The sequence below is a fragment of the Pseudoalteromonas haloplanktis ATCC 14393 genome (assembly GCF_000238355.1).
Taxonomy (GTDB): Bacteria; Pseudomonadota; Gammaproteobacteria; order Enterobacterales; family Alteromonadaceae; genus Pseudoalteromonas; species Pseudoalteromonas haloplanktis.
In genome coordinates, this window is record NZ_AHCA01000001.1 from 403,700 (window position 1) to 519,042 (window position 115,343).

Consider the following 115,343-nt stretch of genomic DNA (forward strand, 5'->3'; position numbering starts at 1 on the left):
GCTTGTTGAAGTACAAGCTGAGCGTGAACGTCAAGGCGTACCAAGTGAAGTAAACAAACTGTCTAAACTTGATTTTGGCTACTGTCGCTTAGCTTTAGCTTGGCCTCAAGAGCTCGGTAAACAAGATAAAAGCTGGTTTGAAGGTAAACGTATTGCTACCACTTACCCAGAAATTCTTACTCAATACCTAAAGCGTGAAGGTATTAACGCAAGCACTGTTATGCTAACGGGTTCAGTTGAAGTTGCACCTCGTGCAGGTCTTGCTGATGCAATTTGTGATTTAGTATCAACAGGTGCAACCCTTGAAGCAAACGGCCTAATACAAGGCGATACAATTTTAGAATCAAACGCCTGTTTAATTCAAAATAAAGATTTACAAGATACTGATAAACTGGCGCTTATCAACAAGCTTATGCCGCGTCTGCGTGGCGTTAGACAAGCTAAAGAAAGCAAGTACATCATGCTACACGCACCAAAAGATAAATTAGATGAAATTTGCGATATTCTTCCAGGTTCAGGCCAACCAACAGTATTAGCACTTGCCGGTTCTGAAGAATATGTTGCCCTACACATGGTCAGCAGCGAAACGCTATTTTGGGAAACGATGGAGCAATTAAAAGCACTTGGTGCAAATTCTATCCTCGTTATGCCAATTGAAAAAATGATGGAGTAACTCGATGCTGCGCTGGAATGAGGTATCCGCAGATGCACAAGCAGCGGCGCTAATGCGCCCTGCTGTAAGTGCGAGTGCTGAGGTAGAAGAAATTTGCCAAACCATAATGGCAAACGTAAAAGAGCAAGGTGATGAAGCCTTACTTACAATGGCAAAGCAGTTTGATAATCGCGAGGCACCACGATTATTAGTGCCTGTTGAGGAAATTAATAGTGCTGTTTCACTGTTAAGCCCCGAACTTAAATATGCAATTGATACAGCATATGCCAATGTTAAACGCTTTCATCAAGCGCAATTACCTAAAGATATTAAGTTAACCACTCAACCTGGCGTGTTGTGTGAACTAAAATATCAAGCGATTGAAGCGGTGGGTATTTATGTACCCGGTGGCAGTGCGCCATTGCCTTCGTCGGTTATTATGCAAGGTGTACTTGCACAGTTAAGCGGTGCAAAAACCGTGGTACTTGCAACGCCAGTGCAAGGTGATGCGCAAATCAACCCAGCAATTTTATATGCGGCTAAATTATGCGGAATCAAAACAATCGTAGAAAGTGGCGGCGCCGGTGCAATCGCCGCCATGGCTTATGGTACAGACTCTGTGCCCAAGGTGAATAAAATTTTTGGCCCTGGTAACAGCTTTGTCACTATGGCTAAGCAACTTGTCGCACAAACTATTCCCGGTATGGCAATAGATATGCCAGCTGGCCCATCTGAGGTTTTAGTTATTGCTGATGAGCGCGCTAACCCTGAATTTATTGCCGCTGATTTATTATCTCAAGCAGAGCACGGAGCGGATTCACAAGTTATTTTATTGAGTAACAGTGAATTGACGATTACCCGCACCCAACAAGCGATTGAACGTCAGTTAGCTAAACTATCACGACAAGATATCGCCGCTAAAGCACTTGCTAACTCATCGCTCATATTGGTAGATTCAATTGAGCAAGCATTTGACGTGTCAGCACTTTATGGCCCTGAACACTTAATTTTGCAATTAGCTGATGCTAACCCGTATTTAGATAAAGTGAAAAATGCCGGCTCTGTGTTTGTCGGTGACTATACTCCCGAGTCTGCGGGTGATTATGCGTCGGGTACTAACCACGTATTACCCACTTACGGTTATAGCGCAACGTATTCGAGCTTAAACTTACTTGATTTTTTCCGTACGTATACGGTGCAAACAATCACCGAAAATGGTTTAAAAAACTTATCTAAAGCAATACTCCCCCTTGCAGATGCTGAAGGACTTGATGCCCACGCCAATGCTGTAAAGGTGCGTTTAGAGGCTATGAATAGAGGCAATGAATAATGAGTAATAACCCTTTATTACCCGCAAATATTGATGCATTAGCAGCGTATAGTTCAGCTAAAAGTGAAAAACTGACCGGCACAACGTGGTTAAATGCTAACGAAAGCCCGTATGTAAAAAATATCGATATTAATATTAGTGATTTAAATCGCTACCCAGATCCACAGCCCGCTAGCGTGATCAATCGCTATGCTGACTATGCGCAGTTAAGCGCCGATCAAGTACTCATGACTCGTGGTGCAGATGAAGGCATCGAGTTACTGGTTCGTACCTATTGCCAACCGGCACAAGATTCGGTTGCTTTATTCCTACCAACTTACGGTATGTATAAAGTCACCGCGGATACCCATAATGTCGCGATTAATGGTTTAAGCCAAGCGCTGTTATTAGATGGCTCAGTTGATGACATAATCACAGCTGTGGGTAACAGTAAATTAGTGTTTATTTGTAACCCAAATAACCCTACAGGCAGCTTAACACCACTTGATAAAATCAAAGCGATTGCGACAGCCCTCACTGATAAAGCGCTGGTTATTGTTGATGAAGCCTATATTGAGTTTTGTCCAGAGCAAAGCGCGAGTAGCCTTATTAATCAATTTGCCAACGTGGTTGTATTGCGTACACTTTCTAAAGCCTTTGCATTAGCAGGCCTACGTACAGGCTTTACTCTTGCACAAGCGTCAGTACTTGCGCCAATTCGTAAAGTAATTGCACCGTACCCAGTATCAACCGTCGTCGCGAGCATTGCAGCCAATGCCCTAAGCCCAGACGCAATTACGTCAATGCGCCGCCAAGTTACTATTTTGAACGCCCTTAAAATAAAATTAAAGCAATGGCTTAGTGCGTCCCCTGCCGTATTAAATGTACTCAGTGGTGAAGGTAACTTTGTCACCTTAAAACTGGCCGATAAAAACAGCTTTAATACTGCATTAAAGCAAGGGTTAGTCATGCGTGCCTTTACCTTATATGGCGAAAATGACTGGTTACGCATTTCAATTGGTAATGAACAAGAATTAGAACAAGTAAAAATTTGGTTAGATGGCCTTAGCCAATCAACCACGCAAAAAGAGCAGGAAGTATCATGAGCAACCCGTATTTATTTATCGACCGCGACGGCACTATTATTGAAGAGCCAATCACAGACAAACAAGTAGACAGCTTAGAAAAACTGGCTTTTTTACCAAATGTGATCCCTGCCCTATTACAGTTGCAAGCTGCGGGCTATCGTTTAGTAATGGTGTCGAACCAAGATGGTTTAGGTACAGATAGCTTTCCTACTGCTGACTTTGATATCGCCCAAGATAAAATGATGGATATTTTATCAAGCCAAGGGATCAAATTTGACGAAGTGCTAATTTGCCCTCACTTTGATGAGCAAAACTGTGATTGCCGTAAGCCTAAAACAGGCTTACTTACCGAGCTTATGCGCTCTGGCAAAGTTGATATAGGCCGTTCATTTGTGATTGGCGATCGACAAACAGATATTGGCCTGGCGCAAAATTTATGCTGCGAAGGCATATTATATGACGGTGATTGGAACGCCATTGTTACTAAACTAACCACAGCAGATCGCCAAGGTCGCATCACTCGCAACACCAAAGAAACGCAAATTGATGTAAAACTCAATTTAGATCAAAATAAAAATGGTGAGATCAGCACAGGCCTTGGCTTTTTTGATCACATGCTGGATCAAATTCGTACTCACGCCAATATCGGCCTTGATATTCAAGCCAAAGGTGACTTACACATAGATGAACACCACTTAGTTGAAGATATTGGTATCGCCCTTGGTCTTGCATTAAAAGAAGCGCTTGGCACAAAATCGCAAATTGCCCGTTATGGGTTTGCGCTGCCAATGGATGAATGCAAAGCAGAAGCACAAATTGATTTATCAGGGCGTGCATCATTTGTTCTAAACGCTAACTTTAGCCGTGAAAAAGCCGGTGACTTAGATGTGCAAATGGTGGAGCATTTCTTCAAAAGCTTAAGTGATAATGCTGCAATTAGCTTAATCATGTCGGTTAGCGATGGTAACTGTCATCATCAAGTAGAAGGCTTGTTTAAAGCATTCTCTCGTGCGTTACGTATGGCTATTGCCGCTGACGCGAGCCAACAAACGGCAAGCTCTAAGGGGTGTTTATGATTGCCATAATTAATACCGGTTGTGCCAATATCAACTCTGTGCGTTTTGCTTTTGAACGTTTAGGGCGAACACCTGAGGTGATCACCTCTCCTGAGCAACTTAAAAACTTTGAACGCGCTATTTTACCGGGTGTGGGTCATGCATCCGTTGCAATGAAACGCTTAGTTGAAGGCGGTTGGCAACAAGCCATAAATGAATACCAACGCCCGCTAATGGGAATTTGTTTAGGTATGCAGCTTTTATGCGACAGCACTGAAGAAGGTAATGTGCAGTGCTTGGGTAAAATCCCAGGTCAAGTTAACGCCCTTGATGTAGGAAATTTAACCTCACCGCACATGGGTTGGAACAATTTAATACTGAATCGCGAACATGCGTTAACCAAAGGCCTTGATGAAAACGACCAAGTGTATTTTGTCCACAGCTTTGCGCATACCGTAAATGATGCAACCCTTGTTAGCGGCGAATACGGGCAAACGTTTTCAGCCATCGTAGCAAACGATAACTACGCAGGTATGCAATTTCACCCTGAACGTAGCGCAAAAGTGGGCACGCGTTTATTACAAAACTTTTTAGACTGGCAAGTTTAATCAACATTATAAAGAGAACTCAACGTGATTATTCCAGCATTAGATGTATTACAAAATCAAATCGTGCGTTTATATCAAGGTAAATATGATACCGCACAATTTTACCCATTTGAGCTTGGCGCTCGCTTACAAGAATATGCACAAAGCGGCGCAGGTAAGTTGCACCTTGTTGATTTAGAAGGCGCACGGGATCCAAACAAAAAGCAGTGGCAACATATTCAAGCCGCAACCAAAGCACTGAACGTACCCTATCAAGTTGGCGGCGGTATTCGCAGTGAGCAAGATGTAAGTGACTGGCTAAACGCCGGTGCTAACCAAGTGGTTATTGGCTCTATGGCCGTTGAAAAACGTGACGAAGTAAAAGCTTGGATTGAAAAATTTGGCGCTAAACACTTTGTTATTGCCCTTGATGTAAATAAAACTGACAGCGGCTGGGCCCCTGCTACTCACGGTTGGTTAAGTGAGTCTGAATTTGGCTTGTTTGAGCTAGTGGATTTTTATGTTGCACTGGGTGTGATTGACTTTCTATGCACGGACATCAGTAAGGACGGCACTATGACTGGCCCTTCATTTTCCTTGTATCAAGAGCTTGCACAACATAACAGTGACATTAAAGTGCAAGCATCAGGTGGCGTAAGCTCACTTGATGATATTAAAAAGCTAAAAGAGCTTGGCGTTGGTGGAGTTATTTTAGGCAAGTCACTCCTTGATGGTGCATTTAATGTTGAGGAGGCGTTGGCATGTTATCAAAACGCATAATCCCATGTTTAGATGTAAAAGACGGCCAAGTCGTTAAAGGCGTTAAGTTTAAAGGCCACGAAATCGTTGGTGATATTTTAACCCTTGCCCAAGCTTACAGTGAAGCTGGCGCAGATGAACTGGTATTTTATGAAATTAGCGCCAGTGTGGAAAAACGCCTACTCGATGTCAATTGGGTTGAAAGCATTGCTCGCCATATTGATATTCCTTTTTGCGTTGCCGGTGGTATAAAATCTGTTGCTGATGCGGCACGCGTACTTGAACGTGGTGCAGATAAAATCAGCATCAACAGCCCAGCTATTGCACGCCCTGAACTTATCAAAGAGTTACACGATGAATTTGGTAAGCAATGTGTAGTGGTCGGCATCGATAGCTTTTATGATGAAGTCACCGGCGAATATTTAGTATATCAGCTCACGGGCGATCCTAATGCATCAAGCCGCACACGCTACAAAACTGAGGAATGGGTTAAACGCGTACAAGACTTAGGCGCAGGGGAAATTGTTCTAAACTGCATGAACCAAGATGGCGTACGTAACGGCTACGATAACAAGCAACTATCTAAAATGCGCGCTTTATGTGACATTCCGTTGATTGCCTCAGGTGGTGCGGGCACCATGCAGGATTTTGTTGATGTATTTCAGCAAAGCCAAGTCGACGGCGCACTCGCAGCCAGTGTATTTCACAAAAATGTGATCAATATCGGCGAATTAAAACAGTATTTAACAGATAACCAAGTGGCGGCGCGACTATGCAACTAACTAAAGAAAACCTCACTCAAGTCGACTTCGCTAAAAGCGAACTGATCCCAGCCATTGTACAAGATGCTCGTACTGGGGTTATTTTAATGCAAGGTTTTATGAATCAAGAGTCTCTTGAGGTCACTTTTGAAAAACAAAAAGTGACATTTTATTCACGCTCAAAAAACCGTTTATGGACCAAAGGCGAAACCTCAGAGAATTACTTAGAAGTAGTGTCGGTCCATACGGATTGCGATTACGATTCAATCTTGGTGCTTGCAAACCCACTGGGCCCTACTTGTCACTTAGGCACACAAAGCTGTTTTGGTGATGATGCTAAACCAAGCTTAAGCTTTTTAGCCCAGCTTGAGCAAGTAATTGTCGAGCGTAAAAACGATGACCCTGAAAAAAGCTACACTGCATCACTTTTTGCTAAAGACTTAAGCCGCAGCTGCCAAAAAGTCGGTGAAGAAGGCGTTGAGGTTGCTCTTGCTGCCATGAAGCATGACAACGAAGAGCTAACCAACGAATCTGCTGATTTGTTATATCACTTAATTGTGTTGCTACAACGCCAAGGCCTTGAGCTGAAAGACGTTGTTGCATGTTTGCAAGGACGCCATAAGTAATTATCTACACGCGCTGAGCTTGGCTCAGCGCATTGTATAAAAGACTTTTTATAAGTAAGTCGGTATGGCTAACCCTATGAGTCGAAGATTGGCTTAAGGCATTTGTTGCTCTACTCTCATTTACTTCTCATTCCCTTCTCTTTGTGCAAACGATCTTTACATAGATTACTCACAAACAGGCCAATAGGCGATTCGCTTTAGAAGCACACATAAAGGCGAATTAAAAAAATATCTACTTCTCTTTAAACCTTTTCAACCGCTGTGTGCGACTAAACTAAAAACACGACATAAAAGAAAGGGAATAATAATGATCAACACATTTAGTCGACTCACTCTGATCGGCGCAGCGTTACTATCAGCTCAAACATTAGCGTGGAATGACGATATGACGTTACAAAACACAAAACAGCTGACACTTGATGCCACATCAACCTCAGAATTAAACGTAGAAGCCGGAGCTGGTTTTTTAAATATTGTTGGCAGTGATACCGACTCCATCACCGTTAAAGCTGAAATTTATCAACATCAAGCACATAATAATTATTGCCTTAATTTAGCTAAGAAAAACACTGCAGCGACACTCACCGCTGATAATTGTAATAATAACGAGCAACAAACACGCATTGATTTGACGGTATCATTACCGAAAACAATGACGCTTAATATTACCGATGGCTCTGGCGCAATTTCAATTGACACTACCTCAGCAACAAAAATACATGATGGCTCAGGTGAAATACACGTCCGTAATATTGCAGGCACCCTTGATATACATGACGGTTCAGGCTCGATTGAAGCCCGAAACATTACCGGTAATGTAGACATTCAAGACGGCTCAGGCAGTATTTACCTTGTAAACTCTCAGCAGAACATGAAAATTAGCGATGGCTCTGGCAATATTACAGTAAAAAATACTCAGGGGAATGTGACTATTAGTGATGGTTCTGGTGGTATTAATGTTGATAAAGCTGCAAGCTTCACTCTGTTGTCTGATGGTTCTGGTTCGGTTGCAATAAACAATGTGCCTAAGCAAAACTTATAATTTATAGCGTTATTTTTTAGTCTTTAATGGCATTTTTTCAAGCCCTTAGGTATCCTTTAGGGAACTTCGAAGGATTAGCTATTACAAAAGGATAGCGCACTATGAAAAAGTCTTTAACGGTATTATTTACTGGTATTATTTTAGCGGGTTGTACATCTTTATCTCCAGAGCAACAAGCGCAAATTGATAACCTCACCCCTTGTGAAAAAATCAATGGTTTATTAGGTTCTTACGATAAACGCTTTGAAGGTCTAAAACGTACCCGTGTAAACACTAAGTATATGGAAACCTGGACTGCTAAATATAATTTAGTGGGCGATCAATGTCAGATCACCGCATTAGATGCCAATACAGTGACTTATCGTTGCCAAGAAGAATATAAAGAGCAGTCTCAAGCTGTGGCAATTCATCAAAAAGCCGTTGATTTCACGCGTGAATGTTTAGCTGCGAATAACTGGCATGAGCAACAAAAAGAATCGGCTGAGTCATTACGTACTACCTTTGTACTTGATGAATCAACGCCTGTGATCTCAATTCATACAGGTAAAACGTTATCGCGTTCAACGCCGTGGTCAACGTCATTAGAAATTGGCAAGCCTGTCGCAGGAAAATAGCTACATTCATCCTTAAAGTCACACTACTTAACAACAAAAGGCCAACATAATTGTTGGCCTTTTGCTTGCACTAAATCAGTCATGAAAGTCTGCTGTTTAGAGCAACTTGATCTGGGTTGCAGGTTTGGGGGCTGATAGCTTAATTACGTGTCCTGCACGCATTAAAGTGAATTCTATCGGCGTGCCGGCTTTAAGCCCTTTAATGTAGCTGGTGATAAGCTCAATATTAGTTTTTTCTCCAGTGATCACATGCGGCCCTACCGCTAAAATCACATCACCACCAAGCGTTAAAGGTTGACCTTGAATAACAGCCTGTACTAAACCGCCTTTTAAACCCACTTGATCCGCAAAACTTTGCTTAGATACTCGCTCAATTAATAAACCTGAACGCTGTGGAATATTTAACGCTGCAGTAATACCACTGGGTAGCGTTGTATAGTGAGTACCAAACCAAATAGTCGGCCGCTCTATCAGCATTTGTTTAACAAGGTTACTACTGGCTGCAAAACCTAAGCCTTCATTACCGCCTGATTGTGTTTGAATATAACTGACTACACCAATCAATTGCCCTTTTTGGTTGAACATAGGGCCGCCTGAATTGCCCTGATTAATGGCTGCATCGGTTTGTAAGAACTCTAGTTTCAGATCCTCATCACTATGCGGGTGAATACGCCGACCACTTAAATGCCCGACCGTTAAGGTATGGCTCAAACCATAAGGAGTACCAATAATAAAGACTTCCTCGCCAATGCTTGTTTTATCTGAGTCCGCTATTTTAATGGCTTTAAAATCAGCCTCTTTGCTGATCAATTTAATAAGCGCAATATCAGCAGGTGCATAACTGGCCAGTACTTTCGCTTTAAAGTGACCACGGTTTGGTACATCTACAGTTAACTCATCCGCATCATTTACTACATGTGCTGCGGTTAAAATAAGCCCTTCATCATTAATAATGGAGCCTGTGCCTAAACTACTTGAGGTGGTTTTTACTGCGCGATCATTTTCAATTCGCTGTAAGTCGGTATCGGCATAAATAACCACCACTGATTGGTCGAGTTTTTCATACAAACTGCTATAATCTTTTGCGTTTGCCAAGCTAGTTACTAAGCTCAAGCAGACTATAAAGAATAATTTCATTACCTAATCCTTTTATAAATAGTAATGCTAGTAAACCTCAGACTCTTTAAAAAGTACAGCGAACAGTCCCATTATGGCAACAAAGAAAATTAAAAAACCAACATCTGCATATAAAACCGACTGCATTGGGCAATGCGATCGTCGTAAAGGTATTTGCGAAGGATGTGGCCGAACCAGTGAAGAAATTTTTGATTGGATTATTTTATCGGATAGCGAAAAACAAGCGATCTTAGCAACACCTAGAAAAGGCTAAAGGTTGTGACTCATATTCTAAAGCGACACTGACTCCTCTTGCTAATTTTTATTATTACCTTAATAACTGGGATTTCTATTTACCCAAGCCTAGTTAAGCCAACAAAAACAGTACTCACAACTTTCAGCCGATGAATTTGCCAATGCACAGACCATGATAGAGAAATGGCAAAGCATCATAAATAAAAACGGTACCCTTTATCCTGCTGATTAATAATTGAGATAATTAATTTATAAAAGAAAAAGGGCGCTACTCTGAGCACCCTATTACTTTGTACTCGCTACTTATTTTACGATTTTCATTTCGTCTAATAGGTTTTGTGCGTTATCTACTTTATCCATCACCCATAACATATAGCGTGAGTCAACGTGGATTGAGCGATTTAATGCAGGGTTATAATCCCAATCACCAATAATACTTTCATACACGCCATCAAACAGTAAACCTACCAGCTCAGCCTTACCATTAAGGGTCGGCGAACCTGAGTTACCACCAGTGGTGTCAACATTTGATAAGAAATTAACCGGTACAGTATTCATACCGCCCGTGTAATCGCCATATAACTTAGCTTTGATCTGTTTTTGCAGATTTTCAGGCGCATTAAATGGATCAACATTGGTATTTTTAGCAAGTAAGCCTTCAAGTGTTGTGAATGGAGTTGCGACTAGGCCATCTTGTGGTGAATAACCGCCAACAGTGCCATACGTTACTCGTAGTGTACTGTTAGCATCGGCATACACAGGTTTATTTTGTGCTTCATTAAACGCTATGATGGCGCTCATGAGCTGCGGACGCGCCGCTTGTAATTTACCTGCAAGTGCTTTGTCTTTGTCTTCCTCAGCTTTCATTACTGCAAAAATTGCTTTTGCGTATTGAATGAATGGGTCTTGATTTTGCTCAAGTTCCGAAAATGCTTGCTGAGATAATGTGATGCGAACCGCTTCATCATTAAGTGTTGAATTTGCATACATTTTATCTAGCAATGCGCTGTGCTTCGCGTTATCAAAGCCATTTTCTAGCTTAAAGACTTTATCAACTTCTGCAAAGCGCTCTTGCTTTGGCAAGGCTGCGTATAGCTCTAAAAAATGCAGTAAAATTGCTTTATCAACATTTGTATCAAACCGACGTGTCATACGTTTTAAACCGGCTTCAATGCGCGGTAAATCACGCTCTTGATAACCTGATTCACGCTCGCTATCCGGTTTTTGTTGCTCATAGGCAAGGCGATACAAACTGATGGCAGTGCTGATCATTTGTGAGCGGTGCACATAACCTAGCATACGGTCACGTTGGTTATGCTGCTGCGATTGAGCCACCAGCGTTGATAAGTCATTTAACACTGTGCCATATTGCTTTTTACGCTTACGGTCGCTGTTTATCCAAGTTGTTAAGTCTTGTTCAAACTGTTTTTTACGCTCATACATAGTGCCTTTATTAAAGCTTTCTATCATTGAACCGTAGTTTTTAATGTAGTTATTGTAGCCCGCTATCGTGCTTTCATAAGCAATGCGCGCTTTGCTACCGTCTTCTGAGTTTTCTTCAATCAAAGACACATACTTCGAATTATGCTCACGCGATTTTGGATAAGCTTCGTTAAATACATAATCAACTTCAGCGGCAATACGGTAACGGTTAGTTCGCCCTGGGTAACCTGTCACCATTACAAAGTCGCCCTCTTGCACGCCTTTAGCGCTTACACTGAGGTATGAATCAGGTACGTAAGGGACATTATCTTCACTAAATTCAGCCGGTTTGCCATCTTTACCTACGTACGCACGATAGAAAGAAAAATCACCCGTGTGACGCGGCCACATCCAGTTATCTATATCACCGCCGTATTTACCTACGCCCATCGCCGGTGCGTACGCTAAACGTACATCTTTAATTTCCAGAGATTTAATTAAATAAAACTCTAAGCCACCGTGAAATGAGTACACATTACAACGGTAGTTTTTATCTGCTTCACACTCGGCGACTAGCGCTTTTTCATTTTTATCTAGGGCATCGTAACGTGCTTTAGCACTGAGCTTTTCAGTCCCTTTGATCACTTTGTCAGTTACATCAGTAACAGTTTCTGTCACGTATACGCGAGAGCCTGGTGCCGCAGGTAAATCTTCAGCAGGTGTTTTTGCCAAGAAACCATTTTCTAATATATTGTTCTCAGGTGTAGAGTTGTACTGAATCGAACCATATGCGCAATGATGATTGGTAACGACTAACCCTTTAGGCGATACAAATGAGGCTGTGCAACCACCGAGGCTTATTACAGCATTCATTGGAAATTCGGTTAATTTAGAGATAGATTTAGCATCAATTTCCAGCCCTTTAGCTTTAAGAATCGATTCAAGATCTGGCAATTGATGAGGTTGCCACATCCCTTCATCAGCAAAAGAAGTACCAGAGACTGCAATAGCAAGCATTGCGATAAGAGGTTTTAAACGCATTTTTAGTCCTTTTTGTTATTTAAACGGCAGGTTACGCGTGAACACTTATTTGGGTCAATATTTCTGCGACTAAACTGCACTATTATAATGTAACAAAATATACACTGCGTTATCTTAAGCCCCTATTGTGCTAATAGTTTGACAATCCACGCAACTAAAACGACATAACACTGCAATCAAATTGTCATTCAGAGTCGCTAAGGTTTAACTACTCTTTAGTAATTCGGCCTAACCATGCCTACTATTCTTGTAATCAATCTAGCTCACTCTCCTGAGCGGTTAACAACCAGCCAGCAACAATTAGCCAAATATGGGCTGAGTTTTGAGCGTATAGATGCTATTGATGGAGCGATACTGACACCAGCGCAGCTAAATCGTCACTACAGCGCTGTACTTAATAAGCAGAACTACCACTACTCATTGAGCGTAGGACAGATTGGCTGTTACCTAAGCCACCGTAAAGCATGGCAAACAATAGTTGAAAGGCAGCTTGATTACGCGATTGTGCTCGAAGATGACTTTATCTTAGACACTGATCTCAATAATACTATCAAAAACATTGAACAACTCCCCTTTGATTGGCAGATGATAAAACTCTCTGCTTATCAAAACCGGACTCGCCCTGTTGCCTACCAAGTTCCTTTGCAGCATGAACAGCAGCTAGTCATACATAAAAAATTGATGACAGGCTGTTGTGCAACAGCTATTAGTTATCAAGGTGCCAAACAATTATTAGCGGCGACAGACACATTTGGCCGTCCTGTGGATTGTGATTTACAACATATCTGGGAAACACAGGTAGCTGGCTATTCGTTACTGCCCTATCCCTTTGCTCAAAATTGTGAGCAAGTCAGTGATATAAAATCGCGCAGTGCAGTGCGTGTTAAAAAATCATTTTTAACACGAAAAGGTCAGCAACTATCGAGTGCCGTGAAAAATAAATTTGCCACTGCAGACTTCGTTAAACACACCAAACATGCCTTATGTAACAGTGATTATAAAAAAGGAGCCGCAGCTCCTTTTATCAATAACGTTTTAAAACAATAACGCAGTTATTTTTTAGCTAAATTTGGGTGCTCGACACCCATCCACGCTTTAAATAACGCCATTTGCTCTGTGGTTGCCCCTTTACGAGCAACCAGCTTTTTGTCTTTATCAAAGTCTTCATTGAGCTCGAGTGTCGTCGTTTGCAGCGCATCGCGACGAATAAAATCAATGGTCACTTTATCGCCTGCTTTGAAGGTCTCTAAGCTTGCTGTTAAATCTTTGCCTACATGCTTTTTATTAATAGCGACAATTTTATCATCAGTAGTTAAGCCCGCCTGCCATGCAGCGCCATCACGACGTACATGCGTTAAGGTGAGTAACTCACCGCTATTTTTTGCTACAGCATCAATACTAGCAACCGCTTTAGCGCCTTTAGGACGTACTAACTCTAAACCCACTTTTGCAAACAAAGCATCAAAATCGATAGCAGCAGGTGCATCAACATTGTCTGCCCACCAGTTGCTGTAATCGCGACCAGTTAACTCTTTTAAGATAGCTTTAACATCATTGACACTAAAGCCATGAGGCATTTTATATTGACTATACAATGCACGGTGAACATCGCGGTAACTCTGTTTGCCTTGACTTTTATCGAGTAGATCAATATCAAGCGCCATCGAGATCAACGCACCCTCTGAGTATATATTAGTACTGTAATTGCGCGCATGGTCGCCGCCTTGGTTGATCCATTTGTCAAAGCTAGTTTCTGTGGCGCTTTGCACTTCGCGCCCTGGAGTCGCAAGGTGGCGGTTAACCGTTTTTGTTAAGGTATTAAGAAATTCATCAGTGGTTGATATACCTGCGCGTACCATTAAGTGATCTTCAAAATAACTGGTTGAGCCTTCAGCAATCCAAAGTAACTTATCAAAGTTCATATGTGTGTAGTCGTAAGGCACTAGACCTTCTGGTCTATAGGCTTTTACATTCCAGGTATGAATAAATTCATGAGCTGCCGTGCTAATAAACGCAAGGTAGTCTTCACGTGAACCAAAACGATCACGTGGACGCTGAATAATGGTTGAATTGATATGCTCTGTTGCGCCACCTGCACCCGATGTAGCGTGCACCATAAAGACGTAACGCTGATAAGGGTAATCATCCCAGATCACACTGCCTGTAGTAACTAGTTTCTTTAAATCTTTAAGCATTAAATCAACATCGTAGTTACCTTCGCCCCAAATTACCAGTTCATAATCTCGGCCATCAACCTTGAATTTATGTAACTCATTAATACCGGTTTCGATCGGTGAATCAACTAATACGTCGTAATCGGCGGCTTTAAAACTATGCTTAGAACCGGCATTGTCCATTCCCGATACTGAACGCCATGCTTTAGGCACATCAAGCTTTACAGTAACGGGTTCTTGGCGAAATGCTTCGCTAAACATGAAAAAGCCTGAAGCATCAATGAACGCGTGACTATCATCAATATGGCGTGCACGTTTACCCAGTTCATTCGCATAAACCTGGTAATCAATATTTACTTCTGTAGGTTCGTTAAGATGAACACGCCAAGTACTAGCATCCACTTTTTCCCATTTTAATGCTTTACCATTCTCATCTTTGGCCTCAAAAAAACGTACACCATTGGCCAAGTTTAAAATTTCATAACGGCCGGTACGCCAAGCTGGTAATTTTACATCTAAATGTGCTTGCGCGGTTTGTGGAAATTCAACACTCACATTACCTAAATGATGTTCAGGTTGAGTGACAGCAAGTGAATAATTAACATCGGCCCACACCGATTGAGAAAATGCGGCTAATACCGACAAAGCTAAAAACTTTTTCATAACGGTTCTTAATTCTTATATCCAGTGTTCATAATTGTGCTTGAGCCTAACAACGATGATAGGAAATGTGAATTAAAAGCGATAAATTCACGTCCAGATAGGTTCGATGAATAAAAATCATCAACAAAAGCTAAGTTTTTGACTTAGTGACTACATTTGTGCCGTTTTTGTTGTAAACTTAGTCCAATAAAGATTAAATCAATGGCGGAATTTTTAGTGTCACAACAGCTCGAAGTTTTAAATAAAAAACTTAAACAGGCCATTGATACTCGCATGGTCCTTGAACATGCACGAAAACACCAAGTAGACACCCTAAGTAATTTTGCAGCAAAACTCTCTTTGAGTTGTAAGGGCATGGATATCGAACTGGATAACCGCTTAGCCAAATTTCGCAGTGCCCTTAGCAAAGGCGTTGACTTTGAGGCTTTCTCTCCCCTTATCGATGAGATTTTGACGCTATTAAAAAGTCAAGAAGCCCAACAAGCCGCTCATCAACGTGAACTTCATAATAGTGTCCTTGATGCTGGTAAGTTATTACAAAAAACCAAAGGGTTACCTGAAGATGCGCGCAGGACCTTGCGCCATTTACTTGATCATGAGCTCAATAACGTACAATCAACGCGTGACTTTACCCCGCTGCTTAATCGTTTAGTGGCTATTTATCACCAAGCACTGCATGCCAAACTCACTTTATCTGATAGCCAGCAAACAGCCGCGCAGCCTTCATTAGCAAAAGAGTTATTAAATTTAGCGAACGATTTAGTTTTTGAAGATGAAGCAGCAGATCAAGTAAAAACAATTAAGAATAATATTTCTGAAACCGATTCTGTCGATGATTTGTTACGTGCAGCAATTGAAATAATCAAAATTATTGCTGGGAATATTAGTAAAGAGCGTCAATCAGCCCAAAGTTTTTTAGTTTCATTAAATCAAACTCTTGAAGAATTGCATCACTCAATCGTCTCTACGAGCAAACATTCTGAAGCGATGGGGGCTGAATTTGATGCGCTTAATAAACGCATCGAAGGTAAAATTAATAATCTAACAACGCAAACACAAAATGCCACATCAATTTCAGCATTAAAAGCACTCGTGGATAACGAATTAAAATCACTTAGCCAAGATTTAATCGAAAAAGAACGTCTTGAACAACAGGACCGAGAAATGTTACTTGGCAGTTTTCAAGAAATAAATCAACGCATTGGTAATCTTGAAACTAAGTTATCAAAATATAAAAAACGTTTGCATGAACAACGCTTTAAAAGTTTACTTGATAGCTTAACGAAATTACCTAACCGAGCTGCGTTTGATGAGCGATTTAACCATGAATTTCATTTATTTGCGGTGCAAGAGTCCGATGTCACACTAGTGGTGATTGATGTCGATCACTTTAAATCTATTAATGATAAATACGGCCATAGTGCCGGTGATAAAACACTGCAAGTGATTGCCAAAGCATTGCAGATGTCTATTCGTAAATCTGACTTTATTGCGCGTTACGGCGGTGAAGAATTCGTGTTATTAATGCCAGGTATGTCTTTAGAGTATGCCAGTCAACCTCTTGAAAAAATTAGAAAAGCGGTTAAGGGAATTCCGTTTAAGTTTAAAGATAAACAAGTAGAGATCACAATTTCAATCGGTGCTACTCAATTTAAGAAAGGCGATACACCTTTGAGTGCATTTGATCGTGCTGATGATGCTCTTTACAAAGCCAAAAAAACCGGTCGTGACCGTTTATGTATCAATAAATAATCACGACTCCCCCACTGCTTTCAAAAGCAAGGAGAATGCCTATGTTAATACAGTTAAACCCGACAGGTGTGTTAGATTTACTGTCGCAACTTGAAGTAGATTTATTAGAGCAATCATCCACCAGCGAGCGTTATAAGTTATTTAGAAATTGTGCTTTAGCTGTTCTCAATGTGGGTAGCCACACTGATTCAAGCTCAGAGATTTATGACAAATATGAAGATTTTGATATTCGTTTACTTAGCCGTGAACGCGGCATTAAAATTGAGCTACTCAATCCGCCAACAACGGCGTTTGTTGATGGTGAAATAATTACCGGTATTCACGAGCATATTTTCTCTGTAATTCGTGACATTTTATTTATCTGTCAAAAGTATGAAAAAGATTTAAGCGAACAAAAAGCCATTACCCATATGGTGTTTGACATGCTGCGCAATGCAGCGGCCCTGCGCGTTAATAGCGACCCAAGTATGATTGTTTGTTGGGGCGGCCATTCAATAAATGAAGTAGAATACAAATACACCAAACAAGTTGGTTACGAATTAGGCTTACGTGGCTTAAACATTTGTACTGGCTGTGGCCCAGGTGCAATGAAGGGCCCGATGAAAGGTGCTACAATTGGTCATGCGAAGCAACGAAACACCAACAACCGCTATTTAGGTTTAACAGAGCCGAGTATTATTGCCGCTGAACCACCCAATCCAATCGTTAATGAGCTGGTTATTCTGCCTGATATCGAAAAACGCCTTGAAGCCTTTGTACGTACTGCGCACGCTATTATAATTTTCCCAGGTGGCGCAGGGACAGCTGAAGAATTATTATATTTATTAGGTATATTACTTCACCCTGACAACGCTAAACAGTCATTGCCCGTTATTTTAACTGGGCCTAAAGAGAGTGAGAATTATTTTACTGAGCTATGCCAATTTATTGAAATGACGCTCGGCAAAGAAGCCCTTGATAAATTTGAAGTGATCATTGATAACCCTGAGTTAGTCGGTATCAAGCTCAAATCTGCAATGGCAAATGTTCGTGATTATCGTAAGAGCCAAGGGGATGCTTATTATTTTAACTGGACATTGAAAATCGATAATGAATTTCAAAAACCGTTTGCGCCTACCCATAACAATATGGCCAGCCTTGATTTGCATTTAAACCAAGAAAAGCAATTACTTGCCGCTAACTTACGGCGTGCATTTTCAGGGATAGTGGCCGGCAATGTAAAAGACGAAGGTATCCAAGCGATTAAACAGCACGGTCGCTTTGTAATTAGTGGCGAGCCGGCGCTAATGAAAGCAATGGACAGGCTACTACAAGCATTTGTTGAGCAAGGTAGAATGAAACTTCCAGGTAGTAAATATGTACCATGTTATGAAGTTAAGGCATAAGGGTAAATATAGTTGTGTCAGGTCAGTTACTTTTAATAGATGCGCTTAATTTAATTAGGCGCATCTATGCAGTAGATAGTAATCAAAATAAAGGCAGTGATGAGCAAATGATCATTACCTGCTGCGCGCGGGTTGCTCATGCCTGTGAAAAGCTTATTAAGATCACCCAAGCCAGCCATGCAATCGCTGTATTCGATGGCGATAAAAGCTGGCGTTATCATTATTACCAACATTATAAAAGTAGCCGTGCACCGATGCCAGCAACGCTACAAAACGCATTAGATAAGTTTAAACATGCGATTGAACAAACTGGTATGGTGGTGTTTACGCCGCTAAATGATGAAGCCGATGATATCATTGCCACCTTAGCCCATAAAATGGCTGACAATCAATTGTGCAGCACGATTGTTTCTACCGATAAAGGTTTTTTACCAAGCTTAAATAACTACATCAATGTGTATGACTATTTTAAAAAAGAGTATTTAGATCACGCTGCAATCGAAAAACGATTTGGTGTTCAACAGTCAAGATTAATTGATTTTTGGGCTATGGCCGGCGATAAAACCAATGACATTCCCGGCGTTAAAGGGATAGGCAGTAAAACAGCCATTGAAATTATCAGCAAGCATACAGATATTGCCCAAGCCACTGAAGATGAGACGCTATCTCCCGCTGTGCGTAAAAAATTAGCAGCAGGTATGACAGACTATATTACCTCTAAACATTTGGTGGCTTTACGTACAGATATTAATTTAGGCTTTAGTTTAAAGCAGTTAAGGCTCAATTAATCGCATTCTCGTAGCACTGAATTTGAACTATGCGTATACTCGGTTTAAGTCTCAGTGTAAGAGTGTAAAATGTTTAAGAAAGTTTTTCGCTATCTCATATTAGGTTTAGGTGTATATGCCTTGATCGCAACTTTGGTCATCACTTTTTATAAAGATGATCCACAGGCAATGATCTGGCAGGACCGAGAAGCATTCAATAAACGTTATATCGCTAAGTTAAGTGTAGAAACACCTACGACCTTAAACACTGTGTTAGAGTATTTAGGCAGTCCAGATCTAACTTTTGCTAAACGTGATAACGAACAAGTATGGCAAATTATTTTTTACCGTACACAACATGTCAAATCGGATGGGATCACCACAATGGACGAATGCACAGGTTTACTGTTTAAAAATGGTGAATTAATTTTATGGGGACCCAGTGCATTTGACGTATACGAGCAACACGGGTAATTGATTAACTATGGATAATCCCTGCGCACAGGATCTTGCAAGCCTTTTTGACAAAACTCATCAAGTGTTACGGTTTTATCATAACAAAAATCAATGGCCGCAAATTTATCCGCTTTTGTGCCAACTGGCTGAGCAGTATTATACGCTCTACCAAACACATCCAAATGCGATGCAAGCACAACTTTGCCTTTATGTTGACAGCCATGGTTACACAACGAATTTAGTCGTCAATCAATGTGTTATTATTTGTGCATTGTGTCACTCTTTAAGCTACGACAGTAAAATCACCCAGCTTCTTATTTGTGTGTGTTTAACCAATTATTTATGCGTGCAAACTCAAACCAATAAATTAGCACTGCGCCAGCCTCTCAACTTACAAGAAAAAAAACAGTGGCAATCGCGCCATCAGCTCGCAGTTAAATTACTACAGGCGGCAAATATACCAACAGCGCATATTGCAGGTATTTTATCGCGCTTGAATAAATATAAACAGGCACTGTTAAGTACGCCAAAAATCATGCTCTACGATGGACCAACGACCTTAGTGGCATTAGCAAATGTAATAGCTATGAACATTACGTATCGTACGCAAAACGACCACGTTGATATATACAAAGCAATTGCTGATATTTACATTCGTACCCCTAACTTGTTTGCACAACACGCATTAAAAGCATTAATTGCTCACATTGGTCCTTACTTACCAGGTGCTTTAATACAGTATCATGATCAGCAGTTGACTTATGTTGGAAAAGACTCTCGCCAACGTCATGTATTAATTGCATTAAGTGAGCAGCAAAAAGCGAAATGGTACAGTGTTAAAGCAAGATTAGAGTCAAACTCAAAGCAACGACCCAGTATCGATAAACGGTTATTATTTAGTGTATGGTTTACGGACCATATCGCATCGCCTGTCAAAGTTATTGATGCTGAAAAACAACAGTTATTACTGTTGATAAGCCAAGTTAAAATACAGAAAGAGTATTCATACAGTGCACTTGCTAAACTCCTGTCTCACCGCCGTACAACGATTGAATTACTACGTGAAGCAGTCAGGCCATATAATAAAGAACATTTAGCAGGGAAAGATCTACGTCACTGTTTATCAATGGTTGGTTTATATAATGCCCCCGCTATCATTCAACAGGTGCTGTTTGAACAACTTGTGAATCATCAAGCCCATCCATTGATGCAACATGTACAACTACGCTTACAGGCGATTATACGCTTGCTAGATCTACTTGTTAGTCATGATAAGCATAGTCAGTTTGAACTACTCGCATTACCCATTTACGGCTATGTAAGTTACTTAATCGAGCATTGCAGTACTACAATAAGCCGTAAAGTATTGCATGAAAAACAGCTAAAAAGTGATGTAAGTATGCCATTTTCTTGGTTATTTGGCGTGACAATTGATGATAGTGAACATTTAACAGCTTATCTACTTGAACTGCTAGGCGACAACCCATGGGCCCAAGCCCTATTGGATGCAGAGCAACAGCAAAAGCAACTTTTATCTACACAAGCGCAACTATGGGTTGCAATAAAATTGGTGGTAATCAAGGTATTTCAACCAAATGCTCAGCAAAGTCGTTGGCAAACAGATACTTTTGAACAGGTACTGAAACGACTCGATTGGCAATCCAGTAAACAATTTTACAGTCAACTACCCAGTTTAGGTTTGTGTAGTAGTGTATGAATACTTATTAGACATTGTGACTAATTAGGAGCGTTTTCACGGGTTTTACTGGCAAAAAGTTGAATAAATTGCTATAAAAGCCGCTTACATTTTCAAACTCATTCACGTAAATAATCTAACAAGCTATCGCAGTTTAACAATGCGACATATTTACGTGCTTCTCTAACTCGTAATAGGAAAAGTTCATGGCCAAACAAACCATCACAGTGATCAAAGGCGACGGCATCGGTCCAAGTATTATTGATTCAGCTCTTGAGATCTTAACAGCCGCAGGGTGCGATTTTGATTATGAATTCGTTGATGCAGGTCTTGCAGCCTTAGAAAAGACCGGTGAATTATTACCGCAAGAAACGATCGATACGATTGCACGTAATAAAATTACCCTTAAAGGTCCGCTAACAACGCCAGTGGGTGAAGGGTTTACTTCAATCAATGTAACTTTACGTAAGCAATTTGGTCTATATGCCAATGTTCGCCCTGTAAAATCTTTTATCGGCACTAAAGCGCGTTATGAAGATATCGATATCATCACTGTACGTGAAAACACCCAAGGCATGTACTCAGGCTTAGGCCAAGTAACCTCTGAAGATGGTAACGAAGCACAAGCTATGTCGATGATCACCCGTGAAGGTGCTGAAAAAATCGTTACTTTTGCATACGAGCTTGCAGTTCGTGAGGGCCGTAAAAAAGTAACAGCCGTTCATAAAGCGAACATTTTAAAATCAACGTCAGGTTTATTTTTAAAGGTCGCCCGTGAAGTGGCTGAACGTTACCCTGAAATTGAATCAACAGAAATGATCGTTGATGCAACGTGTATGAAGCTTGTTATGAGCCCTGAAGAGTTTGATGTCATTGTAACGACCAACCTGTTTGGTGATATTTTATCAGATTTATGTGCAGGTTTAGTCGGTGGCTTAGGTATGGCGCCAGGTGCTAATATTGGTGAAACTGCAGCAATCTTTGAAGCCGTTCACGGTAGTGCACCTGATATTGCAGGTAAAAACTTAGCAAACCCAACATCTGTAATTTTAGCATCTATCCAAATGTTAGAGCATTTAGAAATGGGTGACACTGCAGAGCGTATCCGTAGTGCAGTAGCAGACGTTATTAAAACGGGTGACCGTACTACTCGCGATTTAGGTGGTAATCACGGCACAACTGACTTCACACAAGCTGTTATTGACCGTTTATAATTAAAACGAATAATATAACCGCTAAAAAGAAAGCCAGTGTTTACTGGCTTTTTCGTTAACGATATTACAGTTTCCTGCGTCGTAAACTGATAGGTAAAAGTACTAACATCAACCATAGGATACCGCCACCGCTGGAGCCTGCACTCGCAGTTTGTTTTTGTACTGCCACTTGCAGTTTAATCACTGGCAATGTTTGTTCAAGACCATCGGGGGAAGTGTCTGAAACTGTCAGCGTCACAGTGTAACTTCCAGGCTCGCTATACGTGTGAGAAGGGTTAGCAAGTCTACTTACAGTACTGCTATCACCAAAATCCCAAGTGTAAGTATAATTATTAAATCCCCCTTGCAGATCACTAATAAAGTTAACCAATAAGCGATTTGCGTTATACTGTGCTTGAGCGGTAAATGGCACCTTTGGGGAAACGCTTGTTGCAAAAGACTGCATTTCATTATTGGCATCCGTGACAGTTACATGAAGTGTATAATCACCGCTGTGTTCATACATATAACTTATAGTTTGCCCTGTAGACGTTGAGCCATCACCAAGTTGCCATGTGTAATTATACGGTGCTTGCCCGCCTGAAATAACCACTTGTGCAGTGACAGTTCCTTGCTCTGTATTGGTATCAATACCTGTAATTGTAAGTGGCTCTGTTAGCAGCAGTGTCATCGTTTCTTGAAACTGGCGCTCTTGTTCATCTATGCGAGTAAAGCTCACTGTATAACTGCCATAATCAGCATACTGATGGTCAGGGCGTAGCTCTTCACTATTTTTTCCATCGCCAAACTGCCAGCTAAAACTATCTGTTGGTGTTAATGTCATCCCCTTAATTTCAAAGCTCACATCAAGATCATTGACCACTGCCGTGATCCCTGATTGCGCCGTAAAGCCTAACAATAACTCGATTGAGCTGTTATCTACGGCTTGATCAATAATGGAGAAGTTAAAACCGAGCGGAGACAATTTAACACCAGAAGCTGGCTGCTCGATAAAGCTATAATCATTAACATCAGTAAATTTCGTGATGGCTGTTAACTCTGTATCGCCCAGCCCCTGTCGCTGCCCATAAAGGCTAAATGCAGCATCACGTAATTGAATTGTGGTACTGGCAACTTCATCACTAGCCCCTTTAGTAATCGCATTTTGATCTGCATCGACAACTAATATGAAGCCCTCACCAACATGCTCTGGGGTGTTGTTATCTGAAAATTGTTCATTAGCAGACCAAAGTAGCAACCCCGGCGAATACTGTTCAGCTTGTAAGCCACTGTCAATTCCTAAATGGCTACGTAACTGCAAATAGTAATGCTGTGGTTTTGCATAAATGTGTTCACCCACACGGCTAAAACCAGTTAGTTGCACGGCAGGTACTTGCTCTGCGTTTTCTTGCCAAACGAGCGTATTCCCTTGGCTAATACTTAAATCATCAACCACAAAACCAAAGTAGTTGGTATAAACATCTGTTTTATACGTAAAGGCAAGGGTAATACTCTGTCCCGCGTAGTCCGATAAATCAAACCGATGCCGTAGGTAATTATTGGGTTGCTGTCTCCCAACGACCGCGCTTGAAGATCCACTGATGTAATGACCAAGTTGCTCATAAAAAGGATTATTCTCTTTAGTATACTGAGAAGCCATTGCTTGGCCATTAACCAGCACTTGGGCATAATCATAATGGTCTTCTATGCTGTAATACGCACTTAAATCTAAATAGGTTGGCACTTCACTCGCTGGTATATCTATTTTAAAGGCCATACTATGAGCAATATTATCGCCACTGCCGGAGTAGTATTGAAATCGGCCTTCTACCGCTTGATAAAACGATTCTAAACTCGCTGGCAAAGTGATCTTAAGTTGATTAAGTGCTGCAGAAGTACCGCTACTATGCTGAAGTATGTGTTGTGAGTTATTTGGAACTTCATCTAGTGAAATATTAACTTGATTTAACCAATTACCTTGGTATCGATTTTGTAAGTACTCAAGCGCATACGGACTAAACATAACCGGCTGTGAACCACTTGGGAAACCTGCCCAGCTACCGCCCGACATAACAGACCAAAGCGCAACCGGTTCACCAAGTTCACTACCGGTTAAATCATATTCATCAGGCAAGCCAAGATCATGACCAAACTCATGCACAACCACGCCAATGCCTGCATCAATTGGATTAATCGTATAACCAAATAAACGAATGTCGCTGTTACTAATAACAGTAGTCGAGTCCTCGGCATCGCCATACACATAATAGCGATGTGACCAGATAGCATCAGTGCCAAGAACGCCACCACCCGCTTCCTCACCAATACTTGAATGAAAAATCATCACATGGTCAATGATGCCATCAGGTTCATTGGTTATTCCATCACCATCAAGATCATCTAAGTCGGTCAAATCATAGTCAGCTAAATTAATATTAAATTGCGCAACTGCTTTTTCTACCGCTTCGTGTACTAGCCGCGGTGCATCAATATCATTATTATCGCCTTGACGTGCTCCATAACTACTGGCTTTACTATCCGCCCTTACCCAGCCATAGACATTGCCTGTAAAAGCTAAGCTTTCTCCTGACGCTTGCTGGTAATATTGATACGCAGTTTGCAATGTTTGCTGTTGCGGCCCTTTATAACCTGTAGTTGAGAACAACATTTGTTGATAGTGCTCGATACTGTAGTCTTCATAATACATATCCGTGTCAGCAGCAACAAAACCATGCTCATCATGGGGTAAATCCGCAAAGTCGACTAAAATAGCGAGAACCTTTACGGTATTCTTGTGTTCATTAGGTAATTGAGCAGACACACTTGCCATGCGCTTTGCTATTGTACGTTGTTGATTTAATAACGCAGGTATATGCTGCTTCTGAAAAAGGTGGGTTCCACCTTGACCTATATAATCATTTAACAGCGACTGAGTATCAGAGTGATCATTAAGCTGTCCTCGTTTATTTAGCCAATAGAGGATCCGTTCTTTGTTGATCACACCAATGTCGGTTGGGCTACTTGATTGTGGCTTTGCGATAGTTGGCTGAGTTAATAATGTCAGCATCAAGACAAAGAACCATTGTACATTTTTCACTTTATCACCTACTTCCCACTGTATTGTTGCCATCATAGCGAACTATTCAAAAAGGTACATGCTATTTTACGCTACAAGCAGTAAAACGGTTCACATATAAAAATCGCATAATTTCTTTTGTTTTTGTCATTTTAATTACAAATTAAAGCAACTTTAAAATGAAAAAACATTTATTTTGGAAATTTAATGCAAGTTTTCACATTCACAGTTGACATCGAATGACAAAAGCTTTAAAAATAAGGGTATTAAATTTAGTGAATGAGTTGTGCTTTTTATTACCTAATAGGTTGCACAATGTAACGCACCATTAAAATTTTTATAACAAAACAAATAGAAGAATAACAGCGCTATGAATAACCAACGTCACCTTATCAATGTACTCGTACTGGTCTTAGTCTTAAGCCCAGCGGGGATGTATTAAAAGGTGAATACGCTTTTTAAAAACCCCCGCCTTCAGCGGGGGTTTTTTTATGCATTTAAAATACAATGCCATTGCGATTAAATAGCGAACAGAGTCAATACTCTCGAACCGCTATTTTACAAAGGTATTAGGCACGCAGAGGAATGAGGATGAGTACACAACAATATAATGGCTCCGAACTAGTTGTTCAGGCATTAAAAGCATTGCGAGTAAAATATATATTTGGCTACCCCGGTGGTTCAGTATTAGATTTATATGATGCATTATTTCAACAAGATGATGTTGAACATATCTTAGTGCGTCATGAACAAGCAGCCACTCATATGGCCGATGGCTACGCTCGTGCAACCGGCGAGGTGGGTGTTGTATTAGCCACTTCAGGACCTGGTGCAACCAATTGCATTACAGGTATTGCAACCGCTTATATGGATTCAATTCCAATGGTGGTGCTCTCAGGTCAAGTGCCAACGAACTTAATTGGTGATGACGCGTTTCAAGAAACCGATATTATTGGCTGTTCACGCCCAATAGTTAAACATAGTTTTAACTGTCGTAGCGCAAAGGATATCCCTGCAATTTTAGCGAAAGCATTTTATATTGCCAGCACAGGTCGCCCTGGTCCTGTGGTTGTTGAACTACCGAAAGATATGTTAAATCCGGCACTAAAATTTGATTTTGAGTTCCCACCTGCAACAGAGCTGAGAACCTATAGCCCGAATACTAAAGGCCACCCAAAGCAAATTCGTAAAGCCGTTACCGCTATATTAGAAGCTAAAAAATTAGTTATCTATTCTGGTGGTGGTATTGTTATTTCTAACACCTCTGAGCAACTAACCCACTTGGTTGAGTCACTCAATGCGCCAATTACCAATACCTTAATGGGTTTAGGTGGTATTTCAGGTGTGCATCCTAATTTTATTGGCATGCTTGGTATGCATGGCAGCCTTGAGGCAAACAAAGCAATGGCCAATGCCGATGTGATTCTAGCATTAGGCGCGCGCTTTGATGATCGAGTAACCAACAACGTCAAAAAATTCTGCCCTAACGCGACTATTGTCCATGTTGATGTCGACCCAACATCAATTTCTAAAACAATTAAGGCGCACATTCCAGTTGTAGGTTGTTTATCAACAGTACTTGAGCAATTACAAACTGCAATTGATAAAAGCCCCATTAAAATAGACCGTAGTGCGCAAGAAGATTGGTGGCGTCAAATCATCAGCTGGCGTGAGCAAAAATGTTTGAGCTACAACCATGAAGGCGACAAAATCAAGCCTCAAGCGGTCATTGAAGCAATTTATAAAGCCACCCATGGTGATGCTTATATCAGCTCCGATGTGGGTCAACATCAAATGTTTGCCGCGCAGTACTACCCGTTTAAAAACCCACGTCAGTGGATCAACTCAGGTGGGCTTGGCACAATGGGGTTTGGCTTACCCGCAGCAATGGGTGTAAAGCTGGCATTTCCTGATAAAGAATCTATTTGTGTGACCGGCGATGGTTCAATTCAAATGAACATTCAAGAACTATCAACCTGTTTACAATATAACTTAGCAGTCAAAGTTGTGTCACTGAATAACCGCTCATTAGGGATGGTTCGCCAATGGCAAGACATGGTTTATGGTGGACGCCACTCATCGTCTTATATGGAGTCGCTACCTGATTTTGTCAAACTTGCCGAAAGTTATGGGCACGTAGGTATTCGCGTCAACACACTCGATGAACTACAACCAGCTATTGATAGAGCAATGTCGATAAATGATCGTCTAGTATTTTTAGATATTTTGGTTGATGAAAATGAACATGTCTACCCGATGCAAATTAAACTTGGGGCAGTTGATGACATGTGGTTACGTAAAGGAGTGAAAGCATAATGCGCCGTATCTTATCTATTTTACTTGAAAATGAACCGGGCTCTTTATCTCGCATTGTTGGCCTGTTTTCACAACGCGCTTACAACATTGATAGTTTAACCGTTGGCACAACTGACGATCATTCACTGTCTCGTATAACGATTACCACTATGGGTGATGATCGTGTGGTTGAGCAAATCACTAAGCAGGTAAATAAACTCGTCGATGTACTAAAAATTATCGATTTAACTGAAATGTCGCATATTGAGCGAGAGCTGCTATTAGTCAAAGTATTCGCGCAAGACGAAGCAAAACGAGCAGCGGTAACACGTGTTGTTGATGTATTTCAAGGGGCTATTTTAGACATGGGTCGTAATAGTTACACATTACAGCTTGTTAGCAGCACAGATAAGATTGAGTCGTTTTTGGATACCCTACGCCATGAAACCGATATTATTGAAGTGGTTCGCTCTGGTGCCGTTGGCATTGGTCGTGGTGATAAAGCGTTAAAAGCGTAACACTCATTTTCGCAACAAAAAAAGGGCTAACTAGCCCTTTTTTATTTAATCAATTTACTTGATTAAGGATTAACTTGATCTTTTAGACCTTTACCCGCTTTAAAGCTTGGGATAGTTGCCGCTGCAATTTGAATTTCTGCACCAGTTTGTGGGTTACGACCAGTACGTGCAGCACGCTCTTTTACAGAGAAAGTACCGAAACCAACTAATGCAACTGAATTACCATCTTTTAAAGAAGAAGTAACAGCACCAGTGAATGCATCAAGTGCACGTGTTGCTGCTGCTTTAGAGATTTCTGCATCAGTAGCGATTTTTTCAACTAATTGAGCTTTATTCATTTGTTAAATTCCTATTCGTTATTATTTTGCCTTCGCAAAACCTATCTTTATGCATTTTTTAAGTCTTGGCAACAGCAAAATGCCTTTTTTGCGTAAATTCTTAAAAAATGAGTAAATTTTAAATAATTGCCCAAATAAATATCGATTTAAACATTAACCAACAGTGAATGTAACCACTAATTTGGCAAATCAATATGACAATTTGTTTATCATTCCACTTTTTCGATAACTAAGGTCACTTCCCCGACCTCAATGCCAAACTTATCAATAGCTGTACGGTTAATCAAGCGCGATTGTGTTACCAAGTACATCCAATCATCTAAATTAACTTCAATGGTGTCATTTTGGTAAGGTAGTTCAAGCGTGTATTGCCAATGAAACACACTGCCATTACTGCTACCTTTAGCAATACCAATCACATCTGAGGCGGTGCCCGTTAGAGAATTATCGTCATTTAAGGTGATTTTCCACACTCGACGCTGAGTTTCGCCATCGTCGTAAACGAAATCTTCCTCTATCACGCCCTGATTGCCATCCCAGCTGGCGTTCATATCAACGACCATCTTGCGGGTTAGTTCACCGCTATAATCCTGCACAACGCCATAGGCTTTCAATCTGCCATTAAAAAATTGCTTAAAATTAAATTCAGGGCTGCTGCCCTGATAATGATCGACATCTGGCGCAACACAGCTGACTAATGTAATACAAAAAATGACTATCAATGCTAATGTTAACTTTTTCATTTTTGTTCCCCGATCAGTTGTTTACGCATTGCAGGCTGCGAAGTTTGCGGTGATAGCCAAATAGCTAAAAAGTGATCAGCAAACTCACTGTCATCAATACCACCCAGCTTGCTATCATTATGGTAAAAAGTGCCTTTACCTTGCTCATCCGTTATAAAAGAAAGTGTTTCTCCTTCTTTTATATCTGGCCATAGCGCTAGCAACTCTTTATCGTACTTACCAAGCAAGTCATTCTTTCCTAAATGCTGCCATTGTTCATTGGTGGCTTTAACAATGTCTTTGGCAGCAAAGTCCCTTAAATAGGTTAACGATAACTTGCTTGGGTGTTGGCCAAACTGATATTGACCTGAAGGAGTAGCAAGTTTTGCATCGTAAACATCCCAAAAGTAGTATTCAAAGCGACTCTGGCCTACTTGTTTGAACTGTGCTGCTAAGCTATTGATTGATAAAAGTAGCAAGAAGAGGGTAAATAAATAAACGGTAATTTTACGCATAACTCATCCTTTAAATAATAAATGATTGATACGTGATTAATGGCCATAGCGATCGTGTAAAAGAAGATAAGTCGCTATTTTTTTATTCGCAAAAATAATCAAGGTAAACATCAACGCCCAACTAAGACCATATACCAACCAAAAAAACCACAGTGGCTGGGCTATTGTTATTACCTCAAATCGCGCGCCAGCCCAATAACTTGCCGGTGCAAACACAGTACATAAAACACATGATAAATACCAAGGAAGCCTGGTTAGAAATTGCATTGACGTATTAACAGTCAACAACAGTGCGCTCCACAGTAATACCAACCAGATGGGGTAAGGGTTTGATTTAAAGCCAAGCAAATCAAATTGCACCATTATATATTCAAAGCACAGTGCGATACTAAGGCCAAGCAACAACAGCAGTGAATCTTGCTTACGTTGTTTCGATAACCACAGCATCAAAATAAGCACTGTCGCTATAGGTAAATTTGCCCTATTTTCAAAGAGTAAAGCCATAAACCAAACACTTTGGAACAGTGCAAAATTAATAACCGAGTGCAATATCATCACCAGAGTGGCTAAATCGGGGCTTACGCGCCACTAAGTGCACAGTACTGGTTGCACGGGTACGAAATGCCCCTTCGCAATACGCTAGATAGAACAACCATAAACGGTAAAAACGCTGATCAAACTTTACTTTGTCAATCTCTGGCCAGCTTGCAATAAACCGAGTACGCCAATCAGCCAAGGTTCTAGCGTAGTGGACACCAATGTCTTTAATACTGTGTACGACCATATCGGTTTGCTGTTTAATTTGCTTATTCATTTCATCTATGCAGGGCAAACAGCCACCAGGGAAAATATATTGCTGAATAAAATCGGAGTTTTTTAAATAATGCTGATAGCGTTGATCACCAATAGTGATTGCTTGGATCAACATTGCACCAGAGTCTTTCAATAACGCATTACACTTTTGAAAGAAGCCGGGTAAGAATTCATGGCCGACAGCTTCAATCATCTCTATTGAAACCAGCTTGTCGTAACGCCCTTCAAGCAGACGGTAATCTTGTTTCAACAATGTAATTTTATCTGCAAGCCCTAATTCGGCTATTTTTTGTGCCACATAAGCGTGTTGTTCATCTGAGATTGTCGTAGTCGTAACATGGCAACCATAATGAGTAGCAGCATGAATAGCAAACGCCCCCCAGCCTGTGCCAATTTCAATTACAGTGTCTCCTTGCTGTAAATCAACTTGCTGACAAATTAAGTCCAATTTGTAACTTTGCGCTTGCTCAAGCGTTGCCTCTTTCGTGGGGTAAACAGCGCACGAATACAGCATTTCAGTGCTTAAAAACGATGAATAAAGATCATTGCCTAAATCATAATGGGCGACTATGTTCTTTTTCGAACCGTGTTGCGAGTTTTTATTTTTAAAGTGATTAAGACGAAAATAAAGATTGCTAAAAAACGCAAATTTTTTCTCAAACGCATCCAGCTCAGCCTGATTTATCGCAAAAATCTCAATCAATGCGGTTAAATTATCGCAATCCCAATGACCTAGAATGTAAGATTCCCCCGCACCAACACTTCCAGATAAAGCAAATGCTTTATACATTAAGGCATCATGCACAGTTAACTGCACCTTCAACTTACTTTGATGGTCGCCAAAATGAACAACCTCATTACCATGTACTAAGGTAATATGGCCTACCTTTAGGCTATTAAACGCACCAAAAACAAGTTTTTTATATACTTTGATTAGCCAATCGTGCGATTGCCCACTTTCTAAACTGGACACTTTTTCCATAATTTCACCTAAAATTTAATTACAGTATCTCAACCGCCGTTACCTGAATGACCAATAAATGGCACACGTTTACAAAGCAACTTAAAAGCATGAACGTAAATACCTTTAAAAATACTCCACGTCATTGCTGGGAACTGTTTTAATAAACGACTGATCGCAGCCTTTGTTAATGTGTGTCGCTCAAGCCGTAAAGTGGCATCAAACAACAGCTGGTCATCTTTTTTATTTTCAATATGTATCATGGTGTTATCTTTATTAAAGCGGATATGCCAATGATAGTTCATATCAAGATCCATAAAGGGTGATACGGAAAAAGCTTTTTTAAAGTTCACTTTTTTTGCAAGTGGCACTAAATAATAGTGTCTTTCGTTCCACGGCGTGTTGCTCACCTCAGCAACCATGTGGGTAAAGTCACCGGTTGCCGTTTGGTAAAAATAGAAATTTACTGGGCTGAAATACACCCCTAAACAGCGTAATTGCCCTAACATATAAACATGAGTAAATGACTCTGATACGCCAAGCTGAGCAATTCTAGTAAGTGCGCGTTGGCTAATGGTGTGTTGTGGTTGCTCTGCGTATGCTAGGTAATCTTGTTGGCAAAATTTTAGGGCCTTAAAACCTTTCGTGCCCAACCAAGGGTGAACGCCATCTAAACTATCCGGTTCCATTAAATCAACCCACATCATATACATAGGGTACTTAAATTGATGTGCTTTAACAGCAAATCGGCGATGCTTAACATCGCCAACATAAACCGCGCTAGTCAAACTCAACCCCTAATTGACGTGCGACATCAACTGCACTTTTCACACCATCTTCATGAAAACCGTTGTACCAGTACGCACCGCAGAAAAAGCTATTATTTTCACCATCAATCAATGGTTTTTGCTTTTGAGCTGCAATCGATGCTTTGTTAAACACCGGGTGATGGTAAGTAAATTCCCGTAAAATTTTAGCTCTATCAATACCGTCACGATAATTTAAGCTCACGCAAAACTGAGTATCGCTGTGTATTCCTTGTAAAATATTCATTTGGTAAGTGACCACTGCGGCGTTGTCGGTGTGATCATTTAACAAGTAATTCCAACTGGCCCACGCTGCTTTTCGCTTTGGTAATAAACTCGTGTCAGTGTGTAGGATCACTGAGTTTTCAGTGTACGGAATGGCACCAAGTACAGTTTGTTCATCCATAGTTGGCTCATCCATTAAGGCCAGCGCTTGGTCTGAATGACAGGCAAAAATCACTTTATCAAAGGTTTCAGTACGCCCGTCAGCAAACTCTATAGTAACAATCTGCTCATTTCGTTTTACTGTTTTGATGTGACTATTGAGCTGAATTTTGTCGGCAAACCCTTTAATTAATGGCGCGATGTATTCACGAGAACCACCGGGGATCACATACCACTGTGGACGATTAGTAATATCTAATAGGCCATGGTTAAAAAAGAACTTTACAAAAAATTCAACACCCACATTGCTCATTTCTTTAATGCTGGTAGACCAAATCGCCGCGCCCATGGGCAAAATATAATGGTAGCGAAAGAACTCGTTAAAGCCATGTTGATCAAGCAAGGCGCCTAATGTTTGCCCTTGTTGGTATTGATTAGCTGCGTGTAATGACTTACACAGTTTATTAAAACGCACAATATCGCTGAGCAATTTCCAAAACCGAGGACGAAAGATATTACGCTTTTGGGCAAATAAACTAGTAAAGGTATGGCCATTGTATTCAAAACCCGTTTGTTCATTATGAACACTAAAACTCATTTGGGTGGGTTGGCGATTAACCCCAATACGCGCTAGTAACTTCTCAAAATTGGGGTAAGTACGGTCATTAAATACAATAAAACCGGTGTCTACAGCGTATTCTCGTCCATCGACCTGAACATCGACAGTCGCGGTGTGCCCACCAATGTAATTGTTTTTTTCAAATACCGTTATATCGTACTTTTTATGCAGTAACTGTGCACAGCTTAAGCCGGCTATACCCGACCCTATAATGGCGACTTTTTTCAACGGGTTAATCCTTTTGCAAGTTTTAGCCATAGCGACAATGGCAGGATACGTAAACATTTTAAAATGAGGGTAAATCGATAAGGAAAATGCACTTCTTTACGTCTTTTTGCCACGCCTTTAATAATATAATCAGCTGCTTTTTCAGCTGTTACAGCCATGGGCATTGGAAAGTCATTTTTGTCTGTTAGTGGTGTTTTCACAAAGCCTGGGTGCACTAACGTGACATCAATATCGTTTAAATCTATAGCCAAACTTTTCGCCAAATAGCTGACTCCCGCTTTTGACGCGCCATAGGCTTGAGAGCGTGGCAGTGGTAAATAAGTGACACTTGAACTGACCAGTACCAGCTGGCCGCCGGGTTTAATTTTAGGTAGCAGTGCCTCTAAGCAATAACCCATACTGAGTAAATTGGTTGTGACAACGCGGGTAAATAAACTGCTATCAAAATTACGTGCATCGTCAACATATTCACAATTTCCTGCATTTAAAATCACTCGGTCTAAATCAGGGTAAGCTGCTGTTGCAAGACGTATCTGCTGAATGTCGGTAGCATCGAATTGGCATGCTTGGATATTATCAAACTGTCCAAGCGCGTTTAATTTTTCCTGATTTCGACCACAGGCGATCACCGTATCACCTGCACTCGCGTATTGTTTTGCTAATTGTTCCCCGATGCCAGAGGTTGCACCTGTTATCAAAGTGATCATGACTGTGCCGCCCTTTTGTCTATGTAATTAATCACAGAGCCGAGCAAAGGAACATGGCGATACAATAACGCGCCAACATCAAAGTAATCTCGATGACTAATAATCTTTTCATCAACAAACTGCAAGTGGCTGTGCCCTTCAACGCTTATCTGCTGCGCACCATTAAGTTTTGGGTGCACGTATTGCATTGTCCAGTACACAAAGGCCTTATCGTCAGTGCTAATTGCATCACTGATAGTAAATTGGCAATAAGAAAGGTTACTATAAAGACCTGAAAAGTAGTTTGTTAGTTCAGTTAAGCCAGTTACCTGATGCAGAGGATCTTTAAATGTAATATCTTGGTGGTAAATCTGATTCAATAAACATAAATTATCTTTATTGAGTGACTGATAAACCTCAATAAATTTTTCCGTTTTGTGATTACCCATATCATACCTTAAATGCGTCAAGTGCTCGTTGTCGAGCCGCTTTATGATCTACAATTGCTGGCCAGTACTGATTTTTATCGCTTCCCTGCAATGCTAAATAAATATGCGGAAAATGAATATGCTTGCTCGGTACCGACGTAAGCTCCGGTACATACTTACGAATGAACTCCCCTTCTGGATCAAAACGTTCGCTTTGGGTAATGGGATTAAATATTCTGAAATAAGGCTGCGCATCACAACCGGTACTGGCAGCCCATTGCCAGCCGCCATTGTTTGAGGCAAGATCACCGTCAATTAGATGCTGCATAAAAAAACGCTCACCTTTGCGCCAGTCAATCAGCAAATGTTTGGTTAAAAAGCTAGCGACCACCATACGTAATCGGTTATGCATCCAACCTGTCTGTTGCAATTGCCGCATCGCGGCATCAACCAGTGGGTAGCCCGTTTTACCTTGGCACCAAGCAGTAAAATCAGCATCGTCGCTGCGCCACTGAACGGGATCATACTTTTCATTAAAGTTTTGGTACTTATTGAGTTTTGGGTAAGCCACGATTAAATGCCGATAAAACTCACGCCATACTAATTCATTCACCCAAGTAAATAAGTTGCTTTTAGAGCTGCTCAATACATCGATATGCTCTTGCTGTACCAAAGCGATTAATTGATAAACAGACACTACCCCCAACGCTAAATATGGACTTAAGCCCGATGTGCCTTTAATACTTGGAATATCTCGCTGATCTTTATAACTGAGTAACTTCTCGTTGATAAAACGGCTACAAATTTGACTAAGCGACTGGTCATCCACAGGCCATTTATGGGAAGAATTATCAGTGCTCAGTAATGCACAGCTCTGCCACGTAATTGGGCTGAACATGGTCGGTGGGGTCGTAAAATAAAAGTGTGAATCTTGATACTGTTTTAACCAGGCATTTTTAAATGGCGTAAATACTTTAAACATTTCGCCGCTTTGATTAAGCACAGTGCCCGGTGGCGCTATTACATCACCATCAAATAACAATAATGAGGTTCCAATTTCATCACCATGTTTTAAAAAAGCCTGATCACGCTTAACTTCGTTAATTTCATACTCTTTATTTGCATAGACACTTGATACTGCATGTTGCTGACAAAAGGCCGTTAACCGCTGAATGCAGCCGCTATAATCAACACCATCAATAATATGCAATTTAATGCCATTATCAGCCAATAATTGACCTAAGTAATCGAGTCTGCGTTTTAGTAAATCAATCTGGATAGGCGCAACACCATGACACTGCCATTGTTGCTCCGTGATGAAAAAAACAGCATTCTTACAGCCATTTTCAATAGCTTGATAAAGGGCCTGATTATTAAAAAGGCGCAGATCGCGCCTAAACCAAAATACAGTGTTCATTAAATTCCGTAGCGTAATTTTAGTTCGTTTGGATAAGGGTTAAAGTACACTTGTTTTGCTAAGTACTCGTTTGGGTGCACTTTTAAATGATGCTTAAGCAATGTCAGCGGTACATACAATGGCACTAAACCATCGCGGTACTCATCAATTGCATCACGCAGTTCTTGCTTTTCTATTTTGGACAGCTGCTTTTTAAAATAACCCTGTAAGTGCATCAAGGTATTACTATTATTTTTTCGAGATGCAGGCCTTTTCAATGCAGCCATCAAACCACTGATATAGCTATCTGCTAACGCTTCAAAATCACGCCCTTCGTAAGTGCCAAGTAAATTACCTAGATCACGATACGCTTGGTAATTGTGAGCCATTAACAGGTATTTATACTGCGCGTGAAACTGTGTTAAACGATGAACCGTTGCAGGTTGCTCGCGCAGTAGTTGCCAATTTTTGTAGGTGAACACTCGCATTACGAAGTTTTCACGTAAATGCATATCGTTTAATCGGCCATTTTCTTCACAAGGTAAGAGTGGGTTATGTGCCATTATTTGCTCAGCAAAAAAACCAACTCCTTCAGAAGTATTACCAGTGCCGGCTTCATTGTATATTTTGATCCGCTCCATACCGCAACTTGGGCTTTTAGCGCAAAATACAAAACCACTGAGCTGTGCAGATTGCTCGGTAGCAATACGTTTGCCGTATTCGGTCAACTTTGGACCAACATCTTCACTACCATCTGGACGACACACCTTGATAGTATCACCCACTTTGACTTGTCTAATAGTCGGCCTTGGGATCGGTAACCCAATCGCAACTTCCGGACAGAAGCGTTGATACTCGACATGTTTTGCCAGCTCATCCATACAGAAGTTCGATTTTTTATGACCACTGTCAAAGCGTACTTTTTCACCTGCAAGGCAGGCACTAATGCCAATTTTAATACTCGATTGCGCCATAATATTCCCAGTAAGTATTCCTAGTAAATCAAACTACCAATTGGATTAAGTAACTTACTCAAGCCTTTGTTAAAGTGTAGTGCACTGCTGACAACTGTGTAGCATAAACACCCATCTTTGGTTATTGGCGTATGTTGATGACGACCATCTAACCACATAAAGTCACCAGCAACGTAATCTCCCTCTTCATCACTAAATTCGCCATCAAGTAACAGGGTTAATTCAAAACCTGTGTGCGTATGCTCTGGGATCTCACCACCGGCGGCAATGTGCAATAAACTCGAACGCAGTGCACCGTCTTCAAGACCAATACGCGAACGCGATATTTTGCCCAGTTGCATAAACTTACTGTGCGGAATACGTGCAAGGGCCCGTGGCAATTGATAGCTATATTGTTTAGTGATAGCAACGGTTTGCGGTTGGACTTCATACACGTCATCAACGTCATCATTTTCTGTAATTGCCGCAAGTAATGACATAGCATCAGCACTGAGCTCTTCATCAATAGCACTTTGAGGTTGAGCAAAGATAAGCTCTGCATTTTGTGCTTCAAGTCGCTTCACTTTAGCATGACAGCATTCACACATTTCTAGATGAATTGCCACGGCAACACTCAGGCTTGCTGGCAGTGACGCATTACAATACTGCGCTAATAACGCATCGCTTGGGTGATGTTTAATCATGGCGGTCTCCCATTTCATTGCGTAATTTTTGTAACGCTAAACGTAAACGTGATTTCACAGTGCCTACAGGAATATTTAACTGCTCTGCTAGTTGTTCCTGTGACATATCCTGAAAATACACACCTTTAACCACGTCCCGTTGTGCTTGAGGTAACTTATCCAAGTAGTTTTTTATCTGCTGGGTTTCAAGGTGATCGCTAAATTCGTAGTCAGAGTTGGCATGTTGCTCTACCAAAGGCCAAATATCTTCACTGATATGCTCTTCTTTATTACTTTTCATTTTTCTCAGCATATCGAAAGAGGCATTTCGCATCACGGTATATACCCAGGTGGTTGCTGCACCTTTATCGTTATTGTACAAATGCGCTTTACGCCATACCGAGGTCAGCGTTTCTTGCACAAGCTCCATCGCTTGTGCGTCAGAATTAAATTGTTTAATACCAAAGCGTTTAATTTTAGGTGAAAAATAAGCAAATAAATAAGCAAATGCTTGTTTATCACGCTTGTCGGCGACAGCCGATAAGGCATCAGCGAGCTCTTTGCTCGGCGTTTCTGGCATGGCAGTATAGTTACCTGTGTTAGGTTCACAACGTGTAGCTGGTTGTTGACTTACCATCTTAATATTCCTATAAGTATTCTTATGTGTGCAATACGCGGCAAAAATACAGAGGGATCATATTAATTAGGAAAATTCGTTATTAATCACAGTATGGAGGAAAGAATGAATATTCGCAAAGTCAGATTCAAAGGCAAGTTGTTGTTTTTTATCAATTGAGATAGGGAGTAACTCAAGCCATCTGGCAACAACCCAATTAAGCTCATTAAAGTGAGTTTCGCGGTAAAGCTCATTTAATTGCTCATTACTTGCAAATAACTGCTGTAACGCTGTTTGTAAATATTTATCTTTATTTGCAAATTGACGAGGTTGTTGAAACCAAAATATGTTTTCAGTTGCCGATAGCTGACCATAACGCAGTTGTTGTTTATTTTCACATACATCATTAATTTCAACCACTGATGTAGCGACAACATCAATCAATAATTGCCCATGCTTATCTTGTGAAAAGTCGATAATATCCACTAAGCAACCGTACTTGGGAACATTGAGGTAGCTATCTATATCGTATTGACACAGCACAAATCCTTGCTCAGTTTTTAATGACTCTTTAACCATCTCTAGATAACGAGGCTCAAAAATACGTAACCGCGTATATCCGCAAGGTAGAATAAAGACGGGTAATGGAAAGATTGCACGTTTCATAAGGCTTACTACATCAATTAAACTTTGCATTACGTTACGTGCACCGCAGCGAATAAGATCAACGTTAGTGATTATTAGTAACCTACTGCGTTTAACCTAAGTTTAACCATTGCCCCAGATTACGCAGTAGCTCTACTGAAGCATAAACACTTAATAGGCTCACGACGGGTGCTAACATTAAAGCAAATAATCCAAGTTCGCTGCTCATTGTCTTACCCCTCAACCTTAGACGCACTATTGCTCACCACAGGGGACGGCGAAATTTCAACTGCATTAGAGTCAACTAATTGCTCATTTGGCAAAGAAAGTAGCCCGTTTAACATTTTTTGCGAATCACTGAACACAGATTCTTTTAATTTACTTTGTAATTCATTACTTGCACTTTCAATGTAATGAGCAATATTGTTTGTAAGTGTTTGAGTAATGTCTAATTGACCGTCATTTGCACTTACCTGTGTAGAACCAACCACCAAAAGTGCTGCAACCGATAGTTTAATAATGCTTTTCATAATGGTATTCCTTATTGTGTTATTAAGTTAGTCGCTATTACTTAATCAAAGGTTGTGCCAAGTGAAAATTATTTTTTAATACATTGAAATATATAAAGTTATTAAAATTTATTCGAAGTGAATTTTTAACATTAATTTTTTGACCAAAAAATGTAGTCAATTTAACCATTATTTAGGCTATTTTTTGGTGTTGCCAAGTTCAGCGTACACTTGTACACTGAAAGCACATTTTACTATTTCTGAGTACACTATGAGTGTTGTACCTGCTTATTCTGCCAAAGAAGAGCAACTGAATGCGCTTTCACACGGGGCTGGGGTTATTTTTTCAATTTATGTACTGTGGGAGCTGCTGACAAAATCACAAAGCGCTGCGCATATCATCAGTGCAATAGTTTATGGTGCAAGCCTATTTTTGCTATTTTTATCGTCGACACTTTATCACAGCAGCCTTGATCAACGTGCACGCGCTATTTATAAAAAATGTGACCACTGTGCTATTTATATTTTAATTGCAGGCACTTATACCCCATTTTTAGTGCTGTCATTAACTGGGCTTTGGTCAATTTTACCTTTAATATTTATATGGTTTTTAGCTTTGGGTGGTGTGTATTACAAATTATGGGTTACAAACCAAAACAAAAAAGTATCACTAGCAACCTATTTATTAATGGGCTGGTTTGCAGTGGCTATTATTTATCCGCTTTATTTAAATGTAGATGTAAATGCATTATGGTGGTTACTCGCAGGCGGGCTTTTTTATAGTCTAGGCACCTTGTTTTACAGTGCTAAACAACGCCAATTTAGTCATGCAATATGGCATGTGTTTGTGATTGCAGGCTGTGTTTGCCACTATGTCTCTATTAGTAAATACATTTATTAACGTAAGTAATACCAATCGACTTAAATATCTAACCATTCTAGCGGGCTAAATAAACCGCTAACTGCGTTATAAATGGTCAGTAATTTAACACGATTGGTATAAAAGTTATAAACCCATCACCAACGATAAATACGCATATTCACTTTACCACTTTTAAAGATGATCCCCTCGCTTAGCAATAGTTGATACTGCTTAAGGTATTGAGGGGACCCTTCAGGAAACGATATTTTACCTTGGCTGTTGATCACCCTATGCCACGGAATAACAGAGTCTTTAGGCATTAACTTTAGTAATCGTCCCACCAAACGCGCATTATTTGGCAGACCTGCCATCGTAGCAACTTGGCCATAACTTGCTACACACCCCTTTGGTATATTTGCCATAACCGTGTATATCTTGTCTTCTTTTGAAATATCAGTCATTAATAAATTGTTCACTTGCCCGCTTGAAACCTTGCCAGATCGCCCGTGCCACTGGCCCATGATGTACTGAATACTGCCTAAAGACTCTAATTTGAGCACTAAAAGTATGCTCTCTATCGACTACTTCAACACGTTGTAAAAGCCCTGAGTCAAGCTCAGATTGGCAATGAGCTAGGCTTATCATTGCCCACCCCGCCCCCGAAATTAAAAATGATTTCAATGTCGCAATATCATCAATTTTCATAATAGCAGAGCCTTTAGAGTAAGATAATCGCTCAGAATCAAAACTCATTTCACTCTCAAACATTGCCAAACACGGATAATCTTGCAATTGTTTATATTTGACGCGTTTAGGCACTAAGTTATTGGCGCATACGATACCAATATCAAGTTTCCCGATAGGCATACTTTCTAAATCGCCAGTGGCATGAAATAAATCAAACCAAGGGCCGATCCCTAAATCTGCTTGAGCTGTATTTACTTGCTCCAAAGAGGCAAAGCGTTTTCCGCTACTTACGCTAAACTCTGTACTTTGATACTGCCTAAAAGCATCACAAATAATATCGTTATATTGCGGGGCATGGCAAAGCTGCTCATAACAGATCTTAAAATTAGCTTCGTTTCCTAGTGCAAGCTCATTGGCTAACTGAGTTAAATAGGATTGTGCACTGAGTAATTGTGCTGCTTCTCGGTGAAAAAGCTTGCCTTTTTCAGTGAGCGATAACCGGTACTGATTACGATCAAGCAATTCAAAACCAAGCTCAGCTTCTAACTTTTTGATAGCAAGAGTGAGTGCTGGTTGAGATTTATGTAATGCATTTGCTGCCTTTGATAGGCTTTGGGTCCGCACTATCGCATCAAGCATTTTTAGTTGCACAAGGTTCATATTGTATTCTTACGCTTTATCATAAATATTATTTATGATCTTTTTAAAATTTAATAATTTTTATTTTATATGTTTGCGGCGTATGCTGCACTTAATTTATGTTTTCATAGCCACGGAGAAGACCATGAAACTGTTGCCAGTTTTAATTATATTGACATTAATACTGAGTTTAACCGCCTGTAAAGAAGCAAATACCGACACCCCTATCGAACAACCTATTCGACCAGTAAAGTTATTTGAAATTGACGCAAATTCTGATGAAACGATCCGCAGTTTCCCTGCAGAAGTCGTGGCAAACCAAGGATCATACTTAGCATTTCGAGTGAATGGCGAGTTATTAGAGTTTCCTGCTTTAGCTGGGCAACATGTAGAAAAAGACCAATTGCTAGCTAAACTAGATCCCGAAGATTTCCAACTCCAGTACGATGAACGAAAAGCACGTTTTGAGCTTGCGCAATCTCAACTAGAGCGAGTGGAAAAATTATTTAATAAATCCATTACTAGTCAATCTGAACTTGACCAAGCTTTAGCTAATAAACAAGTTGCAGAGTCAGCTTTGAAAATAGCAAAAACCAATCTTGATAACAGTGAATTACGCGCGCCATTTAGTGGTACAGTGGCAAAAGTATTTGTTAAGAATTATGAAAACATTCAAGCCAAACAGAATATTTTACGCCTTGAGACACGTGATTTAATGGACGTAATAATCCAAGTACCTGAAAAACTAATTGCTCGCATTGATAAAGATGCAAAATACCAACCCACTGTCGTATTTGATGGCTACCCGGATAAATCATACACACTCACGATAAAAGAATTTGATACCCAAGCAGATCCAGCAACGCTTACTTACAAAGTGGTGTTCTCACTGCCGGTCCCTGAAGACTTTAACTTGCTTGCGGGTATGACAGGTCGTGTGGATATTGATTTGAGTAAAATCACCCATTCGCAATCACATTATGCTCTGTTACCTGTGGAAGCTGTTTTCTCAGAGCCAACTGAATCAGCCAACAGTAGCTATGTATGGCTCTATGACAAAGCTACGGGCAAAGTGACTAAACAAGCCGTTAAAGTGGGGCAACTGCATCGCAGCGGTATCGAAGTGCTTTCAGGAATAAAACAAGGGCAAACCGTGGTTGCAGCAGGTGTTCATTACCTTGAAGAAGGAATGCAAGTACGCCCATGGCAAAAAGAGCGAGGCTTATAAAAATGAGTTTTGCTGAAGTTGCCATTAAAAATAAAGTGATCAGCTGGATGTTCGCGTTACTGCTCTTGATCGGTGGCGTGGTGTCGTATTTAGGGCTTGGCCAACTCGAAGATCCTGAGTTTACTTTAAAAAAAGCCATGGTGATCACCCTCTACCCTGGTGCCTCACCACAGCAGGTTGAAGAGGAAGTCACGTTTCCAATTGAAAACGCCATTCAACAATTACCTTATGTAGATTACGTTACCAGTATTTCTTCACCGGGCAAATCGCAAATATCCGTGGAGATGAAAAGCACCTATCGCAAGCAAGACTTACGTCAAATTTGGGATGAGCTCAGACGCAAAATAAATGATAACGCTTCCTCACTACCAAGCGGTGTCTACCCAAGTACAGTATTAGACGATTTTGGTGATGTGTACGGCGTTATGTATGCAGTTACTGGCGATGGTTATTCGTATGATGAATTAAAAGACTATGTCGATTATTTAAAGCGTGAACTGGTATTAGTTGAAGGCGTGAGCAAAGTCACCGTTAGTGGTGAACAACAAGCCCAAGTTATGGTAGAAATATCAACCCGTAAACTCGCTCAGCTTGGCATCGCTCCTAACAGAATCTATCAATTATTACAGTCACAAAATACCGTATCAAACGCCGGTAAAGTGCGAGTTGGGGATGAGTCAATTCGTCTCCACCCTACTGGTGAGTTTAACGATGTGACAGAGCTTGAAAATTTACTTATTTCAAAACCAGGGGCCAGTGAGCTTATTTATTTAGGCGATGTCGCCACGGTTTACCGTGAATACGCTGAAGTACCCAGCAATGTGATGCGTTTTAATCAGCAACAAGCCTTATTAGTTGGCGTATCTTTTAGTACCGGTGTAAACGTGGTTGATGTGGGTGATAATATTCAAGCGCATTTAGCGTCTTTAGAATACCAGCGCCCGCATGGTATGGAAATTAACACGGTCTATAATCAACCTGTTGAAGTTGAAAAGTCTGTTAGCGGATTTATTGTCAGCTTATTAGAGGCCGTTGCAATTGTGATCATTGTATTACTGGTATTTATGGGCTTTAAAAGCGGCGTATTGATCGGCATTATTTTATTACTGACCGTACTCGGCACCTTTATTTTCATGAAGCTGTTTGCGATAGATTTACAGCGTATTTCGTTAGGGGCTTTGATCATCGCTTTAGGTATGCTGGTCGATAATGCCATCGTTGTCACCGAAGGGATATTAATTAACCTAAAGCGCGGGCAAACAAAAGTGCAAGCCGCGACTAATATTGTGCAACAAACAAAATGGCCTTTATTAGGTGCAACGGTAATTGCTATCACGGCTTTTGCGCCTATCGGATTAAGCTCTGACGCCAGTGGCGAGTTTGCTGGTAGCTTATTTTGGGTATTGCTTATTTCACTGCTGTTAAGCTGGATCACCGCAATAACCCTCACCCCATTTTTTGCTGATTTAATGTTTAAACAAGCTGAAGTTAAAGAGCAAAACCAAGATGAAGACCCTTACCAAGGCGTTATCTTTAATACTTATAAAAGCTTATTAAGCAGTGCAATGCACTTTCGTAAAACCACCTTGTTACTAATGGTGGTACTGCTTGTCAGTTCTGTATTTGGCTTTAAATTCATTAAACAGGCATTCTTTCCAGCATCTAACACCCCGATGTTTTACGTCGATTATTGGCATACACAAGGCGCTGATATTCATGCAACCTTAGACGGTGTGGCCAAGCTTGAAGCTTTTTTACAAAAAGATGAGCTGGTTGAAGAAGTCACCTCAACAATAGGCCAAGGCGCACCACGGTTTATGTTGACCTACGCACCTGAAAAATCATACCCAGCCTACGGGCAATTGATCATTAGAGTGAAAGACCGTGAAGCCGTCGCCACTATGATTGCTAAAGTACGAGATTATGAACACAGCCATGTTTTCGACGCCAAACTTAAAATCAAGCGAATGGAAATTGGCCCATCGACGGACGCAAAAATAGAAGCACGTTTTTCTGGCGCCGACCCAGTAGTACTGCGTCAACTGGCAAAAGAAGCCAAAGCAGTATTTAGCCAAGATGCCGGTGCGTACAATATTCGTGATGATTGGCGCGAGCGCTCTAAGCTAATTCGCCCTCAGCTCAACGAGCAAAAAGCACGTCGTTTAGGGATTGCCAAAACAGACTTAGACCAACTGTTGTTAACCAGTTTATCGGGTAAAAAAGTCGGCGTGTATAAAGATGGCACTCAGCAGTTACCAATTATCGCCCGCTCTCCTGCAGAAGAGCGTTTGAATGTTGAAAGCCTGCGCGACTTGCAAATATACAGCCCTGTTCTTGGCGTGTTTGTCCCCGTTACCCAAGTGGTGGATGAGTTTGTTGTGGAGTGGGAAGACAGCCTAATAATGCGCCGCGATCGTAAACGCACCATTACCGTCATGGCTGATCATGATGTCATTGGTGATGAAACACCAGCAAAACTATTTGCCCGAGTCAGAGCAGGAGTTGAAGCGATTAAACTTCCTCATGGCTACGAGCTACAATGGGGGGGCGAATTTGAATCATCCACTAAAGCGCAAAAAGCCATATTTGGTTCACTACCATTGGGTTATTTGGCCATGTTTGCCGTGACTGTGTTGCTATTTAACTCTGTTAAAAAGCCACTGGTTATATGGGCAACTGTGCCGCTGGCCATCATTGGCGTCAGTGCAGGTTTATTGCTAATGAACGCAGCATTTAGCTTTATGGCTTTACTTGGTTTACTGAGTTTAAGCGGCATGCTGATCAAAAACGGCATTGTATTAGTGGATCAAATAAACCTTGAACTCAGTGAAGGGAAAGACCCTTACCAAGCGGTATTTGATTCTGGTGTAAGCCGTGTTCGCCCTGTGGCTATGGCTGCAATCACCACAATTCTAGGCATGATCCCACTGTTGTTTGATGTATTCTTCCAGTCAATGGCGGTGACTATTATGTTTGGTCTAGGTTTTGCCACGATACTAACGCTGATTGTTGTGCCAGTGCTTTATACCGTGCTGTTTCAGATTGAAGTACCAAAGAACAACTAACAAAAAAGGCCAAGTAATTTAAATTACTTGGCCTTTTTAAAAACATATCTAACTACTTTTTTAAACTCAGTGTGCCTGTTCTTCGTTTTGCAGTTGCACGAGGTTTATTAAAAGACTTATTGGCTTTAGATGGCTGTTGCGACTGTGCTTTTTCAACATACTTTTGAAAATCCCGTTTTTTAACATCGGCTGTGGCTTGCTTATTTTCATCTATCGAACGTTCTTCGGTTTTACCCGAATCCGCAATTGAGTCATTAATTTGTGCCATTTCTTGCTCAGTTAAATGGCGCCACTGCCCTACTTTTAAGCCTTTTAGCGTCACATTCATAATACGCGTGCGCTTTAGCGTAACCACTTCATAACCTAAGTATTCACACATTCTACGAATTTGGCGATTCAAGCCTTGGGTCAAAATAATAGTGAACTCTTTAGCGCCAGTTTGCGTGACTTTGCACTTTTTAGTCACAGTATCAAGAATGGGGATCCCGCCCGCCATTTTATTTACAAACTGGCGATTGAGTGGTTTATCAACGGTCACAACATATTCTTTTTCGTGATTATTACCAGCACGAAGGATTTTATTAACGATGTCGCCTTCGTTAGTTAAAAATATCAGCCCTTCAGAGGGGCGATCTAAGCGGCCAATGGGGAAAATTCGATCAGGGTAGTTAACGGCTTTGACAATATTACTTTGAATTTTACGCTCGGTAGTACAGGTTATACCCACCGGTTTGTTATAAGCAATGTACACACGTTTTGGCACTTGTTTAAGTGGTTTTCCATCAACAAGCACAACATCGCTAGCGGCGACTTTCACACCCATTTCAGGGCGTTTGCCATTAACAGTAACACGACCATCTTCAATATACTTATCAGCTTCACGTCGAGAGCAAAAACCAGTGTCACTAATAAATTTATTTAATCGTTTTAAATCTGTCATGGCCAATTCATCTTAATTTTAAAGGCCCGTATTGTAAACCAGCACTGAATATTTTGCGCGGTTAATTTATGTTTTGTAGAGTATCTTTGCGTAATTGGGCAACATCAAACCGATAGCTACTTTGATTTGTTTCTAATAGGGAAAGTTGTTTGAAGTCTAGAAAAGACCAATCAGTAATATCAATTAAATAATCATACTGATTAATGTTGTCTTGCGTGATCACCGCTAAATCTATCTCTATCTTGGTATTATTTTGCCAAAACAAATGCCCATTATGGTGATCAACCAAAGTGGTGAGCGCCCATCCTCCCATTAAATAATGCCCCCCCACACTGGCTGTCAGCTTTTTTTGTTTGATTAGCAGTATGTTATCCCGAAGCCAATCAAATCCACCAATTAAAAAAGGCTGTTTACGCTCTTTTATTGCCGTAAATGCACCTAATGCCATCAAATCTGACGCTGTCCAAATCACATTGATATTGGGGTAGCGTTGTATTAATTTTTCAGTCTTGGTCATGGCTTCCATTTTTGACCAATTTGCATAAACGATTTGATTAAGCTTTAAATTATACTGGGTTAAATAATCCATTAACCCGGCGCTTCGACTATCCGATTCAGAGCCATAATGACCATTAATAGCCACCACATGAGGCGTTAACGCTTGCTGATGTGCTTTTGATATTAGCGCCTTAGCTAATAATTTACCCGCCTTAAAGTTATCGTGATAAATTTCACCTAGCCAATTTTTATAAATTTGTTGTGGCTCCCCTATCGCTGCTTTTTCTGCTGCGGCAATTGTTTGCTCTAAAGTAATAAACTTGACGCCAAACTCTTCTAATAATGACATAGATTGCTCAGCGCCTGCGGGGTAGTTTAACAACACCACATAATCAGGCGTAGCGCGGTATTTTAAATATTTTTTCAGTTCAGCCAATTGTATATAGCGGTTTCCTTCGCCATAAATTACATCAAGCTTTACATTGTGCTGCGCCGCGGCTACCGCCATAATTTTTTGTACTTTTGTCCAAAAAGGCTCACCTTCTACTGACGGGTTCACAAATAAAATAGAGATTGCCGCAGCCCCCTTGGCTGCGGCACTAAATACAAATACTAAAATGACTAATAAATACTTCATAAAATCACCTTACAGACTGTCTATCCTTAGCATAGTCTAGAAAGGTTAACTTGACAGTTTTCTCCACACAACTTCGAGCGGCCCACGTTTAAAAAAGTGACTATAAAACTGACAAGCGACAAATTGGAGTATGGCAATAAAGGTAACCAACAAAAAATAATCTATGCGATTAAACGTTAAAGTCCAATCTGGATAAAGTACTTTAAACAAGGTGAATAAGATGAGTGTTTGTGTTATGTAAACAGAAAGTGATAAGCGACCTAAGCGCTGAAAGCCCGAGTAAAATAAGCATCCTTGTGAGTACTCTTTTACGACAAGGTGTATAACCAACAAGGCAACAAACAATGCAGCAAGCCAATTTATAGGCTCTTTTAACGCATAAGATAAGGGGGAATGTAAATACTCTAATACAATTCTAAATCCAGTGAAAACTAATGCAGCAATGCATACATACTTTACATACTGCTTTGGTAGACCACTTTTAAAGACTGCATTTTTGTATGCGTAGATACCAATCAACATTAAACCGGCACTCATCCATAAAGTAATGAGCGGCACGACAATGAGCATGATAAAAAATACCAACGCATTTGTGCTCATTATTGCTAACCAACTTGAATAAGTGTCTTGATAGGTTTGTATAAATTCATTGTCTGCTCGTGTTATTATGTGATTAGGCTCAACTAATAACAACAAGAACGACACGCATGAACCTATGACTAAAAACTGCCCCCCTCTTTTCAAAATAAAGGCATCGTCATGGTTTAGGTATTTACACACTAACCAGCCTGAGCATGCATAAATAAATAAAATATCACCTGCCCATAAAAAAAAACCATGTAATAAACCAATATAAGCTAATACTTTTAAGCGCTTCTTGAGTACCACTATATCTTGATAGTGCTGCCATTGAATATATAACGCAGCACCAAACAACAAACAAAATAAAGTTCTAAATCGCCCATCTATAAAAATCAGATTCGCTATTTGTAATAGGTGATCTGAAAACGGGGGAAATTGCGCGGGCACATAACCATATTCGAATAGCCCAAAGGTATACACATTCATGTACATCAAGCCCAATACAGCTATGCCACGAATGACATCCATGTTGTTATTTCGCATTACTTTTCACTAATCGTATTTATGAGTATTGGACCAGTTTAACGCACTTTCGTAGAGCTTAGGTAATCCTTCACTGGATATATTTAACAAAACAACCGCTTTTTCAAGCGCCCACCAGCTCCCAGTTTCATAGGCTTTGACTGTTGCTAAAATATAATACAGCGTATTTTTTTCTGCCATCAGGGCCGATTTTATGGGCTCAGGAAATGGGAGCTTCTCTAATAACTGTTCCATTGGTCTATCTAAAATGGCATCTAATAGTGAAAACAATCCCGTTAAGAAAGCACTGTCTGACTGAGAAGGCGCAACTTTCTGTGCAATCAATTCACAAAACCGAGCCCTAATAATGCATAGTTTAACCAACTCCGAAGGTTTTGATTGAGTCATATGGGCTGTAATTATGAGACTTACAAACTTTCTAATATGATCGTGCCCTAAGTACACCAACGCCTGCTTAATCGATGCTATTTCTTTTTGTACTGGAAATACACCACTATTTATTAATCTTAGTAACTTAAACGCCAGCGCCGTATCTAGCTGAAAAAGCGCCGCAATAGTATTAATGTTAGGGTTTTCTTTCATCGCCTGCGCGTAAATAGATAGTGCAAGCGTGTAATTCATATCAATATCTTTTTGCTCAACTACTACAGGTTTTGCAAAAAAATAACCTTGAAAATAATCAAAGCCCATCGCATGCGCTAACGCAAACTCTTCACCGGTTTCAATTTTTTCAGCAAGTAATCTAATTTTTTTATATTTACTTAAATGTTTAATGACGCCACTGATTGTTTCTAGTGGCGTAATTCGAATATCAAATTTGATTAATTTGACAAACTTAAGAAAGCGATCCCAGCGAGGCTCATAGATAAAATCATCAAGTGCTAAGGTATACCTTTTATGAAACAACTCACGACATAGCTGATAGTTCTCTTCTGTGGGCTCAATGGATTCCAGTAGCTCAAGAACAACATCACTGTTTGGTAAAAAAGTACATAGATCCATTTTTAATGAGTCAGGTCCTATGTTAATTAACGCTTTCTTACCAGACGTGATATGACGAGTACCAAAATTAAGCTGATTTTCCATTATCAACTTTGCCGTAGCAACACTTTCATCGATATTTGGAAAATGATTATTGGTACTATTACGAAACAATAATTCGTAGGCAACAACATGCTGGCGACGATTAAAAATTGCTTGGCGCGCAACAAATACTTGCACTTATCCACCTCAAACTTAATGACTTGATAATTGTCAACACGACAAAACCAATACTAAGTAATTAAATTATAATGTTATTGCAATCCATTATAGCTAGTAAGGTGATAAATAGCAGTATTAAATATAAAGTTTACCTATGTAGTCTTTTGCAATTTGAGACCAAGTAAAACGCGCCGCCGCTGCATTTTTCACAATTTCAGCCCATTGCTCTGGCTGTTTAGATTTCATTGTTAAAGCGGCTTCAAAACAGCTGATCAGCGCTTGGCTTTGTGTTTGTAAAGAATCACCACTAAAACTAAAACCATTTTCAAGATGAGAGATAGTATCGTTTAAGCCACCCACTTGATGCACTAAACAAGGTTGTCCTGCCCGCATAGCTAACATTTGGCTTATGCCACAGGGTTCAAAGGAGCTTGGCATTAAAAATAAATCGCCGATTTCGTACAACAACTCACCTATGTTATGTCCATAACCTTTTAAAAATAATAAATTGCTATTACGTGCCATTGCAGCTGTCATTATGTGTTCGAGTCTTGCATCACCGGATCCTAAAATAATCATCCGCCCTTGTTGCTCAGATAACATCTCACACAGCTCATCTAACACTTGCTGACTTTTAAACGGTTGACGCAGCAACAAGACTTTTTGGTCCGTGAGGCGCCCCACACTTGTTACTAAAGGACCTGTAACGGGTTGATTAATAAACTGCAACAGTCGTTGATGAGCAATATAGAAGCTACTTTGTAATTGGGCTTCTTTTGCTATCCAAACAAATAAAGCGCGCTCTATCTCACTATAAAGATCAGCTAACTGGTTAGTAGAAGGCTCAATGTGCATGTTATATTCACAGCCATTGAGTATGCCAACCACTTTATTATTTCGCTGGGCATTTTGTAAATCGTGCTCTAAACCTTCCCCTCCAAAGAAACCATTTTCTGGTTCACTTGGTAATAACACTTCACTGGCGTAAGTGGGTGAAACCAAATGTACTTTATCAGCGAGATTAATCGCACTGCGCATCGGATTAAAACAGTGCGGGTAACGCGGATCACACAGTAATTCACCATTATAACTAAGCGAAGGAAACCATGCCTCTAAGCTCGACTCATCACCTTTAAACGGCCTAATTCCTTGCAAGGCAATATTGTGCACTGTATAAACAGTACGTAAAGAAGAAAAAGAGACAAAACGACGGTCAAACTTTAATAGCACAGCCACACATGCACTATGCCAATCATGTAAATGCAATACATCAGGGCGACCTATCACACCTTGTAACAACGCTTCACATACGCTTGCATTAAATAAGGCAAACTTAGTCGCATCGGTTGAAAATGGTTTATCTCCATTATCATTACAATATACAGCACCATTGTGTTGACTAAACAATGAATGGGACAGCACAATTTGTCTAACTTGTTGCTGTCCTACATGTAATTGCCATACTTGGACAACATGAATACACCCTGCAAAAGGGACTTCTACAGTACCCAATTGAGTCCGCTCTAACGTGCTAAAACCATAATCAGGAATTACTACATCTACAGTTAAACCCTGCTCTGCTAGTGCGTTTGGGCAATCCCTGAGGACATCGGCAACACCACCGACTTTGGCATTTGGTAAAGCGTCATTTTCGGCCGCAACCATTAATACATGCATCTTTTTCTAATTTCCTACTACTTGTATACCCAAACCAAGCCCTTGAGCATTTCACAGCGACTACTCTCATCACTGTTACTTCTTAAAAGAGGCAACTATTTATCCAAAGTAACGCCTTGATATTAAGCCCCTGTGAAACGCTGAATTCTGCATCGTGAGGTGGCTTGGGTATATGTCTTTTTAAGCTAATTGTTTACTCTCACGTTCAAGACGCTCAAGCTTTTTTGACAGTTCAGTAAGCATTTCACGCGTTACTAATACGATGCCTTTTTTAGAGACCCTAAAGCCATTTTCTTCATCGGCTTTACGATCAAAACCTATTTCAACCCCCGCTGGCACTTCACATCCGCGGTCAATAATAGCACGGCGAATACGACAATTTCGTTGGATGATCGCCCCTGGTAATATCACAGACTCTTCAATAACACAGTATGAGCGAATATGTACATTAGAAAACAGCAACGATTTTCGAACCACTGAGCCTGATATAATACAGCCACCCGAAACTGTTGAGTCAACAGCCATGCCACGTCTGTCGTCATTATCAAAAATAAATTTTGCAGGTGGTAGCTGTTCTTGATAAGTCCAAATTGGCCAGGTTGGATCGTATAAGTCTAACTGCGGCTCTGGCATTACCAGTTCCATATTTGCTTCCCAAAATGAATCAAGGGTGCCAACATCACGCCAATAAGGCTGGCCTTCGTGGCCTGGATCACGAAATGGGAAAGCAAATACATTATGTTCTTCGATTATAGCCGGAATGATATCGTGGCCAAAATCTCGCCCTGAACCTTCATTCTCAGCATCTTTTTTCAACTGCTCAAATAAAAATTCAGTATTAAACACATAATTACCCATAGAGGCTAAGCATGTACCAGGTTTACCTGGAATAGAACTAGGCATTTTCGGTTTTTCGTCAAAACGTTTTACACGCTTTTCTTCATCTACGGTCATTACACCAAAAGTATCTGCGGCCTCTTCACATGGAACTTCAATACAACATACCGTCATATCTGCTCCCGTTTCTACATGTTTTGCTAATAACGCACCGTAATCCATACGATAAACATGATCACCTGATAAAATCATCACATACTTTGGTAATTCATGACGGATAATATCCATGTTTTGAAAGACCGCATCGGCAGTTCCGCAATACCACTCATCGCCATAGCGTTGTGATGCAGGTAAAATTTCAACTGATTCACCCAGCTCTTTTTTAAAGTGGCCCCAAGCGCGATTAACGTGGCGAATTAACGAATGCGACTTATACTGAGTGGCGATCCCAACACGGCGAATACCTGAATTAATACAGTTTGATAGCGGAAAATCGATAATACGATGTTTACCACCAAAATAAACCGCAGGTTTTGCCCGCCAGTTGGTTAACTCATGTAACCGTGAACCACGGCCTCCCGCTAAGATCAATGCATAGGTTTCTCGTGTAAGACTACTTATGTAGCGATTTGCATAACTTGGCATAATTATCTCCGTATTAATCTGTGCTATTAGTGGCTGTGTCGGCCATTTTAGATGTTGTTAATGCTTGTAAATGCCAAATATCATCGCTGTATTGGCCAATCGTTCTGTCACTTGAAAAAACGCCACTGGCAGCAGTATTTAAAATACTCATTTGCGTCCAGTGTTGTTGATCTTGGTAGGCACGCTCAACATTTCGTTGGGCTTGCACAAAACTGTCAAAATCATGGGCAACTAACCAAGGATCGTGAGGACTTTTGATTGCACCAATAATGTCGTCAAATAAACCGGGGTCAAATAAGCTAAAGTGACCACTTTCAAGTAGTTGCATTACGTTAAGTAAATCAGGGCTATTATGAATAATATGCAGTGGGTTATAACTTTGCTTTATACCCTCAATCTGCTCTGCTTGTGCACCAAAAAGAAAGAAATTATCAGCACCTACGGCATCACGAATTTCTATATTCGCCCCATCTAGAGTGCCAATGGTCAGCGCACCATTCATCATAAATTTCATATTACCTGTGCCTGACGCTTCTTTACCAGCAGTCGAAATTTGTTCTGACAAGTCTGTTGCAGGGCAAATAGTTTCCATCGCTGTTACATTATAGTTTGGTAAAAACGCCACACGTAAATAAGGCTGCGCGAGAGGATCTTTATTAATCACATCAGCAACATTATTTATCAGTTTAATGATACGTTTTGCCATGTAATAACCTGGCGCTGCTTTACCGCCTAATAAAACACAGCGTGGCACTAAGTTTTCGGTGTCGCCGCGGCGAATACGATCATATAAATGAATGATATGCAGTACATTTAATAACTGGCGTTTGTATTCATGAATACGCTTTACTTGTACATCAAAGAGCATGCTAGTATCAAATTCAACCCCACACCTAGCTTTAACTAAATCAACTAGACGCTGTTTATTTTCAAGCTTAACTGCTTGCCATTGCTGATGAAAATTAACGTCATCGTAATAACGACGTAATTGGCTAATTTGGGCAAAATCGCCTACCCAATCTTGGCCTATTTTTTCACTAATCAGCTGAGTTAACTTTGGATTACAATGTGCAAGCCAACGGCGCGGCGTGACGCCATTGGTTTTATTGTTGAATTTTTCCGGCCACAACTCATAAAAGGTTTTAAATAGACCTTCTTTAAGTAATTCAGTGTGTAAAGCAGCAACACCATTAACTGAAAAACTGCCCACAATAGCTAAATATGCCATTCTAACTTGCGGGTCTGGGCCTTCTTCGATTAATGACAAGGCTCGTTGTTTTGCAACATCTCCAGGCCACGCCAAAGCAACGTGAGCCAGAAAACGGGCGTTTATCTCGTAGATTATTTCTAGAATACGCGGCAATAAGCGTGAAAATAATGACACTGACCATTTTTCTAGAGCTTCAGGAAGTAATGTGTGATTAGTGTACGCCATTGTACTTGTGGTGATCTGCCATGCGCTATCCCAATCAAGATCATAATCATCAATCAATAAGCGCATTAACTCTGCAACCGCAATACTTGGGTGCGTGTCGTTCAGTTGAAAAACATGATGTTGCGCAAAATCAGTAAAATCTTCGCCGTGCTGTGATACCCACGCATCAACGATATCTTGTAGACTCGCCGACGATAAAAAATACTGCTGCCTAAGCCTTAGCTCTTTACCATTTTCACTGCTGTCATTAGGGTAAAGCACCATCGTAATTTGTTCAGCTAGGTTTTTATGGGCAACCGCATCAGAGTAACTTCCAGCATTAAACTGGCCTAAATCAAACTCATCAGTGGCTTCTGACTTCCAAAGTCTAAGAGTATTCACAATGTCATTTTTATAACCTGGGATCGGCACATCATAAGGGACAGCTAACACGTCTTCCGTATCTAACCATTGGCGATGAACTCGACCGTGTTTATCGGTATAACTTTCTACATGGCCGAAAAACTTAACACGCTTAGCTTGCTCTGGTGCGCTCAACTCCCAGGGATGTCCTTCACGTAACCAATTATCGGGCTGTTCAATTTGGTGACCATCTTCTATTGATTGGTTAAACATGCCATATTCATAACGAATACCGTATCCAGTTACGGGTAATGCCAAGCTTGCACAGCTATCTAAAAAACAAGCTGCCAATCGTCCTAAACCACCATTACCTAGACCAGCATCATGCTCAGCTTCAGCCACTCCTTCAATATGAGCACAATAGTTATTCAGTGCATGCTTGACCTGTGCATCTAAATCTAAATTTAAAATGGCATTACCCAGAGCCCGCCCCATTAAAAACTCCAGCGATATATATGCTGCTTTGCGGCGTTTCTCACTGTGTATTTGTTGCTTAGTGGCGCGACAACGAGCCACTAATCGATCACGGATAGTTAACGCGAGTGCGTTATATAGATATAGTTGAGACTTGCCGACTTTATCGCGGCCAAGGGTATAGTAAAAATGGCGAGATAAATCATCTTCAAGCGTACTTTCATCGATTAAAGGGGCATCTTGCCAGCTTTTTGCAATACATATTTGTTCACCGTTATTAGCCATTTCCTTGATCCTCTAAATTGCCTGTAAAAACCCAACTGCTTTGTGCAGCAACCTCAAACTCTTCGCTATCTTTAAGCTTTACTTGATCAACACTACTGATCGCCAAGTGCCAACCAGCCGATCCTTCAAGCACTGGTAACTGACATTTAACCGCAACATTACTTGCATTTAAAATAATCAATAACGCAGTATTCAACTGAGTATCTTTTAAGCTATACATCAAAAATTGTTTCGAGCCATCATGCCAGTCACTTTCTTGCATTGCTTTACTTTGCTCGGTATACCAGTCAACAGCAAAGCGTTTATCAGTATCATGTAAAAATACACTGTGCTTAAAAACACAATGTTGCTTACGGATACTAAGCACATCATCAATAAACCGCGTCAAGCTATGGTTTCGCTGTGACTCTTTCCATGCCAGCCAACCAGTGCGATTATTTTGGCAATACGCATTATTATTACCGCCTTGTGAATGCCCCATTTCACTGCCAGATGAGAGCATAGGTACGCCTTTTGAAAGCAACAAAGTGAGTAAAAAGTTTTTTTGTTGTTGTAACCGTAACGCTGTTATTTTTACATCATCGGTAAAACCTTCTACACCGCAATTAAATGAATAATTCGCGCTGTGACCGTCGCGGTTTTGCTCACCATTGGCTTCATTATGCTTATGCTCATAGCTTACTAAATCGGTTAATGTGAACCCGTCATGACTGGTGATAAAGTTAATGCTATTGAGCGGTCCTCGATGATTATGACCAAACAAATCAAACGAGCCATGTAAACGTTTAGCAAGCTCAGCCAACATATTGTTTTGGCCTTGCCAAAAACGCCGTACAACATCGCGATATTTATCATTCCATTCACGCCATGGAGCAGGAAAAGCACCAAGCTGATAGCCACCTGGGCCGATATCCCAAGGCTCAGCAATAAGCTTAACTTGGCCTAAGATGGGATCTTGATTAATGGCTTGTAAAAAACTATGGCTTTGACTAAATCCCTGTGCAGTGCGGCCTAAAATGGTGGCTAAATCGAATCTGAACCCATCAACCCCCATTATTTCAACCCAATAACGTAGGCTATCAAGGACCATTTTCAGACTAAATGAGTCATCTATATTTAAAGTATTTCCACAACCTGTATCGTTTATATAAACTGCCGGATCATCGTGTAACGTACGATAGTAACCTGGGTTATTTAAGCCACGCCAAGATAAAATAGCACCATCACTGCCCGCTTCTGCAGTATGGTTGTAAACCACATCCAAAATGACTTCGATACCCGCTTCATGTAGCTTGGTAACCATTTGCTGAAATTCAGCAATTTCATCAGTCACTAAATAATCTTTATGTGGTGTAAAAAAGTTTAACGTATTATAGCCCCAATAATTTTGGAGGCCTTTTGCTGTTAAAAACTGTTCGCTAATAAAGCTGTGTACTGGTAACAACTCTAATGTTGTAATACCGAGTGAGCGTAAATGTTCAATAAAGCTTGGATGGCTCAAACCTAAGTAAGTGCCTTGTAAATGAGCCGGAATACTTGGATGGCGTGCAGTTGCGCCTTTGACATGACATTCATAAATAACTGTTTTACCCCAGCTATGATTGGGCTTTTTACCTTGATAAGGCAATAACTGAACCACTTTAGACTTTGGAATATCAATCGCATTATTGACTGTACTTAAGGTGCCTATAGGCATTTGCCCATAATGGCGCTCACTCCATGTAAATTCACCAAACAAATCTTTTGCATAAGGGTCAATTAACAGTTTTTGACTATTAAAAAACAGTCCTTTTTTAGGTTGGTACTCACCATCAGCACGATAACCATATAAAGTACCGACGGCGAGCGGCGCTATATGTAAACTCCATATGCCACCTTCGTTATTATTCATTGCCAGCTTTAACACTTCGGTATGACCGCTGGCATCAAATAAGCACACATATAACTGTTTAGCCAAAGGTGCATACACAGCAAAATTAACGCCGTCAGCAAGTACACTTGCACCAAGTGGCGAGACATGTCCTTTATTTAGTTCAATTGATAGACTCATCAGGCACCTTTTTTAAGTAAACGGTCGCAAGCGCGGGTAATGAAATCTTGATGCTGTGTTGCTGGCCATGAGTTGCAATAGGTGAACTAGTAATTGTTTTATTGGTATGAGCAAATACACGCACGCTAGAGCCAAACAGTTGCTCATCATCGGTATTTAAAATCACTTCAAACTCACCAGCTGTTGGCACACCAATACAGTAGTCATGGTAAACTGCTGGCGTTAAATTACTGATCACAACCACATAATTACTGGCTTTTTTTGCAAAGCGAATAAAACTAAAAATACTCTGCTGGGCATTTTGGTTATCTATCCAGCAAAAGCCCGCAGGATCGGTGTCCAATTGATGCAGTGCTTCCTCACGACGGTAAACATGATTGAGCAATGTTATGGTTCGCTGCACGCCTTGGTGAGATAAATGCTCAAGCAAATGCCAATCAATAGATTGATCATGATTCCATTCATTTCGTTGCGCTATCTCACTGCCCATAAACAGTAACTTTTTACCTGGGTGTGCCCACATAAACGCGTAATACGCACGTAAATTTGCAAATTTTTGCCAATCATCACCTGGCATTTTTTCAATTAATGAACCTTTACCATGCACCACTTCATCATGGCTTAACGGCAGAATGTAGTTTTCACTGTAGGCATATACCATGGAAAACGTTAATTCATGGTGATGATGCTGGCGGTATAGTGGATCCCGTTGCATATAATGCAAACTATCGTTCATCCAGCCCATGTTCCATTTGTAGCCAAACCCTAAGCCATCATGATCGACCTGACGCGTAACTCCAGGCCAAGCCGTGGACTCTTCAGCAACCATCATGATCCCAGGATTGTTACCATAGCAACGTAAGTTAACTTGCTTTAAACATTCAATCGCACCCAAGTTCTCACGGCCACCGTACTTATTCGGGATCCATTGTCCCTCTTCACGACTGTAATCTAAATAAAGCATGGACGCCACAGCATCAACACGCAGGCCATCAATGGCAAACTCTGCCAACCAGTACATCGCATTTGCAACCAGAAAACTACGAACTTCTGGGCGGTCGTAATTGTAAATGTAAGTGTTCCAATCTGGGTGAAAACCTTGCCGCGCATCTGCATGTTCAAATAAATGCGTGCCATCAAAACAATGTAGGCCATGGGGATCACTTGGAAAATGCCCTGGCACCCAATCAATCAGTAAACCAATATTTGCTAGGTGGCATTGTTCAACAAAATAGCGAAAATCATCCAAACCACCAAAACGACTGGTTGGTGCAAATAAACCAACCGGCTGATATCCCCAAGAGCCATCAAATGGATACTCGCTGATCGGCATAAGTTGAATATGTGTAAAGCCATGCTCTGTTACATAGCTAATGAGCCTCTGTGCTAATTCTTGATACGTTAAATAACGGCCCTCTGCACCACGTTGCCAAGAGCCTAAATGCACTTCATAAATACTGATAGGCGCATCTACTGCATTACGCTTGCTCCGTTGTGCGCGCATTGTGTCGGTCAATTCAATCGCAGCAGGACGAGCTTGTAATACGGAGGCAGTACCCGGAGCTTGTTGCATTTTAAATGCAAATGGATCTGCTTTTTCAAGCACTTCGCCACTGAGCGTAGTGATCGAAAACTTATAACACTGCCCTTGTGTCAGCCCGGGTATAAAGAGGTCCCATACGCCTGACGCAGGATGAAAACGCATAAAATGCTGACTACGTTGCCAATGATTAAATTCACCGATCACTGAGACACTGCTGGCATTGGGTGCCCAAACACTAAAACGCACCCCTTCCGCAGCAGAAAATTCGATAAAATGAGCACCAAGATGACGATAAGCATGCTCCAACGTACCTTCGTTGAATAAGTACATTGCATTGTCATCCAAACTGCTTTCAAATCGATAAACATCTTCACAAACAACCTGACAATCGCTGTAATCAACCACGAGTTGATAAGCCGAGATATCTTTATTATTCAGTTGTAAAATAAATAAATCAGAATCAGGGTAACGTGTGCAAGAAAGTGTTTGCTTCGCCAGTTTAATACTTAAGTTTGTTGCTCCTGGCATATAACAGCGGATTTCACTGTGCGTATCAGAAATAGCATGTAACCCTAAAAAGCTAAATGGGTCTTTAAAGCAGCCACGCTTTAAGGCATCAACTTGTTGTTCATAGTGCTGTAATTTTGCAGATTTACGAACAAGACTGTTCATTTAATTTGTCCTTATGGAATGTATAGCATTGAGCAGTGCACTATGGCGGGTCAAAATATGCTCACTTGAATGCGTTAATACCCGACGCCAATTAGGGTACTCTTGATCTGTTCCCGGAATGTTAACTGGTAAGGTTTGCTCATCTAGGTCATCGAGCTGGATCGTAAATAACTTTGCGGGTGCATGTGCTAAGCCTAAAGTCACGGCATGATAAACATCGCTTGCGTCGCTGTGCTGCGTGAGTGAGTGTGCTTCACAGCTCGATAGAAAACGCAGTAAGCGTTGTTTTTCAATATCGCGCTCTGTTTGAAGTTGAGCTAATTGCTGTTCATCAATTAATTGATATTTCAATCTTAAAGTAAGATCAAGCCCTTGCCACCAACCAAAAAAAGGTGGCACATCATGATTTGCAATCATTAATAATGATTGCGAAGGAAATGACTGCGCAGTTAAAAACTCACCTTGATTATCTTTTTCAAAGTAAAATAAACCATTTGAAAAAATAGCTTTATCTGCAAGGGCGGTTTTCACTTCTGGAGGAACCACACCGAGATCTTCGCCAATCACAATGCATTCGTTTAAATGTGATTCAATTGCCAATACAGCCAGTAAATGTTCAAAAGGATAATAAACATAGCATCCATCTTGTTGCTGCTGATTTTCAAAACACCACCATAGACGACGAATTGCCATTACGTGATCAATGCGCAGGCCACCCACATTTTCCATATTGGCGCGAATTAACGCTTTATAGTAACTAAAATTGTTATCACTGAGCTTAATTGGATTAAGTGCGGGTAATCCCCAGTTTTGCCCTTGCTCAGCCCAAGGATCAGGTGGTGCCCCAACATAGGCCGAATCTGTAAATAGTGACTGTTGATTCAAAAATTCACTGCCATCACCTGCACACCCTACCGCTAGATCATTGATCAAACCGATACTCATACCGTGTTCTCGGGCACTGATTTGACACTGTTTTAATTGCACATGCGCTTGCCATTGTAAGTAGTTGGCAAATTCGGTATCTGTAACCTTCAATGTAGACAGCGTGGCTTCATGCAGCTTACAAAAATCAGCAAAGTGTTGTTTACGTTGTTCACTGCCATAAGTTTGAAAGTGCTGATACAATAATTTAAATGCAGCATACTTAAACTGATTTACTGCACTGTAGTCAATATAACGTAAGTCTTGTATACGCTGTTTAAACTCTTTAGCGGCATGGCTGTGCAAATAGCGTTCAAGTGCAGGATTATTACTGCTATCTACACACAAATCGATGGCTATATAAAGTGGATTTAACAATGCACGGCTATTTGGACTGTAAGGACTTGCTCGCTCTGGTTGCTCACAAAAAAGTAAATGCAGTGGGTTTAGTAAAATATAGTCCAACTGCTGCTGCGCAGATTGCTGCACTAGCGCCAGTAAATCAGCAAAGTCCCCTACACCAAGATCAGCTTTATTTTTTAAACTATAAAGTTGAATAGATAACCCGCTTTGCTTTTTATCACTTACTTGATAGCAATGTCGAGGTGTTACCCATAGCTGGGTGTGCTGTATGATATCGGCCACTTGCACATGTGCATCAACATAGCCAATTGGCAAACTGGGTAAAGGAAAAACGAGCTCTAAATACGTGATCCCGTTAAATACATAATCACCGCTACAATCAAGCGCAGCTAATGAATGTGTAACAGTCGGCAAATTAACACTGGAAAAAGAGACCGTACAGTCTTGAGCTAGCATACGGCTATCAACTCGCACTTTAACAGCAGGTTGCTCAGCATTGACTAAACTACAACTTGGCACCAGTTGTAGCCATTTATTTGCATCTAAAAGAACATTAAGATGATCAACCTGTGCCTGATCAGTGACATCAACACCACAGCATTGCAAAGCCTTACTGCGGGTTGCATTACTAAACACAACATGTTCGCCGTTATACTTAGTGTACTCATAGCCAATACCATGTAGATAAAATAGCTGTGAAAGTGACTCCATTAACCGCGCCTTAAATACGTTGTGTATTAACGATACTATTCTCTGTACCAAAGCTATTCGCAATATATCCATCAGCGTGATGATCATTGTCCCAAATAGTTCCATTAACTAAATAGCGAAAATGAAACTGTTGGTCGCTGGGTAAACGTTGCTTAAGCTTAAAACACTGCTCTTTTTTATTAAACTTCATAGCCACAGGCTGCCAATCAGTAAATTCAGCAACTAGTTGAACTTGATCTGCCTGAGGATGCTGAAATTCAAAGGTAACTTCAGCTTCATTTTTAGTTTTAAAAAATCGTTTACTTAACATAGCGGGCTCCAACTAAACCTTATGGTTAATTAATCCTTGCCACCGTGCCGTGCTCAACTACTCAACATATGCAGGGGGTTGTATTGTGTTTTATAACTTTGTTCAGTTAAACAAAGTTATATTGATGCTTTATGACAGTGCAATTAAATTAATGCTGCACCTAAAAAGTGCAATAAAATTGCAAAATGTTCACCTACTTATAAGCAATTAAAACAGGAGCAAGAACTAAACCAAGTTTTAATTACTGTCCAAATAGTGAACTATAAAGTAGTTAACAAATAGCATCTGGTAAAGTGAATTAATTTAATAGTTAAGTTGAGTAAACACTCGATAATCCGCGACACAACAGCGTTTAATGAAATTGCGCTTTCTTTACAAACCTATTGTAAAGAAATGTTTTGTTAGTTAGTCTGACAAACTATATACTGGCAAAAATGCACAGTACCTAATAATAAACTCATACAATTGGGATCAAATGGTTTAATGGAATGACTAAACTTTTTCGCTTACTCAGTATTACCTTCATTGCTATCATTATTTTTTGTTATGGCATGAATATATTATTAACCAAGCAAGTCAATACTATTAATCCGCAGCAATCGAGCATTGCAATCAAAGCATTCGATACCGCCACCACAGAGCTCACCATGCCCGCTTGGTATAACCCGATTCTAAGTGGTCATCATATCATCAGCAAAGATGGCATCGATTACTTACTCATTAAAGTCACCGATACACAGTTTATTACCGCACAATCATCATCGATGATCAAAGCAACCATTTTGTCACCCGTTAATTTAATTTTATTGATTTTAGTTGGTTTATTTTTTACCTGGTATTTAGGCAAACAGCTCAATAGCAGACGCGAAAAACAACTCATTTCCCAACTTAACTCACAAACTCAAAAAATAATCGACTCCTTTAATATACAACTTCCTAGCCTAGAACATCCGACAGAAATCACTCGTCTGAGCCAAGCAATTAATGCTTTAACCACGCATGTTGCTAATTACGCTCGCGAAACCCAAACAAGTATCTGCCAAGACAAACTCACATTATTAATTGACCGTCATGCATACATAGAACATCTTGATCGGCAACTCAATGGCGCAGAATTCAAAAGTATTCACTGTGCATTACTTTTTATCGATTTAGACGGTTTCAAACAAGTTAATGATTCCTTTGGCCACAGTTTTGGTGATGAAGTACTCATACAAGTTGCCGAACGCCTTGCCAGCGTATTGCGTCACCATAAGCTTAATGATGTCAACCCAACAAGCTTGTTAGAGCAAAACTTAGCACGTTTAGGTGGTGATGAGTTTTCTATATTTATTAATAATATAGATGTTGACTCAAAAGCGCTCGATGTGGCGCAACATGTGCTAAACGAAATAGAACGTGACTTTGTTCTCGGTAATAAGCTTATAAAAATTAGCGCCAGTGTTGGCATCGCGGTTTATCCCGACAGCGCCTCCACACCACATGCTTTATTGCAAATGGCTGATGTTGCAATGTATCGCGCTAAAACCGACGGGCGTGGAATTTTTAAAGTCTATTCACCAGAAATGGGGAATAAGATGCGCCGTTACCACTACCTGCTAGAAGAACTAAGGTTAGCGATTGCGTGTCAGAATTTTCACTTATCATTTCAACCTATCGTACATGTGGAAGATTGTGCGATAGACTACTTTGAAGCCTTAGTTCGTTGGGATCACCCTGTTGAGGGAGCTATTTCTCCTGTTGAGTTTATTCCTATCGCTGAAGAGTCAAACCTTATTTTAGAGCTTGGTGACTGGATCATGTTGGAATCATGCCGACAAATGTCGGCGTGGCACAACGCGGGAATGCGCAAAGTAAAAATTTCTGTAAATGTCTCAGGTATCCAATTAAAACACCGCCCTGTGCATGAGTGGGTAATGCAAAAGCTCGCTAAAACCGGCCTACCACCCAGTTCTTTGATGTTAGAAATTACCGAGTCAACCTTGATCACGGCAAGTGATACCATTATTAATGAACTTGAAAAGTTGCGTAAAGAGGGAGTCACCATCGCGATTGATGATTTTGGAACCGGGTTTAGCTCTTTAAGTACCTTAGCCGACTTACCTATTGATGTTATTAAGATTGACCGACTGTTTATTGCACAGGCCAATGAAAACCCAAAATACAACGAAATTTTAAACTCAATCAGTGAGTTAGGAGCAAAGTTAGGCCTTAAAATCGTTGCTGAAGGGGTTGAAGAAATTGCCCAATTTGAATTAGTAAAACGTATGGGGATCAGCTGCGTACAAGGCTACTTAGTTAGCCATCCCCAATCATCAGTCAATGTTGGCAGTAAAGTATTACAAGGTAATGTTAATCATATTGCCGCCACTGGAACTGGCGTGTGGAACCTCGAAGTATAATAAGGACTCATTATCACCCTCTTGCCATAGAAATTATATTAAAAATAGATAATAATACTCAGTAACTTAGTATCAATCCTAGCTTTCCATGCTCAAAAAAAGCCTTTATTCTCTAATCACCGTGGCCATTTTAGTTGCCGCTATCATTGTCAGTATGTCTATTTATACCCTATACAGTAAAAAAAAAATTAGTGTAGATCCTAAGTTAAAAGAAATATCGGGGATTGAATTTGATAAATTTAATCGACTGTGGGCTATAAATGATGGCGGTGATGATCCAAAACTCTATCGTCTTAACGAAGATGGTTCAATTGCTAAAGAAGTGCTGGTAACAAATGCTAAAAATATCGACTGGGAGGATATGACTCAAAACGACTTTGGTCATTTCTTTTTGGGAGATTTTGGTAATAATAAGCAAGAACGCAAATGGCTAACGATCTATAAAATCGAAAACCCTATTGATATTAAAGGCGATACTACCGAAGCCGAGATCATTAAATTCACCTACCCAGAACTTGATGGTAATCCTGTAGCGCCAGATAAGCGTAATTTTGATCTTGAAGCATTTGTTGCATTTGGCCGCCACTTATATCTTTTTACAAAGAATCGTACCGAACCATTTGATGGTATAACCAATGTATATAAAGTCGGCGATCACGCCGCTAACTTCGATGCTGAGTTAATTGATTCATTTAAAACCTGTACCACTATGGAGAAGCTATGTTGGATCACCTCAGCCGCGTTAAGTCCAAATCGTACTAAATTAGTCCTGCTTGATTCCACAAGTATCTGGCTTTTTGAAAACTTTAGCGGGGATAAGTTTTTCTCAGGCGATGTCTCTAGAGTAGACTTAGGGATTGTCACACAAAAAGAAGCGATCACTTTTTACGATGAAAATACCTTGATCTTTACCGATGAGGAATTTAAAGGCATTGGCGGCAATGCTTATGTTATTAAATTAGATGAAGTAACAAAAAAGATTATTCGTAAATTGCCTGAGCACCCCTAATATAGTGTGAGCTTTTACAGTTACACTTAGTTTAATCACCGCGAAAGACGTTCACTGTCTTCCTCTAAGCACAGCTTTACTATCGAAAAACAACGTTTTATTCAAGTATTTAACGGCTAAACTTAGTCTCAAGAATAACCGAAGACGTGGTTCGCTCTACACCATCAAGGTTGCCTATATCATCAAGCAAGTGACTGAGCTTTTCTAAATTCTGCGCTTGGACGACAGCAATAAGATCAAATTCTCCGCTGATAGCATACAGTTGTGAAATAGCATCTATTTGCTTAAGTTCTAAATTAGTTTTAGTGGTTAGTTTTTGTTTTACCTTTATGGATACGTGTGCAGACACCATGGCATTTAAATAGGCTTCACCGTAATCAACACTGTATCCTTTGATAACGCCTGATTCTTCAAGTTTTAACATGCGACTTTGCACTGTAGAGCGCGACAAGTTAAGTAGCCGCGCAAGGTCAGAAATACTCGCCCTAGCGTTTGTACGTAGTATAGAAAGTAGCTTTTCATCTTGTGGAGTTATCATATTGGTTATTCTCTTCACTATTTTGCATTTTATTTTAATCATTTTTCACAAAATAGCACTGCAAATTTAAACTTCTAACCAAGATAATAACCGTTGTAGATAATAAAAATTATTAAATCAATCTATTGCGAGTTAATAACGGCTTAATTAACTCCTTTTATGCAATATCACTTTTTTCACTTTAAGCCAGATTTAGGTGTAACAGATGCAAGTAACAAGAGAATTATTCAACGATGTCATGGTGCCAAACTATAATCCATCAGAGGTGATCCCTGTTCGTGGACAAGGTTCTCGTGTGTGGGATCAAAACGACAAAGAGTACATTGACTTTGCCGGTGGTATTGCAGTTAACTGTTTAGGTCATTGTCATCCAGCGCTTGTGAGCGCACTTAAAGAGCAAGGCGAAAAAATTTGGCATCTTTCAAATGTAATGACTAATGAGCCCGCGCTACGCTTAGCAAAAAAAATGACCGATGCGACTTTCGCCGATAAAGTCTACTTTGCCAACTCTGGTGCAGAAGCAAACGAAGCGGCACTGAAACTAGCGCGTCGTTTTGCGCTAGATGTTTACGGTGACGATAAAACACAGATCATCGCCTTCAATAAAGGTTTTCATGGTCGTACATTCTTTACAGTAACAGTAGGCGGACAAGCCGCTTATTCAGACGGCTTTGGCCCTAAACCTGCTGCGATTGATCACTGTGACTACAATGACTTAGCTGCATTTGAAAAACTAATTAGTGATAAAACCTGTGCGGTTATGATGGAGCCACTGCAAGGTGAAGGCGGTATCATTTCGCCAAATAATGAATTTATGCAAGGTGTGCGCGCGCTGTGCGACAAGCACAACGCATTATTAATTTTTGATGAAGTACAAACAGGTGTTGGTCGTACTGGCGCTTTATACGCATACCAAGACTTAGACGTAACACCGGATATTCTAACCACGGCCAAAGCGCTCGGAGGTGGTTTTCCAATTGGTGCAATGATCACCACAACGGCAATCGCCCAGCATCTTAAAGTTGGCACCCACGGTTCAACCTACGGCGGTAACCCACTTGCTTGTGCCGTCGCAGAAGCGGCTTTTGATACTGTAAATACCGCTGATGTACTCGCCGGTGTTAAACAACGTGAGCAACTGTTCCGTGATGGTTTAAATGCAATTAATGCCAAATTCGATGTGTTTAGCGAAGTACGTGGCAAAGGTCTATTATTAGGTGCAGTACTGAACCACAAATTTGAAGGACGCGCGCGGGATTTTTTAGTTGCCAGTACCAAACATGGCTTAATGAACTTAGTTGCAGGAACTAATGTAGTTCGTTTTACACCTTCGTTAGTGATCCCAATTGAAGACATTAATGAAGGCTTAGCACGCTTTGAACAAGCGGTTGCGGATGTTGTAAACGGTTAACCTAATTTAGCGCCCGCATTGGGCGCTAATGGAGCACTTTTAAATGCACGTATTACGTCCTATTACTGCCAGCGACTTTGATGCACTCAAGCAAATCGCCGTTGAATCGGGTCATGGTTTTACCTCATTACCCGTTAATGATGCTTTATTACTTGAAAAAATTGAGCGCGCTGAACGCAGCTTTGCTAAAAATATTAATCAACCTAAAGACGAAAGCTACTTATTTGTTCTCGAAGATAGCCAAACCGGCGACGTCGTTGGTACGACGGCTATTGAAGCCGCTGTAGGCCTTAATGTACCTTTGTATCATTATCATCTTGGTAAGACAGTTCATCATTCACGTACTCTAAACGTATACAACACCGTTGATATTTTAAGTATGTGTAATGATTACACTGGCTGCTCCGAAATATGCACCTTGTTTTTACGCGAAGATAGCCGCAAAGGGCTGGCTGGACGTTTTTTATCACGCTCACGGTTTTTATTTATGGCTCAGCACAGCGAACGCTTTGCCGATACTATTATTGCAGAAATGCGCGGTGTAAGTGACGAACAGGGACACTCCCCTTTTTGGCAATGGTTAGAAGAACACTTTTTTAGTATCGAATTTCCACAAGCTGATCACCTTGTTGGCTTAGGCGATAAAGTGTTTATTAGTGAACTGATGCCTAAATACCCAATATACGCCAACTTACTGAGTAAAAAAGCGCAAGCCGTGATTGGTAAAGTTCATGAAAAAACCAAACCAGCACTCAAGCTACTTGAAAAAGAAGGCTTTGAGCATCGTGGCTACGTTGATTTATTTGATGCAGGACCAACTGTTGAAGCCAAGCTTGGCAATATACGCAGCGTGCGTGAATCACTAGTATGCCCGATCTCAATTGGTGAACTCGATTATGTTGATGAACAAAGCTCAGACACCTTAGCGATTTGTAATCAAGGCGTCAGTGATTTTAGAGCCACGTTCACAAAACACGCTCATTATAATCACGCCAAGCACACCTTAATCATTAGTAACGACGTTGCCCACGCACTTAAATTAAAACAAGGGGATGCAGCACGATTCTTTCGTCTGTGATCTGCTTAAGGAAAGACTTATGAGTACCATAACTCAACTTATAAATAATCAATGGCAAAGCGGCCTTGGCCACGACTTTGTTTCTGTTAACCCAAGTAATGGTGAAACAATTTGGCAAGGTAAAACAGCCACTAAAGAACAAGTAAATGAAGCGATTACAGCAGCACGCAAAGCGCAATTCACGTGGGCACACACTCCTATTAGCGATAGAATTACAGTGCTGGAAAACTTTGTTGCTCAACTAAAAGAGCACAGCGAAGAGTTTGCGAACATCATAGCCTGTGAAACGGGCAAACCACTGTGGGAAACACGCACTGAAGTTGGCGCAATGGCCGGTAAAGTCGCTATTTCAATCAAAGCTCATAATGAACGCACAGGTACCACGGAAAATCCAATGCCAGGGGCCAAAGCGTTTATTCGTCACAAGCCTCATGGCGTTGTGGCCATATTTGGTCCTTATAACTTCCCAGGCCATCTACCAAACGGTCATATCGTACCGGCAATTTTAGCGGGCAATACAGTGGTTTTTAAACCCTCTGAACTAACACCAAAAGTGGCGCAATACACCCTTGAGTTGTGGCTAAAAGCAGGTTTACCTGCAGGTGTTATTAACCTTATTCAAGGTGAAGTAGAAACGGGTATCGCGCTTGCGAGCCACCAAGATATTGACGGCTTATTTTTTACTGGCAGTTCAAATACCGGTCACTTGTTACATAAACAATTTGCTGGCCATCCTGGGAAAATTCTTGCACTTGAAATGGGTGGCAATAATCCACTGATAATCAAAAATGTCGCTGATGTAAACGCAGCAGTACACGATATTATTCAATCGGGCTTTATTACCTCTGGACAACGTTGCACCTGTGCCCGACGTGTATTTATCGAAAACACAGCCAATGGTGATGCCATTTTAGAAAAACTTATCAGCGCCACTAAAAATATTATCGTTGATGACAGCTTTGCTCAAGAGCAACCGTTTATGGGCTCAATGATCAGTGAAAAAGCCGCTTTGGGTATGGTTAGCGCACAACAACAGCTACTCGATATGGGGGCTACATCGCTGGTTGAACTTAAGCACTTAAAACCAGGCACAGGCTTTGTAAGCCCAGGTATCATTGATGTCACTAACGTAACTGATATCCCAGATGAAGAACACTTTGGGCCATTAATTAAAGTGTACCGTTTCACTGAATTTGACAGTGCCATTGATGAAGCAAACAACACTTCGTTTGGTTTATCAGCAGGTTTGTTAAGCGATTCGAGCGATGATTACCAGCACTTTTTAAAACGTATTCGTGCTGGCATTGTTAATTGGAACCGCCCTATCACAGGTGCATCGAGCGCAGCGCCATTTGGCGGCATTGGTGCCAGTGGTAATCACAGAGCAAGCGCCTACTATGCCGCAGATTACTGCTCATACCCAGTCGCTTCGGTTGAAGCAGACACAGTAAATTTACCAGATACCCTAGCGCCGGGCTTAATCATTAAATAATGACTAAATGGCTATACGTCATTTTAACCACATTAAGGAATTAAAAATGCACACAGATGTAAATGCCCTATTTGACAACCTATGGCAAAATTACTTGTCCGTTACACCTTCGGCCGTTAAAGTTCATGAATTACTTGGTTCGACACAAAAAAATGATGTGATTAATGATCACATTGCATTAAGAACATTTAACCATGAAAAAATTGGCCTTGAAAAACTTGCTGCTCACTTTTTAGCTGTTGGCTATAAAGAATGCGGCGAATATCACTTTGAAGCTAAAAAGTTATACGCTAAACATTATGAGCATACAGATCCAACACAGCCAAAAGTGTTTATTTCAGAGCTGTTAGTTGAACAATGTTCACCACAGCTACAAGCTATCGTTAATGATATGGTAGCCAATATCGATGCAACAGCCGTGACGGCTGATAACTTTTTATATTCAGGTACTCACTGGCAAGTTAGCACAGACACCTATAAAAAGCTGTTAGCAGAAAGTGAATATGCAGCATGGATGTCGGCATGGGGTTACCGTGCAAATCATTTCACCGTCAGTATTAATGAACTTGCAAAATTTGATAATATTGAAGCAGTAAACCAAGCATTAAAAGATGCCGGTTTTGCGCTTAATACCTCAGGTGGCGAAGTAAAAGGGTCGCCAGAGGTCCTACTAGAACAGTCATCAACGCTTGCTGATGATTTCGCTGTAGAATTCAGTGATGCAAAAATGACAGTCCCGAGCTGTTTTTATGAATTTGCATTGCGTTATGAAAAAGCAGATGGTGAACTTTACACTGGTTTTGTTGCCGCTTCGGCCGACAAAATTTTCGAAAGTACCAATGCCCGTTAACACGTTTTAATACACCACTTAGCACTGAAATTTACAGGGCTAAGTGGATGTATAAAAATATATAGCAAGTACTTACAAAGTATTTATTCCCTTTACTATAAATATGATGGCTTGCCTGTAGACGAAAAAAAACGCAGTTGCTTTTTCCAACTGCGTTTTTTATTACTTTACGAAAAGAAATAACCGCTATAAAAATAGCGGTTTATAATCGTTTTCTAACTGCTCAAAAGAGAGATTACCAATAAAGCGACCAAAACTCAGCCAAGTTGCTAAGCCTCGAAGATCTTTAAAGTGTGGTGGAACAAACTTAGGGTCTTCAATCACCCCTAGATCATGTAACTGAGATATTAGTCTAAAGTCATCAATTGAAATCTTACCTACTAGCAGTAATGGTAATTGATCAATACGGCCTAGCTGGATAGCAACGCGTATTAAGTTATAAACCAACACAAAGCCTTTAATGTAAGCTATATCCTTTGTGAACGGCAAGCCCGTTGCCGTACTGCCACGAAAAACCCGCTGGGCAAGCGTATAACTTTCATCTTTACTTAATCCTTGCGCCACATAGTCTCGGTAAATATCAACAAACTCAGCACCGTCTATCACTTTCGTAACCGCTTGAATTCGATTAACAAGTTTTGCTAAACGACGTGGTGTAGATTTAAGCGTGATGATCTCAGTCAATACAGCCAGACCTTCTTGTGTCACTGTTGAGCTTGGGGTACCTTTACTCAAACAGGTTAAATAAGGCTGCGCTAAACCATTTTGCGTAGTGCCAACATGGATCCAACCTTCATGGACTTCTAGAATATCAAGCTCACGCTGCGAAAACTTAACATCTTGATTCAGTTTAATATTATTAGCACCAGCTGCGGCATCACTAACTATACCATCACTGATGATCACTTCAACATCAATACCTGGCATGCTAGTAGCCACTTGCTCAGCCAGAATTTTTACCGCAGCATCGGCGTCAATGTTTTTTGGATCATCCGGTAGAATATCTGCTGCTAGCAAGTTTTTAAGTGGCATCTCAAGCATATTAGCGAGTTCTGACAATGACGGCTCACCAGCATGAAAAAGGTCTTTAGGATGACCAAACAATTCCACCGATAAATCATGAAACTCTGGCGTACCTCGATACTCAAGCATATTGAGGACCGTTTTATATTCAGCACACATTTTACTCATATATTGTGTGATTGGATTAAGCTGCCCCAATTGGCTGATTATATTTCGATTAAGATCGGAAAACGCTTGACGTAATTCACTAGGTACAAACCCTAAGTCACGCTGCTGATAATAAGCTTTATCGACCAAAGGGTTTTTTTGGCATTTTTGCCTAAAAAACTCTTCTTTTATGCTTTTATCCCAATTAATCGCATCTAAAATGCGGATCGGTGTTTGCAGGGCGATTAATCTATCTGATAATTCGCGAGTTTTAAGTAATAACGCCTTATCTATCATGCTCTAAGCTCACTAATGAATGAGCCTAGAGCATAGGCTAGATCTGCGCGTTTTCAAAGCAAATTATCGTGTATTTTGTAGATTTACTGGGCTTGAAAAATCAGTAATACGATTTATGATTTTTCCGTCTTTGTAAACCAATAATGTCGGTACTTTATTAATTTTATTATTAATAAATAACCCATTACCATAATCTATGGTTAAAGGGTGAGTAACAGTAAATTTCGATTGGTATTCAGTAACAGCAGCTTGATCCGTCCATAATTGGCTAATTCTTGCTTCTACATCCAGCCCTTGTTTAGTAAGTGTATTCATTTGCTCTTGAGCTGCGACACAATTTTTTGCCATGTCTGGGCGTGTATCTGCTAAATACCAATCGCACCAAGTGGCAGTAAACAGCACCGCTTTTACCCCTTGCGTAGGAATATCTAACGCAACCGCTCTTTGCTGATGGGTTTCATCTAGCAAGTGCGTTTTTTCCACCACACCATCATGGGACAATAATCGTAATGTATTATCAAGTGCTTTATCTGCTTCATGTCCTTGAAATATCACCTTGCCGGTTTTATCTAGTAGTACATGAAATGGTGTCCCAATAAACTGATAATGTTGAGCAACCTTCCCGGTATCATCCGTCATAATTGGCATAGTTAAATTAAACCGTTTTTTAACTGCTGCTACTGCATCAGGGTCATCGTTAAGATCAATATTGATTGCGATCGTCTCTATCGTATCGCCATATTGTTCATAAGCATGTTGAAAATGTGGCATTTGCTCCATACAAGGCTTGCACCACGTTGCCCAAAATTTCAGATAAACGGGCTTTTTCCCCACTATTTTACTCAGCTCAAATGACTCACTTTGCTGATTTTTTAAAACTAAGTTATGGTCACTTGCAAACACATTTTGATAGCTCATAAAACAGCAAATGAATAATGCTAGCGTAATACATTTAAACTTCATCATTATTATCCTTAAAATAAATAAACCTTAGCATGGTAACCAAATAGGCGATTGTAAATTTGCGACAACTGTAACTTTTCGGCCAATTAAGCACACTTGGTATAAACTAAATAGCGTTGACTTACGTATTAACCACTGAGCAATGGTGTAAAGGAGCAACTATGAAAAATGATATCGAAACAAAACAAATATTAGCTGTGTATGAACAAATTATCCAACAAGGTGATGTCAATGACGATGGTAAACATTATAAAGGTTTAACCGCGTTTTCAGATATTGATGGCTACACCATTTACCTAAAAGGCAGCGGCGTGCTGCTTAGATTTGGTTTTCACAATACTTACCATCTTGACTATGAACATGAAAAACAAAAAGATGACTTTCTTAAAAAACTCGAAAATATAATCAATGAGATATAAGTGTGAACAATCGCAAGAAACGCCCTCAAGGAGCAGATAATCAACATAGCCTATTTATCGCACACGTTGTCCAGCAGTTACGTGCCCAGCCCAGTAAAGTGAACATTATTAAGCGAAACCTTGAAGAATATCGCCAACAACGTTTTCTTAAGCGTGGTTTCTTGACAGCTATTGAAAGATTCGATTGGGTATTCGAAGCCTCCGACAATATAGAGGATATTTGTCAACAAATTCTCGCAGATGACTACATTGGCAAGCGACTGCGCCGTTATCCTCTTTTATTCAAAGGGATCGTTAAATCAGATTAGCTATTTATCGTACCTAAACAGTAAACCACCGTTTATAGGTGATACCAACGCCCAAAAATGATAGATTGCGGCAATTTATTATTTTGAGAGTCTTGTCATGTCAAAAGCCGTCGACAACGCCAACTCAACTAACGAAGCGAAACCATCGGGATTATTTAACCGATTTTTAGCATCCGTTGAGTTTTTGGGGAACATGTTGCCCCACCCTATTACGTTATTTGCCATTTTTTGTGTGGCTATTATTATCTTCAGTGGTATTGCTGATTGGTTTGGCTTAAGTGCCATCGATCCTCGTCCAATTGGCTCCGCGGGTCGAGAGCCTGATGGTGTAATTGAAGTTGTCAGCCTACTGAGCGCTGAAGGATTACAACGAATCGTAACAGGCCTTGTTACTAATTTTACAAATTTTGCCCCCTTAGGTACTGTACTCGTCGCTTTATTAGGTGTGAGTGTCGCTGAACATTCAGGATTACTCTCTGCTGCAATGCGTGGCATGGTGATGGGAGCCTCAAAACGTTTAGTCACCTTTATGGTGGTATTTGCAGCAATTTTATCTAATACGGCTTCTGAGCTTGGTTATGTAGTACTCATTCCATTAGCTGCTATGATCTTTCATAGTTTAGGACGTCACCCACTCGCTGGTTTAGCCGCCGCTTTCGCTGGTGTGTCCGGTGGTTATAGTGCCAACTTATTACTTGGCACTATCGACCCTCTACTTGCAGGTATCACCACACCGGCTGCACAAATGATTGATCCTACTTATCAAGTTGGCGCTGAAGCAAACTGGTATTTTATGATGATATCAGTGCTATTAATTGCTGTGTTAGGTACTTGGGTCACTGAAAAAATTGTTGAGCCACGATTAGGCAAATATAATCCAGATGAAGCCAGTGCCGATTTAGCACAAAATAATATTGAAGGGTTAACCGCCAAAGAGAAGTCAGGTCTAAAATGGGCGGGGGTATCCTTATTATTAGTATCGCTCCTACTGGCGTGGACCATAGTGCCAGCCGATGGCATTCTACGTCACCCTGAGACCGGCTTATTCGCCCATTCACCGTTTTCTAAAGGGATCGTAGTGTTTATTTTCATTACCTTTGGTATCCCTGGCTTTGTCTATGGTCGTGTAGTAGGTACTATGAAAAACGACAAAGACGTGATCAATGCAATGAGCAAGAGTATGAGCTCAATGGGCATGTACATTGTATTAGTATTTTTTGCCGCCCAGTTTGTGGCGTTTTTTAAATGGACCAACCTTGGCACTATTTTAGCGATTAATGGCGCAGCCATGCTGCAAGCGCTGAGCCTAACTGGCCCTGAAGTGTTTGTATTGTTTATATTAATGTGCGCAGTCGTTAACCTAAGTTTAGGATCATCGTCAGCACAGTGGGCGATAACTGCGCCTATTTTTGTACCAATGTTAATGCTCATTGGCTACGCGCCAGAAACCATTCAAGCCGCTTATCGTATTGGTGATTCTGTGACAAACCTGATCACCCCAATGATGAGTTATTTTGGTTTGATCCTCGCCGTTGCAACAAAGTATAAAAAAGACATGGGAATAGGCACCCTTGTAGCCACAATGCTGCCTTACAGCATGATATTCTTTGTCGGCTGGGTGGTACTATTCTACCTCTGGGTATTTGTGTTTGGTTTACCTGTGGGTCCTGGCTCACCAACCTACTACACACCTTAACTAAATGCTCTTGTAATGCCAGCGTATGCTGGCATTATTAATTCAGCTATTTGTTTTTACTCGGTAAAAAATCTACACTGTAGTTTCTTAAACTAAACCATGAAACTATGTCTCGTTATATACTTTTTCTATTGCTCAGTAGTACCTTGTTTGTACCCTGGCAACTTTTCGCAAATCCAACGAAGCAACTCGAATCTGCATTTGCAACTTCGCTAGTATTAACTGACGGTGACAGTATTACTTTAGGCTATGGCAATTTTGATCCAAATAAATTTATTAGCCCGCACCATAGTCAAGCCAATGAAGTTGACTCTTTGGGTTTACGAAACCAATTAAGTCTTTATGCCATTCCCTACGACTGGGCTTTGGCTAAACCTATTTGGGGCTATCAAACGAAGTTACTCGCTCAAGTCAGTTATTTACATCAAGAACGAAGTATTCGCACCTTTGCTGACACGGTACCTGATCTCAACTCTGAAACCATGCAAAGCGCCAAACTTGGCATCAGTTTTGAAAAACCCATCAGCTCAAAATGGTTTTATCAAGGTAGTTTAAACAGCCACTATATGCATTATCAAAATGATTACGCATATTTAAGTGAGCAAAGTGAACAGCTATTAAAGCCACTTATAGAGGGAATTTATAACAATGTGCAAAGCAATGCACTCGTATTAAACCCAAGCGTTGCATTAATTTATCGTTTACCTCGCGATTGGGGCTACTACGAATATAAACTCAATTTTAATTATTATTACGGCTGGGCTCTGTCTCAGCCGCAACAATTAAATTCGGTTAACCCTGAAAGCTGGCAAACCCAAAATGGTATAAAAGCCACCTTTAATATGTTTAAATTTTATGATTTTCAGCAATCATTTTATATCAAAGCACAGCGCGTTGATTTAGGTGCAGATAGTAAAGAGCCACTTGGCACTGACCATTTTTATGAATATGGCTTTGGCGTATTATGGGATGTAACGAAATGGACTGATTGGTTCGAAAATTTCGGCATTGGAATTAATATTAATAATGGCAGCAACCTAGATGGCGGCAGCATCGTGTTTTATTTCAATGAACTTTAAAAAGCCCCTGCTTTCTAGTAGGGGCTGCATACACTTATTAATTAGATAGCTGTTTTGGTTTTATCCGTTGCTGCTTTTTGTTCTTCAACTTGAATAAACATTGCGTCTACCAACTCTATAATCTTTTCTTTTGCGTCAATAAACTTATCGAGGCCAGCACCCGCTCGATAGCTTGCCTGTGCAATTGTATTTGTTTGCTCAACATCTTTAACCCAAATATTTGCGTAAGACATATAAAGCGCGAGGTCCCAGTGCCAATTAGCGACATAAAATGCCACGGCATTACAGCCTTGTGCATCCACTGACTCAAACTCTGTTTGATATGCTTGGTGTTTCATTACATAGTTTGCAGTAATAACCTTCGTTTCTACATTGTGCTTAGCAAACCCTTCTTGTAACGCAGTAACAACACCTTCTTTTACTTGCTTATGCTCTGCTATACACACTGTTTTAGGTCGTTCAGCTTCAAAATGGCTAACATCTTGTTTTGCAGCACAGCCAGCTAGTGTTGCTACAGCAATAGCTGCTGCGGTAAGTTTAAGTAGTTTCATTTTATACTTCCAATTTTTATTATTTAGGTGTTCGTTATTGATGTTTTGTTATTGGGTACTATTACAACTGCCAAGCATAACTGAGTTTAGTGAAGAAAGTGCGCTGATCGCGCTCCACACTCTTTAATGAATCATCTTGGTAGCCTTTATCTGAATAGCCTAGATAAAACAATGTTTGTGCATTGATTTTATAGGAATAAACCAGCTGACTGCCGTAGTCTCGGTTTATTCTATTCACATTAGCGTAGTAAGCGTTTTGATTACGCTCGATATCTTCAAACTGTAAAATCAGTTTCAACATTGAGCGCATGTTGAATTTATAATAAACACGTAAATCTGTCAGATTAGCTGTAAATACATTATCACCTTGCGGGTTATCTAGACGGCTGTAACTATGCTCCAGCTGAACTTGCCAATGGTCGTTAATATCCCACGTAAGCTCTGGCTCTATGGTAAATAAATCACCTAACTGTTCATTGCTGTAGTCTATTTTACTGCCAAATTCACTGTACAGTGTTATTCGTAAATCTTTCGTTGGGCTAAAACCGCCATAGATAAAACCGATATTTTGATTATAAAAATTATCGTTATAGTTCTCGTTACGGTGGATCAAACCAAACTCTAAAGATGACTGTAATTGCCCTTTTAAAAAAATGTAGCCTTCATATTCTTCTTCCAACAAGCTGCCATCTTGTGCCCAAGTTTTGTCCCAATCAACATTATAGGAATATTCGGTTATCATCTCAGTTGCGTCTAAGTACCACGTTTGCCCGCCACCTAGTAGCGCTTTTTTATAATCCACTTTTTCTTGATAGCCAACATCGGTACGATAGTCTTCACCAATATCTTCGTAACTGGCAAGTAAACTATAACCCCGTTTCTCGCGAGAAAACTCGAGCTTATACGCCTGATCAGATTGATTTTCCTCTAAACCATACTTATCAGTTAAAAAAGCGGAATTTTTAGTGTCAGAAGTTGCAACTTGATACAACACACTATCTGTTTGATTAAACCAATAACTACCATCAACAGACAATACGGTATTGTGATAATCAGTCGCTTCACGGTGGGTACTCATTACCCCTATTGTTCCTTGCTCACCAAGATCATACTGGTAACGCCCAATGGAGGATTTTGATTTTTCAGCTAAATTAGCAAAGCCAGAACGTTGGTTGGTCGGCAATAAAATACTGGTATTCTCATCATCGGCATACAAAAACGCATAACTGTGTGCATTCGTTTTACCTGTTACCTTGGCCCCTACGTCAGGCTCAGCAATTGTACGAGTATAAAGCAGTTCGAATAGGCTACTTTTAAAATATGACGCGCCATCTAAAAAGAATGGCCGCTTTTCAGCGTAATAAATTGAATAAGTTGTATTTACATCCAGCTCTAAACTATCTGTCTCAACTTGTGAAAAATCGGGATTAATAGTGGCATTAATAACCGCATCCTGACTTATACCCCAACGTAAATCTAATCCAGCTTCTGTATCAATATCACCGTGTTGCCAATCACCAGGCACTGTGTTTTTCGTGTCATGACGAAGCGCTGTCAATGTGGGTGTTAATTGAATATTTTTACTGGGCTCCATAGCATTAAAGCCGGTTATTTTATCAAACTGACAAAAGCTGCATTTCACATCACGGTCAAAACCCACATTAGACAACTGATAAAGTACGTCGCGCGGGTAATTTCGCCACAGTGCAAATCCCCATGTCATATCAGCTTTATTTTTTGGAAAACGCAGTGCAGTGAATGGAATACGCATTTCAACCACATAACCTTGATCGGTTATTTGCCCTGCGCTATCCCAAATCGCATCCCACGAGGGGTCTTCACTCCAACCGTCGGTATCTGTCATGCGCATATCACCTTGCGCACCCAGCGGGTTTACGTAAAATTCATAGCCGGTACGCTCATCATTAAAGGTATCTATCATTAACGCAACGTTATCATCACTCCACAAAGTATCACGGTCTCGAAGTGCGGCACGAATTTGACTCGGATCATTATCATAAGCAACAAGACCAACATATAAATAGTTGCCATCTTCGTAAATATAAGCGTTAGTTTTTACTGGTGGCGTGCCTTTTTCATTAGGTTCATTTTGATAACGTAACGGCACTAATGTAGCTTGTTGCCAATGTGGTTCACTTAACTGACCATCAAGATCAATACCTTGATCAATATGTGCTAAGCTAAAATGTTGTTTTTCAGAAGCTTGGCTCAATTCACTAAAAAGAGTAAAAAAAGACACCCAAAAGATAAGAGTACATGGTTTTATTATTGATTTTATATACTGCATAAACATCCGTTTAAAATTTTTATCACTCTTAATGAGTAATTAATCGCACGGATTGTAATTCACGCAGGTACATTTGTTAATAGTTTGAATAAAAATTTATAACGATTATTCAATATTCAGGATAAAAGTATTAGGTCTCGATTAACTTCAGTTTATCTGCTACACCATTCCATGTATCTGCATCGGTAGGTGCAGGCTTAACTTCGGTAATTCGAGGCCAAACAAGGGCGAGCTCCGCATTCAACTCAGTAAACGCTTTTTGTGAATCTGGTAATTCATCTTCTTGATAAATTGCCTCTGCAGGGCATTCAGGGACACATAAACCGCAGTCTATGCAATCAATTGGACTGATAGCTAAAAAGTTTGGACCTTCATAAAATGCATCAGCTGGGCACACTGCGACGCAATCGGTGTATTTACACTTTATACAGTTTTCAGTGACTACAAATGCCATATTCTTGTTACGCCTATCTTATGCCCAATAACAGCGCTGGATCATACCCAACACCTGAGAAAATACAATAAATAATCGCTGCCATCACAGCTTAATTTAACGTAAAATGCTGAACATTGTGAGCAGATTGCTTAAGCAACTGCAAAGACACCTAACAGAGACTAAAATATGATACGTTTAACAGAAATCAAGCTACCTCTTGATCATGGTGATGATGCTATTGAGCAAGCCATTCTAACAAAGCTTGCTATTGATAAGAGCCAACTACAGAGCTTTAACGTCTTTAAACGTGGTTACGATGCCCGAAAAAAAACCGCTATTTTACTGATTTATACCCTCGACATTGAGGTTGCCAATGAAGCACAGTTGCTAGCCCAGTTCGCTAAAGACCAACATGTCAAACCCGCACCAGACACGCGTTATAAGTTTGTAGCACACGCACCGAGTAATATTCAAGAACGTCCTGTCGTTATTGGCTTTGGTCCATGTGGTTTATTTGCCGGACTAGTTTTAGCGCAAATGGGCTTTAAGCCCATCATTCTTGAGCGCGGTAAAGAAGTCCGTGAACGCACTAAAGATACATTCGGCTTTTGGCGTAAACGCACACTAAACACAGAATCAAATGTGCAATTTGGTGAAGGCGGCGCTGGTACATTCTCTGACGGTAAGCTTTACAGCCAAGTTAAAGATCCAAAGCATTATGGCCGCAAAGTAATTACCGAGTTTGTCGCAGCGGGTGCACCTGAAGAAATTATGTATGTAAGTAAACCGCACATTGGTACATTTAAACTCGTGACTATGATCGAAAAAATGCGTGCACGTATTGTTGAGCTCGGCGGTGAGATCCGTTTTAGCACTCGCGTTGATGATATCTTACTCGAGAATGGGCAAGTCACTGGCTTAAAACTCTCGACAGGTGAACAACTTAACACCCAACATGTCGTGCTTGCCGTAGGTCACAGTGCCCGTGATACATTTAAAATGGTCTATGACAAAGGTATTTACGTTGAAGCTAAACCATTTTCTGTAGGTTTTAGGATTGAACATAAACAATCCATGATTGATGAGTGTCGTTTTGGTCCTAACGCTGGCAACCCAATTTTAGGTGCGGCTGACTACAAACTGGTTCATCATTGTGAAAACGGCCGTACAGTATATAGCTTTTGTATGTGCCCTGGAGGGACTGTTGTTGCTGCAACGAGTGAAGAAGGTCGTGTAGTGACCAATGGTATGAGCCAATATTCACGTAATGAACGTAACGCTAACAGTGCTATTGTAGTGGGCATTTCACCTGATGAAGACTACCCAGGTCACCCACTGGCAGGGATTGATCTACAGCGCAAATTAGAAGAGCAAGCCTATGCGATTGGTGGTAGTAATTATGATGCACCAGCGCAGTTAATAGGAGACTTCTTAAAAGGCAAAGACTCAAGCACATTAGGTGATGTAAAACCCTCATACACGCCAGGTATTAAACTGACAGATTTAGCAAAGACCCTCCCGAGTTTTGCCATCGATGCCATTCGTGAAGCGATCCCCGCTTTTAACAAACAAATTCGTGGTTTCTCATCCAGCGATGGGTTGTTAACTGGTGTTGAAACCCGCACCTCTTCGCCAATTTGTATCAAGCGTGATAAAAGCATGCAAAGTATCAACACCCAAGGCTTATACCCAGCAGGCGAAGGTGCAGGCTATGCAGGCGGTATTTTATCGGCGGGTATTGATGGCATAAAGGCGGCTGAAGCACTGGCTCTTTCAATGATTGAGAAAAATAGCTAACAAGTCCCTCATAACAAAAAAGCCTGAGTTAAACTCAGGCTTTTGCATATTGGGTAACTTATACTCTTATTTCTTTAAAGAAAGTTTTGCGCCTTTTAAGCTTTTACGTACATTGGAGATACGTGAGCGGTTTTTAGCACGTGCTTCACCGGTTGCTTGCCCTGACGGTTTATTTGAGTGACTACGACGTAAATGCGACGGTTTTTTACCGATTTTTTCAATCAATACTTCACGGTTACTTACTTCATAACCAGGTAAATATTCACGTTGAATTTTTTGACCAATTAAGGTTTCAATTTCAAACAACATGTTTTCTTCTTCACGGCTGACAAACGAAATTGCCTGACCTTGTTTGCCTGCACGACCTGTGCGGCCAATACGGTGTACGTAATCTTCTGCAAGCCATGGTAGGTCAATATTAATTACACGTGGTAAATCATTAATATCAATACCGCGAGCGGCGACTTCTGTTGCCACCAACACGCGAACTTTGCCTGCTTTAAAATCACTCAATGCACGACGACGATTACCTTGGGTTTTATCACCATGACACACAGCTGCGGGTATTCCATCAAGGTTTAGTTCTTTAACTAATTCATCAGCTGTTTCTTTCATATTGACGAACACCAACACTTGCTGCCAGTTTTTCTTACCTATTAATTCTGATAGTAATTCTTGCTTACGGCGCTCTTCTACAGGGTAAACCACGTGATGAACCGTTGCTGCGGTGCTATTAGTTTGGTCAACACGGACGATTTCAGCTTGTTTTAAGACTTTGCTAGCAAACTGTTTGATTGCTGGCGGGAACGTTGCTGAGAAAAGTAGGATTTGGCGATCTTCTGCGCAGCCATTTATCACTGTTTGCATATCTGTGATAAAGCCCATGTCGAGCATTCGATCAGCTTCATCAAGTACTAAGTGCTGTACATTAGCAAGACTTAAATTACCTAAGCGAATGTGATCAAGTAAACGCCCAGGAGTCGCAACAACAATGTCTACACCCGCTTTTAAGCCATTAGCTTGGCCAACTGTGCTTACGCCACCAAATAAGCTGACTATTTTAAGCTGAGTGTACTTTGCAAAGTCGCGAAAGTTATTAGCAATTTGCTCTGCAAGCTCACGCGTTGGAGCAAGCACTAAAGCACGCGGTGCGCTTGTTTTTGTGTATTCAACTTCAGATAACTTTTGAATAATAGGCAATGCAAAAGCTGCTGTTTTACCTGTCCCTGTTTGGGCGCTGGCTAAAACATCTTTACCTTTACGCACTGCTGGAATGGCATTACGTTGAATGGGCGTAAGGGTGTGATAGTTAAGTTCATCTAACGCCTGAAGAAGTTCAGGGGCAAAACTAAAAGATTTAAAATTCATGCTGTATAACCTGCGGCCACATTATCAAGGGTCGCAAATTATACAGCAATTTCATGCAAGCAGTTAGTTATAACTTAACTAAAGTGCCTTTTAATGCCACGCCAGCCATAAGAGTCCCTGCACCACATTCATATTCAGTGCTGCTAACAAACTCACGTTTTTTATAAAACGACTGAATATTTACCACGGCATTCATGCCTTCTTTTACTGCGCGCTCTTGTAGGGCTTTAAGCGCGCTGAGCATTACCCATTCACATGCTTCTTGATCGCTTTTATTAAAGGCATTCGTTTTTTTATTGGTGATCACTTCCCCATAGCGACTGCTTTCTTTGGGGTGTGATTGGTCAGCAAAATAAAGTGGAATGTCTAATAATGCCTCTTTCGCTTTGCTCGAAGCGAGTAAAGACTGGATTGGGTACTTACCAATATCGTCACGAGCATTCGCTGCCACTGTTGTTAATAAAGCTGCGACTAAAAGTACACTATGAATCAATTTCATATTAATTTCCTTGTTGGGTATAAAACTTCCAAGCAACACCAAAGCCAAATGATACATTGCTGTTTTGTTTAACCAATGGACTACTGTGCTGTTTACTATCCGCTAATGAGTGGTATTTTACAAAACCACCCAACCAGAATTTTTTACTATCAAAATTCAATCCTACTGACAGATCACTGCCAGCATAACCTGATTGATTGTTAAATTCGCTACGAGCAAGGTGACTATCCGCGGCGGTTATTCCGTAGTAATAATTTAAATAGCGGTCATCAGCAAAATTTACGTTAGCACGAATACTGGCCGTAAACACGGACTCTGTGTAACTGAGTAACGGAGTTTCAAAGTACACACTTGGCCCATAATGCCAACCAACATTGGTTATCGAGCCAAAATCGGTTGCCATGGCTTTACGGGTAAATAAGCCAACATATAAGTGTTGTGCTGCTTTGGGTGTACCAATTAAATAATAATTAAGTGATGGCCCTAACTCAAACACCCAATCTAGGTCGTCCATGCCTTCACGAGCACTATTATCTTCGCTATCAACAGCTAAACTAACTGAAGCTGATAAGTCTAAATGTAAATTTTCCTGAGACCATAAATAGCCAGTAAAGCTATTACGATCGACATCCAGTTCATCACTTTGGTAGCGAATATACGGTACTGGCATGACGTATTGCTCACTTTGATCAGAGCCTAAATAATGAGGGATATCAGCCATAAAAACGCCACCACCGAGCTCTAATTTAGAAGCGGCAAAAGAGCCACAACTAAATAGCACAAGTAGTAGGTAAATTAGAACACTTTTATGCACCTTGATAACGCTTAAAAATCAGAGAAGTATTAATACCACCAAACGCAAAATTATTACTCATTACATAATCAGTCTGAATTTCTCTACCTGAACCGGTAATATAATCCAACGGCGCACATTGACTGTCTATTTCAGTCAAATTAATAGTTGGTGCAAACCAGTTATCCTGCATCATGTTAATACTGGCCCATGCTTCAATTGCGCCACAAGCACCTAAAGTATGCCCTAAATAGCTTTTAAGCGAGCTGATTGGTTTTGCGCCTAATGCGTTAAAGGTAGCGTGGGATTCTGCAATATCACCACGATCAGTTGACGTGCCATGTGCATTAACATAACCGATTTTATCCGCTGATAAATTAGCATCTTGCAGTGCCATTTCAATGGCCACTTGCATCGTATCAGCAGTGGGTTGCGTAACATGTTGACCATCTGAGTTACAGCCAAACCCAACGACTTCTGCAAGGATTGTAGCGCCACGTGCCTTAGCATGTTCATATTCTTCGAGAATAAGGGTCCCAGCCCCTTCGCCAATAACTAAACCATCGCGATTTGCGTCAAAAGGTCGAGGAGTCAATTTAGGTGTTTGATTTTTAGTACTGGTTGCATACAAAGTATCAAATACAGCAGCTTCCGTTACACATAGCTCTTCAGCCCCCCCTGCAACCATGACTTTTTGACGGCCAAATTTAATCGCTTCATAGGCATAGCCAATACCTTGTGACCCCGATGTACATGCAGAGCTGGTAGTGATCACTCGACCTTTAATACCAAAAAAAACGCCTACATTTACCGGTGCAGTATGCGCCATCATTTGGATATAGCTGGTCGCTGTTACCCCCGCCATCGATCCTGTTTCCATCATTTTTGCAAAGGCAATTAAAGGTTGTGTTGACCCTGTTGATGAGCCAAAGGACACCCCTGTAGAGCCATCGGTTAAACTTGGATCGTCTAATAAACCAGCCTGCTCCAGTGCCAGTTCAGTGGTGCGCGTTGACATAATAGCAACGCGTCCCATTGAGCGCACTTGTTTGCGTTTATAATGAGCTGGTTTAGTAAAATGGGTAATAGGTGCTGCAAGTCGCGTATTTAACTCAGGCAAAGAATCCCAGTCCGACATAACTTGCACAGCGTTTTCACCCCGTTGTAATGCTTCTTTAAATACGGGCCATTGATCTCCAAGCGCAGTAATTGCCGACATTCCCGTAACAACAACGCGCTTCATTAAACCATACCACCATTAACAGAGATAACTTGGCGAGTAATATACGCCGCATCATCGCTAATCAAAAAAGCCACTGTGCCAGCGACTTCTTTCACAGCACCCATGCGTTTTAACGGGATCATCTTAAGCATTTCATCGACAGGTAAATCATCCGTCATTTGCGTATCAATTAAGCCAGGAGCAACACAGTTAACAGTAATTTTACGCTTAGCAAGCTCAAGCGATAGCGCTTTTGTGGCACCAATAATACCTGCTTTTGCGGCACTGTAATTGACCTGACCACGATTACCAGCGATTCCAGACACTGAGGACATAGTAACAATGCGTCCGCCTTTACGCCCTTGTACCATTGGCATCACTGTTGGGTGCACAACGTTATAAAAGCCTTCAAGCCCAGTGCGAATGACACTGTCCCAATCTTCCCCTGACATCGCAGGAAAAGCCATATCATTGGTGATCCCAGCATTGCAAACCACACCGTAATACGCACCATGCTCAGCAATATCGGCTTCAATTTGTTGTTTCGCAGCCGCTCTATCACACACATCAAATTGCAATAAACTGGCATGTTGCCCTAATGCGCTAATTTCATCACAAGTTTGTTGTGCGCTTTCTATCCCAGTACGACAATGCACCGCAATATCGTAGCCATCCTCGGCTAAGCGTAATGCGATTGCCTTACCTATTCCTCGGCTTGACCCTGTTACTAAAATTCGTTTTGTCATTGTTGTTCTCTTATAAATTGCAGTGGGTCATGGGGTTGAAACACATTGATTTTAGCGTCACATAATGCTGTGTTATTGTTTTTTATACAGCATTCAAACACACTTAACCCTGAATCTTCTTGATATAGCTTCGCAACCATAACCTGTAATACTGAGCCAAGTTTAAAAACAGGGGTCTGCGTTTGGTATTTACGCGTACCAATTAAAAAGCCTATTTTAACCGCCTCGCCTTGGTCTTTAGCCAAAGCGCCTGCATATGCAGCAATTGCTTGTGCCATATACTCAGTACCAATATAACTTGGTACACCTTGTAAATCATCTGAATAAAATGCACTGCTTGGTGAAATAGTCACTTCGCAAGTAGCGCTATTTTGTTCATAAGCGATGAGTTTATTGAGCAAAATCATAGGGGCACTATGAGGTACTACTTGCTCAATATTATAGTTGTTCATCAATAAGTCCTAGTACTACACTGACATTATTACCGCCAAATGCAAACGAATTGGACAAGCAATATTTTAGAGGTTTTATAAAAGGTGAAGTTAATAATGCAATTTCACCAAGAGAGGGGTCTTTGTCACCTGAATTAAACGGTAACGTAGCCAAACAATCATTCTTAATTAAACTTAACCAACAAATCCCTGCTTCTATTGCCCCCGCCGCACCAAGGGTATGGCCGCTTAAATGCTTGCTTGAGCTAACTGGCGTATTGTTGCCAAATACACGATTAATTGCAAGTGACTCCATAGCATCATTTTGCTGTGTGGCCGTACCATGCGCGTTAATGTAATCGATCGCATCGGCAGTTATATTGGCATCACGTAAAGCCGCACACATCGCTTGCTCTGCACCACTGCCATCAGGTGCTGGTGCTGAAATATGATGTGCGTCGGAGCTTTCACCTCCCCCCAAAAACGCAACCGTTTGCCCTTGATTACGCTTTTTACTCATGACAAATAATGCCGCTCCTTCACCGATATTTATACCACTTCGAGTCAAAGAAAATGGTTGGCAAACAGCGTCACTAATTGATGACAGAGAATCAAAACCATTAACGGTCAACTGGCATAAACTGTCTACACCACCGCATATAACCACATCAGCAAGATCAGCTAATAGTAATGCCCGTGCGCTGATCATCGCTTTTGAGCTTGAGCTACATGCCGTTGAAATACTGTAACAAGGGCCACCTGCATGCAACTGCTTGGCAATATAGTGTGCCGGAGCGACCAGTGCTTGATCGCTATAACTGTAGTGCAGCGGCCATTGACCCGTTTGTTTAAACTGCTTACGAGAGCGTTCACCTTCATGAATCGATGCCGTACTGGTTCCTACCACTACAGCAATACGCTGCTCAGCAACTTTAAACTGCTCAAGTGTTGGCTTTATTTGCGCAAGTGCATCATCAATCAAAGCATATGTACGTAACATCGCTGATAAAGGCAGTGTTTTAACCATGCCAACATACGTTGATCGACCTGCAAATGCTAATTCATCCGTGGCTGTTAATGTATTGCTGTGTTGAGAATTTATACTATCGATGGTCTGCTGATGCCCTGTCCCCAAAGCACTCACAATCCCTAAATCATTTAACCAAACCGGCATCACTGCTCAACCCTTTGAAATTGTATTTTATAATCATGCTGAAAATTAATAAGTTGGGTTACAGGCCCCGAAAAATTAATAGTGATCAATAGTTGTTCATCATTGCTAATACGTCGCTCATCTTTACGTTCATCCATCACTGCCCCCCGAAGCCGTTTATTTATCTCATCAGCAGGCCAGTGCACTAGCATAATGTCAGCTAAGATAAAACGCGGATCAACCCCCGCTATAGGCAACATTTTAGTCGTTTTTATGGGCGCACCAAATGGCTTCTCTAAAATGAAAATAGGCATTCCTTGTGCCGTCATGACCACTAAATTTATACCTTGTTGATCATCAATACTTAACTGCGCAAGCAAAGTATGCTGCTGCTGTTGATGTGATACGTGTAAAACTTGCTGCCAATTATCGATAACTAACTGCTTAGGTGGATCAGCTAATTCAAGTGAGGCATTATCAGCAATCTCAACCTCATTCTGTGGTGCAAACTGTGTAGTACACGCAGTTAAAAGCATAACAATAACGAATGCTGTGATGCGTATTACGACTGGCATAAAGCCACCAACGTTGTCAGCCTGCGTTCGCTTTGCTTCACAAAGGGGTTTTCGGTATCCCATGCATAACCAGCTAAGATTGCACTGATCATTTCTCTTACCTGATGATTTTGCTCTGTATAAAAAATGACATCCTGAAAACGTCCGTCATACCAAGCGCTCACATAAGTTCTAAAACAATCCACTCCAGACTGCAACGGTTTACTGTAATCCGCCACAAAATCAACCTCTTCACCACGTAAATGACTATCCACTAACGGGGCAATCAAAGAAGCTGATTTAAGCGCAATAGTTACACCTGAAGAAAATACAGGATCTAAAAATTCCCCTGCATTACCTAATAAAGCGAAATTATTGCCCACTAAAGATTTTACATTGGCTGAGTAACCGCTAATACTGCGCGCGGCACCGATCGCTTCTCGTTTATTAAGTAATTGCGCTAAAAATGGATCTTGCTCAATAAAATCATTTAAACATGAAAGTGGCTCAACATCTTTGGCAAACCGAGTCGGCTCTGCTACAACACCGATGCTAGCAGTGCCATCACTAAAAGGGATCAACCAATACCAAACATCTTTATGAATTGGGTGCACATTGATTAAAATTTTATTGCGATCGAAACTATCATCCACAATACCATCTTTAAAATGACTAAAAAAAGCGCTGCGTACAGGAAAATTTGACGGCTGTTCAAGATCTAATAAACGCGGCAGTACACGCCCAAAACCACTGGCGTCTAACACAAATCGCGCTGTAACTTTGTAATTGTTTTGTTGCTGATCTTTTACTTCTAATTGAGCGCCCTCTGCCAAGTTGTGATAGGCGACAACGGTATGTTGATAACGGATCTCAGCACCTTGTTGAGCAGCACCATCGGCAAGGCATTTGTCAAAATCGGCACGTTTAACTTGGTAAGTAGTCCCTGGGCCTTGGCTAAACTTTTCAGTAAAATCAATACTTGCATGCTCACCACTGCGTTGAAACGCAGCCCCATTCTTAAATTGAAAACCCAGTGCTGCGGCATTGGAATGCAGAAGCTCAAGTAAGCCTGCTTGCTCCAAATACTCCATACACTGCGGTAACAAACTTTCACCAATTGAAAAACGAGGAAACAACTGCTGCTCAAGCACTAATACTTGCCACCCGCGTTTTACTAATAAACTGGCTGCCACCGCGCCAGATGGCCCGGCACCAATAATCACCACGTCGTAATGTTGATTTTCCGTATTCACCTATTTTTCCTTTCTTTTAGGCATTGCCAATGTCAACGGCGCCAAAATAAATATAGCGATTAAGCCGATCATAATTGTTAAACCAAAGCTATAGATTGCAGGCGTGATTGACATCGCTAACATTCCAAAGACCCACATGGATGAAACCGCTGATAAACTGATCGCTATAATATTTTCTCTACTCAATTGATTTACTTGATAAAAAATAAGGTAATCAATAGATAGCGCCATTACCAACAAACTACCAAGCAAATTAAAAATTGATAAACTACCTTGCAGCACACTGCATAACGATAAAATAATCGCGATAGTAACAGCAAGTACTGCCATTTGTTTAAACGCGCACACCACCCCAAATCGCCATGCAAACAAAAAACCAGCCAACAAGATAGCGCAACCTAGGGTAATAAGCAGTGAGTGACTATAGTGTGCCAGCCCCTCACTCAGCAACGCCACTTTATTGTAAACCAGCAAGTGCGGATCGGCGGATGCAGACTCTGCTAAAACACGCGTGGGCACATCAGTGACCATAAACCAACTGGCCACAAATTCGTCGCTTATCATTACTTGTTGCTCGATGAAAGGTGCTAAAGGCGATGTGAGTAGAGAATCGAGCGTTAACACCTTTGTAGAGACAATAATTGGCTGCCCGGTCATATTTTCTACTTCGGTGAAGAAACCTTGTTGCTGTTTTTCTTTCACGAGCGCACTATTTCGCATTTGCATCGCTGCACTTGGCAATAAATCGCTAAGCACATTAACTGTTGCATCGGGGTATTGTAAGCTAAGCGTAGTTTTAAAGCTGGCTAATTGCTTAAGCAATGCTTGTTCATCATCTGCAAACATGATCATGATTTGGCCATTACCTCGCCCTAATAATGATAAATGAAATGCTTCATTTTCAATCAACGTCTGGGGGCTTGCATTTAACAAGCGAACATCATTATTAAAGCTGACGGGGGTATGTAAATAACAGAGTGCGATCAACAATACGCTAGCGAGTAATACATAGCGGCGCAGTTTTAGCCAACACAGTAAGATTTTTTTGAGTTTATTGGCAATATTAATTATTGGCGCTGCAATGATAAGCTGATGCTGCCACTGTTGCGTAATGAGTAAAGTGCATAACCATGCGCTAAACAACCCCGCAACCACAAATACACCAACTTGAGCCAGTAATAACATAGGCGAAAAATATAAACTGGCGTAGCCCAGTGAAGTTGTCAGCAAAGATAAAAGCAGCGCGACCTTTACCCCTCGGCTATAACCATTTGCCTGACCACTGGACAAGTCCAACATGCCATGAAAAGAATAATCAATGGCAATACCAATAAGCGTAACGGCAAAGACTAAGGTGAGAATATGTACTTCAGAGAATGCCATTAGTAATACCGTTGCACCACCTAAAATTGCGCTCAAAACAGTCAATGAAGCAAGCCAAAGTGCAACACTTGAACGAAACACCCATATAATCATAGTGATCAAGGCCAGCAGGCTTAAAGTACCAAATAGAGTCATTTCATATTTGGCTTGGCTGGCATTGGCACTGGTATGAAATACCGCCCCAGAATAACGTACAGTGGTTTGCTCAAAATCTACAGCTAATTGCGATAACTGTTGTTCAATGCTTGCAGTGAGCTGCTGTGCTTGTTCAATACCAAAGGCATTATCATTGATCTGTGCAAATAACAGATAGTATTTGGCGTCATTATGTAAGACTGTTAAACGGTTTTCTTCTAGATTAAAGGTTTGTAGAGTTTGCATTTGTTGGGCTAAAAAACTGCCCAAACTCAAACTCGTATCAAGATGGATAGTGGTACTGACAAAAGGATCAGCAAGTTGGCTAAGCTTCTGATAATAAAAAGTATTAAATGCTTGTTGAGACTCAAGTGCGGCGCGATATTCTTGACTTAGTAAACGCCCAGCGTAAGGTGCATAAAATTGACTTAATACATCAATGCGTGGCACATTAAAACGCGCGGGTAGATCATTAGCAATCAGCCACTCGTTAAGCTTGTCATGCGCTTGTTTGGCATGTTTGCCAGTAATAGAAAACATGATTTGTTGTTTATTATCGGCAAAAAAGTGTGCTTCAACGTTGTCAATACGCGTATCAGACTGTGGCATTAAAGCTAAAATATCACTATCAATTTGCGGTTTTTGCAACACAATAACCACTGTTAATAAGAGTACCAGCGCCAACAACCAAGCGAATGCAATAAACCTACGAGCCACCTTAATTTATGTCCGAAGCTTCAGCGGTTGTAGGCTTAACAGGCGCAGAATAGTTAAAACGTATTATTGTGTAGTTAGCATTGTGTTCATTTAGTCGCACCTGTTGTACATTCCCAGCCACAACACACAACTGAAAACTGACAAACAACTGGCTTAATAGCTGATCTTTTGGCAACAACAACGAACAGCCTTCTTGCGTATCAGCAGAGAACGTAAACTGTGGCTTTAGCGCGTCTAAATCATGGCTGATTATTGCCTGTAATAAACTCACAAAAGGAGCCGCCCCCGGTTGTAGCACCACTTCACCTTGCGCATTCTCCAGATAAACTTGGCCATTTTTAATCAATAATGTATTCGTTACTGGTTTTGTCACCTGCCATTTCAGTTGCTCTGCATCTAATAGAAACACACCACTGGAAATAAAAGGCTTAGTGAAACCAGCAAAGTATTTTTCTTGGCTAAATTCCCCGGCTCTATTGGGCGGCTGTTCAGCTGCTGAAATCACTGTTGTTAATAAACAACTTAGGCAAAATAAAACGAATCGTATCATCAGATGACCTTATGCAGTTTTTCACTTATAACTGCTGGAGATACATATTGTAGCTCATGTGTTTGCACGTCAACAGCCACCTGAACAGTGGTTGCTTTAGTGAGTTTTTGCGCCGTTTGACTATCGGTAATTACATAATCGATACGTAAACGCGTTTCATATTCTTTTAAATAAGCATCAACACGTATTTTCTGCGCGAACGTCGCAGAGCTGACATATTTGATCCGCATATCAACAATTGGCCACGCATAACCTGACTCTTTCATTTGGATATAGTCATAATCAAATAAACGCAGTAGCTCACAGCGAGCAACTTCAAGGTAGCGGGCATAGTTACCATGCCACACCACATTCATTGGATCGCAGTCATGAAAAGGAATGTCAATTTCAACGTGCGCACTAAGCAGCGCCCCTTTACTATTCATACAAACTCCAGCGTTTATTTTGAATTGCTGCAACAGTAAACCTAAGTACACTCTCTAACGGGCGGTCTTCATCAAGCACTTCAAAATACTCACAAATATCGTTATACATTGTTTGTACGTCTGCTGTTAAGCTTGAATAATCAAGTTCATTTTGAGCAATTCGCAATCGCAATGCTTGCACGCTCGCCAGTAACGTACTGGCAACGACTTGCTCTGTTAATTGTAAAATGCGTAAACAATCACGGGCAGCGATGGTGCCCATACTCACTTTATCTTGATTATGGCATTCAGTAGAACGTGAAAATACGCTCGCTGGCATCGTTAATTTAAGTGCTTCTGCGGTGTACGCACTTGCCCCAATTTGTACCGCTTTAAAACCATGATTGATATAACGCCTTTCGCTGGTACTGGCTGACAAATTTGATGGCAAACCATTGTTATAGCGCGTGTCCACTAAAGAAGCAATTTGCCTATCCGCTAAATCAGCTAAATTTGCTACGGCGGTTTTCATACTGTCCATGACCATGGCAATATGGCCCCCATAAAAGTGCCCGCCATGGAGAACATGTTCGCCTTCGCCATCAATGATCGGATTATCATTAGCAGAGTTAAGCTCATTTTCAATCATTTGCCTAAACCAAGGTAAGCTATCTTGCACTACACCAATAACATGCGGCGCGCAGCGAATTGAGTAACGATCTTGTAGACGGTCCGCATTGCGAGGATGCTCAACATGGTTTAAGTCGCCCCGGATCCAACTAGCCACTTGTTGCTGACCTGGGTGTGGCTTAACCGAAAATAAAATATCATCAAAGTGATGACTATTGCCTTTTAAGGCGAGGCTTGCAAAAGCAGTAATTCGGCTGGTTAACTTAGCTAAATATGCACTGCGGTCAAACGCTAAACAGGCCAAGGCCGTCATTACCGCGGTGCCATTCATCACCGCCAGACCCTCTTTAGGTCTCAGTGTTAACGGTATTAAACCCAGCTCTTGCATCACGCTTAAACTATTGCGAATTTCGCCTTTATAGAATACATCGCGCTCACCCACCATGGCTCCCGCAACGTATGACAATGGCGTTAAATCACCACTTGCACCAACGGATCCTTCTTGAGGAATAACAGGCACAATATTATGATTTAAATAGGCCGTGAGCAGATTTAGCATATCCCAACTAACACCAGAATACCCTTGTGATAGTGACGCCAAACGTGTAGCTAATATTGCGCGCCCCTGTGCCACATTAAACACATCACCTAAACCACAACCGTGGAAACGGGTTAAATGCAGTGGTAATTCATCAACCAGTGTCAGGGGTACTTTAACTGTCACCGAGTCACCATAGCCTGTGGTTACGCCATAGATCACGCCATCTTCTTTTAATAATTGATCTAAAAAGGCCACTGCGCTGTTAATTTTACGCGCTAAGTGTTCATCACCAGAGAGCGCAACGGCGCCCTGCTCTAATGCAATATGCACAATATCTTCAATTGTTAAACGTTGCTTTCCAAATACTGTAGTTGCGAGATCCGACACCTTACTTCCCCTTCTTTTGGTCACGGATCACCGTGTGATCATTTTGCCAAAAATCATAAAAATTAAACCATTGATATGGATACAAAGCCGTATAATGAGCAAGCCGCGAGGCATAATCCGCTATAACTGTTTGTAATGCCTGCTGACGTGTTTTACGCGGTAAAACAAGTTTATCCGCGTATTTTTCAAATACAACACGATAGAACACGCCTTTTTGTTCGCTGCGATCTTTTAAACAAAATAAAAAGAATACCGGGCAATCAAGTAATGCAGCTAAAATAAATGGCCCTTGTGAAAAAGGCGCAGGCTTAGCTAAAAAATCACACTCTACTACTCGCCCTGCACTGGAGCTGCTGGTTCTGTCACCAACAATCACCACTATTTCACCTTGTTCAACTTTTTCTTTCAGCAAGATTGCAATATCAGGACCCAAGTCTGTCACTTGGATTAAATTAACGCTAACAGCAGGATTGATCCGCTGAAGGATTTTATTAAATTCAACCGCATGATGAGTAAAAACCAACACATTAATAGCTTTACTCCGGCGATGTTGGCTAAGCGCACGACACACTTCAAGATTACCAAGATGAGAACCTATAAACACTGCGCCTTGGCTCTGCTCATCTAATTGTTTATACAAAGCTTCATTTGTATACACAATGTCAGATTGCTTAATACGATTAAGCCATGCATCTATTTTATCAAATGCGCTATCGGCAAATGAGCGAAAATGGCGAAAACTATCACGCCAAGTTGCCTGCTTGTCCACGCCATTGTAGTGATTAACTTGGGTTAAAAATTGCAATGACGCTAAACGTGCCGTTTTCCCAGAGAGAAAAAAATACAATAAAACTGGAAATAACACTATCCACAAACCTTTGCGCCCAAGTACTCGATAAGCAAATAGCAAAGTTTGCATGCCAAACTGATTACCGCGTTCTTGCATTTTTGACCAATGTTTTACTGTCATTAACCTGCGACCTTGCGCCAAAGTAATCTAGGCATACGCACTAACATGCCAAAAAATAACCGCGTATGTAACCAAGAAATACCTAGGTTATCGTGCAGAGCGCGAAAATGAGACACGCCATCTTCAGGGTAAATCACGTGAGTTGGAATAAATGTAACGCGCGCACCTTGCCAATATAAGCGCACTAAAATTTCAATATCAAAGTCCATCCGCGTGCCTAATGCACGTTTATTCATTAATCGCTCTGTGTATTGCAGCGGATAAACCCTAAACCCACACATCGAATCAACAATATCAAAACTCAGGGTTTCAACCCATACCCAGAAATGAGTGATATAACGACTTAAATAACGATGCTTTGGTACTGAGCTATCGTAGATTGGGCAGCCACTGACTACATTTTCAGGTGCACTTTCACTGGCGGCAATCAATTTACTAATATCGTTTAAACTATGCTGGCCATCGGCATCAACTTGTATTGCGTGGCTAAAACCATTTGCAAATGCGTAGCGTAAACCGGTTTGCACCGCCCCACCTTTACCTTGGTTTTCACTGTGGGTAAGTAACCTTAAAAAAGGGTAACGTTGCTGCAGACTAGAGAATATCTGCTTCGCATCTGCATCACTGCCATCATCAATCATAATAATAGGTAATGACAACTCAGCCAGTTCGCTTAATACATCAGCAATCGCATGAGTATGATTATAATTAGGAATAACAATACAATACTGATTCATGATGGTTGCGATGCAAAGACGAGCCTACCACTGGCATGTTGGCCTTTGTCAGAATGATAACTGAAGATACATTTACCGCTTTTATTTCGTTCAAGCGTGAGATTAACCGTCATATTAGCCGTGGTGACAACCTGAAATTTAAGTACTTCTACATCATTTACTGTACTTGGAAATGCCAAATACTGCTGGGCAAATTTTACCGCCCAATCCAGTTGTACAACACCCGCTAAAATAGGGGCATCAGGAAAATGGCCACGAAAATAATCTAACTCTTCACTGATGTATAACGCCAAACTCACTTTGTCTTCTGACTGCGATAACACAGTGACATCTGGCTGGGTGTTATTCAGGCTTTGCAAAGTACTGCTCCATGGTTTTGATATGTAACTTAGCTTGGCTATTATAAGGAAGCGCTTGAATATAGCGCCATTTACGAGGCAGACAAACACGCTCAAATCGGCTCGATAAGAAATTAATCAGTAACCGGTTTAACGCCAATTTTCCCTGTTCCTCTAAATACTGCTGACCTGCTGCACTGAGTACAACCAACGCACCAATCTGCACACGTTTAGCTGGCACAACCAACGACTTAGCTTCTTGTACCCATTCATGCTTTACTAATTGCCCTTCTAATTCATCAAGATTTAGCCGTTTTTCTTCAATTTTGATGGTGCGATCTAATCGGCCTAACAGATGAAATTGACCATTACTGAGCAGTTCAGCGCTGTCATCTAACGGGACGTTTTTTTGTTGTAAGATATAAGAATTTAACAATAATCGGCCATGCACATTCACTAACAACTGATTACCTGAAAATGGCTGCCATGGTGTATTGATTGACGCATCTAATACTTGCCGATAGGCAATCCCACCCGTTTCCGTACTGCCATATACTTGCGTGATTGGTCGTTTAAGCTGCTGATATAGAGTCTCAGCATGTTGATTATTTAACGGGCCACCCGATGAAAATAACCATTGCAGCGAGGCGCTTTGTGTCATTAAAACGTTATCGTTACACAACCTAGCTAATTGCGCAGGACTTGAGACTAAAACAGCTTGCGGGCACGATTGTAATTTTTGAGCAATATGTTCAGGGTATTGCAGTTGGGTGCTATCAATAATGTGACCATTTGCTAAAGGCCATAACAAACGAAACAGTAAGCCATAGATATGTTGATGCGATACCGTTGAGATAAAGGTCAGGCGGCCTAACAACTGAAAGCTTGAACTCAATACCATCAACTCACGATTGAGAACATGCCATGATTTAACAATTGGTTTTGATTGACCAGACGAGCCTGAGGTATAAAACACCACCATCGCTTCGCTAGGCCAAGTCAACGTAATATTTGATGGGTTTACAACCTGTGGCTGTGTCTCAATATTTAGCAACCCTTGTGTAAATACCAGCTGACTGTCATCACCGCAAAAAATAGCACTTTGTTGTAAAAAAATTTGCAAAGTCTCAGGCTGACCGTTAGGCGGTAAAATAACGGTATGGCCGCGAGTTGCTAAGGCAAATAAGCGCACGGCAAACTGATAAGTATCGGGATGAAATAACACCACCTGACTGGCAGGTTTTAATTGCTGTAATTTACTTTGAAACTGCTTAATATCCGCAACAAACTCGCTGTGTGTGATCAGCCGTTGGTCGACAAAAAATGCAGCCTTGTCGTCAAATTGTATTGGTCTAACTGGCATTGTTCTTTACCTTTTGTCTTACTAACCACTCAATTGCCATAATTAATCCGATCAGAATATAAGCAATTAAACCATTATACAGCGTCCATACCGATAGCGATGTGTATAAACACGTGTACAGTGCAGCGCTGGCATTAATAATAAAAAAAACACACCACAATTTAGTAACTTGGCGAGTGTAACGGATACCTTTGGCGTCTAATTTAGGTTCACGAAGACGCGCAAAGCTTTCAATTACCGGGGGGCCAAAACGCAATGAAAACGCAAACGTAATAGCCATAACTGTATTTATAATAACCGGATACAAACGTAAGCCAATCTCAGTGCTTTGCCACGTTGAAATAGCCAACGCTATTACCGCCAGTACACTTGCAGGTAGGAGCCAAGGCATACGTTTTAGCAACTGACGGCTCACAACTAAACGAATAATAACTAAAGCAATCAATATCATACTGACATATTTCACTGACGTATATTGCAAACCAAAATACACGATAAATGGGTATAAGGTTAAACACACTAGCGCCAGTGTTATACTGATTGCCTTGAGCATAATAAAGCGCCTAAATAACTAATTTCTCAACTTCAGCAACAACATCTCGCACAGTTCTAACTTGCTTAAAGGCATCTGGATCAATTTTTTTGCCCGTGATTTCACGTAACTTCACCACTAAATCTACGGCATCTATGCTATCTAAATCTAAATCTTGATAAAGATGCGCATCAAGATTGATATCATCAGCTTCAATCTCAAACTCCTCAACAAGTATGTTATGTAAAACATCGTAAATTTCTGCTGCCGTTTTCATGCTTATTCCTACTTCTATTGTGCGTATTAAGATCTGTTATTTTCGATAAACTCAGCCAACGCATCAACAGATGCAAAATGGGCTTTTGTTTGTTCTGAGTTAGCGTCAATTTTTACATTAAACTCTTTTTTTATAGCCAAGCCTAATTCTAGGGCATCAATACTGTCTAAACCTAAACCGTCAACAAACAAAGGTTGATCATTTTCGATATCTGCAACTGTCATATCTTCTAAATCTAAGCTGCTAATAATTAATAGCTTTATTTTATTTTTTAATTCGCTCATAACGTGTTAGTTCCTCTGAAAAATAGTCTTGTAGTTGACGAGTCAAATACCGCGCTTGCATTGACGGTGGCTCGTCATTTAAATCATTATTATTTTTAAATTCAACTGATGTAAATTTCATCATAAAATGTGCCCGGGTAGCGGCCACTCTATACCACGGCGTGCCTTTTGTAAGGGTACTTGGCTGCATAGTTATCAGTACACAAGCAACAGATGCTTTGCACCTGAGTACAATATTCGCAGCACCGCGCTTAAATTTTAGCCCGCTATTTGGCTGCGTACGTGTCCCTTCTGGAAAGATAATTAAATTGTTACCTGCCGCTAACGATGCTTGGCACTCAGCTAATAACTCTTGCGGATCTTGATTACTAATGTAACCAGTACTTTTGATTACGCCACGCATAAATAGGTTTTTAAATAAATGAGCTTTAACCACACAATCTGCATCTTTAATTACTGAAATTAACACAACGACATCAATCAAAGATGGATGATTTGCTAACACCAGCTGGCCTTTTAGATTGGCAAAGCGCGCTTTATCTTCAACACTAAAGTGGATCACCCCAAGGGTATGCATCATAGCGACAAACGCTTTAAAACAATAGTGTACCGTTAATCTTGCTTGGTATTTTCGCTTATCTACGGATGACTCAAAGAGTCTTTGCATGGGTAAAACCAGCAGTGTTAGCACAACGCCGCCAAAGCCAAATATGCTAAAGCACAATCCAGTGGCAAAGATCCGCCAAATATAATTTAGTTTTCCAATACAATTAGCCAGCATGAAACGTTAGCATCCATGCATCTTGGCTATTGAATAAGATAGTTTCAGGCGTTTTATTTACCAATGCAATGGCAAATTGGAGACTGATCGGCAGTAACTGTTTTGTATCTTCTGTTGATTCAAACTCAATTGGCTGAAGTGAAAAATAGCCCTCACCAGGTTTTGCCAATCTCAAGGATAAAGCAACACTATGATCAACCTGTAGCTCATCTGCAAAACACTGATATTCTACTGGTAATGCGCGATCAGCATGGCAGAGTATGAGCTGTTCACATTGCTGGGTATATAGGCGCGCGTAACTATCAAACAAGGTGCTAATGATACTTTCATTACCACAAGCAATAGCATTCATTGCAGCTGTATTATTATTAAGAATAGAAAAAATGCCCACTGCCGCGTTATGCACACTCAAACCAAACGCTGTGGGTGATAAAGCATCTTGAATACAGATAGCATCAAGCAAGCCTGCGGTTTTTGGAAGGTCACCATGACGAGATGAAAAGTTAACGGCAAGCGGTTGCTCACCTGCAACCTTGTGCATACAGTGCAAAGCCATTTTCATAAATGGACTTAAACGTCTGCGCTGCATCGGTGCAACCCAGCTTAAATCTATATCTTGGTAAGGAAGAGATTCGAGTCCACTAATTTGCTGCTCAGGCGCAATCCATACACTAAAATTATCAACAACAAATTCCACAGGCTGAATGGTCTTATTACTCTAAAAGGCGAGCCATTTTACCTATTACTCTACAAAATGCAAAATTTTGGTGCTTAACCGTAGATAAATTAAGCACCCATTCATATTTAGAGTAAAATCACTTCTTGCTCAACAAGCTCAGTGGCATGTTGACCAATAATTTCATGCTCTTCACGTTCATTGATCAAGGTTACTCCCAGCGCCTGTTGCTGCGCATTCAACGGCACATAAGGAAGCCTAAATACTGGTTTGACTGCACCTGTCATCATCAATGCGGTATTAATCGCAATTGGATTTGGCTCACAGAATAACCAGTTCATTAATGGCTGTAACGAGCTGTTTAACTCATCATTTTTTGTATCCATTAATTGGCGGAACAAACCAGGAATTAAATTAGACGTAACCGAGATCACACCATGTGCTTTATAGGTATGACGAGCATCGTGTGCTTCGTCGTCATTACCTGACCAACAGGCAATACCTTGTTGCTCATAATGATTAATCCGCTCATTACCACCACACTCTTTAACACCAATAAAGTTCTCGTGTTGTGCTAGAGGTTCAATAATATCAGGTGTTAAATCTTGGCCGGTGCGCCCTGCTACGTTGTAAATAAACGCAGGACCAATGGCTAACACACGCTTAAAGTGCTCTTTTACACCTGCAATCGACGTACGGCCATAATAGGGGTTAATTTGCAGTGCTGCATCCATACCGCTGGCAAAGCCATATTCTGTGGCTTTAATTGCTTCGCGCGTATTATTACTGCCTGTATTACCCACAATGATCAGCTTATCTGAATACTTATTAACACTGTGCGCGATCAGCATTAAATGCTCTTCCCAGTTCATTAACTGGCCTTCACCTGTAGTGCCACCAACCACAATGCCATCAACACCGGCAGCGATTTGCTGTTCAACTAAAAAGTCATAGGTGGCTAAGTCAATTTCACCACTGGTTAAATACGGTGTTTTAATCGCTGTTATAAGGCTTGCTTGTTTAATTTGTTCTAGGGTGCGCATAAAAAATTATTCTTAAAAAAACTTGCCGTAGTTGTAACATAAAAGTAGCCGTTTTCCGAGTGTTGCGTGGTTAATTAATTAAATTACTTGTGTTGTTGAAAGGCTTAGTCCAAAATAAACAACTGTATAAATGAACAGTATATTTATTTTTTAACTTTGAGTGCACTTTATATGCGTTTATCACGATTTTTAGCAACCCATTTTTATCACAGCGAAGAGCTATGCCATGCATTAGCGATTGATGAAGATACGCTACTGCATTGGCAAGACAGCGGATTATTCCCTAAACCCAGTTATTGCATTAAAAATCAATTAAGTTGTAGCTCATTCTCGGGGCTGTATGAATGTGAAGAATACGACGACTACTACCCGCGCGGCTGTGTAAACTGGGGGCAAGGGCTTGCTAAACAAAAAATAACCTCGTCAAGTCAAGCATTTAGTTTTTTTGCCCAACACTATATGGCCGCACTGAATAAACTCGCACAGCAAGGGTTTGAGTTTAATGAAGAACTGTTTGGCAGTGAAATTGAAGAACACTTACAACAAGTGTGGCAACAGTTTTTATGCAGTAAATATGGTGTACTAACACAAAACGGTTTAATTGATGAAATAGCCGCCGTTGATATTGGCCGCTTAGTGGTTGACGACATCACTGAACTGCGCACTAAAGCTAGCCTAAATCAAGATGAACGCACACGCCTCCACCCCGCCATGAAGCTACTAAACCGCGCACTAAGCCACGGCGCAGAGCACGAAAAACAACATACCCTACGTGCCCGTTATATCGATGCGCTGGTGCTTAAATATGATTTATCGGTTAAGTGAAGAAGGGAAAGGGGCTAGGTTCTAGGTAAAAACCAAAGCATTTCGCCGTTAAATTTATCACTGTAGGTTGTGGTTGAGAGCAACGAAACCCAACGATAAAAAGTTAAAGCAGTAAACCCCAACTAACAATAGAAAAGCCAAAATTCAGCGCTACGTATAGGGAATGTTTGTAACTTTGCCAGGTAACATTATTAATCGCCGTTTAGGTGTGTTATAAACCACCAAAATGGTGTTCAATAAGTTATAAAGCACGGAAGTTTTGATGAAAGCCTCAATTATTGAGTTCACAAGTTATAGTGGTAATCAAATACATATTGAATCAATCAACTACGATTTAGACTATTTAAAAGTAGTTGTTGTCGCTAATTCTAATTTACGAATTGAAATATGTTTTCATCAGCCAATTGGTTTTAGATGTCTCGATGAAGGTGATTTATTAGAGTTTTGGGCAAGCAATCAAATAACTAGTAATTGGCTTTTACAAATACATGATTCTGGTTGGTTCGCACAAGAAAGTAATCGCGCTGGCTTCTTATCCAAAGGTAATACTTTAAGTGAGTATTTGATTAAAGGCAGCAATGAGTGTTTAAATGTTCTAAGCACAGATAAGCCGGTAATAAGTTTGGTATAAATGCTTTATAATCGGGTAGCCGGAGGTCTCTAACCTCCAGCTCCCACACCACCCATCATGCGCTTTTTATTAACAGGAAGTGCGATGGGCAGTTCATCTTCCGTAATGAATATTGCTCCAAACTTCCCTCAATGATACCAAACCTTGTGAAGCTAAGTGACCACTACTGATGTCATTGTCATCCAGTAGCATATTACAGAGCTTTAGATCCACTATTAGCTGATAAGTATTTGCCATTAGGCGGTAGTGACACTATAGTAACACTATTTAAGTAGGGCATATTATGAGAGTAGAACTAGTAACAACTTTGAAACGTCAGGCGACTAAGATCTTATCTGAGCTTCACGCTTCTAAAGAGCCTGTACTCATCACTGAACACGGACAACCATCTGCATACCTTGTCGATGTTGATGATTTTGAATTCATGCAAAGACGTATGCAAATTCTAGAGGCTTTAGCGAAAGGTGAAACAGCAATAAGTCGTGGGGAAACACTCTCTAATATTGACGCTAAAGAGAAAATGAATAAATGGCTGAAATAGTTTGGACAAACCCCGCTTTAGAAGATCTAAACGATATTGCTGAGTATATTGCTTTAAGTAATTTGCAATCAGCAAAAAAATTGGTGGTAGAAATATTTGAAAAAATTGAACGCCTTGAAAGCTTTCCTGAATCAGGCAAAAAACCAATTGAATTAGCTAGTTTAAATTACCGTGAAATAGTGGTTAACCCTTGTCGCATATTTTATAAAATAGACAACGATAAAGTTATAATTTTACACGTAATGAGACAAGAACGAGAATTACGAAAATTCTTGTTATTAGCGTAATATACAACTACCTCATATAAGCCAATCCTTGCAATTTCTATCAGGTGCGTTGGCAATAACTTAAATACCAGCCTGCTTTAGCTGATCTTTAGTAAGCTTTTTAGAATTTGGCATTACCCTAAAATCGTCACTTTTCAGAACCGGTGAAAACGACCACTTTATTTTGAGGTTTTCAGTCAGGCCAGCTTGCTGAGTGCTATCAAAGCGTATTAAAAAAGCCTCGAATGAGGCTTTCAGATAATGGTTAACGACGTCTAGGTTGTGGACGTGGTTGAGGGCGAGGTCTTGAATGTACTGGGGGTCTCACCACTGTGACATTATTATAACGTGGGTAGCCTGCGCCATAATACATAGGGTAGCCATAGCCTGCGCCATACCCTACACCATAACTCACAGAACCACTGACTTGGGTGTTTTCACAACCGGCAAGGTTTGCTGTAAGTAAGATGGTAGCTGCACTGATCAACGCAATTTTTAAACGTTTCATTATTTTGCCTCCTGTTCAGTGATACCTAAAATTGCACCATTGGGGTCAGAAATAATGGCTAATAGTTCACCTTTTGGTTGGTAAACAATGGTTGCACCTTGTGCGGTTGCTTTTGCTAATACACTTGCTAAGTCAGTTACTGCTACAAAGTTTACCCATTTATCTCGTTGTTCAACTGAGGCGGGTAGTTTTACGATACTTGCCCTTAGCGCTTGTTGTTTTACTAAGTAAAAACTATCTTGGCTATTTGCCACTTGCTCGGTGCTGTAACCAAAGTTTTTATAAAACTCAACAGCTTGTTGAGGATTAACACTAAACAACTGTGCCCAATCCCACTTTTTAGCAATACTTTGGTGTGCTGTGTTGTTTTCGTCTAAATCAAGAAACGCGATAATAGCGCCTTGAGGGTCGGCAATCACAGCACGTTTACCATATAAAGCAAAGTCATGAGGTGGAAAAATAATAGACGCATTATGCGCAACAGCATCATCTACACTTTGTTGAACATTGCTGGTTGCAACACTGCCGATCCACAAAGCGTTTTCGCTTTTGTTATCTTGCGCTGGACGTTCAATAACACCTGCAATCGGTTGCTTACCGTCATAAAGTAAATGATAACGGCTATTTTGTTCGGTAAAGTCTTTAACAGACCAGCCGAAGGTAGTGGTGTAAAAGTCTAACGATTTTTGTACATTGCCAGTATACAAGTCAGCCCACACAACCTTCCCCTGGGAGCTTTGCTCAACAGTTATTGGTGTAGTGACCTGTGTTTCGGCCAGTGAACTAATACTATTAAATGACAGTAAGGGAAATAAAACAGCTAAACAGTACGTGCTAATTGGTTTCATAAATAAATCATCCTTTTTCAATGATTCTACGTTATTTAAACTGCAAGTCTATAAGTGATTGAGTTTTATTCAATTTAATATACGGCACATACAAGGCTAGTTAACAACTGCTTTTATTTTCCCAAAGTATGCTAATAGCATTGCTAATGCACTGGCAATAAGACTGGCCGTGGCAAAGAAATACACTAAGCCTAATGCACTGCCCCACGTATAAATTGCGCTAGTGATGGCAACGATAAGCACAGCAAAACCCATAAACTTTAATAGCCTAGTAGTTTGCCTTGTTGCCCGCTTCGTTTGGCCAAATACATCATTATAATGGCGTTGCAGTGATAAGCTTAGCAATATAAAGCCTAACAATTGCAGCAGTACTTGCAGTAATATCAACATCGCTAAACTCCATTTGCAGTTTGTTTTATAAGCGGATTAAAGGCATCTATACCGCTGCGTTTTTGCAACACAACAGCGGCAACAGCAAAGCCACCTGCAATTAACAGCATCGTTAAGTCAAACCCCAGCATTAACCAATCGTTATTGTGCAAGCTTGCTAACATACTGTGCTTAGTTGTCAGCATATTCACCAGTGGTATCAAGGCATAGGCCGCAGCTGCTAACCAGAGCATATTTTGCCAGGCTTTTTCAGCCACTCGTGCCAAGCAAAAACAGCAACACAGTGCAAACACTATAAATAAGCTGTGCATTTCCCAATGGGCACGACTGGCCATTTCAATGGGTAATAAACGGTTTGCCCAAAAGTAAGCGGCTATGGCTATGGGTAGGCCAACAACCACTGCGGCGTTGAGTTTGTCTATCACATTGATAAACCTAGATTGCTGTTTTTTACGTTTTTGCACCCAAATAATCATTCCAGTTGCAATCATTCCTGCTCCTAACAAGCCTGATAAAAAATACAGCCATCTTAAGTAGATGTCAGCAAACAAGCCTTCATGCAAATGCTCCAACACATCATAAACCTCTGCTGCACTGTATTTTTTTCCTGTAGCTTGTTCTATTTGAACTTGCCCGCCGACAGCGCGATAAGTAATAAGCGTCGCAAACTCGATGCCCTGCTGGGCATCAAACCACACTTCAAACCCTGGTTGCTCCGTGTTACGGTCTACCAACCCTAAGTAACTTACAGCCTGATCCTTAAAACGTGATTTCGCATCAATTAATGCGGTTTCAAGTGATAAGTTCGCAGCAGGTAACGCTATAAATTGCGTTGTTATGTTTTCTGCTTGCGTTTCATCATATAACTGGCGGTGCATTTTTTGGCCTTCGCCATAGGTTGCATCCACCACCGGCGCGAATGACACGCCCATCAATAAAATAAGCCCACTGTATGTAATCATTAAATGAAAAGGCAGTGGTAACACACTAAAAACATTATGAATATCGAGCCAGCTTCGCAGTCCTTTATTGGCACGAAAAGTAAAAAACTCAATAAATATTTTTTTATGAATAATCACCCCAGTGACTAAACCAATAAGCATGAGCATAGTTGCTAAACTAGTGACCAAATACCCGACAAAAATCGGCACGTAATGTAAGTTATAGTGCAATCGGTATAAGGTTTCGCCACCACTGGTTTCTCTGGTTGTTATCAGTTCCCCCGAACTAGGGGCAAGGTTTTTTTCATGCCACTGTCTTCGCGTTCCAGTCTCTTTATTGGCGGGTTGCAACCATGAGATATCAATATATGGATCACGTGCTGATGGGTAACTAATGTACCACTGTGCGCCGTCTGCTGCATGCGTTGTGAGTTGTTGTTGTGCCGTTTTAAGTATTGTTAAGTCATCAATGGGTTCATTGACAATGGCTATTTCGGGTTTCATCCAACGGTCTATTTCATTTTCAAAATAGCCTACAGTGCCCGTTACAAAAATAAAAAACAGTAACCAAGCAAATGCAAAGCCCGACCACGTGTGTAGCCAGCTCATGGATTGTCTAAATCGAGGTTTCATACTACTGCGGCCCCTGCAAATAGTAATTAAATAAGTGAAGTAAAATACATAAACCACATACAACAACAAAAACACGTAATGTTGTTTTAGTGGCAAATACAAATAACACGGTGATAAGGTAAAAAATAAAGCTAAGCATTAACCCAGTAATAATGCTGTTTGTTTTGTCGCTTAATAGGTGGTTTCCTATCAGTATAGCGCTGAGCATTGCTACAAAATACCCGCCGATTAACGCAATAAGCACGCGAATAGTTACATCAATTGCAGTGAGGTGTTTTTTTGTCAGATTCATTGATAAGCGGTAGGTGCTTTATTAAAGCACCTACCTCATTCAGGAGTTAAAATTTATATGACACGCTAAGGCGAATATCACGCCCTGGCTCTTTGATCCCTACTACACTTTCATAGCCTGGTATGTGCCCGTAATCAGCAACACTGCCGTGGCTTAAGTAAGATTCATCAAGCAAGTTCTGTACTGATAAATCAAACCTTAAATTTGTAAGCGGCTCGTAGGTGACATAAGCATCAAATAAATCGTATCCTGGTTTATTGATTGTTTCGAGCTCGCTCAACCAGCCAAGTTCAATTGAGCGGTGGAATACTTCAATATCATTAAGGCTGGCAACATGGTTATAGTTCAAACCAAACTTAATTTGCTCATTTACATGGTAGTTAAAGTTTACATTGATAGAATCGCCAATTGCATTGCCTAAACCACCATATTCGTAGGCGGCCATTTCAATACCATCGATATTAACCGTGCTGTAACCTGAGGCGTCATCGGCATCTGGCCACACAAATGAGGCATTATTTAATTCAACATCGTTATGGCTGTAACTTACGATAACATCAAAATTATCTCCTTGATAACCTGATACCAGTTCAATACCTTTGGTTTCTAAATCACCAATGTTTTCGTAAAACACCCCTTCACGGCCTTTAAACTTATCAAATACCACGTCGTTAATTACGCTTAAGTACATTGATGCTTCAAATAACCAGGTACCATCGTTATACACTAAGCCAAGCTCTGTGTTATCGACTTCTTCAGGTGATAAATTTTGATTTGGTGTAAGCTCACCAACAGTAAAGGCATCAGCTACTTGTCGGCCTCTGAGTGCTTGCGCATAACCAGCAGACAACTTTAATGACTCTGTAAAGCTATACTCAAAGCCAATGTTACCACTAACGCCATCTTGCTTGTCTGTCGAAAACTCATCTGTTGTAGTCACTGGCGCACCACTGGCATCGGTTTCAACTACCCACACACCATCAACTTGTATCCAATTGGCTTCTATACCGCTGTGATCCAGTTCATACGCGTCATAACGTGCACCAAAGCTAAGTAACAAAGCATCCGTTAGTTGCCAATGATCTTGCACATAAACACCGGTTACAGTGCCTTCTTCGTCAAAAATACCGCCAAAATCTTCATACGATTGCGAGTGCACTTTATCCACTTTTTGCTCTACACCATATGTCAGCGTATGTTGGCCTAAATCACTGGTATTTCGGATATCAAACCCCGTGGTTTCTATTGTGGCATCCCAAGTGTAAAGTTCGCGCTTAAAAGATGATTCGGTTCGATAAATCGTTGTTTCAAGGTTTACTGCACTATTTAAGTACCAAGCATGATTTAATACCATGGTTTCACGCTCTCCCCACGACATAAATAGTGGATCACTTTCAAGCGGAGCCCAGTTAGTCTGTTTACCAAACTCACCTTCTTCTTTGCGGTTTTCGTAACTGAGAGTTAAGTTTTGGTTTTCTGTCAATTCGGCATTTAGCTTAATAAATGCAAGGGTTTGATCGGCTGCGGTGCCAGGTATTTCTTCGCCATCACCGTCGTCCATATTGTCGCGGCTAACATTTACGTATGATGCTAACACCCCGACTTTGTCTGTTAACTTGCCGTATAGAGAGAGGCTTTCTTTGTGGCCGTCATTACTAAAGTAACTCGCTTTGGCAATACCACCAAATTGCTCATTATCACTGAGTAAGTTATCTGCACTTTTTGTTTTAAAGCGAATAGCACCGCCAACAGCGCCTGTGCCGGATGTTGCCTCACCTGCACCGGCTTGTACTTCAACACTTTGTAATAGTTCAGGCTCAATAGCAACACGGCCAATATGATGAAACAGTGTACTGGTTTGCGGCGCACCATCTACAGTTACATTAACCATAGAGTCTTCCATACCGCGTACAAATATTTTTTGTGCTATGCCTAGTGAACCACCCACAGTCACAGAAGGCGTATGACGAAAAATATCTTCTAAATCGTTTGCTTGGTAGTTTTCAAGCTCAAGTGGGGTAATTTCTGAATTTGTTGTAGCGCCAACGACTGTGATTTTTTCTATTTTCTTTTCTTGTTTAGACTCTGCATGAGCGTTAAAGCACAGCGCAAGTACAGCACTGGCAATACTGGTTTTTACAAACGTGTTATTTTTTAATACAGATGACATGAACTAGGTCTCAAATAAGTGTTAAATACTTAATTAAGAATTATTACTATTTAAGTTCAGTAATGATACGACTTTTACAATTGTTACATTTAAGAAATAGGAATCATTATCACCACTATTAACCCTCCAGCGGGATCGTTCTCTGCGCTGATCTGCGCTCTAACACTGGCTAAGTGACGTTTAGCCAAGGCTAAGCCTAAACCAAAGCTATCACCTTCACTGATCCGCGCGTCGTCGACCCTAAAAAATGGCTCAAATACTTTTTCTAAATACTGCTCAGGAATACCTGGACCTTGATCGCTTATTTGTAATTTGTAACAACCAGCTTCTAACGACATACTAATAGTAACTTGCTCACTTACTGGGGTATAACGCAGCGCATTTCTTATCACGTTTTCAATGGCTGGACACAAAGCGCGGTGGCAACTGTTTTCAATTATTGCACTGGCTGGTGCATTGACAATCAATTTGCGATCAGGAAATTCATAACGGGCATCTTCAATTAATACATCGAGCAGATCCACCAAATCAACAGGCTCTTGCTGAATAATGGGCTTTTCATTTTCAAGCCATGCAAGGGTTAAACTGTCTTCAACAAGTTTGCGAATATGCTTAGACTCACGGGTAATTCGCTCAAGATGCTGCTTACTTTCATGTTCATCAAAGTTTTCAACGGCAATATCTAAGCGAGTCAATGGCGTTCTTAATTCGTGGGATAAGTCTGAAATAAGCTGGCGTTGATTATTAATTAGCTCACCAATATGACTGGCCATTTTATCGAAAGTCAAAGCAAGCTGGGCAAGCTCATCTTTGCGGCCGCCTAAATATTTCGCCACCCTGACTGAAAAGTTACCACGGCTAAACTCTGCCGTCGCTTTCTCTAGTTGCTGTAAAGGCGTAATGATATGGCGATATAAAATAATCGATAACACCACTAAAACCAGCATGGGCATAATTATTTGCAACATGAACTTAGTTGTTGTCCAGTGATTACCTGGGCGCATACGATCAGGCAATTTTATAAGTAAACTGGCATTCGAGTCGGTAAATGGGATCTCCATAATGGGGTTTTGCTCAAAATACAAGTGGATCTTCCACTCTACGCTGCGGCCAAAATGATAATTACCGACTATCTCTTTATCAAACGTTTCGCCAGCGATATGCTTAACTTTAAAGCCAGCGATAGATATCCAAGTATTCTCCTGTGCTTTTAAATCTGCCAGCCACGTATTTAACTCGGTTGTCTTTCCCGCTGTATAAAGCTGTTCAGCATGTGCTCCCCACGCTTGTAATTGCGCACGATCTTGCTCTGCAATAAAGCTCATGCTTTCTTCGGTTTTTAAGGTGAATAGGTGTAATAAATAAAAGAATGAAACTAAACCAGTGACTAAAATTAGGCATAACTTCCAAAGTAATTTACGCTTCATTTAAAGCAGTATCCTTTACCATGCACTGTTTGTAAGCGCTCCCCTAGCCAGTTTGCTTCTGTTAGCTTTCTTCTTACTCGACTAAGGTGCATATCGATACTGCGATCATAAGCGCCTAACTTTTTATTGAGTACCGCTTGATATAAGTCTGCTTTACTGACTATTTGATTTTGCTGTGAAACTAACTCCCACAGCAATTTAAATTGGATCGGCGTAAACTCTAGCTCTGCACCATTAACATAAATAACTTGCTTGGCAGCATTAAGCATTAGGCCATCAATGTTTATTTCTACGTGGCTATTAGGTTGAACGCTGACTTGACTACGCCTGAGTAGACTTTCTATTCTTAGTAGCAGCTCTTGGGTGTTAAATGGTTTCGCAACGTAATCATCTGCGCCATGACTTAAACCTAAAATACGCTCTTCTTCAGCGCCTTTTGCCGAGACCATGATGACAGGTTGTTGACTGGTTTCGCGCAATTTTTTTAATAGCGATACACCATCTAATTTAGGTAACATTTTATCAAGTAAAATAAGGTGATGTTGTTGAGTCTGGGCTATTTTTAACCCTGTGACACCATCATAGCACTGCTCAACGTTGTAACCTGATTTAACCAATAAATCGGTGAGGTAATTATTTAACGTACTATCGTCTTCTATTAATAAAACTTTTATTTTTGACACCAGGACACCCAAAATTAATACAAACGATAATTGCTATTGTTTTCATAATAATCATTGAGCTTTGTAATGTAAATAATTACCTAGGTGCTTAAACAATCCACACAGTTTACGTTACGCTTTATAAACAAGTTTAAAAGCGATTTTTCCCATTAGTATTTTCAGGCTTCATAACTTGCTACACTAATCACGTGTCACAAAAGCGTGTAGAATCACGACTTAAAAATGAGCCAAACACTAAACTCACATCTTTTGATGGTTTAAATAAACAGCAGCCGTTAACGCGATGATTTCTTATTCTTGATGCTCAAATTGACCACGATACACTTCAAATACTTTTAACACTGTGTGTTGCGCCTTGCTAAGGCCATCAAACCAGGCATCAAATAAGTCATCATCATCTTGGTCGCTCAACGCTAAATATTGCGCAAGCAATTCAACAATATCATTGTGGGTGCAACTTAATGGATCTATTTGTTGTGCAAGCACACTATGATCACGACTACGTAATGTTTCCATCACCCTCTGATCTATCTCTTGGGTGTTTTCTTGGGCAGATTCACTCATAAAATTCTTAGCTCCTATATCCGACTACATATTATTTATAACAGGCTAATTCCCAATAGCTAGTTTTTTTGATCTAACTGCTTATTTTTTAATTTATTTGTGTAAATTAGCAGCATTGACGCCACTTCCTGATGTTTAAAATAGTATTTGCAAAGGCTCTTTGTTTACTATAAATTACCGTTATAATATCACATAACACTAATTATTTAGTAAAAGGCGTTTTATGAAACCAAATATTCATCCTGATTACCAAACAGTTGCTTTTCACGATACAGCTGCAGATAGTTATTTTTTTATCGGTTCAACGATCAAAACCGATCGCACCATTGAGCTTGATGGAAAAACTTATCCCTATGTGCCTATTGATGTTTCCAGTGATTCACATCCATTTTATACAGGTAAGCAAAAATCAGTGACTACAGATGGCCGCGTTGCTGCATTCAACCGTCGCTTTAAAAACCTTGGGAGCAAATAATTCATGAAAGTATTAAGTTCACTAAAAAGTGCAAAAAACCGTCCCGGCTGTCAAATTGTTAAGCGCAAAGGTCGCGTTTTTGTAATTTGTAAAGACAACCCACGCTTTAAAGCTGTGCAAGGAATGAAAAAGAAAGGCCGTTGATCTTTTATTTTTGAGTACATTAACTTACTAAACCAAAGTCAGCTTAAAGATTAGTATGTTAATGTGCTCTTGCAATTTCCATGTCATTCGTCGCAACATTTCCTTTACCTTGATACTCCTCTGCAACCCTTGCCATCTCTACTTTTTAGCTAAACAGTACAAAACGCTACATAACTATCATTCACTAAACAAAATTGAAACTTTAAAGTTGCCCATGTTAATCCAGTGCTAATTGCACTTAACAAGTAAAGAACCCATACCCACAATACAAAGATGGGCCTGTGGGAATAGAACAATAATCAACCGGGTGAAACAATGAAAAATCAAAATATACTCAGTGCAAGTATAAAGTTCGCTTTATTTGCTTCTGCAGCGTCGCTTTCAACTCTTGCTGTTGCGCAACAAGAAGACGGTGTAAAAAAAGTAGAGCGTATCGAAGTTACCGGCTCGCGGATTTTACGAGAAGGCGCAATTGCACCTGCGCCTGTTACGGTGATCAGTGGCGAAGACCTCGTTAACACAGGTGCCGTTAATATTGGTGAAGCATTAAATAAATTACCAGCACTAGGTAATACATTCTCATTAGCAAACTCTGGTCGCTACATTGGTACTGCGGGCTTAAATACATTAGATCTTAGAAGCATGGGAACAGATAGAACGCTCGTGCTTGTTAATGGTAAGCGACATGTTTCAAGCTCAGCTGGCTCTCAAGCTGTGGATACAAATGCAATCCCAAGTGTTTGGGTAGAGCGAGTTGAAATCATCACAGGCGGCGCATCTGCGGTATACGGTGCTGATGCAGTTACTGGTGTAGTAAACTTTATTCTTAAGGAAAACATTGAAGGATTTGATGTAAGTGTTACTAAAGGAGCTTCTGAACTTAGTGATTACAATAATGAAAAAGCTACGTTTTCTTATGGTACAAACTTTGATAATGACCGTGGTAATGCTGCTTTCTCTGTTGAATATTCATCACAAAATACGTTAAATGCTTTAGATCATCCTTGGACAGATGGCTCATACAGAGAGTTAAGAAACCAAGCACAACAAGACGACCCTACGCTCCCAGACAAAATTTACACTCCAAACGCAGGTTACTTCGCATTAAATAACTCTGGCGTATTTGATCTTGGCTCTGGTTTTGTAAATACCTTTAATCCCGATGGCACTCATCGTGATATTTATATTGGCAACAATGTAGACGGTGTTCAATGTGCTGACTGTGATTCATTCAATTTAGCTCAATTCACTGAAATACAACCTGCATTTGAGCGCTACAATGTTAATTTCAAAGTAAATTATGACGTTACTGATGATCTAAATGCCTACTTTGAAGGTAAATATGTAAACAGTGAGGGTGAAAGTATTGGCCAACCAGCTTTCTTCTTTTTTGACCCTAGAAACTCTATAAAAATTGATAACCCATTTTTAGATCCCAGTGTTAAAAGCCTAATGGAACAAGCTGGTGAAAATGGCGAAGGTGTTGATTCTATAATGGTTAACCGTATGATGACTGACTTAGGTCGTCGTATCGAAAATAACACCCGTGAAACGACTCGATTTGTAGCAGGCCTCAAAGGAACTGTATTCTCAGATTGGGAATTAGACAGTTCAATCGTCTATGGCGTAACTGATCTTGAGCGCGTTAACGGTGCAAATATGATCATGGCTAACTATT

111 protein-coding genes (2 of these 111 running past the window's edge) are annotated in these 115,343 nt (G+C 40.7%); 41 read left to right on the forward strand and 70 right to left on the reverse strand.

Annotation, left to right across the window (positions count from 1 at the left end; all coding sequences use genetic code 11):
• The 10 genes from hisG to PHAL_RS0101635 all read left to right on the forward strand — a co-directional run.
• On the forward strand, positions 1-673 hold the 3' portion of the coding sequence (hisG, locus tag PHAL_RS0101590; protein WP_016706649.1) for an ATP phosphoribosyltransferase. 227 nt of this gene lie to the left of the window's left edge; 673 of the gene's 900 nt are visible here — the last part of the coding sequence; its start codon lies off the left edge, out of view; it ends in the stop codon at positions 671-673.
• A 4-nt stretch (positions 674-677) separates the two neighbouring features.
• On the forward strand, positions 678-1,982 hold the full coding sequence (hisD, locus tag PHAL_RS0101595) for a histidinol dehydrogenase (RefSeq protein WP_016706650.1): 1,305 nt from the start codon (positions 678-680) through the stop codon (positions 1,980-1,982).
• Positions 1,982-3,067 carry a histidinol-phosphate transaminase gene (hisC, locus tag PHAL_RS0101600; protein WP_016706651.1) on the forward strand — a complete coding sequence of 362 codons (1,086 nt, stop codon included), beginning with the start codon at positions 1,982-1,984 and terminating at the stop codon, positions 3,065-3,067. Before hisD ends, hisC begins: the two co-directional genes overlap by 1 nt.
• Positions 3,064-4,125: a bifunctional histidinol-phosphatase/imidazoleglycerol-phosphate dehydratase HisB gene (hisB, locus tag PHAL_RS0101605; protein ID WP_016706652.1), complete on the forward strand. Its 1,062-nt coding sequence runs from the start codon at positions 3,064-3,066 to the stop codon at positions 4,123-4,125. Before hisC ends, hisB begins: the two co-directional genes overlap by 4 nt.
• Positions 4,122-4,712: an imidazole glycerol phosphate synthase subunit HisH gene (hisH, locus tag PHAL_RS0101610; RefSeq protein ID WP_016706653.1), complete on the forward strand. Its 591-nt coding sequence runs from the start codon at positions 4,122-4,124 to the stop codon at positions 4,710-4,712. Before hisB ends, hisH begins: the two co-directional genes overlap by 4 nt.
• A 24-nt stretch (positions 4,713-4,736) precedes the next feature.
• Positions 4,737-5,471 carry a 1-(5-phosphoribosyl)-5-[(5-phosphoribosylamino)methylideneamino] imidazole-4-carboxamide isomerase gene (locus PHAL_RS0101615; protein WP_016706654.1) on the forward strand — a complete coding sequence of 245 codons (735 nt, stop codon included), beginning with the start codon at positions 4,737-4,739 and terminating at the stop codon, positions 5,469-5,471.
• Positions 5,453-6,232 (forward strand): imidazole glycerol phosphate synthase subunit HisF, encoded by a 780-nt coding sequence (gene hisF / locus PHAL_RS0101620; RefSeq protein WP_016706655.1) that lies wholly within the window; start codon positions 5,453-5,455, stop codon positions 6,230-6,232. The genes PHAL_RS0101615 and hisF overlap by 19 nt, the downstream gene beginning before the upstream one ends.
• The gene (gene hisIE, locus PHAL_RS0101625; protein WP_016706656.1) at positions 6,223-6,837 is read left to right on the forward strand and encodes a bifunctional phosphoribosyl-AMP cyclohydrolase/phosphoribosyl-ATP diphosphatase HisIE; all 615 of its coding nucleotides are present in this window, start codon (positions 6,223-6,225) and stop codon (positions 6,835-6,837) included. The genes hisF and hisIE overlap by 10 nt, the downstream gene beginning before the upstream one ends.
• Before the next feature lie 307 nt (positions 6,838-7,144).
• Positions 7,145-7,879, forward strand: a complete 735-nt coding sequence (locus PHAL_RS22680) for a DUF4097 family beta strand repeat protein (RefSeq protein ID WP_016706657.1) — start codon at positions 7,145-7,147, stop codon at positions 7,877-7,879.
• A 101-nt stretch (positions 7,880-7,980) separates the two neighbouring features.
• Positions 7,981-8,493 (forward strand): hypothetical protein, encoded by a 513-nt coding sequence (locus tag PHAL_RS0101635; protein WP_016706658.1) that lies wholly within the window; start codon positions 7,981-7,983, stop codon positions 8,491-8,493.
• Between the two features lie 96 nt (positions 8,494-8,589).
• On the opposite strand, the gene PHAL_RS0101640 is transcribed toward PHAL_RS0101635, so the two are convergent.
• Positions 8,590-9,630 (reverse strand): S1C family serine protease, encoded by a 1,041-nt coding sequence (locus tag PHAL_RS0101640; RefSeq protein ID WP_016706659.1) that lies wholly within the window; start codon positions 9,628-9,630, stop codon positions 8,590-8,592.
• 73 nt (positions 9,631-9,703) lie between these two features.
• On the opposite strand from PHAL_RS0101640, the gene PHAL_RS0101645 reads away from it, so the two are divergent.
• A complete protein-coding gene (locus PHAL_RS0101645) occupies positions 9,704-9,883 on the forward strand; it encodes a DUF1289 domain-containing protein (RefSeq protein ID WP_016706660.1) in 180 nt (59 codons plus the stop codon).
• Positions 9,884-10,167: 284 nt separating this feature from the next.
• Here PHAL_RS0101645 and PHAL_RS0101650 read toward each other — a convergent pair whose 3' ends face one another.
• Positions 10,168-12,327 carry a S46 family peptidase gene (locus tag PHAL_RS0101650; protein WP_016706661.1) on the reverse strand — a complete coding sequence of 720 codons (2,160 nt, stop codon included), beginning with the start codon at positions 12,325-12,327 and terminating at the stop codon, positions 10,168-10,170.
• Positions 12,328-12,561: 234 nt separating this feature from the next.
• Here PHAL_RS0101650 and PHAL_RS0101655 point away from each other — a divergent pair, with 234 nt between their 5' ends.
• A complete protein-coding gene (locus PHAL_RS0101655) occupies positions 12,562-13,374 on the forward strand; it encodes a glycosyltransferase family 25 protein (RefSeq protein WP_016706662.1) in 813 nt (270 codons plus the stop codon).
• Between the two features lie 5 nt (positions 13,375-13,379).
• Here PHAL_RS0101655 and PHAL_RS0101660 read toward each other — a convergent pair whose 3' ends face one another.
• On the reverse strand, positions 13,380-15,164 hold the full coding sequence (locus PHAL_RS0101660; RefSeq protein WP_016706663.1) for a M61 family metallopeptidase: 1,785 nt from the start codon (positions 15,162-15,164) through the stop codon (positions 13,380-13,382).
• A gap of 201 nt (positions 15,165-15,365) precedes the next feature.
• Here PHAL_RS0101660 and PHAL_RS0101665 point away from each other — a divergent pair, with 201 nt between their 5' ends.
• The 6 genes from PHAL_RS0101665 to PHAL_RS0101690 all read left to right on the forward strand — a co-directional run bounded on the left by PHAL_RS0101665 (position 15,366) and on the right by PHAL_RS0101690 (position 22,434).
• Positions 15,366-16,916 (forward strand): GGDEF domain-containing protein, encoded by a 1,551-nt coding sequence (locus tag PHAL_RS0101665; RefSeq protein WP_016706664.1) that lies wholly within the window; start codon positions 15,366-15,368, stop codon positions 16,914-16,916.
• 41 nt (positions 16,917-16,957) lie between these two features.
• A complete protein-coding gene (gene ppnN, locus PHAL_RS0101670; RefSeq protein WP_016706665.1) occupies positions 16,958-18,301 on the forward strand; it encodes a nucleotide 5'-monophosphate nucleosidase PpnN in 1,344 nt (447 codons plus the stop codon).
• Between the two features lie 14 nt (positions 18,302-18,315).
• Positions 18,316-19,089 (forward strand): flap endonuclease Xni, encoded by a 774-nt coding sequence (xni, locus tag PHAL_RS0101675; RefSeq protein WP_016706666.1) that lies wholly within the window; start codon positions 18,316-18,318, stop codon positions 19,087-19,089.
• A 69-nt stretch (positions 19,090-19,158) separates the two neighbouring features.
• Positions 19,159-19,542, forward strand: a complete 384-nt coding sequence (locus PHAL_RS0101680; RefSeq protein ID WP_016706667.1) for a DUF3192 domain-containing protein — start codon at positions 19,159-19,161, stop codon at positions 19,540-19,542.
• Between the two features lie 10 nt (positions 19,543-19,552).
• Positions 19,553-21,241 carry a hypothetical protein gene (locus PHAL_RS0101685; protein WP_016706668.1) on the forward strand — a complete coding sequence of 563 codons (1,689 nt, stop codon included), beginning with the start codon at positions 19,553-19,555 and terminating at the stop codon, positions 21,239-21,241.
• Between the two features lie 185 nt (positions 21,242-21,426).
• Entirely contained in the window at positions 21,427-22,434 is a 1,008-nt protein-coding gene (locus PHAL_RS0101690) for an isocitrate dehydrogenase (protein WP_016706669.1), read from the forward strand.
• 64 nt (positions 22,435-22,498) lie between these two features.
• On the opposite strand, the gene PHAL_RS0101695 is transcribed toward PHAL_RS0101690, so the two are convergent.
• Complete coding sequence (locus PHAL_RS0101695; RefSeq protein WP_016706670.1) at positions 22,499-25,543, reverse strand: immune inhibitor A domain-containing protein; 3,045 nt, start codon at positions 25,541-25,543, stop codon at positions 22,499-22,501.
• 537 nt (positions 25,544-26,080) lie between these two features.
• Between PHAL_RS0101695 and PHAL_RS0101700 the strand changes: the two genes are divergently transcribed.
• Together PHAL_RS0101700 and ilvN are read left to right on the forward strand one after the other, a co-directional pair.
• Entirely contained in the window at positions 26,081-27,805 is a 1,725-nt protein-coding gene (locus tag PHAL_RS0101700) for an acetolactate synthase 3 large subunit (protein ID WP_016706671.1), read from the forward strand.
• Positions 27,805-28,302: an acetolactate synthase small subunit gene (gene ilvN, locus PHAL_RS0101705; protein WP_016706672.1), complete on the forward strand. Its 498-nt coding sequence runs from the start codon at positions 27,805-27,807 to the stop codon at positions 28,300-28,302. Before PHAL_RS0101700 ends, ilvN begins: the two co-directional genes overlap by 1 nt.
• Positions 28,303-28,364: 62 nt before the next feature.
• Here the strand turns inward: ilvN and PHAL_RS0101710 are convergent, their stop codons facing one another.
• The 15 genes from PHAL_RS0101710 to PHAL_RS22685 all read right to left on the reverse strand — a co-directional run bounded on the left by PHAL_RS0101710 (position 28,365) and on the right by PHAL_RS22685 (position 39,625).
• Positions 28,365-28,640 (reverse strand): HU family DNA-binding protein, encoded by a 276-nt coding sequence (locus PHAL_RS0101710; RefSeq protein WP_016706673.1) that lies wholly within the window; start codon positions 28,638-28,640, stop codon positions 28,365-28,367.
• A gap of 209 nt (positions 28,641-28,849) precedes the next feature.
• A complete protein-coding gene (locus PHAL_RS0101715) occupies positions 28,850-29,383 on the reverse strand; it encodes a DUF3833 domain-containing protein (RefSeq protein ID WP_016706674.1) in 534 nt (177 codons plus the stop codon).
• Positions 29,380-29,877, reverse strand: a complete 498-nt coding sequence (locus PHAL_RS0101720; RefSeq protein WP_016706675.1) for a chalcone isomerase family protein — start codon at positions 29,875-29,877, stop codon at positions 29,380-29,382. The genes PHAL_RS0101715 and PHAL_RS0101720 overlap by 4 nt, the downstream gene beginning before the upstream one ends.
• A 36-nt stretch (positions 29,878-29,913) precedes the next feature.
• A complete protein-coding gene (locus PHAL_RS0101725) occupies positions 29,914-30,432 on the reverse strand; it encodes a DUF2878 domain-containing protein (protein ID WP_016706676.1) in 519 nt (172 codons plus the stop codon).
• On the reverse strand, positions 30,410-31,672 hold the full coding sequence (locus PHAL_RS0101730; RefSeq protein ID WP_016706677.1) for an SAM-dependent methyltransferase: 1,263 nt from the start codon (positions 31,670-31,672) through the stop codon (positions 30,410-30,412). The genes PHAL_RS0101725 and PHAL_RS0101730 overlap by 23 nt, the downstream gene beginning before the upstream one ends.
• Before the next feature lie 29 nt (positions 31,673-31,701).
• Positions 31,702-32,439 (reverse strand): DUF1365 domain-containing protein, encoded by a 738-nt coding sequence (locus PHAL_RS0101735; RefSeq protein WP_016706678.1) that lies wholly within the window; start codon positions 32,437-32,439, stop codon positions 31,702-31,704.
• On the reverse strand, positions 32,432-33,688 hold the full coding sequence (locus tag PHAL_RS0101740; protein WP_016706679.1) for an NAD(P)/FAD-dependent oxidoreductase: 1,257 nt from the start codon (positions 33,686-33,688) through the stop codon (positions 32,432-32,434). Before PHAL_RS0101740 ends, PHAL_RS0101735 begins: the two co-directional genes overlap by 8 nt.
• Complete coding sequence (locus PHAL_RS0101745) at positions 33,685-34,395, reverse strand: SDR family NAD(P)-dependent oxidoreductase (protein WP_016706680.1); 711 nt, start codon at positions 34,393-34,395, stop codon at positions 33,685-33,687. The genes PHAL_RS0101740 and PHAL_RS0101745 overlap by 4 nt, the downstream gene beginning before the upstream one ends.
• The gene (locus tag PHAL_RS0101750; RefSeq protein WP_016706681.1) at positions 34,392-34,823 is read right to left on the reverse strand and encodes a nuclear transport factor 2 family protein; all 432 of its coding nucleotides are present in this window, start codon (positions 34,821-34,823) and stop codon (positions 34,392-34,394) included. Before PHAL_RS0101750 ends, PHAL_RS0101745 begins: the two co-directional genes overlap by 4 nt.
• A 1-nt stretch (position 34,824) precedes the next feature.
• Positions 34,825-36,219, reverse strand: coding sequence for a deoxyribodipyrimidine photo-lyase (gene phrB, locus PHAL_RS0101755; RefSeq protein WP_016706682.1), 1,395 nt, complete (start codon positions 36,217-36,219; stop codon positions 34,825-34,827).
• Complete coding sequence (locus tag PHAL_RS0101760) at positions 36,219-37,172, reverse strand: YbgA family protein (RefSeq protein ID WP_016706683.1); 954 nt, start codon at positions 37,170-37,172, stop codon at positions 36,219-36,221. The genes phrB and PHAL_RS0101760 overlap by 1 nt, the downstream gene beginning before the upstream one ends.
• A gap of 20 nt (positions 37,173-37,192) precedes the next feature.
• Positions 37,193-37,855 carry a ChrR family anti-sigma-E factor gene (locus tag PHAL_RS0101765; protein WP_016706684.1) on the reverse strand — a complete coding sequence of 221 codons (663 nt, stop codon included), beginning with the start codon at positions 37,853-37,855 and terminating at the stop codon, positions 37,193-37,195.
• Complete coding sequence (locus PHAL_RS0101770) at positions 37,848-38,471, reverse strand: sigma-70 family RNA polymerase sigma factor (protein ID WP_016706685.1); 624 nt, start codon at positions 38,469-38,471, stop codon at positions 37,848-37,850. The genes PHAL_RS0101765 and PHAL_RS0101770 overlap by 8 nt, the downstream gene beginning before the upstream one ends.
• A 66-nt stretch (positions 38,472-38,537) precedes the next feature.
• Positions 38,538-39,116 carry an LON peptidase substrate-binding domain-containing protein gene (locus PHAL_RS0101775; protein WP_029215979.1) on the reverse strand — a complete coding sequence of 193 codons (579 nt, stop codon included), beginning with the start codon at positions 39,114-39,116 and terminating at the stop codon, positions 38,538-38,540.
• 212 nt (positions 39,117-39,328) lie between these two features.
• Complete coding sequence (locus tag PHAL_RS22685) at positions 39,329-39,625, reverse strand: hypothetical protein (protein WP_016706688.1); 297 nt, start codon at positions 39,623-39,625, stop codon at positions 39,329-39,331.
• Positions 39,626-39,875: 250 nt separating this feature from the next.
• Between PHAL_RS22685 and trhA the strand changes: the two genes are divergently transcribed.
• Positions 39,876-40,505 carry a PAQR family membrane homeostasis protein TrhA gene (gene trhA / locus PHAL_RS0101790; RefSeq protein WP_029215980.1) on the forward strand — a complete coding sequence of 210 codons (630 nt, stop codon included), beginning with the start codon at positions 39,876-39,878 and terminating at the stop codon, positions 40,503-40,505.
• 116 nt (positions 40,506-40,621) lie between these two features.
• Here trhA and PHAL_RS0101795 read toward each other — a convergent pair whose 3' ends face one another.
• Complete coding sequence (locus PHAL_RS0101795) at positions 40,622-40,927, reverse strand: MGMT family protein (RefSeq protein ID WP_016706690.1); 306 nt, start codon at positions 40,925-40,927, stop codon at positions 40,622-40,624.
• Positions 40,920-41,813: a LysR family transcriptional regulator gene (locus PHAL_RS0101800; RefSeq protein WP_016706691.1), complete on the reverse strand. Its 894-nt coding sequence runs from the start codon at positions 41,811-41,813 to the stop codon at positions 40,920-40,922. Before PHAL_RS0101800 ends, PHAL_RS0101795 begins: the two co-directional genes overlap by 8 nt.
• A gap of 124 nt (positions 41,814-41,937) precedes the next feature.
• On the opposite strand from PHAL_RS0101800, the gene PHAL_RS0101805 reads away from it, so the two are divergent.
• Entirely contained in the window at positions 41,938-43,020 is a 1,083-nt protein-coding gene (locus PHAL_RS0101805; protein WP_016706692.1) for an efflux RND transporter periplasmic adaptor subunit, read from the forward strand.
• Between the two features lie 2 nt (positions 43,021-43,022).
• Positions 43,023-46,085, forward strand: coding sequence for an efflux RND transporter permease subunit (locus PHAL_RS0101810; RefSeq protein ID WP_016706693.1), 3,063 nt, complete (start codon positions 43,023-43,025; stop codon positions 46,083-46,085).
• A 52-nt stretch (positions 46,086-46,137) separates the two neighbouring features.
• On the opposite strand, the gene rluF is transcribed toward PHAL_RS0101810, so the two are convergent.
• From rluF to PHAL_RS0101865, 11 genes are all read right to left on the reverse strand, one after another.
• On the reverse strand, positions 46,138-47,025 hold the full coding sequence (rluF, locus tag PHAL_RS0101815; RefSeq protein ID WP_016706694.1) for a 23S rRNA pseudouridine(2604) synthase RluF: 888 nt from the start codon (positions 47,023-47,025) through the stop codon (positions 46,138-46,140).
• Positions 47,026-47,086: 61 nt separating this feature from the next.
• The gene (locus PHAL_RS0101820; protein ID WP_016706695.1) at positions 47,087-48,160 is read right to left on the reverse strand and encodes an ABC transporter substrate-binding protein; all 1,074 of its coding nucleotides are present in this window, start codon (positions 48,158-48,160) and stop codon (positions 47,087-47,089) included.
• Positions 48,161-48,205: 45 nt separating this feature from the next.
• Entirely contained in the window at positions 48,206-49,285 is a 1,080-nt protein-coding gene (locus PHAL_RS0101825; RefSeq protein ID WP_016706696.1) for a DUF418 domain-containing protein, read from the reverse strand.
• Positions 49,286-49,294: 9 nt separating this feature from the next.
• Positions 49,295-50,506 carry an EAL and HDOD domain-containing protein gene (locus PHAL_RS0101830; protein ID WP_016706697.1) on the reverse strand — a complete coding sequence of 404 codons (1,212 nt, stop codon included), beginning with the start codon at positions 50,504-50,506 and terminating at the stop codon, positions 49,295-49,297.
• A gap of 117 nt (positions 50,507-50,623) precedes the next feature.
• A complete protein-coding gene (locus tag PHAL_RS0101835; RefSeq protein WP_016706698.1) occupies positions 50,624-52,165 on the reverse strand; it encodes a glycogen synthase in 1,542 nt (513 codons plus the stop codon).
• A 180-nt stretch (positions 52,166-52,345) separates the two neighbouring features.
• Entirely contained in the window at positions 52,346-53,647 is a 1,302-nt protein-coding gene (gene glgC, locus PHAL_RS0101840; RefSeq protein WP_016706699.1) for a glucose-1-phosphate adenylyltransferase, read from the reverse strand.
• A 13-nt stretch (positions 53,648-53,660) separates the two neighbouring features.
• Entirely contained in the window at positions 53,661-56,183 is a 2,523-nt protein-coding gene (locus PHAL_RS0101845) for a glycogen/starch/alpha-glucan phosphorylase (protein WP_016706700.1), read from the reverse strand.
• A complete protein-coding gene (gene glgX, locus PHAL_RS22690; protein ID WP_016706701.1) occupies positions 56,176-58,233 on the reverse strand; it encodes a glycogen debranching protein GlgX in 2,058 nt (685 codons plus the stop codon). Before glgX ends, PHAL_RS0101845 begins: the two co-directional genes overlap by 8 nt.
• The gene (glgB, locus tag PHAL_RS0101855) at positions 58,217-60,448 is read right to left on the reverse strand and encodes a 1,4-alpha-glucan branching protein GlgB (RefSeq protein ID WP_016706702.1); all 2,232 of its coding nucleotides are present in this window, start codon (positions 60,446-60,448) and stop codon (positions 58,217-58,219) included. The genes glgX and glgB overlap by 17 nt, the downstream gene beginning before the upstream one ends.
• A complete protein-coding gene (malQ, locus tag PHAL_RS0101860; protein WP_016706703.1) occupies positions 60,449-62,446 on the reverse strand; it encodes a 4-alpha-glucanotransferase in 1,998 nt (665 codons plus the stop codon). It lies immediately after the preceding gene.
• 10 nt (positions 62,447-62,456) lie between these two features.
• Complete coding sequence (locus tag PHAL_RS0101865) at positions 62,457-62,756, reverse strand: isoamylase early set domain-containing protein (RefSeq protein ID WP_016706704.1); 300 nt, start codon at positions 62,754-62,756, stop codon at positions 62,457-62,459.
• A 488-nt stretch (positions 62,757-63,244) separates the two neighbouring features.
• Here PHAL_RS0101865 and PHAL_RS0101870 point away from each other — a divergent pair, with 488 nt between their 5' ends.
• Positions 63,245-65,158 carry a putative bifunctional diguanylate cyclase/phosphodiesterase gene (locus PHAL_RS0101870; protein ID WP_016706705.1) on the forward strand — a complete coding sequence of 638 codons (1,914 nt, stop codon included), beginning with the start codon at positions 63,245-63,247 and terminating at the stop codon, positions 65,156-65,158.
• An 88-nt stretch (positions 65,159-65,246) separates the two neighbouring features.
• Positions 65,247-66,167 (forward strand): hypothetical protein, encoded by a 921-nt coding sequence (locus PHAL_RS0101875; protein ID WP_016706706.1) that lies wholly within the window; start codon positions 65,247-65,249, stop codon positions 66,165-66,167.
• Between the two features lie 109 nt (positions 66,168-66,276).
• On the opposite strand, the gene PHAL_RS0101880 is transcribed toward PHAL_RS0101875, so the two are convergent.
• Positions 66,277-66,705 (reverse strand): Lrp/AsnC family transcriptional regulator, encoded by a 429-nt coding sequence (locus tag PHAL_RS0101880; RefSeq protein ID WP_016706707.1) that lies wholly within the window; start codon positions 66,703-66,705, stop codon positions 66,277-66,279.
• A gap of 205 nt (positions 66,706-66,910) precedes the next feature.
• Here PHAL_RS0101880 and PHAL_RS0101885 point away from each other — a divergent pair, with 205 nt between their 5' ends.
• The 4 genes from PHAL_RS0101885 to PHAL_RS0101900 are packed head-to-tail and all read left to right on the forward strand — an operon-like array spanning position 66,911 to position 71,536.
• Entirely contained in the window at positions 66,911-68,116 is a 1,206-nt protein-coding gene (locus PHAL_RS0101885) for an aspartate aminotransferase family protein (RefSeq protein ID WP_016706708.1), read from the forward strand.
• A 43-nt stretch (positions 68,117-68,159) separates the two neighbouring features.
• On the forward strand, positions 68,160-69,194 hold the full coding sequence (gene astA, locus PHAL_RS0101890) for an arginine N-succinyltransferase (RefSeq protein WP_016706709.1): 1,035 nt from the start codon (positions 68,160-68,162) through the stop codon (positions 69,192-69,194).
• A gap of 19 nt (positions 69,195-69,213) precedes the next feature.
• Positions 69,214-70,686, forward strand: coding sequence for a succinylglutamate-semialdehyde dehydrogenase (astD, locus tag PHAL_RS0101895; RefSeq protein WP_016706710.1), 1,473 nt, complete (start codon positions 69,214-69,216; stop codon positions 70,684-70,686).
• Positions 70,687-70,732: 46 nt separating this feature from the next.
• Positions 70,733-71,536 carry a DUF1338 domain-containing protein gene (locus PHAL_RS0101900; protein WP_016706711.1) on the forward strand — a complete coding sequence of 268 codons (804 nt, stop codon included), beginning with the start codon at positions 70,733-70,735 and terminating at the stop codon, positions 71,534-71,536.
• 186 nt (positions 71,537-71,722) lie between these two features.
• Here the strand turns inward: PHAL_RS0101900 and PHAL_RS0101905 are convergent, their stop codons facing one another.
• A complete protein-coding gene (locus PHAL_RS0101905) occupies positions 71,723-73,003 on the reverse strand; it encodes a flavohemoglobin expression-modulating QEGLA motif protein (RefSeq protein ID WP_016706712.1) in 1,281 nt (426 codons plus the stop codon).
• 63 nt (positions 73,004-73,066) lie between these two features.
• Positions 73,067-73,969 carry a redoxin family protein gene (locus PHAL_RS0101910; RefSeq protein ID WP_036980282.1) on the reverse strand — a complete coding sequence of 301 codons (903 nt, stop codon included), beginning with the start codon at positions 73,967-73,969 and terminating at the stop codon, positions 73,067-73,069.
• 158 nt (positions 73,970-74,127) lie between these two features.
• Here PHAL_RS0101910 and PHAL_RS0101915 point away from each other — a divergent pair, with 158 nt between their 5' ends.
• The 4 genes from PHAL_RS0101915 (at position 74,128) to PHAL_RS0101930 (ending at position 77,468) form a co-directional block, all read left to right on the forward strand.
• Entirely contained in the window at positions 74,128-74,385 is a 258-nt protein-coding gene (locus PHAL_RS0101915; protein ID WP_016706716.1) for a DUF3081 family protein, read from the forward strand.
• A gap of 2 nt (positions 74,386-74,387) precedes the next feature.
• Entirely contained in the window at positions 74,388-74,693 is a 306-nt protein-coding gene (locus tag PHAL_RS0101920; RefSeq protein ID WP_016706717.1) for a hypothetical protein, read from the forward strand.
• Positions 74,694-74,790: 97 nt separating this feature from the next.
• The gene (locus PHAL_RS0101925; RefSeq protein WP_016706718.1) at positions 74,791-76,389 is read left to right on the forward strand and encodes an AbgT family transporter; all 1,599 of its coding nucleotides are present in this window, start codon (positions 74,791-74,793) and stop codon (positions 76,387-76,389) included.
• A 107-nt stretch (positions 76,390-76,496) separates the two neighbouring features.
• The gene (locus tag PHAL_RS0101930) at positions 76,497-77,468 is read left to right on the forward strand and encodes a Solitary outer membrane autotransporter beta-barrel domain (RefSeq protein ID WP_016706719.1); all 972 of its coding nucleotides are present in this window, start codon (positions 76,497-76,499) and stop codon (positions 77,466-77,468) included.
• Between the two features lie 41 nt (positions 77,469-77,509).
• On the opposite strand, the gene PHAL_RS0101935 is transcribed toward PHAL_RS0101930, so the two are convergent.
• The 3 genes from PHAL_RS0101935 to fdxA all read right to left on the reverse strand — a co-directional run bounded on the left by PHAL_RS0101935 (position 77,510) and on the right by fdxA (position 80,781).
• Positions 77,510-78,019, reverse strand: a complete 510-nt coding sequence (locus PHAL_RS0101935) for an Sbal_3080 family lipoprotein (protein ID WP_016706720.1) — start codon at positions 78,017-78,019, stop codon at positions 77,510-77,512.
• A gap of 61 nt (positions 78,020-78,080) precedes the next feature.
• Positions 78,081-80,327: a carbohydrate binding family 9 domain-containing protein gene (locus tag PHAL_RS0101940; protein ID WP_029215983.1), complete on the reverse strand. Its 2,247-nt coding sequence runs from the start codon at positions 80,325-80,327 to the stop codon at positions 78,081-78,083.
• 130 nt (positions 80,328-80,457) lie between these two features.
• The gene (gene fdxA, locus PHAL_RS0101945) at positions 80,458-80,781 is read right to left on the reverse strand and encodes a ferredoxin FdxA (protein ID WP_016706722.1); all 324 of its coding nucleotides are present in this window, start codon (positions 80,779-80,781) and stop codon (positions 80,458-80,460) included.
• Between the two features lie 168 nt (positions 80,782-80,949).
• Here fdxA and PHAL_RS0101950 point away from each other — a divergent pair, with 168 nt between their 5' ends.
• Positions 80,950-82,560 (forward strand): NAD(P)/FAD-dependent oxidoreductase, encoded by a 1,611-nt coding sequence (locus PHAL_RS0101950; RefSeq protein ID WP_016706723.1) that lies wholly within the window; start codon positions 80,950-80,952, stop codon positions 82,558-82,560.
• Between the two features lie 66 nt (positions 82,561-82,626).
• Here the strand turns inward: PHAL_RS0101950 and PHAL_RS0101955 are convergent, their stop codons facing one another.
• The 23 genes from PHAL_RS0101955 to dapA all read right to left on the reverse strand — a co-directional run bounded on the left by PHAL_RS0101955 (position 82,627) and on the right by dapA (position 102,327).
• A complete protein-coding gene (locus PHAL_RS0101955) occupies positions 82,627-83,928 on the reverse strand; it encodes a DEAD/DEAH box helicase (RefSeq protein ID WP_016706724.1) in 1,302 nt (433 codons plus the stop codon).
• Positions 83,929-83,995: 67 nt separating this feature from the next.
• Positions 83,996-84,427, reverse strand: a complete 432-nt coding sequence (locus tag PHAL_RS0101960; RefSeq protein WP_016706725.1) for a hypothetical protein — start codon at positions 84,425-84,427, stop codon at positions 83,996-83,998.
• Position 84,428: 1 nt separating this feature from the next.
• The gene (locus PHAL_RS0101965; RefSeq protein ID WP_016706726.1) at positions 84,429-85,241 is read right to left on the reverse strand and encodes a MipA/OmpV family protein; all 813 of its coding nucleotides are present in this window, start codon (positions 85,239-85,241) and stop codon (positions 84,429-84,431) included.
• Complete coding sequence (locus PHAL_RS0101970; protein WP_016706727.1) at positions 85,234-86,463, reverse strand: beta-ketoacyl-ACP synthase; 1,230 nt, start codon at positions 86,461-86,463, stop codon at positions 85,234-85,236. Before PHAL_RS0101970 ends, PHAL_RS0101965 begins: the two co-directional genes overlap by 8 nt.
• The gene (fabG, locus tag PHAL_RS0101975) at positions 86,463-87,188 is read right to left on the reverse strand and encodes a 3-oxoacyl-ACP reductase FabG (RefSeq protein ID WP_016706728.1); all 726 of its coding nucleotides are present in this window, start codon (positions 87,186-87,188) and stop codon (positions 86,463-86,465) included. The genes PHAL_RS0101970 and fabG overlap by 1 nt, the downstream gene beginning before the upstream one ends.
• Positions 87,185-87,640, reverse strand: coding sequence for an ApeP family dehydratase (locus tag PHAL_RS0101980; protein ID WP_016706729.1), 456 nt, complete (start codon positions 87,638-87,640; stop codon positions 87,185-87,187). The genes fabG and PHAL_RS0101980 overlap by 4 nt, the downstream gene beginning before the upstream one ends.
• The gene (locus PHAL_RS0101985) at positions 87,627-88,793 is read right to left on the reverse strand and encodes a beta-ketoacyl-ACP synthase (RefSeq protein ID WP_016706730.1); all 1,167 of its coding nucleotides are present in this window, start codon (positions 88,791-88,793) and stop codon (positions 87,627-87,629) included. The genes PHAL_RS0101980 and PHAL_RS0101985 overlap by 14 nt, the downstream gene beginning before the upstream one ends.
• Positions 88,793-89,347 (reverse strand): DUF3261 domain-containing protein, encoded by a 555-nt coding sequence (locus tag PHAL_RS0101990; protein ID WP_016706731.1) that lies wholly within the window; start codon positions 89,345-89,347, stop codon positions 88,793-88,795. The genes PHAL_RS0101985 and PHAL_RS0101990 overlap by 1 nt, the downstream gene beginning before the upstream one ends.
• A complete protein-coding gene (locus PHAL_RS0101995; protein WP_016706732.1) occupies positions 89,335-90,579 on the reverse strand; it encodes an NAD(P)/FAD-dependent oxidoreductase in 1,245 nt (414 codons plus the stop codon). The genes PHAL_RS0101990 and PHAL_RS0101995 overlap by 13 nt, the downstream gene beginning before the upstream one ends.
• On the reverse strand, positions 90,580-92,814 hold the full coding sequence (locus PHAL_RS0102000; protein ID WP_050901555.1) for a hypothetical protein: 2,235 nt from the start codon (positions 92,812-92,814) through the stop codon (positions 90,580-90,582).
• A 1-nt stretch (position 92,815) separates the two neighbouring features.
• Positions 92,816-93,364 carry a LolA family protein gene (locus PHAL_RS22695; protein WP_016706734.1) on the reverse strand — a complete coding sequence of 183 codons (549 nt, stop codon included), beginning with the start codon at positions 93,362-93,364 and terminating at the stop codon, positions 92,816-92,818.
• A complete protein-coding gene (locus tag PHAL_RS0102010; RefSeq protein WP_016706735.1) occupies positions 93,364-93,789 on the reverse strand; it encodes an acyl-CoA thioesterase in 426 nt (141 codons plus the stop codon). Before PHAL_RS0102010 ends, PHAL_RS22695 begins: the two co-directional genes overlap by 1 nt.
• The gene (locus PHAL_RS0102015; protein WP_016706736.1) at positions 93,782-95,326 is read right to left on the reverse strand and encodes an HAL/PAL/TAL family ammonia-lyase; all 1,545 of its coding nucleotides are present in this window, start codon (positions 95,324-95,326) and stop codon (positions 93,782-93,784) included. The genes PHAL_RS0102010 and PHAL_RS0102015 overlap by 8 nt, the downstream gene beginning before the upstream one ends.
• Position 95,327: 1 nt before the next feature.
• Positions 95,328-96,296 (reverse strand): acyltransferase, encoded by a 969-nt coding sequence (locus tag PHAL_RS0102020; protein WP_016706737.1) that lies wholly within the window; start codon positions 96,294-96,296, stop codon positions 95,328-95,330.
• On the reverse strand, positions 96,296-97,033 hold the full coding sequence (locus PHAL_RS0102025; RefSeq protein WP_016706738.1) for a glycosyltransferase family 2 protein: 738 nt from the start codon (positions 97,031-97,033) through the stop codon (positions 96,296-96,298). The genes PHAL_RS0102020 and PHAL_RS0102025 overlap by 1 nt, the downstream gene beginning before the upstream one ends.
• Positions 97,030-97,392 carry an ApeI family dehydratase gene (locus tag PHAL_RS0102030; protein WP_016706739.1) on the reverse strand — a complete coding sequence of 121 codons (363 nt, stop codon included), beginning with the start codon at positions 97,390-97,392 and terminating at the stop codon, positions 97,030-97,032. Before PHAL_RS0102030 ends, PHAL_RS0102025 begins: the two co-directional genes overlap by 4 nt.
• The gene (locus PHAL_RS0102035) at positions 97,376-98,734 is read right to left on the reverse strand and encodes an AMP-binding protein (RefSeq protein ID WP_016706740.1); all 1,359 of its coding nucleotides are present in this window, start codon (positions 98,732-98,734) and stop codon (positions 97,376-97,378) included. The genes PHAL_RS0102030 and PHAL_RS0102035 overlap by 17 nt, the downstream gene beginning before the upstream one ends.
• Entirely contained in the window at positions 98,724-99,287 is a 564-nt protein-coding gene (locus PHAL_RS0102040) for a COG4648 family protein (protein ID WP_016706741.1), read from the reverse strand. Before PHAL_RS0102040 ends, PHAL_RS0102035 begins: the two co-directional genes overlap by 11 nt.
• 10 nt (positions 99,288-99,297) lie before the next feature.
• Positions 99,298-99,543: an acyl carrier protein gene (locus PHAL_RS0102045; RefSeq protein ID WP_016706742.1), complete on the reverse strand. Its 246-nt coding sequence runs from the start codon at positions 99,541-99,543 to the stop codon at positions 99,298-99,300.
• Positions 99,544-99,569: 26 nt separating this feature from the next.
• Positions 99,570-99,827 (reverse strand): phosphopantetheine-binding protein, encoded by a 258-nt coding sequence (locus PHAL_RS0102050; protein ID WP_016706743.1) that lies wholly within the window; start codon positions 99,825-99,827, stop codon positions 99,570-99,572.
• On the reverse strand, positions 99,808-100,608 hold the full coding sequence (locus PHAL_RS0102055; RefSeq protein ID WP_016706744.1) for a lysophospholipid acyltransferase family protein: 801 nt from the start codon (positions 100,606-100,608) through the stop codon (positions 99,808-99,810). The genes PHAL_RS0102050 and PHAL_RS0102055 overlap by 20 nt, the downstream gene beginning before the upstream one ends.
• Entirely contained in the window at positions 100,598-101,305 is a 708-nt protein-coding gene (locus PHAL_RS0102060; protein ID WP_016706745.1) for a beta-ketoacyl synthase chain length factor, read from the reverse strand. Before PHAL_RS0102060 ends, PHAL_RS0102055 begins: the two co-directional genes overlap by 11 nt.
• 107 nt (positions 101,306-101,412) lie before the next feature.
• Positions 101,413-102,327: a 4-hydroxy-tetrahydrodipicolinate synthase gene (gene dapA, locus PHAL_RS0102065; RefSeq protein ID WP_016706746.1), complete on the reverse strand. Its 915-nt coding sequence runs from the start codon at positions 102,325-102,327 to the stop codon at positions 101,413-101,415.
• A gap of 171 nt (positions 102,328-102,498) precedes the next feature.
• On the opposite strand from dapA, the gene PHAL_RS0102070 reads away from it, so the two are divergent.
• The 4 genes from PHAL_RS0102070 to PHAL_RS0102085 all read left to right on the forward strand — a co-directional run bounded on the left by PHAL_RS0102070 (position 102,499) and on the right by PHAL_RS0102085 (position 104,611).
• Positions 102,499-103,152, forward strand: a complete 654-nt coding sequence (locus PHAL_RS0102070) for a DUF6058 family natural product biosynthesis protein (protein ID WP_016706747.1) — start codon at positions 102,499-102,501, stop codon at positions 103,150-103,152.
• Between the two features lie 262 nt (positions 103,153-103,414).
• Entirely contained in the window at positions 103,415-103,783 is a 369-nt protein-coding gene (locus PHAL_RS0102075; protein WP_016706748.1) for a hypothetical protein, read from the forward strand.
• Positions 103,784-104,066: 283 nt separating this feature from the next.
• Complete coding sequence (locus tag PHAL_RS0102080) at positions 104,067-104,324, forward strand: type II toxin-antitoxin system Phd/YefM family antitoxin (RefSeq protein ID WP_016706749.1); 258 nt, start codon at positions 104,067-104,069, stop codon at positions 104,322-104,324.
• Positions 104,312-104,611 (forward strand): type II toxin-antitoxin system RelE/ParE family toxin, encoded by a 300-nt coding sequence (locus tag PHAL_RS0102085; RefSeq protein ID WP_016706750.1) that lies wholly within the window; start codon positions 104,312-104,314, stop codon positions 104,609-104,611. The genes PHAL_RS0102080 and PHAL_RS0102085 overlap by 13 nt, the downstream gene beginning before the upstream one ends.
• Positions 104,612-104,855: 244 nt before the next feature.
• Here PHAL_RS0102085 and PHAL_RS0102090 read toward each other — a convergent pair whose 3' ends face one another.
• The 9 genes from PHAL_RS0102090 to PHAL_RS0102130 form a co-directional block, all read right to left on the reverse strand.
• A complete protein-coding gene (locus PHAL_RS0102090; protein ID WP_016706751.1) occupies positions 104,856-105,098 on the reverse strand; it encodes a hypothetical protein in 243 nt (80 codons plus the stop codon).
• Complete coding sequence (locus PHAL_RS0102095) at positions 105,098-105,946, reverse strand: VOC family protein (protein WP_016706752.1); 849 nt, start codon at positions 105,944-105,946, stop codon at positions 105,098-105,100. The genes PHAL_RS0102090 and PHAL_RS0102095 overlap by 1 nt, the downstream gene beginning before the upstream one ends.
• Before the next feature lie 96 nt (positions 105,947-106,042).
• Positions 106,043-106,336 (reverse strand): DUF3325 domain-containing protein, encoded by a 294-nt coding sequence (locus tag PHAL_RS0102100; RefSeq protein WP_016706753.1) that lies wholly within the window; start codon positions 106,334-106,336, stop codon positions 106,043-106,045.
• Positions 106,337-106,338: 2 nt separating this feature from the next.
• Positions 106,339-107,886: a PepSY-associated TM helix domain-containing protein gene (locus PHAL_RS0102105; protein ID WP_016706754.1), complete on the reverse strand. Its 1,548-nt coding sequence runs from the start codon at positions 107,884-107,886 to the stop codon at positions 106,339-106,341.
• A 25-nt stretch (positions 107,887-107,911) separates the two neighbouring features.
• Positions 107,912-108,202 carry a hypothetical protein gene (locus PHAL_RS0102110; RefSeq protein WP_016706755.1) on the reverse strand — a complete coding sequence of 97 codons (291 nt, stop codon included), beginning with the start codon at positions 108,200-108,202 and terminating at the stop codon, positions 107,912-107,914.
• 46 nt (positions 108,203-108,248) lie between these two features.
• The gene (locus PHAL_RS0102115; RefSeq protein ID WP_016706756.1) at positions 108,249-110,372 is read right to left on the reverse strand and encodes a TonB-dependent receptor; all 2,124 of its coding nucleotides are present in this window, start codon (positions 110,370-110,372) and stop codon (positions 108,249-108,251) included.
• Positions 110,373-110,461: 89 nt separating this feature from the next.
• Entirely contained in the window at positions 110,462-111,799 is a 1,338-nt protein-coding gene (locus PHAL_RS0102120; protein WP_016706757.1) for a sensor histidine kinase, read from the reverse strand.
• Positions 111,796-112,482: a response regulator transcription factor gene (locus tag PHAL_RS0102125; RefSeq protein WP_016706758.1), complete on the reverse strand. Its 687-nt coding sequence runs from the start codon at positions 112,480-112,482 to the stop codon at positions 111,796-111,798. Before PHAL_RS0102125 ends, PHAL_RS0102120 begins: the two co-directional genes overlap by 4 nt.
• A 291-nt stretch (positions 112,483-112,773) precedes the next feature.
• Positions 112,774-113,046: a hypothetical protein gene (locus PHAL_RS0102130; RefSeq protein ID WP_016706759.1), complete on the reverse strand. Its 273-nt coding sequence runs from the start codon at positions 113,044-113,046 to the stop codon at positions 112,774-112,776.
• A 223-nt stretch (positions 113,047-113,269) separates the two neighbouring features.
• Between PHAL_RS0102130 and PHAL_RS0102135 the strand changes: the two genes are divergently transcribed.
• From PHAL_RS0102135 to PHAL_RS0102145, 3 genes are all read left to right on the forward strand, one after another.
• The gene (locus PHAL_RS0102135; protein WP_016706760.1) at positions 113,270-113,521 is read left to right on the forward strand and encodes a type B 50S ribosomal protein L31; all 252 of its coding nucleotides are present in this window, start codon (positions 113,270-113,272) and stop codon (positions 113,519-113,521) included.
• A gap of 3 nt (positions 113,522-113,524) precedes the next feature.
• Entirely contained in the window at positions 113,525-113,665 is a 141-nt protein-coding gene (gene ykgO / locus PHAL_RS0102140) for a type B 50S ribosomal protein L36 (protein ID WP_016706761.1), read from the forward strand.
• Positions 113,666-113,980: 315 nt separating this feature from the next.
• Positions 113,981-115,343: the 5' end (the start) of a TonB-dependent receptor plug domain-containing protein gene (locus PHAL_RS0102145; RefSeq protein ID WP_016706762.1), read on the forward strand. 1,487 nt of this gene lie beyond the right edge of the window; 1,363 of the gene's 2,850 nt are visible here — the first part of the coding sequence; its start codon is at positions 113,981-113,983; the stop codon falls past the right edge of the window.

Excerpts from the sequence above, each read along its gene's own strand:
- hisD (WP_016706650.1), top strand. The coding sequence starts at position 678 with ATGCTGCGCTGGAATGAGGTATCCGCAGATGCACAAGCAGCGGCGCTA.
- hisC (WP_016706651.1), top strand. The coding sequence starts at position 1,982 with ATGAGTAATAACCCTTTATTACCCGCAAATATTGATGCATTAGCAGCG.
- hisB (WP_016706652.1), top strand. The coding sequence starts at position 3,064 with ATGAGCAACCCGTATTTATTTATCGACCGCGACGGCACTATTATTGAA.
- hisH (WP_016706653.1), top strand. The coding sequence starts at position 4,122 with ATGATTGCCATAATTAATACCGGTTGTGCCAATATCAACTCTGTGCGT.
- hisF (WP_016706655.1), top strand. The coding sequence starts at position 5,453 with ATGTTATCAAAACGCATAATCCCATGTTTAGATGTAAAAGACGGCCAA.
- hisIE (WP_016706656.1), top strand. The coding sequence starts at position 6,223 with ATGCAACTAACTAAAGAAAACCTCACTCAAGTCGACTTCGCTAAAAGC.
- PHAL_RS22680 (WP_016706657.1), top strand. The coding sequence starts at position 7,145 with ATGATCAACACATTTAGTCGACTCACTCTGATCGGCGCAGCGTTACTA.
- PHAL_RS0101635 (WP_016706658.1), top strand. The coding sequence starts at position 7,981 with ATGAAAAAGTCTTTAACGGTATTATTTACTGGTATTATTTTAGCGGGT.
- PHAL_RS0101640 (WP_016706659.1), bottom strand. The coding sequence starts at position 9,630 with ATGAAATTATTCTTTATAGTCTGCTTGAGCTTAGTAACTAGCTTGGCA.
- PHAL_RS0101645 (WP_016706660.1), top strand. The coding sequence starts at position 9,704 with ATGGCAACAAAGAAAATTAAAAAACCAACATCTGCATATAAAACCGAC.
- PHAL_RS0101650 (WP_016706661.1), bottom strand. The coding sequence starts at position 12,327 with ATGCGTTTAAAACCTCTTATCGCAATGCTTGCTATTGCAGTCTCTGGT.
- PHAL_RS0101655 (WP_016706662.1), top strand. The coding sequence starts at position 12,562 with ATGCCTACTATTCTTGTAATCAATCTAGCTCACTCTCCTGAGCGGTTA.
- PHAL_RS0101660 (WP_016706663.1), bottom strand. The coding sequence starts at position 15,164 with ATGAAAAAGTTTTTAGCTTTGTCGGTATTAGCCGCATTTTCTCAATCG.
- PHAL_RS0101665 (WP_016706664.1), top strand. The coding sequence starts at position 15,366 with ATGGCGGAATTTTTAGTGTCACAACAGCTCGAAGTTTTAAATAAAAAA.
- ppnN (WP_016706665.1), top strand. The coding sequence starts at position 16,958 with ATGTTAATACAGTTAAACCCGACAGGTGTGTTAGATTTACTGTCGCAA.
- PHAL_RS0101680 (WP_016706667.1), top strand. The coding sequence starts at position 19,159 with ATGTTTAAGAAAGTTTTTCGCTATCTCATATTAGGTTTAGGTGTATAT.
- PHAL_RS0101685 (WP_016706668.1), top strand. The coding sequence starts at position 19,553 with ATGGATAATCCCTGCGCACAGGATCTTGCAAGCCTTTTTGACAAAACT.
- PHAL_RS0101690 (WP_016706669.1), top strand. The coding sequence starts at position 21,427 with ATGGCCAAACAAACCATCACAGTGATCAAAGGCGACGGCATCGGTCCA.
- PHAL_RS0101695 (WP_016706670.1), bottom strand. The coding sequence starts at position 25,543 with ATGGCAACAATACAGTGGGAAGTAGGTGATAAAGTGAAAAATGTACAA.
- PHAL_RS0101700 (WP_016706671.1), top strand. The coding sequence starts at position 26,081 with ATGAGTACACAACAATATAATGGCTCCGAACTAGTTGTTCAGGCATTA.
- ilvN (WP_016706672.1), top strand. The coding sequence starts at position 27,805 with ATGCGCCGTATCTTATCTATTTTACTTGAAAATGAACCGGGCTCTTTA.
- PHAL_RS0101710 (WP_016706673.1), bottom strand. The coding sequence starts at position 28,640 with ATGAATAAAGCTCAATTAGTTGAAAAAATCGCTACTGATGCAGAAATC.
- PHAL_RS0101715 (WP_016706674.1), bottom strand. The coding sequence starts at position 29,383 with ATGAAAAAGTTAACATTAGCATTGATAGTCATTTTTTGTATTACATTA.
- PHAL_RS0101720 (WP_016706675.1), bottom strand. The coding sequence starts at position 29,877 with ATGCGTAAAATTACCGTTTATTTATTTACCCTCTTCTTGCTACTTTTA.
- PHAL_RS0101725 (WP_016706676.1), bottom strand. The coding sequence starts at position 30,432 with ATGATATTGCACTCGGTTATTAATTTTGCACTGTTCCAAAGTGTTTGG.
- PHAL_RS0101730 (WP_016706677.1), bottom strand. The coding sequence starts at position 31,672 with ATGGAAAAAGTGTCCAGTTTAGAAAGTGGGCAATCGCACGATTGGCTA.
- PHAL_RS0101745 (WP_016706680.1), bottom strand. The coding sequence starts at position 34,395 with ATGATCACTTTGATAACAGGTGCAACCTCTGGCATCGGGGAACAATTA.
- PHAL_RS0101750 (WP_016706681.1), bottom strand. The coding sequence starts at position 34,823 with ATGGGTAATCACAAAACGGAAAAATTTATTGAGGTTTATCAGTCACTC.
- phrB (WP_016706682.1), bottom strand. The coding sequence starts at position 36,219 with ATGAACACTGTATTTTGGTTTAGGCGCGATCTGCGCCTTTTTAATAAT.
- PHAL_RS0101760 (WP_016706683.1), bottom strand. The coding sequence starts at position 37,172 with ATGGCGCAATCGAGTATTAAAATTGGCATTAGTGCCTGCCTTGCAGGT.
- PHAL_RS0101765 (WP_016706684.1), bottom strand. The coding sequence starts at position 37,855 with ATGATTAAACATCACCCAAGCGATGCGTTATTAGCGCAGTATTGTAAT.
- PHAL_RS0101770 (WP_016706685.1), bottom strand. The coding sequence starts at position 38,471 with ATGGTAAGTCAACAACCAGCTACACGTTGTGAACCTAACACAGGTAAC.
- PHAL_RS0101775 (WP_029215979.1), bottom strand. The coding sequence starts at position 39,116 with ATGAAACGTGCAATCTTTCCATTACCCGTCTTTATTCTACCTTGCGGA.
- PHAL_RS22685 (WP_016706688.1), bottom strand. The coding sequence starts at position 39,625 with ATGAAAAGCATTATTAAACTATCGGTTGCAGCACTTTTGGTGGTTGGT.
- trhA (WP_029215980.1), top strand. The coding sequence starts at position 39,876 with ATGAGTGTTGTACCTGCTTATTCTGCCAAAGAAGAGCAACTGAATGCG.
- PHAL_RS0101795 (WP_016706690.1), bottom strand. The coding sequence starts at position 40,927 with ATGACTGATATTTCAAAAGAAGACAAGATATACACGGTTATGGCAAAT.
- PHAL_RS0101800 (WP_016706691.1), bottom strand. The coding sequence starts at position 41,813 with ATGAACCTTGTGCAACTAAAAATGCTTGATGCGATAGTGCGGACCCAA.
- PHAL_RS0101805 (WP_016706692.1), top strand. The coding sequence starts at position 41,938 with ATGAAACTGTTGCCAGTTTTAATTATATTGACATTAATACTGAGTTTA.
- PHAL_RS0101810 (WP_016706693.1), top strand. The coding sequence starts at position 43,023 with ATGAGTTTTGCTGAAGTTGCCATTAAAAATAAAGTGATCAGCTGGATG.
- rluF (WP_016706694.1), bottom strand. The coding sequence starts at position 47,025 with ATGACAGATTTAAAACGATTAAATAAATTTATTAGTGACACTGGTTTT.
- PHAL_RS0101820 (WP_016706695.1), bottom strand. The coding sequence starts at position 48,160 with ATGAAGTATTTATTAGTCATTTTAGTATTTGTATTTAGTGCCGCAGCC.
- PHAL_RS0101825 (WP_016706696.1), bottom strand. The coding sequence starts at position 49,285 with ATGCGAAATAACAACATGGATGTCATTCGTGGCATAGCTGTATTGGGC.
- PHAL_RS0101835 (WP_016706698.1), bottom strand. The coding sequence starts at position 52,165 with ATGCATGTATTAATGGTTGCGGCCGAAAATGACGCTTTACCAAATGCC.
- glgC (WP_016706699.1), bottom strand. The coding sequence starts at position 53,647 with ATGCCAAGTTATGCAAATCGCTACATAAGTAGTCTTACACGAGAAACC.
- PHAL_RS0101845 (WP_016706700.1), bottom strand. The coding sequence starts at position 56,183 with ATGGCTAATAACGGTGAACAAATATGTATTGCAAAAAGCTGGCAAGAT.
- glgX (WP_016706701.1), bottom strand. The coding sequence starts at position 58,233 with ATGAGTCTATCAATTGAACTAAATAAAGGACATGTCTCGCCACTTGGT.
- glgB (WP_016706702.1), bottom strand. The coding sequence starts at position 60,448 with ATGAACAGTCTTGTTCGTAAATCTGCAAAATTACAGCACTATGAACAA.
- malQ (WP_016706703.1), bottom strand. The coding sequence starts at position 62,446 with ATGGAGTCACTTTCACAGCTATTTTATCTACATGGTATTGGCTATGAG.
- PHAL_RS0101865 (WP_016706704.1), bottom strand. The coding sequence starts at position 62,756 with ATGTTAAGTAAACGATTTTTTAAAACTAAAAATGAAGCTGAAGTTACC.
- PHAL_RS0101870 (WP_016706705.1), top strand. The coding sequence starts at position 63,245 with ATGACTAAACTTTTTCGCTTACTCAGTATTACCTTCATTGCTATCATT.
- PHAL_RS0101875 (WP_016706706.1), top strand. The coding sequence starts at position 65,247 with ATGCTCAAAAAAAGCCTTTATTCTCTAATCACCGTGGCCATTTTAGTT.
- PHAL_RS0101880 (WP_016706707.1), bottom strand. The coding sequence starts at position 66,705 with ATGATAACTCCACAAGATGAAAAGCTACTTTCTATACTACGTACAAAC.
- PHAL_RS0101885 (WP_016706708.1), top strand. The coding sequence starts at position 66,911 with ATGCAAGTAACAAGAGAATTATTCAACGATGTCATGGTGCCAAACTAT.
- astA (WP_016706709.1), top strand. The coding sequence starts at position 68,160 with ATGCACGTATTACGTCCTATTACTGCCAGCGACTTTGATGCACTCAAG.
- astD (WP_016706710.1), top strand. The coding sequence starts at position 69,214 with ATGAGTACCATAACTCAACTTATAAATAATCAATGGCAAAGCGGCCTT.
- PHAL_RS0101900 (WP_016706711.1), top strand. The coding sequence starts at position 70,733 with ATGCACACAGATGTAAATGCCCTATTTGACAACCTATGGCAAAATTAC.
- PHAL_RS0101905 (WP_016706712.1), bottom strand. The coding sequence starts at position 73,003 with ATGATAGATAAGGCGTTATTACTTAAAACTCGCGAATTATCAGATAGA.
- PHAL_RS0101910 (WP_036980282.1), bottom strand. The coding sequence starts at position 73,969 with ATGATGAAGTTTAAATGTATTACGCTAGCATTATTCATTTGCTGTTTT.
- PHAL_RS0101915 (WP_016706716.1), top strand. The coding sequence starts at position 74,128 with ATGAAAAATGATATCGAAACAAAACAAATATTAGCTGTGTATGAACAA.
- PHAL_RS0101925 (WP_016706718.1), top strand. The coding sequence starts at position 74,791 with ATGTCAAAAGCCGTCGACAACGCCAACTCAACTAACGAAGCGAAACCA.
- PHAL_RS0101930 (WP_016706719.1), top strand. The coding sequence starts at position 76,497 with ATGTCTCGTTATATACTTTTTCTATTGCTCAGTAGTACCTTGTTTGTA.
- PHAL_RS0101935 (WP_016706720.1), bottom strand. The coding sequence starts at position 78,019 with ATGAAACTACTTAAACTTACCGCAGCAGCTATTGCTGTAGCAACACTA.
- PHAL_RS0101940 (WP_029215983.1), bottom strand. The coding sequence starts at position 80,327 with ATGCAGTATATAAAATCAATAATAAAACCATGTACTCTTATCTTTTGG.
- fdxA (WP_016706722.1), bottom strand. The coding sequence starts at position 80,781 with ATGGCATTTGTAGTCACTGAAAACTGTATAAAGTGTAAATACACCGAT.
- PHAL_RS0101950 (WP_016706723.1), top strand. The coding sequence starts at position 80,950 with ATGATACGTTTAACAGAAATCAAGCTACCTCTTGATCATGGTGATGAT.
- PHAL_RS0101955 (WP_016706724.1), bottom strand. The coding sequence starts at position 83,928 with ATGAATTTTAAATCTTTTAGTTTTGCCCCTGAACTTCTTCAGGCGTTA.
- PHAL_RS0101960 (WP_016706725.1), bottom strand. The coding sequence starts at position 84,427 with ATGAAATTGATTCATAGTGTACTTTTAGTCGCAGCTTTATTAACAACA.
- PHAL_RS0101970 (WP_016706727.1), bottom strand. The coding sequence starts at position 86,463 with ATGAAGCGCGTTGTTGTTACGGGAATGTCGGCAATTACTGCGCTTGGA.
- fabG (WP_016706728.1), bottom strand. The coding sequence starts at position 87,188 with ATGACAAAACGAATTTTAGTAACAGGGTCAAGCCGAGGAATAGGTAAG.
- PHAL_RS0101980 (WP_016706729.1), bottom strand. The coding sequence starts at position 87,640 with ATGAACAACTATAATATTGAGCAAGTAGTACCTCATAGTGCCCCTATG.
- PHAL_RS0101985 (WP_016706730.1), bottom strand. The coding sequence starts at position 88,793 with ATGCCGGTTTGGTTAAATGATTTAGGGATTGTGAGTGCTTTGGGGACA.
- PHAL_RS0101990 (WP_016706731.1), bottom strand. The coding sequence starts at position 89,347 with ATGCCAGTCGTAATACGCATCACAGCATTCGTTATTGTTATGCTTTTA.
- PHAL_RS22695 (WP_016706734.1), bottom strand. The coding sequence starts at position 93,364 with ATGATACGATTCGTTTTATTTTGCCTAAGTTGTTTATTAACAACAGTG.
- PHAL_RS0102010 (WP_016706735.1), bottom strand. The coding sequence starts at position 93,789 with ATGAATAGTAAAGGGGCGCTGCTTAGTGCGCACGTTGAAATTGACATT.
- PHAL_RS0102020 (WP_016706737.1), bottom strand. The coding sequence starts at position 96,296 with ATGACAGTAAAACATTGGTCAAAAATGCAAGAACGCGGTAATCAGTTT.
- PHAL_RS0102025 (WP_016706738.1), bottom strand. The coding sequence starts at position 97,033 with ATGAATCAGTATTGTATTGTTATTCCTAATTATAATCATACTCATGCG.
- PHAL_RS0102035 (WP_016706740.1), bottom strand. The coding sequence starts at position 98,734 with ATGCCAGTTAGACCAATACAATTTGACGACAAGGCTGCATTTTTTGTC.
- PHAL_RS0102040 (WP_016706741.1), bottom strand. The coding sequence starts at position 99,287 with ATGCTCAAGGCAATCAGTATAACACTGGCGCTAGTGTGTTTAACCTTA.
- PHAL_RS0102045 (WP_016706742.1), bottom strand. The coding sequence starts at position 99,543 with ATGAAAACGGCAGCAGAAATTTACGATGTTTTACATAACATACTTGTT.
- PHAL_RS0102050 (WP_016706743.1), bottom strand. The coding sequence starts at position 99,827 with ATGAGCGAATTAAAAAATAAAATAAAGCTATTAATTATTAGCAGCTTA.
- PHAL_RS0102055 (WP_016706744.1), bottom strand. The coding sequence starts at position 100,608 with ATGCTGGCTAATTGTATTGGAAAACTAAATTATATTTGGCGGATCTTT.
- dapA (WP_016706746.1), bottom strand. The coding sequence starts at position 102,327 with ATGCGCACCCTAGAACAAATTAAACAAGCAAGCCTTATAACAGCGATT.
- PHAL_RS0102070 (WP_016706747.1), top strand. The coding sequence starts at position 102,499 with ATGCGTTTATCACGATTTTTAGCAACCCATTTTTATCACAGCGAAGAG.
- PHAL_RS0102075 (WP_016706748.1), top strand. The coding sequence starts at position 103,415 with ATGAAAGCCTCAATTATTGAGTTCACAAGTTATAGTGGTAATCAAATA.
- PHAL_RS0102080 (WP_016706749.1), top strand. The coding sequence starts at position 104,067 with ATGAGAGTAGAACTAGTAACAACTTTGAAACGTCAGGCGACTAAGATC.
- PHAL_RS0102085 (WP_016706750.1), top strand. The coding sequence starts at position 104,312 with ATGGCTGAAATAGTTTGGACAAACCCCGCTTTAGAAGATCTAAACGAT.
- PHAL_RS0102090 (WP_016706751.1), bottom strand. The coding sequence starts at position 105,098 with ATGAAACGTTTAAAAATTGCGTTGATCAGTGCAGCTACCATCTTACTT.
- PHAL_RS0102095 (WP_016706752.1), bottom strand. The coding sequence starts at position 105,946 with ATGAAACCAATTAGCACGTACTGTTTAGCTGTTTTATTTCCCTTACTG.
- PHAL_RS0102100 (WP_016706753.1), bottom strand. The coding sequence starts at position 106,336 with ATGTTGATATTACTGCAAGTACTGCTGCAATTGTTAGGCTTTATATTG.
- PHAL_RS0102105 (WP_016706754.1), bottom strand. The coding sequence starts at position 107,886 with ATGAGCTGGCTACACACGTGGTCGGGCTTTGCATTTGCTTGGTTACTG.
- PHAL_RS0102110 (WP_016706755.1), bottom strand. The coding sequence starts at position 108,202 with ATGAATCTGACAAAAAAACACCTCACTGCAATTGATGTAACTATTCGC.
- PHAL_RS0102115 (WP_016706756.1), bottom strand. The coding sequence starts at position 110,372 with ATGTCATCTGTATTAAAAAATAACACGTTTGTAAAAACCAGTATTGCC.
- PHAL_RS0102120 (WP_016706757.1), bottom strand. The coding sequence starts at position 111,799 with ATGAAGCGTAAATTACTTTGGAAGTTATGCCTAATTTTAGTCACTGGT.
- PHAL_RS0102130 (WP_016706759.1), bottom strand. The coding sequence starts at position 113,046 with ATGAGTGAATCTGCCCAAGAAAACACCCAAGAGATAGATCAGAGGGTG.
- PHAL_RS0102135 (WP_016706760.1), top strand. The coding sequence starts at position 113,270 with ATGAAACCAAATATTCATCCTGATTACCAAACAGTTGCTTTTCACGAT.
- ykgO (WP_016706761.1), top strand. The coding sequence starts at position 113,525 with ATGAAAGTATTAAGTTCACTAAAAAGTGCAAAAAACCGTCCCGGCTGT.